Annotated in this window: 100 protein-coding genes, 3 tRNA genes, 5 pseudogenes and 1 other annotated feature (2 of these 109 only partly in view); of the genes and pseudogenes, 43 read left to right on the forward strand and 65 right to left on the reverse strand. The window is 68.9% G+C overall.

Going from position 1 to position 115,017, the window contains the following annotated elements; translation table 11 throughout:
- The 4 genes from folP to hpt all read right to left on the reverse strand — a co-directional run.
- Positions 1-744 carry the 5' portion of a dihydropteroate synthase gene (gene folP, locus KY497_RS01110; protein ID WP_055876839.1) on the reverse strand. 66 nt of this gene lie to the left of the window's left edge, so 744 of the gene's 810 nt are visible here — the first part of the coding sequence; the start codon lies at positions 742-744; its stop codon lies beyond the left edge, outside the window.
- A complete protein-coding gene (gene folE / locus KY497_RS01115) occupies positions 744-1,352 on the reverse strand; it encodes a GTP cyclohydrolase I (RefSeq protein WP_055869750.1) in 609 nt (202 codons plus the stop codon). The genes folP and folE overlap by 1 nt, the downstream gene beginning before the upstream one ends.
- Before the next feature lies 1 nt (position 1,353).
- A complete protein-coding gene (ftsH, locus tag KY497_RS01120; protein ID WP_017831481.1) occupies positions 1,354-3,354 on the reverse strand; it encodes an ATP-dependent zinc metalloprotease FtsH in 2,001 nt (666 codons plus the stop codon).
- Between the two features lie 73 nt (positions 3,355-3,427).
- Positions 3,428-3,979, reverse strand: coding sequence for a hypoxanthine phosphoribosyltransferase (gene hpt, locus KY497_RS01125; RefSeq protein ID WP_017831480.1), 552 nt, complete (start codon positions 3,977-3,979; stop codon positions 3,428-3,430).
- 132 nt (positions 3,980-4,111) lie between these two features.
- On the opposite strand from hpt, the gene KY497_RS01130 reads away from it, so the two are divergent.
- Positions 4,112-4,708 carry a DUF937 domain-containing protein gene (locus KY497_RS01130; protein WP_141387566.1) on the forward strand — a complete coding sequence of 199 codons (597 nt, stop codon included), beginning with the start codon at positions 4,112-4,114 and terminating at the stop codon, positions 4,706-4,708.
- 63 nt (positions 4,709-4,771) lie between these two features.
- Here the strand turns inward: KY497_RS01130 and tilS are convergent, their stop codons facing one another.
- The gene (tilS, locus tag KY497_RS01135; protein ID WP_219869611.1) at positions 4,772-5,764 is read right to left on the reverse strand and encodes a tRNA lysidine(34) synthetase TilS; all 993 of its coding nucleotides are present in this window, start codon (positions 5,762-5,764) and stop codon (positions 4,772-4,774) included.
- Positions 5,765-5,840: 76 nt separating this feature from the next.
- On the opposite strand from tilS, the gene KY497_RS01140 reads away from it, so the two are divergent.
- Both KY497_RS01140 and KY497_RS01145 read left to right on the forward strand, forming a co-directional pair.
- Positions 5,841-6,506 carry a TMEM175 family protein gene (locus tag KY497_RS01140; protein WP_258185795.1) on the forward strand — a complete coding sequence of 222 codons (666 nt, stop codon included), beginning with the start codon at positions 5,841-5,843 and terminating at the stop codon, positions 6,504-6,506.
- Between the two features lie 83 nt (positions 6,507-6,589).
- The gene (locus KY497_RS01145) at positions 6,590-7,081 is read left to right on the forward strand and encodes an inorganic diphosphatase (RefSeq protein ID WP_017204665.1); all 492 of its coding nucleotides are present in this window, start codon (positions 6,590-6,592) and stop codon (positions 7,079-7,081) included.
- Between the two features lie 72 nt (positions 7,082-7,153).
- On the opposite strand, the gene KY497_RS01150 is transcribed toward KY497_RS01145, so the two are convergent.
- Positions 7,154-8,530 (reverse strand): M23 family metallopeptidase, encoded by a 1,377-nt coding sequence (locus KY497_RS01150; RefSeq protein ID WP_052748611.1) that lies wholly within the window; start codon positions 8,528-8,530, stop codon positions 7,154-7,156.
- A gap of 209 nt (positions 8,531-8,739) precedes the next feature.
- On the opposite strand from KY497_RS01150, the gene KY497_RS01155 reads away from it, so the two are divergent.
- The 4 genes from KY497_RS01155 (at position 8,740) to KY497_RS01170 (ending at position 10,107) form a co-directional block, all read left to right on the forward strand.
- Positions 8,740-8,812, forward strand: a tRNA-Glu gene (locus KY497_RS01155).
- A 27-nt stretch (positions 8,813-8,839) separates the two neighbouring features.
- Positions 8,840-8,913, forward strand: a tRNA-Asp gene (locus KY497_RS01160).
- 69 nt (positions 8,914-8,982) lie between these two features.
- Positions 8,983-9,055 (forward strand) — tRNA-Phe (locus tag KY497_RS01165).
- Positions 9,056-9,171: 116 nt separating this feature from the next.
- Positions 9,172-10,107 carry an aminoglycoside phosphotransferase family protein gene (locus tag KY497_RS01170; protein ID WP_219869613.1) on the forward strand — a complete coding sequence of 312 codons (936 nt, stop codon included), beginning with the start codon at positions 9,172-9,174 and terminating at the stop codon, positions 10,105-10,107.
- A 58-nt stretch (positions 10,108-10,165) separates the two neighbouring features.
- Here KY497_RS01170 and KY497_RS01175 read toward each other — a convergent pair whose 3' ends face one another.
- Together KY497_RS01175 and KY497_RS01180 are read right to left on the reverse strand one after the other, a co-directional pair.
- Positions 10,166-11,008 carry a transposase gene (locus KY497_RS01175; protein WP_219869614.1) on the reverse strand — a complete coding sequence of 281 codons (843 nt, stop codon included), beginning with the start codon at positions 11,006-11,008 and terminating at the stop codon, positions 10,166-10,168.
- Positions 11,009-11,070: 62 nt separating this feature from the next.
- Positions 11,071-11,334, reverse strand: coding sequence for a hypothetical protein (locus tag KY497_RS01180; RefSeq protein WP_218867944.1), 264 nt, complete (start codon positions 11,332-11,334; stop codon positions 11,071-11,073).
- Between the two features lie 133 nt (positions 11,335-11,467).
- Between KY497_RS01180 and KY497_RS01185 the strand changes: the two genes are divergently transcribed.
- The 3 genes from KY497_RS01185 to KY497_RS01195 all read left to right on the forward strand — a co-directional run bounded on the left by KY497_RS01185 (position 11,468) and on the right by KY497_RS01195 (position 13,953).
- Positions 11,468-11,773 carry a hypothetical protein gene (locus tag KY497_RS01185; RefSeq protein ID WP_046746757.1) on the forward strand — a complete coding sequence of 102 codons (306 nt, stop codon included), beginning with the start codon at positions 11,468-11,470 and terminating at the stop codon, positions 11,771-11,773.
- 49 nt (positions 11,774-11,822) lie between these two features.
- Entirely contained in the window at positions 11,823-12,347 is a 525-nt protein-coding gene (locus tag KY497_RS01190; protein WP_258185796.1) for a hypothetical protein, read from the forward strand.
- Positions 12,348-12,561: 214 nt separating this feature from the next.
- Positions 12,562-13,953 carry a hypothetical protein gene (locus KY497_RS01195; protein ID WP_055869715.1) on the forward strand — a complete coding sequence of 464 codons (1,392 nt, stop codon included), beginning with the start codon at positions 12,562-12,564 and terminating at the stop codon, positions 13,951-13,953.
- 86 nt (positions 13,954-14,039) lie between these two features.
- Here KY497_RS01195 and KY497_RS01200 read toward each other — a convergent pair whose 3' ends face one another.
- From KY497_RS01200 to KY497_RS01215, 4 genes are all read right to left on the reverse strand, one after another.
- A complete protein-coding gene (locus KY497_RS01200) occupies positions 14,040-15,212 on the reverse strand; it encodes an acyl-CoA desaturase (RefSeq protein WP_219869616.1) in 1,173 nt (390 codons plus the stop codon).
- A 93-nt stretch (positions 15,213-15,305) separates the two neighbouring features.
- The gene (locus KY497_RS01205) at positions 15,306-15,590 is read right to left on the reverse strand and encodes a hypothetical protein (RefSeq protein ID WP_127481762.1); all 285 of its coding nucleotides are present in this window, start codon (positions 15,588-15,590) and stop codon (positions 15,306-15,308) included.
- A 201-nt stretch (positions 15,591-15,791) separates the two neighbouring features.
- Positions 15,792-16,748, reverse strand: a complete 957-nt coding sequence (locus KY497_RS01210) for a 3,4-dioxygenase subunit beta (protein ID WP_141387546.1) — start codon at positions 16,746-16,748, stop codon at positions 15,792-15,794.
- A 75-nt stretch (positions 16,749-16,823) separates the two neighbouring features.
- On the reverse strand, positions 16,824-17,423 hold the full coding sequence (locus KY497_RS01215) for a low temperature requirement protein A (protein WP_258185797.1): 600 nt from the start codon (positions 17,421-17,423) through the stop codon (positions 16,824-16,826).
- A gap of 362 nt (positions 17,424-17,785) precedes the next feature.
- On the opposite strand from KY497_RS01215, the gene KY497_RS01220 reads away from it, so the two are divergent.
- Complete coding sequence (locus KY497_RS01220) at positions 17,786-18,376, forward strand: hypothetical protein (RefSeq protein ID WP_218682953.1); 591 nt, start codon at positions 17,786-17,788, stop codon at positions 18,374-18,376.
- A gap of 36 nt (positions 18,377-18,412) precedes the next feature.
- On the opposite strand, the gene chrA is transcribed toward KY497_RS01220, so the two are convergent.
- Positions 18,413-19,621, reverse strand: coding sequence for a chromate efflux transporter (gene chrA, locus KY497_RS01225; RefSeq protein ID WP_219869617.1), 1,209 nt, complete (start codon positions 19,619-19,621; stop codon positions 18,413-18,415).
- Between the two features lie 68 nt (positions 19,622-19,689).
- Between chrA and KY497_RS01230 the strand changes: the two genes are divergently transcribed.
- The 4 genes and pseudogenes from KY497_RS01230 to KY497_RS01245 form a co-directional block, all read left to right on the forward strand.
- A complete protein-coding gene (locus KY497_RS01230) occupies positions 19,690-20,580 on the forward strand; it encodes a metalloregulator ArsR/SmtB family transcription factor (protein ID WP_219869618.1) in 891 nt (296 codons plus the stop codon).
- A gap of 49 nt (positions 20,581-20,629) precedes the next feature.
- Complete coding sequence (locus tag KY497_RS01235; RefSeq protein WP_219869619.1) at positions 20,630-21,046, forward strand: arsenate reductase ArsC; 417 nt, start codon at positions 20,630-20,632, stop codon at positions 21,044-21,046.
- Between the two features lie 41 nt (positions 21,047-21,087).
- Positions 21,088-21,267: a three-helix bundle dimerization domain-containing protein gene (locus tag KY497_RS01240; protein WP_375140937.1), complete on the forward strand. Its 180-nt coding sequence runs from the start codon at positions 21,088-21,090 to the stop codon at positions 21,265-21,267.
- 186 nt (positions 21,268-21,453) lie between these two features.
- A pseudogene (locus KY497_RS01245) lies at positions 21,454-21,630 on the forward strand (ATP-binding protein); the annotation flags it as partial.
- Between the two features lie 267 nt (positions 21,631-21,897).
- On the opposite strand, the gene KY497_RS16925 reads toward KY497_RS01245, so the two are convergent.
- The 3 genes and pseudogenes from KY497_RS16925 to KY497_RS01260 all read right to left on the reverse strand — a co-directional run.
- A complete protein-coding gene (locus KY497_RS16925; protein WP_218682956.1) occupies positions 21,898-22,296 on the reverse strand; it encodes a serine dehydratase beta chain in 399 nt (132 codons plus the stop codon).
- Positions 22,297-22,425: 129 nt separating this feature from the next.
- A complete protein-coding gene (locus KY497_RS01255) occupies positions 22,426-22,833 on the reverse strand; it encodes a DUF488 domain-containing protein (RefSeq protein ID WP_229661512.1) in 408 nt (135 codons plus the stop codon).
- Between the two features lie 69 nt (positions 22,834-22,902).
- Positions 22,903-23,373: pseudogene (locus KY497_RS01260) on the reverse strand (IS3 family transposase); the annotation flags it as partial.
- A 46-nt stretch (positions 23,374-23,419) separates the two neighbouring features.
- On the opposite strand from KY497_RS01260, the pseudogene KY497_RS01265 reads away from it, so the two are divergent.
- From KY497_RS01265 to KY497_RS16515, 5 genes and pseudogenes are all read left to right on the forward strand, one after another.
- Positions 23,420-24,557 (forward strand): annotated as a pseudogene (locus KY497_RS01265) (IS3 family transposase).
- A gap of 379 nt (positions 24,558-24,936) precedes the next feature.
- Positions 24,937-26,007: a hypothetical protein gene (locus KY497_RS01270; protein ID WP_219869621.1), complete on the forward strand. Its 1,071-nt coding sequence runs from the start codon at positions 24,937-24,939 to the stop codon at positions 26,005-26,007.
- 444 nt (positions 26,008-26,451) lie between these two features.
- Positions 26,452-26,550: pseudogene (locus KY497_RS16930) on the forward strand (hypothetical protein); the annotation flags it as partial.
- Between the two features lie 58 nt (positions 26,551-26,608).
- The gene (locus KY497_RS16510; protein WP_258185798.1) at positions 26,609-26,782 is read left to right on the forward strand and encodes a hypothetical protein; all 174 of its coding nucleotides are present in this window, start codon (positions 26,609-26,611) and stop codon (positions 26,780-26,782) included.
- On the forward strand, positions 26,779-26,976 hold the full coding sequence (locus KY497_RS16515; protein ID WP_258185799.1) for a hypothetical protein: 198 nt from the start codon (positions 26,779-26,781) through the stop codon (positions 26,974-26,976). The genes KY497_RS16510 and KY497_RS16515 overlap by 4 nt, the downstream gene beginning before the upstream one ends.
- A 28-nt stretch (positions 26,977-27,004) precedes the next feature.
- Here KY497_RS16515 and KY497_RS01280 read toward each other — a convergent pair.
- Positions 27,005-28,269, reverse strand: a protein-coding gene (locus KY497_RS01280) for an IS3 family transposase (protein ID WP_258185800.1) whose coding sequence is annotated in 2 segments (ribosomal slippage) — positions 27,005-27,966 and positions 27,966-28,269 — 1,266 coding nt in all. Because the reading frame shifts where the segments join, the coding sequence is not laid out codon by codon here.
- Positions 27,836-27,970, reverse strand: a sequence feature (AL1L pseudoknot). Its footprint overlaps the gene before it by 135 nt.
- 539 nt (positions 28,270-28,808) lie before the next feature.
- Here KY497_RS01280 and KY497_RS01285 point away from each other — a divergent pair.
- On the forward strand, positions 28,809-30,335 hold the full coding sequence (locus KY497_RS01285; RefSeq protein ID WP_219869623.1) for a sugar transferase: 1,527 nt from the start codon (positions 28,809-28,811) through the stop codon (positions 30,333-30,335).
- A 4-nt stretch (positions 30,336-30,339) separates the two neighbouring features.
- Positions 30,340-31,275 (forward strand): glycosyltransferase family 2 protein, encoded by a 936-nt coding sequence (locus KY497_RS01290; protein WP_219869624.1) that lies wholly within the window; start codon positions 30,340-30,342, stop codon positions 31,273-31,275.
- A gap of 67 nt (positions 31,276-31,342) precedes the next feature.
- Here the strand turns inward: KY497_RS01290 and KY497_RS16860 are convergent, their stop codons facing one another.
- Entirely contained in the window at positions 31,343-36,793 is a 5,451-nt protein-coding gene (locus KY497_RS16860) for a PKD domain-containing protein (protein WP_219869625.1), read from the reverse strand.
- Positions 36,794-36,932: 139 nt separating this feature from the next.
- Positions 36,933-37,952 (reverse strand): glycosyltransferase family 4 protein, encoded by a 1,020-nt coding sequence (locus KY497_RS01300; RefSeq protein ID WP_258185801.1) that lies wholly within the window; start codon positions 37,950-37,952, stop codon positions 36,933-36,935.
- A gap of 52 nt (positions 37,953-38,004) precedes the next feature.
- Here KY497_RS01300 and KY497_RS01305 point away from each other — a divergent pair, with 52 nt between their 5' ends.
- Positions 38,005-39,192: a DUF1972 domain-containing protein gene (locus KY497_RS01305; RefSeq protein ID WP_219869626.1), complete on the forward strand. Its 1,188-nt coding sequence runs from the start codon at positions 38,005-38,007 to the stop codon at positions 39,190-39,192.
- On the opposite strand, the gene KY497_RS01310 is transcribed toward KY497_RS01305, so the two are convergent.
- Both KY497_RS01310 and KY497_RS01315 read right to left on the reverse strand, forming a co-directional pair.
- On the reverse strand, positions 39,189-40,523 hold the full coding sequence (locus tag KY497_RS01310) for a lipopolysaccharide biosynthesis protein (protein ID WP_219869627.1): 1,335 nt from the start codon (positions 40,521-40,523) through the stop codon (positions 39,189-39,191). The two genes, KY497_RS01305 and KY497_RS01310, sit on opposite strands and share 4 nt — an antisense overlap.
- A gap of 5 nt (positions 40,524-40,528) precedes the next feature.
- Positions 40,529-41,914: a polysaccharide biosynthesis tyrosine autokinase gene (locus KY497_RS01315; protein ID WP_218683007.1), complete on the reverse strand. Its 1,386-nt coding sequence runs from the start codon at positions 41,912-41,914 to the stop codon at positions 40,529-40,531.
- A 117-nt stretch (positions 41,915-42,031) separates the two neighbouring features.
- Here KY497_RS01315 and KY497_RS01320 point away from each other — a divergent pair, with 117 nt between their 5' ends.
- Positions 42,032-42,679, forward strand: a complete 648-nt coding sequence (locus KY497_RS01320; protein WP_219869628.1) for a hypothetical protein — start codon at positions 42,032-42,034, stop codon at positions 42,677-42,679.
- Positions 42,680-42,691: 12 nt separating this feature from the next.
- On the opposite strand, the gene KY497_RS01325 is transcribed toward KY497_RS01320, so the two are convergent.
- The 5 genes from KY497_RS01325 to KY497_RS01345 form a co-directional block, all read right to left on the reverse strand.
- Positions 42,692-43,840, reverse strand: a complete 1,149-nt coding sequence (locus KY497_RS01325; protein WP_219869629.1) for a glycosyltransferase — start codon at positions 43,838-43,840, stop codon at positions 42,692-42,694.
- Positions 43,841-43,918: 78 nt separating this feature from the next.
- A complete protein-coding gene (locus tag KY497_RS16865; protein WP_219869630.1) occupies positions 43,919-46,459 on the reverse strand; it encodes a right-handed parallel beta-helix repeat-containing protein in 2,541 nt (846 codons plus the stop codon).
- A gap of 164 nt (positions 46,460-46,623) precedes the next feature.
- Positions 46,624-47,970, reverse strand: coding sequence for a phenylacetate--CoA ligase family protein (locus KY497_RS01335; protein ID WP_219869631.1), 1,347 nt, complete (start codon positions 47,968-47,970; stop codon positions 46,624-46,626).
- Complete coding sequence (locus tag KY497_RS01340; protein ID WP_124894797.1) at positions 47,967-49,022, reverse strand: glycosyl transferase; 1,056 nt, start codon at positions 49,020-49,022, stop codon at positions 47,967-47,969. The genes KY497_RS01335 and KY497_RS01340 overlap by 4 nt, the downstream gene beginning before the upstream one ends.
- A complete protein-coding gene (locus KY497_RS01345; protein WP_017204641.1) occupies positions 49,015-49,758 on the reverse strand; it encodes a CDP-alcohol phosphatidyltransferase family protein in 744 nt (247 codons plus the stop codon). Before KY497_RS01345 ends, KY497_RS01340 begins: the two co-directional genes overlap by 8 nt.
- A gap of 93 nt (positions 49,759-49,851) precedes the next feature.
- Here KY497_RS01345 and KY497_RS01350 point away from each other — a divergent pair, with 93 nt between their 5' ends.
- From KY497_RS01350 to KY497_RS01360, 3 genes are read left to right on the forward strand one after another with little or no spacing between them, the layout of a single operon-like run.
- Positions 49,852-50,781 carry a glycosyltransferase family 2 protein gene (locus KY497_RS01350; RefSeq protein ID WP_219869632.1) on the forward strand — a complete coding sequence of 310 codons (930 nt, stop codon included), beginning with the start codon at positions 49,852-49,854 and terminating at the stop codon, positions 50,779-50,781.
- Positions 50,782-50,835: 54 nt separating this feature from the next.
- Positions 50,836-51,492, forward strand: a complete 657-nt coding sequence (locus KY497_RS01355; protein ID WP_219869633.1) for a hypothetical protein — start codon at positions 50,836-50,838, stop codon at positions 51,490-51,492.
- 13 nt (positions 51,493-51,505) lie between these two features.
- Positions 51,506-52,768: a hypothetical protein gene (locus KY497_RS01360; RefSeq protein ID WP_219869634.1), complete on the forward strand. Its 1,263-nt coding sequence runs from the start codon at positions 51,506-51,508 to the stop codon at positions 52,766-52,768.
- 21 nt (positions 52,769-52,789) lie between these two features.
- Here KY497_RS01360 and KY497_RS01365 read toward each other — a convergent pair whose 3' ends face one another.
- Positions 52,790-54,010, reverse strand: coding sequence for a glycosyltransferase family 2 protein (locus KY497_RS01365; protein ID WP_219869635.1), 1,221 nt, complete (start codon positions 54,008-54,010; stop codon positions 52,790-52,792).
- A gap of 120 nt (positions 54,011-54,130) precedes the next feature.
- Between KY497_RS01365 and KY497_RS01370 the strand changes: the two genes are divergently transcribed.
- The 6 genes from KY497_RS01370 to KY497_RS01385 all read left to right on the forward strand — a co-directional run bounded on the left by KY497_RS01370 (position 54,131) and on the right by KY497_RS01385 (position 58,225).
- Positions 54,131-54,586, forward strand: a complete 456-nt coding sequence (locus KY497_RS01370; protein WP_219869636.1) for an adenylyltransferase/cytidyltransferase family protein — start codon at positions 54,131-54,133, stop codon at positions 54,584-54,586.
- A 129-nt stretch (positions 54,587-54,715) separates the two neighbouring features.
- Positions 54,716-54,979 carry a glutaredoxin domain-containing protein gene (locus KY497_RS01375; protein ID WP_017831447.1) on the forward strand — a complete coding sequence of 88 codons (264 nt, stop codon included), beginning with the start codon at positions 54,716-54,718 and terminating at the stop codon, positions 54,977-54,979.
- Positions 54,980-55,010: 31 nt separating this feature from the next.
- Complete coding sequence (locus KY497_RS16535) at positions 55,011-55,445, forward strand: MFS transporter (protein ID WP_258185802.1); 435 nt, start codon at positions 55,011-55,013, stop codon at positions 55,443-55,445.
- On the forward strand, positions 55,415-55,684 hold the full coding sequence (locus KY497_RS16540; protein WP_258185803.1) for an MFS transporter: 270 nt from the start codon (positions 55,415-55,417) through the stop codon (positions 55,682-55,684). The genes KY497_RS16535 and KY497_RS16540 overlap by 31 nt, the downstream gene beginning before the upstream one ends.
- The gene (locus KY497_RS16545; RefSeq protein WP_258185804.1) at positions 55,681-56,400 is read left to right on the forward strand and encodes an MFS transporter; all 720 of its coding nucleotides are present in this window, start codon (positions 55,681-55,683) and stop codon (positions 56,398-56,400) included. The genes KY497_RS16540 and KY497_RS16545 overlap by 4 nt, the downstream gene beginning before the upstream one ends.
- A 28-nt stretch (positions 56,401-56,428) precedes the next feature.
- Entirely contained in the window at positions 56,429-58,225 is a 1,797-nt protein-coding gene (locus tag KY497_RS01385) for an aldehyde dehydrogenase family protein (protein ID WP_141386578.1), read from the forward strand.
- 3 nt (positions 58,226-58,228) lie between these two features.
- On the opposite strand, the gene pip is transcribed toward KY497_RS01385, so the two are convergent.
- Complete coding sequence (gene pip / locus KY497_RS01390; protein ID WP_219869637.1) at positions 58,229-59,206, reverse strand: prolyl aminopeptidase; 978 nt, start codon at positions 59,204-59,206, stop codon at positions 58,229-58,231.
- 65 nt (positions 59,207-59,271) lie between these two features.
- Positions 59,272-60,156, reverse strand: a complete 885-nt coding sequence (locus KY497_RS01395) for a neutral zinc metallopeptidase (RefSeq protein ID WP_141386576.1) — start codon at positions 60,154-60,156, stop codon at positions 59,272-59,274.
- A 52-nt stretch (positions 60,157-60,208) separates the two neighbouring features.
- On the opposite strand from KY497_RS01395, the gene KY497_RS01400 reads away from it, so the two are divergent.
- Positions 60,209-61,198, forward strand: coding sequence for a malate dehydrogenase (locus KY497_RS01400; protein ID WP_141386575.1), 990 nt, complete (start codon positions 60,209-60,211; stop codon positions 61,196-61,198).
- A 54-nt stretch (positions 61,199-61,252) separates the two neighbouring features.
- Positions 61,253-61,729 carry a dehydrogenase gene (locus KY497_RS01405; RefSeq protein ID WP_219869638.1) on the forward strand — a complete coding sequence of 159 codons (477 nt, stop codon included), beginning with the start codon at positions 61,253-61,255 and terminating at the stop codon, positions 61,727-61,729.
- Between the two features lie 13 nt (positions 61,730-61,742).
- On the opposite strand, the gene KY497_RS01410 is transcribed toward KY497_RS01405, so the two are convergent.
- From KY497_RS01410 to KY497_RS01540, 27 genes are all read right to left on the reverse strand, one after another.
- A complete protein-coding gene (locus tag KY497_RS01410; protein WP_219869639.1) occupies positions 61,743-62,384 on the reverse strand; it encodes a hypothetical protein in 642 nt (213 codons plus the stop codon).
- A 33-nt stretch (positions 62,385-62,417) separates the two neighbouring features.
- Positions 62,418-64,106 carry an alpha/beta hydrolase gene (locus tag KY497_RS01415; RefSeq protein WP_219869640.1) on the reverse strand — a complete coding sequence of 563 codons (1,689 nt, stop codon included), beginning with the start codon at positions 64,104-64,106 and terminating at the stop codon, positions 62,418-62,420.
- Positions 64,087-64,401, reverse strand: coding sequence for a hypothetical protein (locus KY497_RS01420; RefSeq protein WP_219869641.1), 315 nt, complete (start codon positions 64,399-64,401; stop codon positions 64,087-64,089). The genes KY497_RS01415 and KY497_RS01420 overlap by 20 nt, the downstream gene beginning before the upstream one ends.
- A 167-nt stretch (positions 64,402-64,568) precedes the next feature.
- Positions 64,569-64,856, reverse strand: a complete 288-nt coding sequence (locus tag KY497_RS01425; protein WP_052678951.1) for a WXG100 family type VII secretion target — start codon at positions 64,854-64,856, stop codon at positions 64,569-64,571.
- A gap of 109 nt (positions 64,857-64,965) precedes the next feature.
- Positions 64,966-65,643, reverse strand: a complete 678-nt coding sequence (locus KY497_RS01430; protein WP_219869642.1) for a hypothetical protein — start codon at positions 65,641-65,643, stop codon at positions 64,966-64,968.
- On the reverse strand, positions 65,640-66,527 hold the full coding sequence (locus tag KY497_RS01435) for a hypothetical protein (RefSeq protein ID WP_141386569.1): 888 nt from the start codon (positions 66,525-66,527) through the stop codon (positions 65,640-65,642). Before KY497_RS01435 ends, KY497_RS01430 begins: the two co-directional genes overlap by 4 nt.
- A 54-nt stretch (positions 66,528-66,581) precedes the next feature.
- A complete protein-coding gene (locus KY497_RS01440; protein ID WP_141386568.1) occupies positions 66,582-67,181 on the reverse strand; it encodes a hypothetical protein in 600 nt (199 codons plus the stop codon).
- Positions 67,178-68,491, reverse strand: coding sequence for a hypothetical protein (locus KY497_RS01445; RefSeq protein WP_218682243.1), 1,314 nt, complete (start codon positions 68,489-68,491; stop codon positions 67,178-67,180). Before KY497_RS01445 ends, KY497_RS01440 begins: the two co-directional genes overlap by 4 nt.
- 14 nt (positions 68,492-68,505) lie before the next feature.
- On the reverse strand, positions 68,506-68,853 hold the full coding sequence (locus tag KY497_RS01450; protein WP_141386566.1) for a hypothetical protein: 348 nt from the start codon (positions 68,851-68,853) through the stop codon (positions 68,506-68,508).
- 86 nt (positions 68,854-68,939) lie between these two features.
- Positions 68,940-69,839, reverse strand: coding sequence for a hypothetical protein (locus tag KY497_RS01455; protein ID WP_219869643.1), 900 nt, complete (start codon positions 69,837-69,839; stop codon positions 68,940-68,942).
- Between the two features lie 95 nt (positions 69,840-69,934).
- Positions 69,935-70,222: a WXG100 family type VII secretion target gene (locus KY497_RS01460; RefSeq protein WP_052748607.1), complete on the reverse strand. Its 288-nt coding sequence runs from the start codon at positions 70,220-70,222 to the stop codon at positions 69,935-69,937.
- A 145-nt stretch (positions 70,223-70,367) separates the two neighbouring features.
- The gene (locus KY497_RS01465; RefSeq protein ID WP_141386564.1) at positions 70,368-70,985 is read right to left on the reverse strand and encodes a hypothetical protein; all 618 of its coding nucleotides are present in this window, start codon (positions 70,983-70,985) and stop codon (positions 70,368-70,370) included.
- Entirely contained in the window at positions 70,976-71,545 is a 570-nt protein-coding gene (locus KY497_RS01470) for a hypothetical protein (RefSeq protein ID WP_141386563.1), read from the reverse strand. Before KY497_RS01470 ends, KY497_RS01465 begins: the two co-directional genes overlap by 10 nt.
- Positions 71,542-72,048: a hypothetical protein gene (locus tag KY497_RS01475; RefSeq protein ID WP_141386562.1), complete on the reverse strand. Its 507-nt coding sequence runs from the start codon at positions 72,046-72,048 to the stop codon at positions 71,542-71,544. Before KY497_RS01475 ends, KY497_RS01470 begins: the two co-directional genes overlap by 4 nt.
- A gap of 5 nt (positions 72,049-72,053) precedes the next feature.
- On the reverse strand, positions 72,054-73,160 hold the full coding sequence (locus KY497_RS01480) for a hypothetical protein (RefSeq protein ID WP_219869644.1): 1,107 nt from the start codon (positions 73,158-73,160) through the stop codon (positions 72,054-72,056).
- Between the two features lie 311 nt (positions 73,161-73,471).
- Positions 73,472-77,971: an FtsK/SpoIIIE domain-containing protein gene (locus KY497_RS01485; protein WP_219869645.1), complete on the reverse strand. Its 4,500-nt coding sequence runs from the start codon at positions 77,969-77,971 to the stop codon at positions 73,472-73,474.
- Positions 77,972-78,014: 43 nt separating this feature from the next.
- Positions 78,015-79,415, reverse strand: a complete 1,401-nt coding sequence (locus tag KY497_RS01490) for an RDD family protein (protein WP_219869646.1) — start codon at positions 79,413-79,415, stop codon at positions 78,015-78,017.
- Positions 79,412-80,149 carry a hypothetical protein gene (locus KY497_RS01495; protein ID WP_219869647.1) on the reverse strand — a complete coding sequence of 246 codons (738 nt, stop codon included), beginning with the start codon at positions 80,147-80,149 and terminating at the stop codon, positions 79,412-79,414. Before KY497_RS01495 ends, KY497_RS01490 begins: the two co-directional genes overlap by 4 nt.
- A complete protein-coding gene (locus tag KY497_RS01500; protein WP_219869648.1) occupies positions 80,137-81,765 on the reverse strand; it encodes a serine/threonine-protein kinase in 1,629 nt (542 codons plus the stop codon). Before KY497_RS01500 ends, KY497_RS01495 begins: the two co-directional genes overlap by 13 nt.
- Entirely contained in the window at positions 81,762-83,015 is a 1,254-nt protein-coding gene (locus KY497_RS01505; RefSeq protein ID WP_219869649.1) for an FHA domain-containing protein, read from the reverse strand. Before KY497_RS01505 ends, KY497_RS01500 begins: the two co-directional genes overlap by 4 nt.
- Positions 83,015-83,830: a PP2C family serine/threonine-protein phosphatase gene (locus tag KY497_RS01510; protein ID WP_219869650.1), complete on the reverse strand. Its 816-nt coding sequence runs from the start codon at positions 83,828-83,830 to the stop codon at positions 83,015-83,017. Before KY497_RS01510 ends, KY497_RS01505 begins: the two co-directional genes overlap by 1 nt.
- Entirely contained in the window at positions 83,827-85,146 is a 1,320-nt protein-coding gene (locus KY497_RS01515; protein WP_219869651.1) for an RDD family protein, read from the reverse strand. Before KY497_RS01515 ends, KY497_RS01510 begins: the two co-directional genes overlap by 4 nt.
- Positions 85,143-87,539 (reverse strand): DUF3488 and transglutaminase-like domain-containing protein, encoded by a 2,397-nt coding sequence (locus KY497_RS01520; protein ID WP_219869652.1) that lies wholly within the window; start codon positions 87,537-87,539, stop codon positions 85,143-85,145. Before KY497_RS01520 ends, KY497_RS01515 begins: the two co-directional genes overlap by 4 nt.
- Positions 87,536-88,798 (reverse strand): DUF58 domain-containing protein, encoded by a 1,263-nt coding sequence (locus KY497_RS01525; protein WP_219869653.1) that lies wholly within the window; start codon positions 88,796-88,798, stop codon positions 87,536-87,538. Before KY497_RS01525 ends, KY497_RS01520 begins: the two co-directional genes overlap by 4 nt.
- Positions 88,798-89,769: a MoxR family ATPase gene (locus tag KY497_RS01530; RefSeq protein WP_219869654.1), complete on the reverse strand. Its 972-nt coding sequence runs from the start codon at positions 89,767-89,769 to the stop codon at positions 88,798-88,800. The genes KY497_RS01525 and KY497_RS01530 overlap by 1 nt, the downstream gene beginning before the upstream one ends.
- Positions 89,770-89,812: 43 nt before the next feature.
- Complete coding sequence (locus tag KY497_RS01535; protein ID WP_219869655.1) at positions 89,813-95,902, reverse strand: Ig-like domain-containing protein; 6,090 nt, start codon at positions 95,900-95,902, stop codon at positions 89,813-89,815.
- A gap of 129 nt (positions 95,903-96,031) precedes the next feature.
- A complete protein-coding gene (locus KY497_RS01540) occupies positions 96,032-96,601 on the reverse strand; it encodes a DNA-3-methyladenine glycosylase I (protein ID WP_219869656.1) in 570 nt (189 codons plus the stop codon).
- A 119-nt stretch (positions 96,602-96,720) separates the two neighbouring features.
- On the opposite strand from KY497_RS01540, the gene KY497_RS01545 reads away from it, so the two are divergent.
- The gene (locus KY497_RS01545; RefSeq protein ID WP_055877871.1) at positions 96,721-98,187 is read left to right on the forward strand and encodes a sodium:alanine symporter family protein; all 1,467 of its coding nucleotides are present in this window, start codon (positions 96,721-96,723) and stop codon (positions 98,185-98,187) included.
- Positions 98,188-98,211: 24 nt separating this feature from the next.
- Here KY497_RS01545 and KY497_RS01550 read toward each other — a convergent pair whose 3' ends face one another.
- On the reverse strand, positions 98,212-99,258 hold the full coding sequence (locus KY497_RS01550) for an NAD(P)-dependent alcohol dehydrogenase (RefSeq protein WP_219869657.1): 1,047 nt from the start codon (positions 99,256-99,258) through the stop codon (positions 98,212-98,214).
- Between the two features lie 125 nt (positions 99,259-99,383).
- Between KY497_RS01550 and KY497_RS01555 the strand changes: the two genes are divergently transcribed.
- On the forward strand, positions 99,384-99,830 hold the full coding sequence (locus KY497_RS01555) for a hypothetical protein (RefSeq protein ID WP_055869560.1): 447 nt from the start codon (positions 99,384-99,386) through the stop codon (positions 99,828-99,830).
- Between the two features lie 129 nt (positions 99,831-99,959).
- Here KY497_RS01555 and KY497_RS01560 read toward each other — a convergent pair whose 3' ends face one another.
- A complete protein-coding gene (locus KY497_RS01560) occupies positions 99,960-102,026 on the reverse strand; it encodes an acyl-CoA dehydrogenase (RefSeq protein WP_218682349.1) in 2,067 nt (688 codons plus the stop codon).
- A gap of 298 nt (positions 102,027-102,324) precedes the next feature.
- Between KY497_RS01560 and KY497_RS01565 the strand changes: the two genes are divergently transcribed.
- From KY497_RS01565 to KY497_RS16555, 3 genes and pseudogenes are all read left to right on the forward strand, one after another.
- The gene (locus KY497_RS01565) at positions 102,325-103,317 is read left to right on the forward strand and encodes an IS481 family transposase (RefSeq protein ID WP_219869658.1); all 993 of its coding nucleotides are present in this window, start codon (positions 102,325-102,327) and stop codon (positions 103,315-103,317) included.
- A gap of 344 nt (positions 103,318-103,661) precedes the next feature.
- Positions 103,662-103,910 (forward strand): annotated as a pseudogene (locus tag KY497_RS16550) (TetR family transcriptional regulator); the annotation flags it as partial.
- 193 nt (positions 103,911-104,103) lie between these two features.
- Entirely contained in the window at positions 104,104-104,376 is a 273-nt protein-coding gene (locus KY497_RS16555; protein ID WP_258185984.1) for a TetR family transcriptional regulator C-terminal domain-containing protein, read from the forward strand.
- Positions 104,377-104,415: 39 nt separating this feature from the next.
- Here the strand turns inward: KY497_RS16555 and recQ are convergent, their stop codons facing one another.
- Positions 104,416-106,464 carry a DNA helicase RecQ gene (gene recQ / locus KY497_RS01575; RefSeq protein WP_141386544.1) on the reverse strand — a complete coding sequence of 683 codons (2,049 nt, stop codon included), beginning with the start codon at positions 106,462-106,464 and terminating at the stop codon, positions 104,416-104,418.
- 161 nt (positions 106,465-106,625) lie between these two features.
- On the opposite strand from recQ, the gene KY497_RS01580 reads away from it, so the two are divergent.
- Genes KY497_RS01580 through KY497_RS01590 form a run of 3 tightly spaced genes read left to right on the forward strand, consistent with a single transcriptional unit; the run spans position 106,626 to position 109,032 of the window.
- Entirely contained in the window at positions 106,626-106,970 is a 345-nt protein-coding gene (locus KY497_RS01580) for a GNAT family N-acetyltransferase (protein WP_055869533.1), read from the forward strand.
- A complete protein-coding gene (locus KY497_RS01585; protein ID WP_219869659.1) occupies positions 106,967-107,902 on the forward strand; it encodes a pirin family protein in 936 nt (311 codons plus the stop codon). The genes KY497_RS01580 and KY497_RS01585 overlap by 4 nt, the downstream gene beginning before the upstream one ends.
- 5 nt (positions 107,903-107,907) lie before the next feature.
- Positions 107,908-109,032, forward strand: coding sequence for a DUF6226 family protein (locus KY497_RS01590; protein WP_219869660.1), 1,125 nt, complete (start codon positions 107,908-107,910; stop codon positions 109,030-109,032).
- A 1-nt stretch (position 109,033) separates the two neighbouring features.
- On the opposite strand, the gene KY497_RS01595 is transcribed toward KY497_RS01590, so the two are convergent.
- The 6 genes in view from KY497_RS01595 to KY497_RS01620 are tightly spaced (at most 31 nt apart) and all read right to left on the reverse strand, a layout consistent with a single transcriptional unit that may run on beyond the window.
- On the reverse strand, positions 109,034-110,491 hold the full coding sequence (locus KY497_RS01595; protein WP_219869661.1) for a cation acetate symporter: 1,458 nt from the start codon (positions 110,489-110,491) through the stop codon (positions 109,034-109,036).
- Complete coding sequence (locus KY497_RS01600) at positions 110,488-110,862, reverse strand: heavy metal transporter (RefSeq protein WP_219869662.1); 375 nt, start codon at positions 110,860-110,862, stop codon at positions 110,488-110,490. Before KY497_RS01600 ends, KY497_RS01595 begins: the two co-directional genes overlap by 4 nt.
- Positions 110,859-111,593 (reverse strand): LytTR family DNA-binding domain-containing protein, encoded by a 735-nt coding sequence (locus KY497_RS01605; RefSeq protein WP_055871125.1) that lies wholly within the window; start codon positions 111,591-111,593, stop codon positions 110,859-110,861. The genes KY497_RS01600 and KY497_RS01605 overlap by 4 nt, the downstream gene beginning before the upstream one ends.
- A gap of 8 nt (positions 111,594-111,601) precedes the next feature.
- Positions 111,602-112,783, reverse strand: coding sequence for a sensor histidine kinase (locus KY497_RS01610; protein ID WP_055876661.1), 1,182 nt, complete (start codon positions 112,781-112,783; stop codon positions 111,602-111,604).
- Positions 112,784-112,814: 31 nt separating this feature from the next.
- Positions 112,815-113,060, reverse strand: coding sequence for a YbdD/YjiX family protein (locus KY497_RS01615; RefSeq protein ID WP_229778960.1), 246 nt, complete (start codon positions 113,058-113,060; stop codon positions 112,815-112,817).
- Position 113,061: 1 nt separating this feature from the next.
- Positions 113,062-115,017: the 3' portion of a carbon starvation CstA family protein gene (locus KY497_RS01620; RefSeq protein WP_219869663.1), read on the reverse strand. Its footprint extends 330 nt past the window's final position; only the last 1,956 of its 2,286 coding nucleotides appear in the window; the start codon falls outside the window, past its right edge — the gene reads right to left on this strand; its stop codon occupies positions 113,062-113,064.

Here is a 115,017-nt window from a genome sequence, read left to right on the forward strand (position 1 = left end):
GGCCCAGACTCCTGCCCTGACCGCGAGAGCGCTGGTGACGGCGGTCGCGAGATCGCGCCGAGACTCCGACACCTCTTCGTCGGGGCCGGTCTCGTGACGCAGCACCTCGGCGAGGAACCGCTTGCGCGAGGTGCCGATGAGCACTCGCGGCCCCAGGGCGACGATCTCGTCGAGTCCCCGCAGCACATCCCAGTTCTGCCCACCCGCCTTCGCGAACCCGATGCCGGGGTCGACGATGAGGCGCGACGGGGCGATTCCGGAGGCCGCAGCCTCGCCGATGCGCTCCTGCAGTTCGCCGGCGACCTCACGCGCGACCCGCCGGTACTCCGCTTTCGCGTACATGTCGGCCGAGAAGCCACGCCAGTGCCCGATCGCGAAGTCGGCCCCGGACTCCGCGACGGCCGCACGCATGTCGGGGTCGGCGAGCCCTCCGGAGACGTCGTTCACGATCCTGGCGCCGGCCCGCACGGCCGCGGCCGCAGTCGAGGCGCTGAGCGTGTCGACGCTGACGGGCACTCCTGCGGCGGCGAGCTGCTCGATCACGGGGATGACGCGCTGCTGCTCGACCGTGTCGCCGACGCGGTCGGCACCGGGTCTGGTCGACTCTCCGCCGACGTCGAGCACTGCTGCGCCCTCGGCCCGCAGCCGCAGTGCATGGGCGACCGCGCGATCGACGTCGAGATAACGCCCGCCGTCGCTGAAGGAGTCTGGTGTGACGTTGACGATGCCCCAGATGCCGGTCATCAGCGCGCCGTCGCCCCGAGAGGGACCGACGCGCCGATCAGCGTGATCAGCTCCGCCCTGGCGACGGCGTCCGTGTACTCGCCGCGCGCCGCGATCGTGAGGGTCGATGCCTCGGTCTGCCGGCCGCCGCGCATCGTCACGCACCCGTGCGAGGCATCGAGCACCACCAGCACGCCCCGGGTGTCGAGGTGCTCCGCGATGGTGTCGGCGATCTGCTCGCCGAGGCGCTCCTGCACCTGGGGGCGCGCAGCGAGGATCTCGACGACGCGCACGAGCGCTCCGAGTCCCACGACCTGCTCGCCGGGGAGGTAGGCGATGTGCGCATGCCCGGCGAACGGCAGCAGGTGATGCTCGCAGACGGAACGGAAACGGATGTCGCGCAGCAGCACCGCACCGGAGGGCAGGGTGTCGGGGGCGGGACCGCGCGAGACGCTGATGGTGCGAGCGAGCGGTTCGGCCGGGTCTTCACCGACGCCCGAGAAGAACTCGGAATACAGCTCCGCCATGCGCGACGGGGTCTGCTTCAGCCCCGGTCGGTCCGGGTCCTCGCCGATCGCCTCGAGCAGCTCTCTCGTGAGCCGTTCGACACGTTGCCTGTCGACCGTCACGTCACGCCGTCGCGGGGCGCGGGTTCCCGGCTCCCGCCGAACCCTGCTGCGTGCGCGGCGCGCTGGCCGGAGCCTCGACCGATGCCGCGAGCGAGACGTCCTTCTTCGGAACCTCGATCGGAGGGCGCTCGGACACGGGGCGTCCTTCGCTCGAGAGCCACAGCGGGCGCTCGGGGAGCTTCTTGATCTCGGTGAAGATCTCCGCAATCTGGTTGTGGTCGAGGGTCTCCTCCTCGAGCAGCGCGAGGGCGAGCTTGTCGAGGATGTCGCGGTTCGCGCTGATGACCTCGTACGCCTCGTTGTGGGCCTGTTCGATGAGCGCGCGGACCTGGGTGTCGACCCGCTCGGCGATCGTCTCGGAGTACTCACGGCCTCGACCCATGTCGCGGCCGGCGAAGGGCTCGCCGCCTTCCGTCCCCAGCTTCACCGGACCGAGTTCGGCGGTCATGCCGTACTCGATGACCATCTTGCGGGCGATCGAGGTGGCCTTCTCGATGTCGTTCGAGGCACCGGTGGTCGGATCGTGGAACACGATCTCCTCCGCGACGCGGCCACCCATCGCGTAGGTCAACTGGTCCTGGAGCTCGTTGCGGGTGACGGAGTACTTGTCGTCCAGCGGCAGCACCATCGTGTAGCCGAGGGCCTTGCCGCGGGGCAGGATCGTGATCTTGGTCACGGGGTCGGTGTAGTTCATCGCAGCGGCGGCGAGCGCGTGACCGCCCTCGTGGTACGCCGTGATCAGCTTCTCCTTGTCCCGCATCACGCGGGTGCGGCGCTGCGGGCCGGCGATCACACGGTCGATGGCCTCGTCGAGGGCACGGTTGTCGACCAGTTGCGCGTTCGAGCGCGCGGTGAGCAGAGCGGCTTCGTTGAGCACGTTCGCGAGGTCGGCACCCGTGAATCCAGGGGTCTTGCGGGCGACGACCTCGAGGTCGACGCTCTTCGCCAGGGGCTTGCCCTTGCTGTGCACCTCGAGGATCTTCTGACGGCCCTTGAGATCGGGCGCGTCGACGCCGATCTGACGGTCGAAGCGACCGGGGCGCAGCAGTGCGGGGTCGAGGATGTCCGGGCGGTTGGTCGCCGCGATCACGATGACGTTCGCGTTCGGGTCGAAGCCGTCCATCTCCACCAGCATCTGGTTGAGGGTCTGCTCGCGCTCGTCGTTGCCGCCGCCCATGCCGGCGCCACGGTGTCGACCGACGGCGTCGATCTCATCGATGAAGATGATGGCCGGCGCGTTCTCCTTGGCCTGGCCGAAGAGGTCGCGCACGCGCGAGGCACCGACGCCGACGAACATCTCGACGAAGTCGGAACCGGAGATCGAGTAGAAGGGGGCTCCGGCCTCGCCGGCGACGGCGCGGGCGAGGAGCGTCTTGCCGGTTCCGGGAGGGCCGTACAGCAGCACGCCCTTCGGGATGCGGGCTCCGATGGCCTGGAACTTCGCGGGGTCCTGGAGGAACTCCTTGATCTCATGGAGCTCTTCGATGGCCTCGTCGGCACCGGCCACGTCGGCGAAGGTGACGGTGGGGGTCTCCTTGTTGACGAGCTTGGCCTTGGACTTGCCGAACTGCATGACCTTGCCGCCACCGCCCTGCATCGACGACAGCAGCCACCAGAACAGCAGACCCAGCAGCACGAGGGGAAGGAGGAGCGAGAGGAAGCCGTCGAACCAGGTCGCGCGCGGGACGGCGTCGTTGAAGCCGTCCTTCGGAGCCGCCTCGTTGATCGCGGTGACCACCTCGTCGGCGCGCGCGTCGACGTAGTAGAACTGCACGTTCTCCGAGCCCTGGAACGGCTTGGAGAGCGTCATGTCCACACGCTGATCGCCATCGGTGTTCACGACCTCGGTGACCGTGGTGCCGGAGAGGAGCTTGAGCCCCTCCTGCGTCGTGATCTGCTTGGGCGCGCCCAGATTCGAGATCAACAGGAAACCGCCGAACAGGAGCACGCCGATCAGCGCGACGTAGATCAGCGGATTCCGGGTGAGCTTCTTCACATCCATGATCGGATCAGCGTATCGCGCGCGCCCTAGGGGGCCGCTGTGCGTTCACCCACGGCGTAGCGTGGCGCCGGCGTCAGCTGTAGACGTGTGGCGCGAGCACCGCGACATCGCGCAGGTTGCGGTAACGCTCGTCGTAGTCGAGGCCATATCCGACGACGAAATCGGTGGGGATGTCGAAGCCCACGTACTTGCAGTCGATGACGACCTTCGCGGCCTCGGGCTTGCGCAGGAGCGCCAGCACCTCGATCGACTCGGCTCCGCGGGATCCGAAGTTCTCCAGCAGCCAGCTGAGGGTCAGGCCGGAGTCGATGATGTCCTCGACGATCAGGACGTGCTTGCCGTTGAGGTCGGTGTCAAGGTCCTTGCGGATCTGCACCACGCCGCTCGACTTGGTGCTCGCTCCGTAGCTCGAGACCGCCATCCAGTCCATCGGTGCGTGGAACGGCAGCGCCCGCGCGAAGTCGGCCATGACCATGACGGCGCCTTTGAGCACCCCGACGAGGACGAGGTCCTTGCCCTCGTAATCCTCGGCGACCTGCGCCGCGAGCTGGTCGAGCTTGGCAAGGATCTCCTCCTCTGTGACGAGGATCTGTGCAAGGTCGTCCTGGATCTCCGCGGCGCGCATGGATCGATTTTAGGCGACGCGATCGGATGCTCGGTCCCAGGTTCGTCGATCGGGGAGGCATCTCCCCCTCGCGCGGCATCCGCACTACTGTGAGCGGTGATGTGGGCGGACGCCCCGACGGAAGGATTCACCATGGCTCTTGACGACATCCTCACGCAGGTGCCGATCGACGACATCGCCGAGAAGCTGGGCGTCTCGCGCGACGAGGCCAAGGTCGCGGTCGAGCAGGGCGGCGCGGTGCTGCTGGGCGGGCTCGCCCAGAACGCGCAGACGGATGAGGGCTCCGCCGCCATCCGGAACGCGCTCAAGAAGCACGAGGGCAGCTCCGGTGCCTCGAAGGTCGACGACATCGATCAGGCGGACGGCGGCAGGATCGTCGCGCACATCCTCGGATCGAAGGAGAAGGAGGTCACGAAGGAGCTCACGGAGTCGAAGGCGACCCCCGGCATCGACTTCGGCAAGCTCCTTCCGATCCTGGCCCCCATCGTGATGGGCCTCATCGCCAACGCGAACAAGGACAAGACGGCGAAGGCCGATGCCGGAGCCGAGAGCTCCGGTGGCATCGGCGACCTCATCGGCGGCCTCCTCGGCGGCAACGACAAGGGCGGCGCGTCGGGCGGCATCGGCGACGTGATCGGCGGGCTGCTCGGTGGCGGCAACAGCGGCGGCTCCGGCGGCGGCATCGACCTCGGTGGGATCCTCGGCGGCCTCCTCGGCGGAAAGAAGTAAGACCTCACTCCACCCATCCGGCCGTCGGGTACGGACGCGGAGAGCGTTCGAGACGAGACGCGCTCAGCGGCCGGATGCGGTGAAGACGATGCGCCCGCCGTGACGAACGGCCGAGCACCCTGGCAGGTCGATCGGTCCCTGACCGCTCCAGTCGGTCACCAGTCGCGCGACCTCGACGGTCTGCGTCCTCGTGAGGCTGACCCCGAACTCGCTGTCGACGACGAGACGGATGATGCGGTTGCGCAGCGCCGCAGGGTTGGCGGCGAGCGCTGCCACGCTCACCGAGATTCCCGCCTCCGCGTGTTCGACGATGTCTTCGATCGTCTCCTGGATCATCTCGTCGAACGCCTCGGCGTCTTCCCGCAGCTGCTCGGCCGTGCGCACGAGGGCCTCGGCGATGCCAGGGCCGAGCTCGGCCTCGAGAACAGGGAGCACGCGCTCGCGCACCCGGACCCTCGCGTAGCGGTCGTCGAGGTTGTGCGGGTCGTCCCAGGGGTCGAGCGCGGACGCCGCGCAGAATGCCCTCGTCGTCTCCCGCCGCACACCGAGCAGCGGTCGCACCCACCGCACGCCGTCGTCGTCTTCCCGCACCGGGGCCATCCCCTGCAGACTCGCGGCGCCGGATCCGCGGGCGAGTCCGAGGAGCACCGTCTCGGCCTGGTCGTCGAGGGTGTGGCCGAGCAGCACCGCTGCGGCGCGCACATCTGCGGCCGCATCGCGCAGCACCCCGTAGCGAGCGTCGCGGGCGGCAGCCTCGGGGCCGCCCTCCCCCGCGACGTCGACGCGCACGATGAGGGGGTCGAGGCCGAGCTCGGCGGCGGTGCGCGCTACGCGAGCGGCGACCTCTGCGGAGTCGTCCTGCAGACCATGATCGACGGTCAATGACGCCGCGCGGAGACCGAGTCTCGAGGCCTCGAAGGCGGTGGCTGCGGCGAGCGCGAGTGAGTCCGCTCCACCGGACAGAGCGACGATGATCGTCGATCCCTCGGGGAGCGCGGCGAGCGCGGTGCGCACGGCCAGGCGGATCTCGGCGATGGCGGGAGGAAGTGACGGCACGATTCCACGCTAGGGCAATCCTCCGATCCGCGTGCCCGCCGCCGTGCGCAGCGGCGTCCGGGGCTATCCTGACGCCGTGACCGACAACACGCGTGCACTCCCCTTCCGGACCGAGAGATTCAAGGCGTTCGTCGACGCCGTCGTCGCCATCGCGATGACGCTGCTCATCCTCCCGCTGATGGAGTCGGTCTCCGAGGCCGCGTCCGGTCACATGAGCACGGCCGAGTTCCTGAACGAGCATTCGGGTCAGCTGCTCAGCTTCGGGCTGAGTTTCCTTCTCATCGCGACCTTCTGGATGGGGCATCACCGCCAGTACCGCGATGTGGAGTGGACCACGGGACCGCTGCTGTGGATCAACGTCGCCTGGATGGCGACGATCGTCTGGCTGCCGGTTCCCACGGCGATGATCGGACAGATGGACACCGACGCTCTGCAGGCCGTGGTCTACATCGGAACGCTGATCATGACGCAGGTGACCACCCTCGCCGGCTGGCTCTACCTGGCGCGTCATCGCGAGCTCAGCACCGTGTCGACCCAGACCATCCGTCTGGGGGCTATCGGCGACCTTGCCGCCATCGTCCTCTTCGGCGCCGCCCTCGTCATCGCGGTCGCAGCCTCTCCGAACGGGTACTACGGACTCCTCCTGCTGCTTCTGAGCGATCCGATGAGCCGCGTGCTGAATCGTCTGTTCCGGAGTCGGTCGCACGAAGACGGTGCCCCACCCGTCGACGCAGGATCCTGAACGATCACGGCCTCCGAGCGTGCGAGTGCCGCAGGTAGGCTAGTCCGCGGCATCCAACCGAACTTTTCCTGAGGAGCACACGCATGGGCGCACACGACGCCGTCATCGAGATCCCGCGCGGCAGCCGCGTGAAGTACGAGGTCGACCACGAGACCGGGCGAGTACACCTCGACCGCGTGCTCTACACGACCTTCGGCTACCCGGCCGACTACGGCTACTTCGACAACACGCTCGGCGAGGACGGCGACCCGCTCGACGTGCTCGTGCTGCTCGACCACGCCATCTACCCGGGCGTCGTCGTGGAGGTCCGCCCCGTCGCCGTGCTCAAGATGAGCGACGAGGCCGGCGGAGACGACAAGCTCGTCGCCGTGCTCTCCAAGGACCCGCGCTGGGCCCACATCCAGGACATCGACGACATCGCCGAGTACACGAAGAAGGAGATCGCGCACTTCTTCGAGCACTACAAGGACCTCGAGCCCAACAAGTGGGTCAAGGTCGACGAGTGGGGGAACGCCGCCGAGGCGCAGCGCATCCTCGACGAGGCGATCGTCCGTTTCGGCGAGCAGGGCCACTGACCCTCACGCACGCAGAAGACCCCCGGTTCCGCTCAGCGGCCGGGGGTCTTCTTCATGTCAGGAGGGAGCGGCTCAGGCCGACACTCCGCGATCGCCGAGGAACGCGACGGGATTCACGGGGCGACCGCCGACGTAGACCTCGAAGTGGAGGTGGCAGCCGAACGAGCGGCCGGTGTTGCCCGCATATGCGATGACCTGGCCGGAGTTCACGCGCTGACCCGAACGGACGAGGATGCCGCCGTCGCGGATGTGGGCGTAGCCCGTGCCGATGCCGCCGCCGTGCTGGATGCGGATGTAGTTGCCGTAACCGGAGTTGGGGCCTGCATAGTCGACGGTCCCGGAGTTCGCGGCGTAGATCGGAGAGCCACAGCCGTTGGCGAAGTCGGTTCCGTAGTGGAAGGACGAGGAGCAGCCCTGGGAGCCGCACTGCACGGAGCGAGGGCCGTAGCCCGAGCTCTTCCCGCCGCCGTGCGGACGGCACCAGCCGCCGGAGCCCTGGCTTCCGCCACCGCCTCCGCCTCCACCGCCACCGCCGGCAGCGGCGGCCGCAGCTGCGGCAGCACGCTCGGCCGCTTCGCGTTCGCGACGGGCCTTCGCCTCGGCTTCGACACCGGCCTGGTAGCCGGCCACGGTCTGGGTCGTCACGTCCTTGAGGGCCGCAAGCTGAGCCTGCATGGTGGCGAGGTTCGCGGACTGCTCGTCCAGGGCAGCCTGAGCTGCTTCCGCCGCCTGCTGCGCGACGACCATCTTCTCTTCGGCGACCTTCTGCAGCCGGTCGCGCTCGTTGCGAGCGACGACGGCCTGATCGCTGAGCGACTGCGCGGAGTTTCGCGCGGCGACAGCCTTGTCGTAGACCGACTGGTTGTACTCGAGCAGCTTGTCCATCGTGCCGAGGCGGGCGAGCAGCTCATCGGCGTTGTTCGCCGACCCGGCGAAGAACAGCTCCATGGAGGTGTCGTCGCCGCCGTTGCGATAGAGCTGCGCGGCGACCTGTCCCGCCTTGCGGGCAGAGCTGTCGGCGACCGCAGCCTGCTCGTCGGCCTTCGCCTGCAGGGTGTCGGCTTCGGTCGCTGCGGCGAAGTACGCCTGCTGCGCGTCGTAGAACTCCTGGGATGCGACCTTCGCCGCGGCCTGCGTCTCGGCGACCTTCTGCGTGAGGGACTGGATCAGCCCTTCGATACGCGAGACCTCGGCAGCCTTGGCCGCCTCGTTGTTCTTCGCTCGCTGCACGTCATCCCAGCTCGGGTACGTGGCGGCATACGCGGCGCTCACACCGTTGGTGATGCCGAAGGCGCTGAGCGCCACGACGCCGAGCGCGCCGATGCCGAGGGCTCCTCGACGACTGATGCCTGTCGTACCGAAGGCGCGGCGTTCTGTGGGAGTGGGCGCGCAGCCGCAGTCCTCGGACGCTGCTGCGACCGCAGCATCCAGCGTGATCTTGTCGTTCACACGGCCCCTTCCGCCGGTTTCACAGTTGCCACAGTAACAACAACTTTCACATCCGCACCAGGAGCACGGCCGCTCCTCCGCCCTCCACCGACCCCTCGATCGTGCCCCGGAAACACGCCCGGGTTGCGGCGCCGCGCCCTCGATTCGCGATTTGCCTGAAACATCCCTTATGCTTGAGCGTCGGCAAGGAAGTCCCCCGGGACTGACTCGGCCCCATCGTTTAGCGGCCTAGGACGCCGCCCTTTCACGGCGGTAGCACGGGTTCGAATCCCGTTGGGGTCACACCTTCCGATATAATTAAACAAGTATGGCCCTGTAGCGCAGTTGGTTAGCGTGCCGCCCTGTCACGGCGGAGGTCGCGGGTTCAAGTCCCGTCAGGGTCGCTCCGTGCGACGAGCTCTTTCTTCGGAGAGGGCTCTTCGTCTAGGACGCGACAGGTTCGCCGGTCGCGCGGCTCTGTAGCTCAGTTGGTAGAGCGTTCGACTGAAAATCGAAAGGTCACCGGATCGATGCCGGTCGGAGCCACACGAGTGATCGTTACAATCACTCCAGAAACCCTCGCCTAGCTTCTACATGGCGGGGGTTTTGCTTTGCCCGCGGGCGAGACCTTTCCACCGACGCCCTGTGATCAACTGGTCCGTATGCGTTCAGAGCAGTCGTCCGTCATCCCGGTCGAAGTCCTCCGAGGCTTCCGGTCCCGGGACGACACGACGCGCGAATGGGCGGCCCAGGTGTCAGCCGTCGCGCTGGACCTGCTGCAGCGGTGGGAGCTCCGCCCTGAAGGCACGGTCCGATCGGGAGAGGCCGGGGTCCTCGTTCCGGTGCGCCGTGCCGATGGAACGCCCGCGGCGTTGAAGCTGCAGGTCCCCCGCGCCGAGACCACGGCTGCGATCATCGGCCTCACCCGTTGGCAGGGAGCCGGCATCGTCCGCCTGCTGGACAGTGATGCCGACCGCGGAGGGATGCTGCTCGAACGCCTCCATGGGGACCGCGCTCTGGAGACCGTCGAAGACGACGATGCTGCCGTTCGCGTGGTCGGTGGCCTCCTCGCACGCCTGCACGCTGTGGCCGCCCCGGACGGGCTCCCCCGGCTCGCGACGGTCACCGCCGAGATGATCGACGATGCTCCTGCGGCAGCGCGCGTGCTCGACGACGACGACCGGTCCCGGCTGGACCGATGGGTCGACACGGTGTCGGCGGTGGCCGACGACACCGGCGACCGTCTCCTGCACTGGGATCTGCACTACGGCAACGTGCTCGCAGCCGACCGCGAACCCTGGCTGGCGATCGACCCGGAGCCGCTCGTCGGCGATCCCGGATTCGACCTCTGGCCCGCGCTCGACAGCGGATGGAGCGACGATCCCGCCCGCGCCGATGCACCCCGGCTCGTACGGCGTCGCTTCGACATCCTCACCGAGATGCTCGACCTCGACCGCCACCGCGCTGCCGCCTGGACCCGTGCCCGCCTGCTGCAGAACACCCTGTGGGACATCGAAGACGGTCAGCCCGCCATCAGCGCGGCAGCGAAGCTGGTTGACGATGCGCTCCTCGCCGCCCACAGCTCCGACATGCGGTGAACGCACCGAAACGGGTTCGCGTCGAGCGCTCCTCGCGAGGTGGAAGGCCCCGTCGTCGTCACAGCGATTCCGCGGCCTCCCGCGCCCGCTCCAGATCGCGCGCCGCCGCTTCCCTTCGCTGAGCCGCGGCGGCGCGCTCCTCCTCTACGCGCGACACCTCGGCCTCGGCGCGCTCGGCATCGGCGCGGGCGCGGGCGAGCTCGGCCTCGAGTTCGGCGGTCCGGTCCGAGAGTTCCGAGATGTGCGCTCGCGCCCTCTGCAGCGCCGCATCCCGCCGTGCGAGTTCGCGCTCCGCGACCGCGTGCTCCTTCTCCGCCGCCGCGATCGCCCGCTCGGCGTCCCGGCGCGCCCGTCGCGCCTGCAATTCATCCGTCGGAGGTCGAGGCGCCGGCTCGCGGTCGGGCACGTCGCCCGCCACCGCCTCACGGATCTCGCTCGCCGTGGCCGAGGGATCGAGAGCCCGCAGCAGTCGGCCGGAAGCGACAGCTGCGGCCGCCGCCGGATCGAAGAACGCCGCCGAGATGGTCTGCTCGACCGCCTCGAGCGTCGACGGCGTCACGCGCTCCCCGCGCGCTGCGGCCAGCTCTCCTGCGGCCTGAGCGAGCCGCCGGGTGAGGGCACGGCGTTCCCGTCCCAGCTTCGCCAGCGCCGGGGCGTCCAGGTCGTCCTGGGCTTCGCGAAGCTCTCGCGCGAGCTCCAGCGCCTCCCCGAGCTGTGCCGCCCGCTCGCGCGCGAACACGTTCACCACCCAGGCCGCGATCGACGGCTTCCTGAGAGCGAGGATCCGGGAGGCGAGCTCCGGATCAGCCTCCCCCGCCCGGGCCTTGCGCGACGCCACGAACGATTCCGGGGCGTCGGAGTACAGCACGGCTGCGATCTCCTCGAACGTGGGACCGACCATGCCGCCACCCTACGCCGATACCGGTCGCCCGCCCGGGCTCCGCCCTGTGATCCCGCCCGCGATCACAGCAGGTCGTACTCCCCGCCGTACGGCACCGCACTGTCGCCGGTGTCCCGCGCGTCGAATTCCACCGTCTCGACCGAGATCACGACGTGTGTGACCGAGGAGATCAACACGCTGACCGAGCGATTGCCCACCACCGAGAATTCGACGAACCCGCCTCCGGTCTGGATTGCCTCCTCTATCCGACCTCTCAGCTCGACGGCATCCTCCCCCTGCGCCAGGAAGAACTCTGATTCATTGAGCGCAATCCGCGTGCGCGCCATCGTCTGCACCTTGTCCTCCGCTCGTTGTCATTCCGTTGTCGTCATGCTGAGACGGTAACGAGTACATCCGGGCTCGCAGAGGGGGTTGCGCATGGGCCGCAGAAGAGGCAGTGCGCCGGTGTACCGTGATCACATGGGCAGACTCCGCTACGACGGGACCTCGGATCCGATCCTCATCGAAGACGCGACTCTGGCGCACCTCAAGATCGTCATCTCGACCAAGCTCCGCCGCCAGGAGAGCTTCATGATGACCTGGCTCCCGGTCAACGGCGGGGTCGACAAACGCGCCACCGTGTGGATCCATCCGGCGATCCCGCTGCAGTTCGGGTACGACGCCGCCGAGCCTCCGGCGATCGATCCGCGACTGATCGCCGACATGATGCAGGCGCTCAACGCGTCGGGCGAACTCGTGCTCGATCATCTGATCTCCCCCGCCTGACCCCGAGTACCTCCGCAGGACCCGCCGCGGATCCGGCTACGCTGTGCCCGTGGATGCCGCCCCCTATCTCCTGCTCGGTCTGCCGATCCTCGCGCTGATCATCGGCGGCCCGATCCTCAGGAGTCGTATGGGTCGCCGTGCCTCTGCAACCGGAACCAAGGCAGGAAAGAAGTTCGCGGACGAGAAGCTCGAGACGGCGCTCGGCGAACTCGGCACCACTCTGGTAATCCACGCACCAGAGCCGCGCGCGAGAGAGATCATCGCCTCCGCGATGGCGGGGAAGGAACGGGAGTACGTGATCCGCAGCGACGGCGGTTACGGCATCCGCTTCGTCGAACCCGATGACACGCTCGTCCGACTCGGTCCCGTCACCGAGGGCACCCGGATGCAGATCGAGACCTTCCGCGACTACTTCGGTTTTCCCCAGACCGTTCAGTTCTGGACGGAGCTGCGTGCACGGGTCGCCGCCGCGGCGGAGGCCCACGAGGTCACGGTCGCAGAGGGCAAGCCCATCCGCTACGTCCGCGGCGAGACGATCGACGACCGGAACGCCCGCTGGGTGCAGGCCCCCTGACCTGGGTCACGCGCCTTCAGCCGATGCAGGCGAAACACGAACGCACAACAAACCGCAGACGCAACTAGGCTGTAGGGCGCGCCCTGCCCGCCGGTCCTCCGCCGGGTCACGGTGGTGGCGTGCGCCCTGACGACCTCCTCCGGTCCACACTGTCCCGACTGTCGGGATGGAGCCGCCGCTCCCGGTGTGGCCCCGCCAGAAAGGCAAGAAACCCATGAGCGAATCTCCCGGTACCTCCGACCGCGACGGCGAGCGCTCGCCGGACTTCTTCGACCAGCTGATCGAGACCGCGCCCCGCGAGCAGCAGGGTGCGTTCACCGTCGGCTTCCGCGGCTACGACAAGGCCGAGGTCGACGCGGCGCTCTCGACTCTCCGCAACCAGCTCAAGCAGGCCGCCGCAGAGGTCGCCGAGGCCCAGGCCCGCGAAGAGGAAGCCGTCGAGGCGGTGCGGGAAGAAGAGCGCAAGGCTCGCGAAGCTCTCGAGAGCGAGCTGACGGCCGCGAACGCGAAGGTGTCCGACGCCGAGCAGCAGGTCGCCACCCTCACCTCCGAACTCGTCGACGCTCCGCAGCCGGACGGCGAAGAGGCTCCGTCGCGCCAGCAGTTCGAGGCGATCCTGCGGGTCGCCGAGGAGCAGGCGAACGTGCTCATCCAGAACGCGGCCGTGCAGGCCGACCGTCTGATGACCTCTGCCCGTGAGGAAGTGACCGCGCAGCGCGCCGAGGCCGAGGCCGACGCCGAGCGGATCACCGCCCAGGCGCAGCGTGACGCCGATCAGGTGCGCCTGAAGATGGACACCGAGTACACGGCGCACGAGGCACGCATCGAGCGCGAAGCCGCGCACGCCGCGGAGAAGGTGAACCAGGCCGCACAGGAGGCCACGGCGATCCGTACCGAAGCCGAGAAGGGCGCGGCCGCGCTGCGCTCGCTCGTCACCCGCGAGACGACCCAGCTGCGTGCCGATGCCGAGCGCGATGTGCGCGACATGAACGCCCGTGTGCTGGAGTTCGAGGAGACCCTCACCCGCCGCCAGGACGACGCGCAGCAGGAGTTCCTCGTGCTGCACAACCAGGCCGTCGCTCACGCGGAGCGGATCACCAACGACGCGAACGAGCAGGTCACGGCATCGCTCGAGCACGCCCAGCGCATCTCGGCACGCGCCGAGGACTACGAGCGCCTGACCCGCTCGCAGGCGCAGGCGATCGAGGCCGAAGCTCAGGTCCGCGCTCGTGAGACGCTCGAGCGCGCTCGCGCCAAGGCCCAGAAGATCGTCGACTCGGTCACCGGCCACACCACTGCGGTGCTGCACGACGCCGAGGACCGCACCCGTCAGCTGCGGTGGCAGCAGCAGCAGCTGACGAGCTTCATGGCCGAGGTGCGCGAGCTGATCCGTCCCGACGGGATCTTCTCCGACGACTCGCTGCCCACGGAGATCACCGGAGCGGACGCGCCCGCAGCGCCCGCGCCCGCAACGGTCATCGCCGACGAGGTGCCGGAGGAGACCTTCCTCGGCGACGAGGTGCTCGAGGACGAGCTCGACGACGACCGCCCGCTCGAGAAGATCACGATCGACGTGGTGGAGACCAAGAAGAAGTCCTCCAAGTAGACCCGGGAACGACAGAGGCGCGAGCAGGGATTCCTGCTCGCGCCTCTGTCGTTCCCGGACTGATCAGGCCCGGTGATGTCTGGTGGCTACCCCCGGCCGAACTGCGCGACTGCCGGGCAGTCGAAGGGATCTGCTCCGGCGGAGAGTCCGACCCGGTTCAGGTACTCGATGACGATCATGTAGGACCGACCGAGGCTGGTCTCCGTGTAGGGCACGTCGTTCGCCGCGCAGTAGTCGCGTACGATCTCCCGCGCCTTGGCGAGGTGCGGTCGCGGCATGCTCGGGAAGAGGTGGTGCTCCACCTGGTAGTTGAGGCCGCCCATGAGCCAGGTCGTCCACCATCCACCGCTGATGTTGCGGGAGGTGCGCACCTGCTTGGTGAAGAAGTCGAGACGGGCGCCGGGCTCGATGATCGGCATCCCCTTGTGGTTCGGCGCGAACGCGGCTCCCATGTAGACGCCGAAGACCGCGAACTGCACCCCCATGAAGGCGAAAGCCATACCGAGGGGGAGCATCATGAACACGGGCACCAGGATGAGGGCGAACCGGAGCGCGATGATGCTGAGCTCGGTCCAGCGTCCCTTGACGTTCTTCGTCGTCATGAGGTACTTCAGGCCGAGGAAGTGGAGGTTCAGCCCCTCGAGGGTGAGGAGCGGGAAGAAGAGCCAACCCTGCTTGCGGGTGATCAGCTTGATCAGGCCCTTCGCCTTGGCGGCGTCCTCCTCGAGGAACGAGATCGTGTCGACCTCGATGTCGGGGTCCTTGCCGACCTGGTTCGGGTTTCCGTGGTGCTTGGTGTGCTTCGAGTCCCACCACGAGTAGCTCATGCCGATGCTGGCGATCACGATGCGCGCGAGCTTGAAGTTCGCAGGCCCCGTGCTCAGGATCTGGCGGTGCGCGGCCTCATGCCCGAGGAACGCGATCTGCGTCAGGACGATGCCGAGCCCCGCAGCGATCAGCAGCTGGAACCAGCTGTCGCCGAGCAGGATGAAGCCGGTGATGAGGCCGCCGAGGGCCACGGCGATGCCTGCGGCCACGAAGATGTAGAACCACTGGGTACGCTGAAGCAGGCCGGTCTCCTTGACCACCTGCGACACCTGCTTGTACGCCTGGGCCATGGGCGGGAAGTCCGCATTGCCGGAGTAAGTCTGACGAATCGGGCCCAGCGTTGCCGCGGTCGGTTCGACCTGCGTGATGGAGATGATCTTCTCCTGACGTTCGGAGCCCTCGAGCTGTGGAAGCCCAAGGCAGATGCCCAACGCTTACCTCACAGTAGCCCCGCCCACATGCGCCTTCGGGAATACATCCGCACCCCTTGACGGACCACGCTCGTTGTGCGTGAATCGCGGATTTCAGGCGCGGGCGCGGCGGGTGCGGCGACGCCAGGCCCGAGGCAGCATCGACGGAAAGACGGGCCCACCTCGGGAAGGCTGGTTCGCGTCTTCGAGCGCACGGAAGGCGTCATCGAGCGAGTCGAAGACGCCGAGCTCGGCGCCGTGGTTGTCGCGCACCAGGTGCGCGCTGCCGTCGAACTCGACGAAGCCGGCGAACTCGCCGCCGCGCGTCGCGACGTGCACGTCGGTGTCGGCCTGCTTCCAGGTCAACGGATCGGACGGGGGAAAGGTGGTGGTGCTCATGGTCATGCTCATTGCTGTGTGGCGGACACGCGTGGCGCTCCGCAAGATGTGAGACCGAGGGCGGATTCCGCACGCATCGATGTGCGCGGTCCGTAATGGCCCTGATCAGTGGCGACGTGGCGGCCGAGAGGGGCGATGCACACACGCTGCTCCATAAGCATAGCAGACCGGCCCACCCGGCCCCCAATCCACGGATTCGGCTCAGCTCGACGGCGGCTGACTCCCGCCGCCCGACCCGCCCTGGCCCCCGCCCGCAGCCGGGGTGGTCGCCGTGTCGACGCCGACCACGAGCGTGGCCGAGTATCCGTCCTGCACGCTTCCGGTGACGGCGGCCACCTGCAGGACACCGGAGTCGTCACCGAAGACGTTGTCGCTCGCGAGCGTGATCTGCGAGAGATTCCTCGCGGAGCCGTCATACGCAGCCTCTGCGTAGACGGCCGCGCACGCCGCCTCGGGAAGGGCCAGTTGCGACGTCGCGATGGCCGCGCTCGAGTCGGTGATCGAGCCCACATCCGGGTACACCTCGAAGTGGATGTGCGGCCAGCGCCCCGAGTAGCACCCGGGGAACACCGAGGTGAACGACACTCTGCCATCGGCATCGGCGACCTGCACACCGCGCAGGTAGGTGACATCCTCCAGCCCGGAGGAGTACATCGAGTACTCGCCCTGCGCCGTGCAGTGCCACGCGTACACCGCGACGCCGGGGAAGGGGACTCCCCCATTCGCGAGATCGATCACCTGCAACGCGAACGTGAGCGGAACACCTTCGGCGGTCGCACCGCCGTCGATCGACGAGCGGATGTCCTGGCGGACGATCCCCGAGTCCTCGAGCACATCGGGACCGTTCGATCCGTCTCCCGGGTAGGGCCCTGCCGTCTCGTCGGGGATCTCGCCGACGCTCGCGGCATCGCCCGCCGAGGCCCCCGACGTGGCCGTGGGCGTCGGGCTCGCCGACCCGACCGACGCCGGCGGCGCGCAGGCCGCGAGCACGACGGCGCCCAGACCCACACCCGCGAGTCCGAGCACACCGCGCCTGGTCACCAGCGTGCGGATATCGAAGGCGGCCCCCTGATCGACGATCTCCTCATCGCGTCGATCGAGCAGGCGCCCCTCGTACGCGGGACCATCGGGGGTCTGGGTGGGTTCCGGAATACTCATGATCTGTCTCCTCCTCGACGGACTGTTGCGTGTCCTCAGCGTCGCGGAGCTTCCGATCAGGAGACTTTGCCCGATCTATGCCTTGTCTATGCGCGAGGACGCGACCGGGGGACGGAGCACCAGCACGACCACGATGCCGACGAGCACCAGGGCGGTGAGCGTGACCGGGATCGGCAGGACCGGATCGAGCAGCACCAGCACCGCACCTGAGGGCACCACCGTGTTCACGACACGGTCGGCGTTCTCACGGATGGCGATCCACCAGACGGCGAGGAGGAAGATCGCGATCGGGATCGTGACGGTGAGTGATGCCGCGATGCTCGACAGGTGGCTCTTCCCGGTCAGGACGTCGAGCTCCACTTCGATCCCGGCGGAGAAGGCGGCGGCCGCCCCGAACACGAAGTAGTGCGTGTAGCCGTAGCGGAGCGAGCGTCCGAAGCTCGTGATGGCGCGCTGGTGCGGCGGCCAGAAGTAGATCCACCACAGCGACGCCGTGACCACGAGGGTGAGCACCGAGATGGCGATCAGCGGCCCGAGGCTCTCGACCTTGTCGAGGGCGTCGATGATCGCGTTGGCGGAGGCGAGCAGGCTCTCTCCGAGCACGATGAGCGTGAACAGCCCGTAGCGCTCGGTGATGTGGTGTGGATGCCACTCGCCCGCGCACTGGGCGTGCACCCGCTCGAAATCGCCCGTCTCACGTCCAAGTACGCCGCGGCCGACGACGAGGGGCTGGAACCCACCATCGGCACGGATCCAGCCGAGCTGGGACGACGTCTCCGGCTGCTGGAGTCCTCACCGCGAACAGCTGGGCCGCAGTTCGATGTCGCCGTCCTGATCGACCTCGCGGCGGAACGAGAGATCGATCTGACTGTGGAGGATTGGTCGCAGTTGCGCACGGGCGCGGGAGGCGCGGAGGTGCCCGTTCGGGTGCTCTACGCCGTAGCGGAGTACACGGGTGTGGCCGTCGGCTACCTGACGGATCTTGACGACAAGGGGCTGACCTCGACCGACACCCGCGCAACTTCGAACCGCTCGCCGTGTTCCTGCGCTGGGCGTCGCAGAGCGGCGCGGCCGATCGCATCCATCCGGTCCCTTCCCCCTACGCCGACCCCTACACCGCCTACCCGATCGACACCTACCGGGCATGGATGCGCCGGTTCGCCACCGACGAGACGATCCGGCTGCGGACCCGCATCTGCGGGCTGATCGCCGGGATCACCGGCAGACCCACCACAACGATCGCCGCGCTCACCACCGCCAGCATCATCGATGACGGCGACCAGATGCGTCTCCGACTCGGACTCACCCCTGTCCAACTGCCACCGCCGTTGCCGGCGCTGATCAGGCTGCAGCTCGCAGCACCACGGCGATGGGACACGGCATCGACCTGGCTGTTCCCCTCGAAACTACGCGCCGGCGCACACGTCCACGCCAGCCGCTTCGCCGCCGACCTGCAGAATCTCACCTGCCGCGTCGTCGGACTGCGCGGCGCAGCACTCCTCAACCTCGCCGCGACGATGCCCGTTGGCCCGCTCTGCGACCTCACCGGCATGTCACCGAACGTCGCGGCGCGCTGGCAGCTCGTCGCCGCATCCGCCTACGCGCAATACCCCGCGATGCGAATGTGAGCCTGGACAATATCCGGGTAGCCGCCGCGAGAGGCTCTACAGCAGACCGATCAGGACGCCGCCAGCGGCACCGACGAGCACCACGACCCAGGGAGGCAACTTCCAGGACACCAGGAGCACGAAGCAGATCACGGCGAGACAGAACGATCCGGCGTCGGTGACGGCGGTTGTGAACACGGGTGAGTAGAGCGCGGCGGCGAGGATGCCGACAACGGCTGCGCTTGCGCCGCGCATGACGGCTTGCGCCCAAGCGTGTCGGCGGAAGGTGTTCCAGAACGGCAGCACTCCGAGCAGCAGCAGGAAGCCGGGCAGGAACACTGCGATGAGGGCGATGAGTGCGCCCCAGATTCCGCCGGGGCCGGTGTCGGCGATCGCGCCGAGGTATCCGGCGAAGGTGAACAGCGGGCCGGGGACGGCTTGGGCGACGCCGTATCCGGCGAGGAACTGGGCGTTGGTGACCCATCCCGGGTCGACGACCCCTGCCTGCAGCAGCGGGAGCACCACGTGTCCGCCGCCGAACACCAGTGCGCCCGCGCGATAGAACGCGTCGAACAACGCCACACCGCCCAGACCGGTCGCTGCAGCGATGATCGGGGTGCCGATCAGCAGCGCGGCAAACACGGCCAGGCTGGTGATGCCCGCGGCACGTCGGACCGGGAAGTGGAGCATGTCGGGCCGGTCTTCCACGGCGGCGCGGCAGAAGATCAGTCCACCGAGCGCGCCGATGAGGATTGCGGCGATCTGCCCGACCGATCCGACCATCAGCATGGTGGTGAGCAGGGCGATCACGGCGATGCCGGCGCGGGGCCGGTCGGGGGTGAGGGTTCTCGCCATGCCCCAGACCGCTTGGGCAACGATCGCGACGGCGACGATCTTCAGCCCCGTAAGCAGACCTTCGCCGATCGGGCCGGCGAACCAGGACGCGCCATAGGCGAAGGCGACCATCAGCGCCGCGGACGGCAGCGTGAAGCCGACGAACGCGGCGATCGCGCCCCATCCGCCGGCGCGCAGCAGCCCGACGCCGAACCCGACCTGGCTGGAGGCGGGGCCGGGCAGGAACTGTGACAGCGCGACCAGGTCGGCGTATTCGCGGTCGTCCATCCACTTGCGGCGTTCCACGAACTCTGTGCGGAAATAGCCCAGGTGCGCGACCGGGCCGCCGAACGAGGTGGTCCCGAGCTTCAGGAACACCAGGAACACCTCCCGCACCGTGCTGCGGGCCGTGACCGTCGATGCCTGCGTCATGACTGCTCCTGTTCCTGAGTAGGGGCCCGGCGGGCGTCTCACACCCTATCTAAGATAGACTCGCGTCTATGAATCAGGTGGTGGAGGCGACGGCGCTGAGCGTGCTTGCCGATCCCACCCGTGCCCGGCTCGTCCAGCTCATCCGGGACGCCGAGGGCGGGCGCGCTTTGGTCGGCCGACTGGCGGAGCAGCTCGGGTTGCGTCAGCCCACGGTCAGCCACCACATGGCGGCGCTGCACGCCGAGGGCCTCGTGATCCGGCAGCCGGAGGGGCGCCGGGTCTGGTACTCGATCAACCCGGACGAAGCCGACCGCGTCACCGCGCTGGTCGGCACCCCGGCCTTCGCCGCGGAGGAGCCGGATTGGGGGCGGGTGGCTGACGACCTCGCCGCCCGTTATCGGGGCGTCTTCAGTCGCGAGACGGTCGCCCGGTTCCTCGCCGACTCCCGGAACCTGCTCGCCGCCGCCGGCGCCCCGCTGCTGGCCTCTCGCGCCGCGGCATTCGCGGCATCCCGGCTGGACGCCCTGCACCGCACCGAGGGCAACTTGAGCGGGACGCCGTCGGTGTTGTTCGTCTGCGTCCAGAACGCCGGCCGCTCCCAGCTGGCCGCGGGCATCCTTCGCCAGCTCGCCGGCGACAAGGTCACGGTCCGCACCGCCGGGTCCGCCCCTGCGGCCGAGGTCCGCTCGGCGATCGTGACCGCGTTGGACGAGATCGGCATCACCCTCGGCAACGAGTTCCCCAAGCCACTCACCGACGAGACCGTCAAGGCGGCGGACGTCGTGGTCACGATGGGCTGCGGCGACGCCTGCCCGGTCTATCCCGGACGCCGCTACCTCGACTGGGATCTCGACGACCCGGTCGGCAAGCCGCTCAGCGTGATCCGTGAGATCCGCGACGACATCGACCAGCGCGTCCGCGGTCTGCTTGCCGAACTCATTGGCGCATCCGTCACGTAATCCATAGATGATGGTCTATGCTTTCTGGTGAGAGGAAGCGAGACCCGTCATGAGTGAGAAGCCCACCGTCCTGTTCGTCTGCGTCCATAACGCCGGCCGCTCGCAGATGGCCGCCGGCTACCTGCAGTCCCTCGCCGGAGATCGGGTCGAGGTGCTCTCGGCGGGGTCCGCACCGAAGGACCAGATCAATCCGGTCGCCGTCGACGCGATGGCCGAAGAGGGCATCGACATCGCCGGCGGCACCCCGAAGCTGCTCACCGTCGACGCCGTCCACGAGTCCGACGTCGTGATCACGATGGGCTGCGGCGACGCCTGCCCGATCTTCCCCGGCAAGCGTTACGAGGACTGGGAACTCGACGACCCCGCAGGTCAGGGCATCGACGCGGTCCGGCCCATCCGCGACGAGATCCGCGCCCGCGTCGAGACCCTGATCGCCGAGCTGCTCCCCGCCGGGCGGGCGTCCTGAACGCGCATCGCGGCCAGGACGGGCTCCTCTCGCCGGAGTTGGTGCTGCACCGCGCCGCCGAACGGCTCGCACACCAGTTCACCGGGACGGTTAACGAGGAGACCGTCGAGCGGGTCGTGTTCGAGTCCTACACCGCCCTGGCCCGCACCGCCGCCGTCACCACCCACCTACCCACAGTCGCGGAGAAGTTCGCCCGCGACCGGCTCACGGCCGCGAGCTGACCGACGAAGAGATCGTCTCGATCCTGCGCAACTGGACGGGTGGCGACCTGGGGTCGATCGCCCTCTGCACGGGCGTGATTCTGACCTACCTCGCCGACCACTCGCACGTGCAAGCCCGGCTGCGCTCCGGAGTGTCCGATCGGGAGTTCAACGCGATCCTCGATGAGATCCTGCGAATTGATGATCCCTTCGTGGCTAACCGACGCATCACCACCGAGCCCGTCACGGTCGGCGGCCGTGAGCTTCCGGCTTCTCGAACGCCTCTTCCCTCAAATCACACGGGTGCTCAAAATCAACCAACTCGAGACCATCACCGACGACGTCATCGAAGCGGCCGCCAGCATCCTCGTCATCGGCAACTAACGCCACCAAGCGATCACAGAAAACCGCCAACTAGCGATCAGATCCACAATCGCGAGCCGCCTCGAACGCCGTCTCGTCGCCATGGGGATAACGACGATCGCGGACCTGGCGGCCGCGGATCCTGTTCAGATCCGCAAGGCGTTCAATGTCGTCGTGATGAGAATCGCGCTCGAGCTGCGCGGCATCCCATCCATCACCGCGGAGGAGGACCGCACCGGGAAGAAGGAGCAGCTGATCGTGTCGCGGTCGTTCTCGGAGAAGATCACCTCACGCGCTGGCACGGGAGATCTCGGGGAGGATCGACTCGACCACGGCTGTGGCCACGGTGGCCGGGTCGTGGCCCACGAGCCCCAGCAGCACCGCCCTGTCGGTGTTGTGCCCGCGTCCGGTGGCGCCCAGGGAACCCAGCAGGTCCACGGTCAGCCGGTGGATGTGGGGAGAACCCAGGTCGGCGAGTTCGGCTGCGAAGGCCAGACCCGCCCGCATGGGGCCCACCGCGTGGGAGGAGGAGGGACCGATGCCGATGCGGAAGAGGTCGAAGACCGACAGGGGGTGCGGCGCGTCCGCGGCTGCGACCTGACCCGCGACGAGGGCGGCCGGGGTGGGTTGGTCGGCACCGTGGTGCTCAGGGGTCTGCCGGTGGAGGGGCGCGGGATGCAGATCCATGGCCACCATTGTGTCCCTCCCCGGGACTCAGTGACGGGGGCGGTGGGGGCGGCGCAGCCGTGCAGAGCGGATCAGGGCGCACGGGGCCCGGGTCCTTGACGCGGCCGTGAGGAATGGGGCTCCGGCGGATCAGGATGCGTGGGGGTCCAGGAGTTCCTTCAACACGGTGGCCTCGGAGATGTCGGAGCGTTTCGCGGCGGTGAGCAGCGTGAGGGGACCGGCTGCTGCCCGTTGCCGCAGGTCCGCGAGCGCGTCGGCATGGTCGGGACCACGGAGCTCCTCCAGGTAGCGGCGGCGGAACTCCGGGTACTTCGCCGGATCGTGGGCGTACCACCGACGCAACTCGGGTGAGGGGGCGACCTGTTTGCACCACTCGTCCAGATGGGCGCGCACCTTGCTCATGCCGCGCGGCCACAGACGGTCCACCAGGACACGGTCCCCGTCAGCGGGGTCGGGGTCCTCGTAGATCCTGCGCACCCGGACCTGCGGCCGCTCCACGGCCTGGTCAACCTCTTCGGGTCCCCCCTGTTCCGACACGTCCCTCCCCCTCCTTCTCCCGCCGAAGTCCGTCCTCGGGTCTGATGCAGGAACAGGTGACTGTTCTGGTCAGGCCGCGAGGGCCAGTTCTTCGTTCATGATGGTCTCGAACTCGACCGGCGTCAATCGACCCAGGCGGACCTGTCGACGTCGCCGGTGGTAGGTCCGCTCAATCCAAGTCACGATCGCGATGCGTAGTTCCTCGCGAGTGGCCCAGGAGCGCCGGTTCAGGACGTTCTTCTGCAGCAGGCTGAAGAACGATTCCATTGCCGCGTTGTCGCCGCAAGAAGCTACCCTGCCCATCGATCCGACGAGGTTATGCGCGGTGAGTTCTCGACGCAGCTTCCTGCTTCGAAATTGCGATCCTCTGTCCGAATGGACGATGCAGCCGTTCACGTTTCCGCGCATCCGGGCGGCGTTGCGGACAGCGCGGACCGCGAGAGACGCTTTCATCCTCGAGTCGATCGAGTAGCCCACGATCCGGCCGCTGAACGCGTCTTTGACAGCGCAGAGGTAGAGCTTGCCCTCGGCGGTCTTGTGAATCGGCCTGACTTTCGTTCCGTTCTTCAAGCAAGGATGGAACACGATGAACAGGAAGTATTCGCCGGAGATGCGTGAGCGGGCGTTGCGGATGCTCGCGGAGACGCGACCGTCGCACCCGAACATGATGAGCGCGGTCCGTCACGTCGCCGGGCTGCTCGGGATGAGCCCGGAGACACTGCGCCTCTGGCAGCGCCGCTTCGAGGTCGACGCGGGCGTGAAGCCCGGGTTGACGACGGATGCGGCGGCGGAGATCAAGCGGCTGCAGAAGGAGGTCTCGGAGTTGCGGAGTGCGAACGAGATCCTCAGGGCTGCGAGCATCTTTTTCGCGAAGGAGCTCGACCACCCCTCGACGAGATGATCCGGTTCGTCAACGAACACCGGGATCGTTTCGGGGTCGAGCTCATCTGCCAGGTCCTGCGACCGGCGGTGAGAGGATTCTTCACCTCACGCGGCTATCGCGCCGCGGTGGGCCGCGCGCCGTCCGCGCGGCAGCTGCAGGATGATCTGCTCGTGCCCGAGATCGCCCGGCTGCATGCGGAGAACTACGGCGTCTACGGGCGCCGGAAGATGCACGCCCTCATGCGACGGCAAGGCTGGGACATCGGTCGCGACCAGACCGAACGCCTCATGCGCCTCGCCGGGGTTCGCGGTGTCCGCAAGTCTGCGACGTCACCTACGTCGCCACCTGGTCCGGGTTCGCCTACGTCGCATTCGTCACCGATGTCTACTCCCGCCGCATCGTCGGCTGGAACGTTGCGGCGACGCTGCGCTCCGAGATCCTGCCGATGCAGGCCCTGGACATGGCCGCCTGGAACGCCGGTGGGCGCCTCGACGGACTCATCCATCACGCGGACCACGGGTCGAACTACACCGCGATGGTCTACACCGAGAGGATCGTCGAACTCGGCGCTGTCCCCTCAACCGGGACCGTCGGCGACAGCTTTGATAACGCGATGGCCGAGGCCGTGAACAACCTCTACAAGACCGAACTGATCCGCTAGCGCGGGCCCTGGCGCACCGTCGAGCAGGTCGAGCTCGCGACCCTCGAATGGGTGTGGTGGTGGAACAACTCCCGCCTCCACGGCGAGCTCGACATGCGAACACCCGCCGAGGTCGAACAGGCGTATTACGCTGACCAGGAATCAGCCAATCCGGCACCTGTCGGACAAGGCTCCCGATAGGAACGAAAGTCAGGCCGATTCACCACTCCGCGATCGGCAACATCAGCCCGAACGCCTACGAAGCCGCACGCTCCGCTACGCTCGCGGAAGCGGCATAACCGAACCGACACCGTGTCCACGATCAAGGGCCAAGGCCCGGGCTACCGACACACGGAGATTCCGAAGAACAGGACCGCGTTGGCCGACTACGGCGCGATCACGATGAAGAACTCGCTCACCAACACCATGTCGACGCTGCCGAGCCAGCTCGCTCGGCCACTGACCTGGGATCGCGGTGCACACCTGACGGATGCTTCTTGCACTACTCCGCGGGCGACCCCACACTTGTGTGTATGACGCACACTGTTCGGACCCATTCCTGCAACCCGACCGGCTGCCTGTGAGTGCCGGTGAGGTGGTGATCGGACTCATCTCGGCTCCGGGTGTGGCCGCCCAAGTCGCGGCTGATCTCGCTGAGGACCTGCGCGCAGAGCTGAGTGTACTGATGCCCACCGTCCGATGGCGGGTGCCAACGGTGGTCGATGCCCTCGTCCACCCACCTGCTGACGACGCTGTCCTCGTCGGCGCGGCGCGGGAGCGGCTCCTGGTGGAGGCCTGGGACCTCGTCGTCTGCCTCACCGACTTGCCGCTCAGCGTTCGTCGCCGGCCGGTGGTCGCCCATGCCAGCCCGGTGCACGGAGTGGCTGTCGTATGCCTGCCGGCGCTCGGGGCGGTGGGACTGCGTCGACGCGCCAGTGGCGCAGTCGTCGGTCTCGTGCGCACCTTGCTCGGGGAGGCCGAGGATCACGGGTCCGCTGGCTCGCAGGCCGCCCTCCGGCGCCGCGCTGGCGAGCTCGGGAGTAAGCAGGAAGGGGGAGACGGCAGCGTCATGTTCACGGCGAGGGTCCTGAAAGGGAACGTGCGACTCCTGGTCGGAATGATCCGGGCCAATCAGCCGTGGCGACTTGCCATTGGACTCTCCAAGGCTCTGACCGCCGCTCTGGCGGCCGGAGTCTTCGCGATGATCACATTCGACATCTGGCAACTGGGCGACGCGCTCAGCTGGACCATGTTGACGGCTATCGGAATGGGCGCCGTCGCAGCGATCACGGCCTCGCTGATCCTCGGAGCGGGCCTTTGGGAGCGCGGTTCGAATCCGGCGGGTGGGAAGCACGTCACCCTATTCAACCTGGCCACGACGGGAACGGTCGTGCTGGGTGTGACCTTCCTGTACACAGCGCTCCTGCTCCTCGCACTCCTGATCACCCCACTGCTGGTGCCTGCACATTTGCTGGAGGAGAACCTCGGACACGCGGTTCAAGTCGGCGACTACTTCAAGCTGGCCGTGCTGGCCAGCGCCCTGGCAACGGTCGGCGGAGCCCTGGGCGCGGGCCTGGAGAGCGACGAGGCGGTCCGGGCCGCCGCCTACACGTACCGGCAGGAGCCGGGCGAGGTCCAGCGGAACGGGTGACAGACATCAACCCGGTCCCCGATCAGCGGGGCTCAAGCCATTGTCATCGTGCCGTCACGGCGTTCCTCGCGCGCCGGTCGCGCGGCTTCGCCCGCTGATCCAGAGGCCACCATCTCGATGACCTCTGGTGTCACAGCGCCTGGTGTCACAGCGCCTGGTGTCACAGCGACGCCGGGTCTCAAGACGGTGAAGAGCGACCATAAGATTCCCTTCCTGGCTCGAAGTACGCGGACCAGCATGGCGAGAAAATTCGTCGGGCAGATGCCTTGCGCATTTGAAAACGGCGGTGCAGGATGGTGACAATAGCCCCAGCTTTCTGAAACGGGCACGCGGAGAATGCTAAAGTCGAGCCATATCGGCTCTCCGTGTACGAGGAGGGCGCTTGACCCCTGATCTTGGACACGCTGATTCCAGCACGATGCTGGGGAAGCGAGAATCCAAGGGATGGCTAGGAAGAACTACACGGACGAGTTCCGGCAGCGCGCGGTGGACTTGTATGAGTCCACGCCGGGTTCGACGCTCAAGGGCATCGCCGGGGATCTCGGGATCTCTCGGGGTGCGCTGAAAGAGTGGGTCGACAAGTTCGGCTCCGGGGTCACGGTTGCCGCTGCGTCGCCGCCGGGGGGCGACGGGGCGACCGGAGTCGCAGGCGGCGAAGGTCCTCCGGTTGGAGGCCGACCTCGCGGCCTTGCAGGCCGAGGCCCGCAAGCTCGAGACGGAGCGGGACATCCTCCGTCAGGCGGCGAAGTATTTCGCCGGGGATACGAACTGGTGAACCGCTTCCAGTTTGTTGAGGATCACAAGGACGCCTACGGCGTGAAGCGGTTGTGTGAGGTCGTCGAGGTCGCCCGCTCGTCGTTCTACGCCTGGCTGGACTCCGCCGGGCGGCGAGCCGCGAAGGCGACAGACGACGCGGTGTTGGCGGCGCGGATCCGGGTGCTGCAAGACCCCGCTCAGGGTGGCGACTGAAGCGCCCTGGGTCTGATGGAGACTCGCGCTATTTGATTCCGACCAGCAGGTTGCGGTCGCCGTGGACAGCATAGAACGCGTTCTCGAACTCGGCGGGTGGGACGTCGCCGAGGTAGCCGTGGAGGCGCTGTGTGTTGTGCCAGTGCACCCATCCGAGGGTCGCGAGCTCGAGATCTTCGATGGTCTTCCACGGCTCGGGGCGTGCGGGGCCTCGGACGAGTTCGGCCTTGTAGTAGCCGTTCACCGTCTCGGCCAGGGCGTTGTCGTAGCTGTCGCCGACGGTTCCGATCGAGGGCGTGGCGCCGATCTCTGCGAGGCGTTCACCGTAGCGAATCGACGTGAATTGAGAGCCCGCGTCGCTGTGACACCGCAGATCCTCGTGGTGGGCGCCGCGGGACCAGCGGGCCATCTCGATCGCGTCGAGGACCATCTCGGTGCGCATGTGCGGCGCGACCCGCCACCCCACGATCATGCGGGAGAACGCGTCGACGATGAAGCACACATAGGCGACGCCGGCCCAGGTCGGCACGAATGTCAGATCCGTGACCCAGAGCCGATTCGGCGCCGTTGCGGTGAACTCCCGTTTCACGAGGTCCGGGTGCCGCGCCGACGAAGGATCCGGCCTGGTCGTCTTGATCCGCTTCGACCGCCTCGCGCCTTCGATCCCCGCGATCCGCATCAACCTGGCGGTCTGGTCCCGGCCGATCGTGATCCCCGCACGTCGGGCGGCTTTCCAGAGTTTGCGGACCCCGTAAACGCGATAGTTGGCTTCCCAGATCTCGACCAGCTGCGGCACCAACTCCTCGTCCCGCAGGGCACGAGCCGAGGGGGCGCGGATCTTGACGGCGTAGTAGCTGCTCGGAGCCACCTGCAACAGTCTGCAGATGAGCTCGACTCCGAGGCGACGGCAGTCCACGACGTCGTCTTTGTTCGCGTCGATGAACGCGACTACTTCCGGTAGTGGCGGTCGAGCTCCGCCCCGAAGAAAGACGCGGCTCGCTTGAGCACCTCGTTGGCCCGGCGAAGCTCCCGATTCTCTTGCTCGAGCTCTCGCACCCGCTGCGCCTCGGCGCTGCTCACGCCGGGGGCGACACCGTCATCGACGTCGGCCTGCCTCACCCACGTCCGCACGGACTCGACCCCGTAGCCGAGTTGCGTCGCGACGCGCTGCACGGTCCCTTGCGTGACGCCGAGCTCAGCGCGCAGCGTTCTCACCATCCGCACTGCGGCGGCCTTCTCCTCGCTCGAGTAGCGACGCGTTGTCGGCTTCCCATTCGCCAGTTCTTTGGGCATAACTCCATCCTCGTTTCCAAGGTCAGGAGTCTCCATCAGACCCAGGGCGCTTCAATGGCCACGTCACGGCCCGTGCGGCGGTCCGCTGCAGACGCCCACTCGCGCGACGCCTTGAGTACGGTCGGCGCACCCGCCACACGCAGACGGCGTCTGAGGGCCTCGACGGAGGGCAATGCAAGCGCGAACTCGACCGCCCGAAGCCACTCCGAAGGGCGGCACACGGTCACCGCGACAGAATAGCCCCGGCTCAAGAGCTCCTCGCAACCTTCTTTCGTCCATTCATCAGATTTACCTTCCCGTGGCGACGATGTTCCGCTACAGTGGTCAAGGTCTGCAGTGCCTGCTGTCAGCGATCATCGTTTGGGACGATGAGAACGCACTCCGTGATGTGGGAATCACGAAGGGTTTCAGCAGGACCCGAGGGGTCGGGACGCAGACGACGCCGTGAACGTGGGGTTCATGGTCTGGGGAATCTGGGGAATCACAAAAATGTCGCACTGGGGATATCTGCGTACATTCACGGCTCAAGGGGCCTCGGCATGACTTCCGTCGAGGATGCCCTGAGCATCACTCGTACGGCGTTCGTGCCGGTCGCCGCTCCGCGAGCCACCAAGTCGGTGACGCGCACGGTGGTCACACCGCGCGCTTCGGCGACCTTGGAACGGCGCCGTCAGTGGGAGCGCCGCTATCGGATGCGGCTGCGGACCACGGATGCGGCTGTCATCCTGTTCGCCGTCGGTCTGACGGCGGCGGTCCAGCTGGCCACCGGCGTCAGCGGGTTCGAGGTCCTCCGCGACGGCATCCCCCTCGCCGCGCTGTGGTACCTCATGCTCAGCGCGCTGCACACGCGGGACGCCGCGTTGTTCCGCGCGAGCGCCACCGAGTACCGCGGCGTCGTGCACGCCAGCGGACTCGCCTTCGGGATCATCGCCATCGTGGCGGTGCTGCTCGCATGGAAGTCGATGCAACTGATGCTGCTGCTGGGGCTGCCTCTCGGTGTGCTGACACTTCTGGTGACCCGGTGGATGTGGCGGCATTGGCTGCAGACGCAGCGCTCCCAGGGGAGGTTCGCCTCCCGTACTCTCGTCGTCGGCAACAGGGACGACGTGGAGTACGTGGTCCGGACGCTGCACCCGATCGGCGCTTCCGGCTACCAGGTGGTCGGCGCGACGCTCCTCGACGGCAATGCCCGCGACATCGTGATCGACGACACGAGGTTCCCGGTTCTGGGGAACGTGAACTCCGTGTCGTCGATCGCGGCCGAGGTCGGCGCCGACACGATCATCGTGGCGAGCCGCCCCGAAGGCGAGCCGGAGTTCGTCAAGCAGCTGAGCTGGCAGCTCGAGGGAACCGCTGCCGAGCTCGTGCTCTCCAGCCGACTCACCGACGTCGCGGGTCCGCGCATCTCCTTCGCGCCCGTCGAGGGCCTGCCGCTGATCCAGGTGCAGATCCCGACCTACGAAGGCGGGCAGCACCTGCTGAAGCGGGCACTGGACGTCGCCGTCGCCACGCTCGCGCTGATCCCGATCGGCCTGCTGGCGCCTGTCCTCGCGCTGCTCATCAAGATGGACTCGCCCGGTCCCGTCTTCTTCTTCCAGGAGCGCGTCGGCCGTGACGGCCGCCGCTTCAAGATGGTCAAGTTCCGTTCGATGAAGACCGACGCCGAGAAGCAGCTCGCCATGCTCAAGGAGCAGAACGAGGGCGCAGGTCTCCTCTTCAAGATGAAGGACGACCCTCGCGTCACCCGTGTCGGCAAGGTGCTGCGCAAGCTCTCACTCGACGAGCTGCCGCAGTTCTGGAACGTGCTCATCGGCGATATGAGCGTGGTCGGTCCTCGACCGCCGCTGCCGAGCGAAGTCACCGCGTATGACGGCACCGTGTTCCGCCGCCTCTACATCAAGCCCGGGATCACCGGCCTGTGGCAGGTCTCCGGACGCAGCGACCTCTCGTGGGACGAGAGTGTGCGCCTCGACCTGCGCTACGTCGAGAACTGGTCCGTCATGAACGACCTGCAGATCATGTGGCGCACGGCCAAGGTCATGGTGCAGCCCAGCGGGGCATACTGATTCCATGAGCAATGCGTCGCCTCGGGGCGAGGATCGGTCCATCCTCGTCGCCGTCACGACCTTCCGCCGCACCGAGCTCCTGCCGGCCCTGGTCGCCGCCATCCGCGCGGGAGCCGGCGAGAGCGGACAGCACATGCGCATCGCACTGGTCGACAACGACCCCGAGCGCTCGGCAGAGACGTCCGCCGCCGAACTGGGCGTCGACTACGTCGCCGAGAGCACACCGGGCATCGCCGCCGCACGCCAGGCCGCGCTCGACGCGGCCTCCGACGGCGAACTCGTGGCGATGGTCGACGACGACGTCCTCCCCCAGCCCGGCTGGCTGGACGCCCTGGTGGACGTGTGGGAAGACACGGGTCATCCCGCGGTGGTGATGGGCTACGTCGAGTACGTGTGGCCGGAAGGCACGGACCCCTGGGTCGTCGCCGGAGGCTTCATGAGGCGGCGACGCCGCCGCACCGGACAGCGGCTCGATGCGCTGGCGACCGGCAATGTGCTCATCGACGCGTCGCAGGTCGCGCGCCTCGGGATCCGCTTCGACACGAGTCTCGGTCTGGCCGGCGGAGAGGACATGCTCTTCGGTCGTTCGGTCCTCGCGGCCGGCGCGTCGATCGTCGCGTCCGCCGACTCCGTGGTGCGCGACGAGGTCCCTGTGGAGCGGACCACGCGCGAGTTCGTCCGACGGCGGACGATTTCCCAGGGGCAGATGCGCACGCGCCTGCTGACGCGTGACGGCTCGCTCGTACGGCAGCTCGCCCTGCGCGCCATACATCTGGTGGGCGGCATCGTGCGTCTGGTCGTCTTCTCCTGCCGGGGTCTCGTGGCGCGCTGGCGCGGCAGGACCGCGGAAGAGGCCGTTCTGCGCCGCCGTACCTGGTTCGCGCAGGGCCGCATCCTCGGAGCCGTCGGACGCATCACCCCGGAGTACGCGCGGACGTGACCTCCTCGGCGCGGTGACGCAGAAGGGGGCGGGGCCGTGACGGCCCCGCCCCCTTCTCGTCGGTCCCCTACTGGGGGACCACCACCGCGAAGCGCTCGAACGAGAGCTTGGTGGCGGCGTTGGTCGATGCCGAGCTGATCGACGTCTTGATGCCCACGCCTCCTGCGGCCTGCATGGCGGCGGTGGTGTCGGTGCCCTGGAGCTGCCAGCCGGCGGGCTCCGTCTGCCCCTCCACCCACACCTTGGCGGCGAGGGTCGTGGGGTTGGTCCCGGCGACGGACAGGCGCGCGTGGAGCACCTGACCCGGCGTGTAGGTCGTGGGCAGGACGTAGCTGTTGCCGATCGCCGTCTCGTCTCGCAGGATGTAGAGGCGGATCACCCCGGCCGGCTCGAGGCGCACCCGCGCGGAGTACGTCGACGTGCCGACCGTGCGCCCGTGGAGCGTGATGCTCGCTGTCCCGCCGACGGAGGCGACGTCAGACGAGAACGTCGCGTCGAGCACGGTGCTCGTCCCCGAGACACCCAGGCGTGCCTCTCGCGTCTGCGACGGTGCGAGCGTCACGACGCCCTTCCCGCCGGCCGTGCTGAATGCGGCGTTGCCACCGGACAGCGCCCAGGCTCCGCCGAGGTCGGCAGCACCCCACCCACCGGTGGTCGTGCGGTCGAACTCATCGGTGGCGAGGGGCGTCGGCCCCGCAGGGTCCGGCGGCGTGACCACGGGTGCGGTCACGGTCACCGGGTTCGTCACGGAGTGGAGCGCCCCGTCGTCGTCGGTCACGGTCAGCGTGACGTTGTACGTCCCCGAGGCCGCGTAGGCGTGCGACGCGGTCGCCCCCGATGCCGTCGCGCCGTCGCCGAACGTCCAGGCGTAGCCCGTGATCGTCCCGTCCGAGTCGCTCGAGCCGCTGCCGTCGACGTTCGCCGTGAGTCCGTTCGTCGTGGAGACGAACGCAGCGGTCGGCGCCTGGTTCGGCGGTGCCACCACGGCCCCGGTGACGACCTTGTAGTCGTCCACCGAGATGACCGACGAGACGGTCGAGACCGAGCTGATCGCGGCCTTGATGCCCACCGATCCGGCTGCCTGCAGCGCGGCTGTGGTATCCGTCGCCTGCAGCTGCGGGCTCGCCGGCTCCGTGGTTCCCGTCCGCCAGACCTTCAGCGAGAGCGTGGTCGGCGAGGTGCCCTGGACGCCCAGCAGGACCGAGAGCTTCTCGCCGGCGGCGTAGGTGCCGGGGATCACGACGCTGTTGCCGATCGCCGTCTCGTTGCGGAGCAGGTAGAGGCGGATGGCGCCGTTCGCTTCGATCTTGACGCGTCCGGAGTACACGTCGTTGCCGACCTGGCGGCCGTTGACCGTCAGGTTGAAGGCACCGCCGTTGGTGGCGCTGCTCGAGGCGATCGTCACGGAGGTGATCGTCTTGGTGCTCGACACGCCCGACAGGCGCGCCTCCCGCGTGGCCGCCGGAGCGAGCGAGATCTTTCCGACGCCGTCGGCGACCGAGAAGGCCGCGGCGCCCCCGGACGTCGTCCATGAGCCGCCGACCTCGGCGGAGCCCCAGGCGGAGGATGCGGTCCGTTCGAACGCGTCCCTGGCGATCACGTCTTCGGTGGCCGCCGGGGTGACGGCGACCGAGGCCGTCGTCTGATGCGTCGCACCGTCGTCATCCGTGACCTTCAGCGTGACCGTGTAGGTCCCCGGGGTCGCGTAGGTGTGGTTCGCCGTGGCACCGGTCGCCGTCGCTCCGTCGCCGAAGTCCCAGGCGTAGGCGACCACGGTGCCGTCGGCGTCCGTGGATCCGCTGCCGTCGACCGCGATCGACATGCCGTCGGCGCCGCGGAGAACGTTGGCGACGGCCTTGGGCGGCGCGTTCTGCGCCTCCACCGCGATCGACTTCGTCGTGGTCGAGGAACCTCCGCGGTCGTCGGTCACCGTCAGCGACACCTCGTAGGTGCCCGACGCGGCGTACGCGTGGGTGGCCGTGGCCCCGGTCGCGGTGGCGCCGTCGCCGAAGTTCCACGAGTAGGCGGCGATCGTGCCGTCGCTGTCGGAGCTGGTCGAGCCGTCGAACGCCACGGAGAGGAACTGCACGGTCTCCGTGAAGGCGGCCGTCGGCAGCGCATTCGGGTCGCGGGCGATGACGTCGTGGCTGACGGTGGAGGTGAGTCCGCCGGCGTCCTTCACCGTGAGGGTCACGGTGTAGGTGCCCGCCGCGTCGTAGACGTGGGTCGGAGTCGCGCCGGTGCCGGTGTGCCCGTCGCCGAACTCCCAGGAGTACTGGGCGATCGGACCTTCGGGGTCACTCGACGTCGACGCGTCGAACGCGACGGAGAGGTCGGTCGGAGCCGACGTGAACTGCGCCGTCGGGAGCTGGTTCAGCTGCCCCGTCTTGCCCAGCTGGAAGTGCTGCAGCACCTGGCTCGAGGTCAGCGGCTGCGAGTACACGGCCGCCTCATCGATCGTCCCGACCCAGAACGGGTCGCCCTCCCAGGTCGTGTCACCGCCCACACGCCAGTACCCGGCGTAGTTGTCGGCGGTCGCCAGCGTGTTGGAAGCGACCTGAGCACCGTCCACGAAGAGCTGCATGCCGCTCGCCGACTGCTGACCCACGACGTGGTGCCACTGGCCGTCACGGTAGGTGCCCGGCGCGGTGAGCACGTACGTGCCGCCGCTGTAGACGCCGAACTTGAGCTGGCCGGACGAATCCATGTAGATGTGCCGGTCGTAGTTGCTGCTCGGGTTGGCGTTGTTGGAGTTGCTGTTGCCGAAGCCGATCAGCTTTCCGCCCCCGGTCGAGGTGGTCTTGAACCAGGTCTCGATCGAGTAGGTGTTCGGCGACGCGTACTGCTGTGCGCTGACCACCGTCTGGCGGTTGTTCCAGCTGGAGAGGAACTTCGACGACGTGAAGCGGATCGCCGGGTTGCTCACCCCGGACAGAGCTCCGGCCTGATTGCGCTGGATGCTGGCGGACCCGCTGGTCTGGTAGGTGCCGTTGCTCCCGTCGCGGCCGGAGTCCTTCGCGACCGTTCCGCTCGTCTCTCCCAGGCGCCAGTAGAGCGTCGGGTCGAGGTCGTAGACGGACTTGCCGTAGGCGTCGGCCGGAGCCGCAGGCAGCGACGACGTGCGCCCGGAGGCGACCCAGTGCGCGTCCACCGCGTCACGGGTGAGCGCGGAGTCGTAGACCGCGACGTCCGCGATGCGACCGTTGAGGTAGTTCGACGACCCCGCCGACGGCCAGCCGCCCTGCGAGTCGCCGCCGACCCTCCAGTAGCCGGAGTAGCTCTGGCCGGTCGTGGTGTCGTTGCGGGTGCCGATGCGCACGCCGTCGACGTACAGCACCATCCCCGACCCGTTCATCGTGGCGACAACCTGGTGCCAGTTGCCGTCGTTGAACCCGGCGTTGCTGGTGATGGTCCTGGCGGAACCGGGGTACACGCCGAACGTGACCTGACCGGTGTTGCTCAGGTAGATGTGGCGGTCGTAGCTGCCGGAGAGTCCCGTGGCGTTGTTGCCGAAGCCGACGATCTTGCCGCCGCTGGTGCTCGTGGTCTGGAACCAGGCCTCGACCGAGAACTCGTTGGGTCCGACCTCGGCGACCGAGCTGGACGACGTTCCGTTGCTGCCGTTGAAGGCCGTGGACGACGAGGTCTGACCGACGGCCTGACCCGCCTGGCCGCGGGTGGTGCCGCCGGCGAGCGCGAGGTCATTGCCGGCCACCCAGTCGATCGCCGAAGTGCCGGACGCCTCGTTCAGCGGCCAGTAGTACTTCGGCTGCGAGGCGAGGATGGCCTCGTTGTAGGCGTTCGACGTGCCCGCGTCGGCGATCTTGACCGACGTCCAGTCCGACGTGGTCGAGTTGCCGTTCGGGTCGGTGACCTTCACGCGGTACTCGTAGGTCTGCCCCGCGGTCACGGCGGTGTCCGAGTAGGTGAGGCGCGGGCGGACCCAGTAGGTGGAGTCCGCAGTCGTCGTGTACACGGGCTGCGCCACGTCGCGGCGGAAGACCTCGTACGTCAGCCGCGCGTTGTCGGCGTCGTAGTTCGCCGACCATGCCACGCGCGCCTGCCCGGCGCGGAAGGACTGCGTGCTGATCGGGTAGGCGCCGCCCTTGATGGTCGGGCCGACCTTGTTCGGCGCGGCGTTCGGCTTCGCGAAGCGGACGAGGCCCTGCTGGGCGGCGCCGCTGACCGCGGTGAACTCCCCGCCGTAGACGAGGTAGTCGCCGCCGCCGGTGACCGACCACGCGGCCTGGCTCATGCCGGACACCGTTCCCGGCTGCCACGTCGGGTACCAGTGCAGCAGGCGCGCGGCGGGGTTGCCGGTGAAGCTGCGGTAGCCGTAGGGGTCCGGAGTGAGCGTGCGGTCCGACGGGTTCTTGTCGAACGCGAGCGAGAAGTTGAAGTTCCACGGGTCGAGCTGCGGGAACTCCCCGATGTTGCCGCAGTAGTGCGAGTGGGCGGCGGTGTACAGCACGCCGCCGGTCGGGTACACCGAGTAGGTGTCGCCGTGGCAGTCCTCCATCCACACCATCGAGCCGTCGCTCCAGTTGGCGCGGAACGAGCCCTCGAAGTCGTCCTCGGTCTTCGAGCCGCCGAAGTCATAGCCGCTGCCGTAGACGCTGTCGCCGTCGGAGGCGAGCGAGTAGATGGACGCGCCGGTGCCGCCGTTGCGGATCACGCTGTTGATCGCCCACGGGAGGCTCGCGCCGGTGGTGGCGTCGAGGGCGGCCATGCCGCGCCCGGGGTTCGTCGAGCCGTTGGTCGAGGTGAACGACCCGGCGATGACGACCTTGGACTTGTCGGGCGAGACGACCACCGAGCGGACGCCGTAGCCTCCGGCGAGCACGGGGTTGAAGTCGAGCACCGCGCCGGTGGAGGCGCTCAGCGCGGCCACTCCGGTGCGGGCGGTGTTGTTGACGTTCGAGAACTCGCCGGTGACGTACACGGTCGTGTCGGTGGCGACGATGCCCTGAACGATCGTGTTGGTCCCGGGGGTCCAGTTGGCGATGAGCTGTCCGGTGGCCGTGTTGAACGCCGCGAGCCGGTAGCGGTTCTGACCGTCGACAGCGGTGAATCCGCCGCCGATGTAGAGCCGCGAGCCGTCGGGCGAGACCGCGGCCGCGAGGACGCGGCCGTTCACCTGCGGGTTGAACGAGGCGTCGAGCACACCGGTGGCGAGGTCGTAGGCCAGCAGGTTGGATCGCGGCGTCTCGTTCGTCCCGGCAGCGGCGCCGGCGGGGCGCGCGCTCGTGAACTGGCCACCCGCGTACACCTTGTTGCCGCCGACGGCCTGCGCCCAGACGATGCCGTTGATCTGCGTCGTCGGGAGCGGGTCGGCGCTCACGGTCGCCGGCAGGGCGGGATCGGTGGGCACCGTGTCCGCCTGAGCGGCCGGTGCGGTGATGGCGGCGCCGAGGAGCGCGGTCACCAGAACGGCGACGACTCCCATCGCGACGCGGCGGAACGGTCGTGCGCGCGATTCTTCATCGCGTTCGATTGCATCGAGTCGCTGGACTCGCATGGCGCCTCCCCATAGGCACATGCCGAAATATCGGCGAATGATGGATTCCCTCGCGTCCCCCAAAGACGCATCCGCGCTCAGACTAGCGCACGGTGCCCGCGTGGCGCTATTCGATTTCTCGAATTCGCGATAAAGCGGGTCAGTGCTCCGGCAGGAGGATCGCCGCCAGGTGCGCGCACATGTGCGCTGTCGTGAAGGTCGCCTCCACCGCCGCCCGGCCCGCGACGCCCATCCGCTCGGCGCGATCGCGGTCGTCGACGAGTCCCACCAGGCGATCCGCCAGCGCCTCGGCATCGCCCACGGGGACCAGATGCCCCGTCTCCCCCTCGGCGACGTACTGGGTCATCCCCGGGGTGTCGGTGTTGACCACCGGGCGACCCGTCGCCAGCGCCTCGAGCGTCACGGTCATTCCCGACACGTGCAGGTTCGGCCTCGTCGCCGTCGCCACCACGCTCGCCGTGGCGTACAGCTCGCGCAGCTCACGGTGACTCATCCGATCCACCACGCGCACGCCGTCGGGAGCGCCGCTCGCGGAGGTCTGCACGATCAGCTCGACCTCGGGGCGCTGCGCGTGCACGAGCTCGAGCGCGCGGAACAGCGTCTGCGGGTCGCGATCGCGGTCGTTGCCGATGCTCAGGATGCGCGGCCGGTCGGGGAAGGGCCGCGCCGCGAAGAAATCGGCGTCGATCCCGAAGGGCACCGCCGTGACCCGAGGGCCGTTCCCGCCCACCAGGTCGCGCAGCGGATCGACCTGCCCGCGGCTGAGCACCCACAGGTCCTCCGCCCCTCGCAGCACGTCGATCAGCCGCGTGGGGACGTGTCCCCGCTGCACCATGTCGGTCAACCAGATCACTCCGGAGGCGAACCGGCGCCGTGGGCGCGTCACCTGCATCCGGAAGGCGGCGTTCTCATCCCAGGTGAAGGCCATGCCGTCGACGGGACGAGGCCCCAGGCCGGTCCGCGCGCGCAGGCGGGACAGCCGGCCGGGAGCGGGGAGGTCGATCACGTCCACCCTGGCGAACCGGCGGAGGCCGTCGAGACCGTACTGCCACGCGCTCGGGACATCGCCGACCGAATGGCGCAGCTCCCACGCGCTCACCGACTGCTCGGCGGGGAAACCCCAGGCGAGGGCGGCTTCGGAACGGGGCGCTGACGACACCGCCCCAGACTAGCGCCACGACCGCGCCGGGCCGCTCGGGCATACTGTTGCGATGCGCTCCCAACCGTCGCCCTCGTCGCCCTCGCTCCGCATCGCGCTGATCGGCACCCGCGGCATCCCCGCCGCCTACGGCGGGTTCGAGACCGCCGTGGAGGAGGTCGGGCGCCGGCTCGTGGAACGCGGTCATCGCGTGCTCGTGTACGGGCGCGACGCCGGCACCAGCGGCGACGTGCACCTGGGCATGCGCCGGGTGACGCTGCCGGCGGTGCGGCAGAAGGCTCTCGAGACGCTGAGCCACACCGCCCTGTCGACCGCGCACGCCGTCACGAAGGCCCGCCCCGACGCCGCCTTCGTGTTCAATGCGGCCAACTCGCCGTTCCTGCCCGTGCTGCGGGCGCGGGGCATCCCGGTCGCCCTGCACATGGACGGACTCGAGTGGCGCCGCTCGAAATGGGGCGGTCGGGGGAAGGCGTACTACCGCTGGGCCGAAGGCTTCGGGGTCCGCACGGCCGATGCGATCATCGCGGACGCCCCCGGGATCGCCGACTACTACCGGCATCAGTTCGACGTGTCCAGCGAGCTGATCCGCTACGGGGCACCGCTTCTGGACGACGCCGCGACCGACGGCATCAGCGCCCTCGGTCTCGAACCGGGCGGATACCACCTCGTCGTCGCCCGCTTCGAGCCCGAGAACCACGTCCGCGAGATCGTCGAGGGGTACGCCGCATCGACCGCGGCCAAGCCCCTCGTGGTCGTCGGATCCGCCCCCTACGCGGCCGATTACACCGCCGCGATCGATGCACTCGCCGCGGCGGACGAGCGCATCCGCCTCCTCGGCGCGGTGTACGACCAGGACCTTCTCGACGCGCTGTACCACCACGCCTTCACCTACCTGCACGGCCACTCCGTCGGCGGGACGAACCCTTCGCTCCTGCGAGCGATGGGCGCGGGCACCGCGGTCATCGCGCACGACGTCGTCTTCAACCGGGAGGTGCTCGACGGCCAGGGCTGGTACTTCGGCGACCCGACCGCGGTGGCGACGGCGCTTGAGGCCGCCGAAGCCGATCCCGCTGCCGCGGACTCGGGTGCACGCAGCCTGCGAGCCCGAGCCGCGGAGGACTTCTCCTGGGATGCGGTCGCCGACGCGTACGAGCAGCTGGCCCTGCGCCTCGCGCGCGGGGAGTCCATCCATCCCACCGCCCGCTGCGCTCGACGGCGCGAGCAGGAGTGGCCCGGCTAGCCCTGCTCGACCACCGGAGCAGGGTCCTCCGAGCGCTCGGGCGCCAGCAGGCGCTCCCGATGCCGGTGGATGTAGATCGCGTACGGGATCACCTGGCACACGACCAGGGCGAACGCGACACCCAGCAGGGGGCCCACGATGCCCAGCACGGGCGTCAGGACGAGCGACAGGACGATGCTGACCGCGGCCATCGCGAGCGTCGGGATCACCTGGAAGCGGATGCCCGGCTTGTCCATGATGAACATTCCCAGGGGATACACCGCCGCGGTGAGCATGATCATGCAGCCGAAGGCGAGGATCGTGGAGGTGCGGACCTCGAGTTCGCCGCGCGTGATGAACTCGAAGAGCCACGGACCGATGAGCCACACGAACGCGGTCGCCGCGGCGACCGCTCCGCCGAACAGCAGCGAGAGCAGCGCGGGTCCCCGCCGGAGCTCGCCGCGGTGCCGTCGCCGGGCGAACTGCGGCCACAGCGCGACGCCGGCCGCCATGACCAGCCCGTTGAGCGCGAAGAAGACCTGCCCCGCCACCCCGTACTCGGCGACGTCGGTCGGCGTCCCGTACTGCGCGAGCACGTAGCGCTGCGAGCCCACCGCGATCGGGTACGTGACCATCTGGGCGAGCATCGGCCAGCCGACGTCCATGACCCGGACCCCGGGCACGCGACGCCAGCGCAGCAGCACCCGGAGGGCGTCCGGGATGAGCGGCGCCGTCGACCGCGTCACGAGCAGGAAGCCGATGATCGCCGTCAGCAGGGAAGCCGCGTACGAGGCGACGGCCAGGAACGAGTCGAAGTCGCGTCCGCCGAAGGTGAGCATGAGCCACACCCCGGCCAGGGTGACCGGCGAGATGAGGCCCTGCACGAGGATCACGAGATGATTGCGGCGCTGCCCGAGGAGGATGCGGAACCACACGCCGAGCGTCACGGTGAGGCTGAACAGCGTGATGCACAGGAAGGCGGCGAGCGGGGCGCCGGGGATCGCTCCCGCGTCGCCGAACAGCGCACGCCATCCGCCCGTCACCAGCAGAACGGTGTTGATGACCATGAGTGCCGAGGCGAACATCAGGAGGATGCGTCCGACCGAGGTCACCTGCAGTCGGAGCTTCCGGTCCGTGCGCACGTCATCGCTCGTCGCGACCGCGTTGACGAGCACCGCTCCGCTGCCGAGGTCGGTGAAGGTCAGCAGCGAGGGGATGGTGATCAGCAGCGTGTAGAGCGCGTAGTGATCGACGTCGGTCTCACCCAGGATCATCCGCGTCGTGATGACGCCGCACACGAGGGAGATGACCATCGTCACGGCGCGCGCGCCGAGAGCCAGCAACGAGTTCATGGCGGCTAACCGCGGGCGTTCCGTCGTGCGAGACGCGGGCGCAGGCCCTTGCCGCGCTCGTCGGTGTAGTACGGGTTCTTCGCGGCGCCGCGCACTCCGTTGAGCACGATCCCGACGACGGGCGTCCTGGTCGATTCGAGGGACGACAGCGCACGGGCGAGGTCGGTCCCCTTCGTGCGATTCGCCCGGACGACGAAGAGGGTGCCGTCGGCCATGGTCGACAGCCACAGAGCGTCGCTCACCGACAGCACGGGCGCCGTGTCCAGGATGACGTAGTCGTACTTCTCCCTTGCCTCGTCCACCACTCGGTGCAGTTCCCCGCTGGAGAGGAGCTGACCCGGGTTCGGCGGCTGGGCGCCGGCGGTGAGGATGTCGAGCCCGGGGCGTCCCCACTGCTGCACGGCCTCATCGAGCTCGATGTCGCCGATCAGCACCGTCGTCAGACCGACCGATCCTTCGAGCTGGGTGTATCGCGCGGTGCTGGGCCGACGCAGATCCGCCTCGATGAACAGGACGGAGCGTCCGCCCTCGGCCAGCGTCAGGGCGAGTCCGAGTCCGACCGACGACTTGCCCTCCTGCGCCGAGCACGAGGTGACCAGGATCACCCGACGGTTCTTGTCGACGTCGACGAACTTCAGGCTGGCCGACACCTGGCGCATCGCCTCGGCGACGCGGCCGTCCGGCTGTGCGCGGATGATGCGCGCCAGGGTCTGGTTGTCCGCCGCCTCGGGGATCTCTCCGAGAACGGGGACCTCGGTGATCTCCTCGAGCGCACCGGCGGTGGCGACCCTCGTCGCGAAACGCCGACGCAGGATCGCGAAGACGACGCCGGCGACGAGTCCGGCGGCGACGCCGAGCGCCACGTTGTTGCGCGTGTTCGGGGAGATCGGGACGGTGGGTGTCCGCGCGGGCGAGATCGTCTCGATGCGCACGGCCGGCTTCTCGTCGGCACCGAGCGGAGAGACGTTGCCGACCGCGACGGCGAGCTCGCTCGCGATCGCGTTGGCGGTCTCCTGCGCGCTCTCCCCGCTCGTGTCGGTGACGCCGATCTCGATCACGACGGTGTTGAGCGGCACGTTCACGTCGACCCGGCGGGCGAGCCGGTTCGGCGTCTCGTCCAGACCCACCTCTTCGATCACCGGGTCGAGAACGGTCGGCGAGACGACAAGGAGCGTGTAGGTCTGCACGAGGCTCTGCACGTAGTTCGACCCCTGCAGCAGCTCGCTCGTGCTCTCGCCGCGCGTCGGGATGACCATGACCTGCGCCTCGGCGCGGTACTCCGGGTCGACGAGCTGGGAGTAGCCGTAGGCGGCCCCGCCCCCGAGAAGCATGAGAACGATGATCACGACCCAGTGGCTCCTGAGCGACTGGAAGTAGTCCTGCAGTGTCATGTGTCCCCGTCCCCCTCGGCACGACTGCGCGATGGTCCGCGGTGCCTCACAGCACCCCATTATCGCCTATGTTGGAAGCGAGGGCCGGTGATGCCGGTTCCGCATCGAGGGGAACACGTGACGCACAGGCTCATCTTCGTCTGCGAGGCGAACATCTGCCGGTCGCCGCTGATGGAGCAGGCTCTCCGCGCGCGCGTCGGCGCGGAGTCCTGGGAGATCAGCAGCGCGGGCACGCGCGTCGGTCCGGGGGACCTGCCGATGTGCGAGGTCTCGGCCGAGATCGCTGCGGCATCCGGCGCCGACACCGCAGCCCACCGGTCCACGGCGATCGACGTCGGTGACCTGCAGGCCGCGGACCTGGTGCTCACCGCCAGCAGGGCGGAGCGCTCGGTCGTCGCACAGCTCGTTCCGGAGGCCAGGTCGAGGACCTTCACCCTGCGAGAGGCCGTGCATCTCGGCGCGGATCCGCTCGACCCCGACGACCTCGCGGTGGTGGCCGCGTTCAGCGCCGCCTCGGCCGCGGACGACCTCGCGGCCTACGCATCCGCCCTCCACCATCGCCGCGGCTTCGTGCAGCCGCCGAGCAGCGGACGGACCCTCTTCGGGAAGCGGCGCCCGCATCCCTTCGACATCCCCGACGCGCACCACGGGAGCGCCAGGGAGCATCGCGCGATGCTGGAGCGGACAGCGCTCGACATCGCCGAGCTGGCGCGTCAGCTGGACGCCTTCCTCGTTCCGCCCGCCACCGGCCGCGCCGCGCGCTGAGGACCGCAGGCGTCAGGCCTGCGGAAGGGATCCCAGGAACGTCGCGACGGCGCGCCGGTAGGCGTCGGGGGCGAAGCGCTCGCGGGCGGCGTCCCGATCGCCGATGGCCGCGGCCCGGCGCAGGTCCCAGCCCTCGTTCACCGCGCGGAGGGCCCGAGCCAGCTCGTCGGCATCGCCCGGTGTAACGAAGGTCGCACTGCCGTAGGGCCCGACCGCTTCTCGAAGTCCGGGGATGTCGCTCGCGACGACCGGGCGGGCGGCCAGGATCCCCTCGACGGCCGTGTTTCCGAACGACTCGTCCTGTCGGGACGGCACCACGAGGACATCGATCTCGGCGAGCAGCGGCCAGATGTCGGATCGGAAGCCGAGGTACGCCACGCGATCCTCGACGCCGAGCGCGGCGGCCCTCTCCCTCAGCTCGCGGTCGAACCCCTCGTTGCCGGCGAAGACCGCGCCGACGAGCCGGAGCTCGGCGTCGATCCCCTCGCGACGCAGCGCGGCGAGCGCCTCCACCGCCGCATCCGGACCCTTGCGGTGCGAGAGACGGCCCACGTATCCGATGCGGATCCGGTCGATGCGCGCACGCGGCGGCTCGACGTCATCCGGGGAGGCGACCCCGTTGAGGATGACCGTGGCCCGACGGCCGAGCGCGGGGAGCACGGCCCCGACGGTCTGCAGCGTGAAGCGGCTGTTCGCGATGATGCGGTGCGAAGCGAGATGCGGAGCGTACAGGGCGAGGTTCACCAGCGGGGAGGCCGATGCCTCGGCCTCGTGCACGTGCGTGACCGTCGGCACCCGACTCAGCCGCCCGATCAGCGGCCAGGACGGCAGGACGATCGTGCTGACGTAGAGGGCCCGAGGACGCAGACGACGCACGATCGCGACGGATGCGGCGATGCCGCGGACCGCATCCCTGGCGGAGCGGAGCCAGTTGCGCGGGTGCAGAGAGGACTTCCGGAGCACGAACATCGGCGGGATCAGGACCTCCGCCCCGATCGCCTGCAACTCCCCGACGAGAGGCCCGCGCTGCGGAACCGCGACGACGACCCGCTCGTCCCTCTCCCGCAGAGCGCGCGCGCTCTCCAGGAGCATGCGGTCGGAGCCGAAGAGCTCCCAGCCCGGGTGCACGAGCAGGTACGGGGCGCGGTCGTCGTCAGTCACGATCCCATTGTGCCCGGATGCGTCGTGCGCCGTGCGTCCCGGCTCGGCCGCGGTGCTGCGGCCGAGCCGGGATCGCCGTCAGCGACCGCTCCCGAGCAGGACGGTGCCGTCGGCGAGGCCGAGCAGCGCCGCGAGCGCGGCGGACAGCGGCCGCGCGATCGCGGCGTTCGCCGCGATGTCGTCGGCCATCGCCGCGAACGGTTCGGCCGTCGCGGTCTGGGCGTTGCGCCATCCCGGGTTCTTCGCCGCGGCCAGCTGGGCCGGGGTGCGGAACGTCTCGTACACGTCGCCGGACCCACCCCAGGTGACCATCGACGGGCCGCCGGCGGCGCTGCTGAACAGGTTCCCGTCGATCGTCACGTTCCACGTGTCGACGGCGCGTCCGGTGGCCGTGTCGTGTGCGAAAATCGCCCGCGGCCCCCCAGCGCCGAACACGTTGTTGCGGATCGTGATGTTCCGCGTGATCCACGTGACGGTGGGGTCCACGCCGGGCACCCGGGGATCGCGCCCCACCTTGTGCGTGGCCTGGCGCCGTTCGTCCTGCATCAGGTTCAGGTCGTGCCGGGAGTTGTTGCCGAGATCGTTGTTCGAGATCAGCACGTTCTCCGTGTCGAAGATGCGGATGCCCTCCCGGTTGTCGAACGCCTGGCTGCGGGCGATCGTCACCTTCGAGGACAGCTCGGCATGGATCCCGATCTCCGTGTTGTCGTTCGAGGTCACATCGAGGATCTTCACGTCGTAGCAGGACTCGTCGAACCACGTGCCGCTGCCGATGTTGCGGCTCGTGTCGACATTGCTCATGACGATGCCGCGCGTACGCGTCACCTTCACGCCGCCCGCCACGGGCGATCCGTTGAAGTGCTCGGTGTTGTTGTCGGTGACCAGCGAGTCCGAGAAGGTGGTGCCGTATGCCGTCGTGATCGACATGCCGAGCAGCCCGTTCCGGCGCACGGTGAGGTTGTCCACGGTCGCGCGGTCGTTTCCGACGAACAGTCCGATCGTGGCGTTGTCCTCGATCACGAGGTCTCGCAGCGTCACCCCGACGTTGTGCATCCGGACCGTGCCGAGCACGTCGTACGAGGTCGCGTAGCGGCGCACGCCGAAGCCCTGGAGGACGGAGTTCGCCGAACGCACGTTGAGCGCCTGTCCGAGGTCGCTCGCCCGCACGTTGCGGCCGGTCGGGTCGGTGCCGAGGATGAGCCGGTCGGCCGCATCGTCGACCGCGAACGTGCCGGGAACGACCTGCGCCGCCGTCGCCACCTGTCGCAGCGGCACCCCGTCGACGTAGAGCTGATCGGGGTGGTTCGCCATGGGGTAGTTCGGGTCGACGAACCAGCTGGCGTTGCCGTTGAGCATGTCGTCGTCGAACTCCGCCTTCCATCCCGAGCTCACCCAGGTGGCGCCGGACTTCGACCAGTTGCTCACCCGCGAGGAGCCGTCGAACCACACGGCCTCGCCGGGGTAGGCCTGGATCTTCAGGGTCTTGCTGAAGGGCACCTCGACGGACTCGTGATACTCGCCGGCGCGGACCACGATGGTGGAGCCGGCCGGGGAGGCATCGACGGCGGCCTGCACCGAGCGGAAGGGCGCGGCGGCGGATCCGCTCGCGGCCCCGGTCGTGCTCTTGACGTCGACGAAGACGGCTCCGGCCGGTACCGCGTACTGGGCGGTGCCGACAGCGGCTGCCCCGCGGGCGGGTGAGCCCGTCCCGGGCTGCGGCTGGGGCTGCGGCTGCGGTTCCGGCTGGGGTTCCGGCTGGGGTTCCGGCTGCGGCTCCGGCTGCGGCTCCGGCTGCGGCTCGGGCTGCGGCTCCGGCTGCGGGGCCGGAGTCTCCGAGCTCAGCGGCCCCTGCGCGGTGGCGGCCTCGATCGAGTCGATCTGCAGATCGGTGGGCGCCGTCGCACTGGTGGAGGCGTACCCCCACACCGCGAAGCCGCCGGGTCCGGACAGGCGCTCCCGTGAGGAATCCGTGACGGCGAGCTGCGGGGCACCCGGCGCGGTCCCTGCCGGGGTCAGGCGAGCCTCGAAGGTCACATCGTCGGTGCCGGTGACGGTGGCGTCGAACGTGTACCACCCGTCTCCGAGGATGCTCACCGGCAGGGAGACCGACTTCAGCTCGGCCTCCGAGCCGCCTCCGGTGCGGATCACCGAGAGCTGGGCACGCCCGTCCGCATCGGTCAGCAGGCGGATCCGGTAGGCGGAGCCGTCGCTCTGCACCCGGGTCGTGTACGCGTAGTACCCGCGGCCGCCGCTGCGGTCGAGGCGGAGGTCGGCGGAGATGCGCACGTCCTGGATCTGGACGGAGCGCGGGGTGAGGTAGGCCGATTCGCCGGGGTTCAGCGTGATCGCCGCTGCGCCGTCGGCGACGCTCGCGACCGCGGCCCGCGACGACCACGACGAGTAGTCGATGCCGTTGTCGGAGGTGCCCCATCCGGCCGGGGCGGTGCGGTCGAAGTCATCGGACAGCAGCACGCCGGGGGAAGCGGTGTCGTCCGCGACAGCGGGCGCGGCTCCGAGCGCGCCGAGCAGCAGCGCCGCCGTCGTGGCTGCCGCCGTGACGAGGGCAGCGGTTTGAGGATGGGAGGGATGGGAATGGATCGGGTGACGTCGCGAACGCAACAGGGTCTCCTAGGGGTTTCAGCCCGCGTACACCGCGCCCCTCCAACCAGCCCCCTCCGGACGAGATGGTGTGCAGTATCGGTACGCACCGCCTACCCGGAAGGGCGACGGCCAGGGCACAGTCTATACACGAACCGGCGCGGATCGTTGTGGAACCGAGATATTCAGGACGGATCCGCAGGGTCCGGCACGACCACCATGCTGCGGATGAACCGCATCTTCCCGCCCACCTGCGGGATGCTCTCGACCCGCTCGACGGTCACGGGGACGAGACCCTTCGTCGCGTGGCGGAGCTTCTCGGTCGCCGCGTGGATCCCCGCCTGCGCATCGGGGGCGTCACTCGGGATGCACCGCAGAGTGACCGAGTAGTCGGCGTCCTGGACGATCTCGAACTGCCGGATCGACAGCGGCGCGTCGTCGAAGATGTGCCCGAGGGCTCCCGCGATGGTCGTGCCGTCCGGCAGGCGAACCGCGTCGGAGGATCGGCCGGAGATGGCCCCGAGGCGGGGCAGGCCGCGACCGCACGTGCAGGCGCCGGAGCGGTAGCTGCTGATGTCGCCGAGGCGGTATCTGACGATGGGGAAGACGCGATTCGTGAGGTCGGACACGATGACCTCGCCCTCGACGTCCTCCGGCACCACGTGGTCCTCATCGTCGACGATCTCGATGCGTCGGACGTCCGCGAAGACGTGCAGCCCGTTCTGCGCGGCGCATTCGCCCGCCATCCACGGGATCTCGGCCGAGCGGTAGTGGTCGAAGCACGGCGCACCGAACGCCTCCTCGATCTCCGCCCTGGTGCCGGGAGACAGCGGCGCCGCCGTCACGGCCACGGCCACGGGCGGCGTGACGGTGAGCCCCATCCGCTTCATGCGACGAACGGTGTCGAGCACTCCCCCGCCGTAGCCGATCAGGAAGCGCGGGCGCACCCTGTTCCACCGCTCGACGAACTCCCGGACGGAGGCGTCGGTGATCTGGAAGGCGTCCAGCTGCACGCGTCGCGACGGCAGCCAGCCGAGATCGTGGCGGATCCGGGCGGCGCCGGTCAGGACATGCCGCGTCACGATCCCACGGTCATCCCAGGGCTTCACGCCCCACCAGTCGAAGAGGCGCCATTCCAGCGCGCGAGCAGGGAACCGCAGATCACGCAGCAGGTGCAGCGGCAGACCGGTGCTGCCACCGGTCCGGGACACGACGCTTGTCCGCGAGTCGGCCTCGTCGGTGCGGATGCGCTCGAAGTTCTCGCGCAGCATCGCCTTGTCCACGATCGGCAGCGACGCGAACGCCGCGGGATCACGCAGGTCGTCGTCCGTGATCCCGTGGGCGGAGTAGAGGTCGCGGTAGAACGCGCTGTGCCCGAAGGCGAACCGGGCGTGCGCGATGGACCGCTCGGCGCTCACCTGGGCGATCCGCTCCGGCGAGAGGGCATCCATCGCGAGGAACTCGCGATACGCCTCGGTGCTGCTGCGACCGCCGACCGCGGTCTTGAGCCGGAATGCCGCTTCGCGCATCATGCCTCCACCGCCCGCCCGCGGGGGCGCACCCGCGCCAGCCGAGCCCGCAGCGCCTCACGATAGGCCGCCGCGTGCGCGGCACCCGCGTCGTCCCACTCCCGACGCGACAGGTCGGGGCGATCACCGCTGATCGCCCGCACGGCGCGGAGGGCCTCCAGGAGGGCGTCCGCATCCACCTCCCCGTCGTACATCTGCACCCACTCCGGTCCCACCTCGGCGGCGAGCGCCTCGTTCGGCGCGTTGCGCGGGACGAGCACCGGACGATCGAGGGAGAGAGCGGCCAGCACGCTGCCCGAGTTGTGCATGAAGCGGTAGGCGAGCACGATCAGCTCGGAACCGGTCACGAGCTGCACGAGCTCCGCATCGCTGAGGAACTCCAGCTCCAGGACCACGTTCGGCAGGTCCGCGACACGGGTGCGCAGATCCTCGGCGAGCTCGGCGCTCGATGCCTTGCCGCCGACGATCATGCTGATCTCGGGGTCCCTCGCCACAGCATCGGCGTAGGCGTCCACGAACCCGGAGACGCCTTTGTAGCGGCGCACGCCGCCGAACGTGCCGAGGCGTCCGCGCAGACGCTCCGCGCGGGGCTGCACGCCGTACCAATCGCGGTAGTGACCGTGCAGGATGACCGTCTGCGCCGTTCCGGCGGGAAGCGGGGTCGTCTCGTTCAGCACGATGCGGTGATCGGCCTGCCGGTCGATGCGTCGCAGCAGCCACAGCCGAGCGGCGTTGTCATCCGGCAGGTCGAGGTTGTGCACCGTGCGCACCACGGCGATGCGGCGTGAGAGCCCGTGCCGCAGGGCCAGCAGCCCGGTGAGGGCGTACTTGCCGACGGAGGACACCGCGCTCGACCCGTGCAGCTTCACCTCGGGCCAGTGCCAGTGGAACACGTCGTATCGGCCGAGCAGGGCCTCACGCCAGGAGAAGCGGACGTGCTCGATGCCGTCGGTCGCAGCGAGCGCCTCATCCAGCATCGTGATGTACGGATTGGTGGTCACCCGGGGCGCCCCGAAGGACTGCATCACGCGCAGCGGCCGCCGCGGATCAGACATCGGCGGCCAGTCCTCGGATCGAGCGGTACCAGCGCAGCGCCGCGAGCAGGAGCATCAGCACGTTGATCACCGCGAGCGCGGTGTAGATCCCGACGAACACGGGCTGCCACCACAGCAGCGCGAAGACGAGGCAGAGGAACCCGTAGTCGGTCGGGATGACGGCGAGCGAGTAGAGACCCCCGGATCGCCACGCCTCCCTTGGCGCCTCCGCAGGGCCGTGCGGGTGCTCCAGCCGATGCACCCGGCGCAGGAAGTCGGCGGCGATGATGCCGAAGAAGAACACGTTGGCCGATGCCGCGAACACGAGCGGCACGAGCAGCCAGCCGTCGGGCAGGTCGAAGAAGCGGAACCAGCAGACGAGCACGGCGAGGTGGATGGTCGCGAGCTTGATCGAGTCGAAGAAGTGATCGAGCCACTCCCCCGCGAGCGAGCCGGTTCCGGTGAGGCGAGCCAGCTGGCCGTCGGCGGAGTCGAGAGCGTAGCCGAGCACGAGCAGGACGGCGATGAGGATCGACGACCAGACCGTCGGCGGAAGGAGCGCGATGAGAGCGACACCCGTGAGCGTGAACACCGCGCTCACGATCGTGACCTGCGTTGGCGTCATCCGCAGGGCGTACGCGGTGGCCGCCATCGGACGGCCGAGCGGCCGGTTGATGTAGCGCGAATACGCGGCGGCGCCCTTGGACGACTTCTGCGCCTCTTTCAAGCGACTCATCGCCGCACGGATCTCTGACACGACAACTCCCCCAGGCGGCGTCGAATGTAGCCTTCACTATATCTACAGGTTCGAGCGCGCCCCCGCGAGGTGTGCGGCCGGAGAGGAGCAGGAGTGAGCGAACGCGCACTCGCGGTCATCGTCGTCAATTACGGCTCGGCCGCCCTGCTCTCCACCAACCTCGTCGCGACCGCTGCGGCCCTTCCTGAGGCGCGGATCGTCGTCGTCGACAACCGGTCGACCGCCGAGGAGCGCCGACGGGTGGAGGAGCTGTGCGCCCTCCACGGCTGGGACCTGGTGGCGATGGACGCGAATGCGGGATTCGGCGGCGGCGTGAACGCCGGAGCGACCCACGCGTTCGAGGTCGCCGGGGCCTCGGATCTGCTCCTGCTCAACCCCGATGCGCGCATCGATGCGTCATCGACCGCCGCCCTGCTCGATGCCACCTCCGACGGCATGACGCTCGCGTCGCCTCGCGTGGAGGACGCGGAGGGCAGGACCTGGTTCGCCGGCATGGACGTGTACCTCCTCGACGGCTCGATGGGCGGCCCGCGGCGGCGGCGGGAGCAGCCGTCCGCCCGTCGGCTGCCCTGGATCAGCGGGGCCTGCATGCTGATCCCGCGCGCCGTCTGGGAACTCTCAGGGGGCTTCGACGAGGAGTACTTCCTCTACTGGGAGGACGTCGACATCTCGGTGCGAGCGGCGGAGCGGGGTGCCAGGCTCCTCGTGGTGGAGGACGCGATCGCCGTCCACGACGAGGGCGGGACGCATCGGGGGCAGCGTCAGCGCCCGGAGGCGAAGTCCGAGCTGTACTACTACTACAACATCCGCAACCGGCTGCTGTTCGCCGCGCGCCACCTCGACGCCGCCGACGCCGAGGCCTGGAACCGGACGGCCTGGCCGAACGCGCGGCAGGTCCTGCTCCGCGGCGGAAGACGACAGTTCCTCCGCCCGCTCGCGCCCTTGCGTGCCGCATGGCGCGGAGTGCGCGACGGAAGGAGGCTGATGGCAGGCGCTCGGTCGCGCCGGGGTGCTGAGGTCTAAACTCGGATCACCGTCTCTCGCGACCGCGAGGACGCAGGGGCGAGGTGGGGTCACATGGTCGAAGCGCACGACGAGAAGAAGCCGGCTCGCAGCCGCACCTGGATCGTCCTGTCGGTCCTCATCGCGGTGATCGCGCTCGCGGTGGCCGCCGCCTTCATCGTGCCGCCGCTCCTGGCGCCGTCCGGGCAGCCGGCTCCGAGCGGGTCGCCCAGCGCGACCCCGACGGTACCGCCCCGCGACATCGTCGGAACCGACGCGCCGCGCCCCAGTGAGACCCCGTCTCCTGCTCCCTCTGCCAGCGATTCGCCGTTCGCCGAGCTCACGCCCGTCGCGCCCGACGCAACGGTCGTCACGGCGGACCGGATCGACATCTCGCTGTCGCGCATCGAAGCCGTCCAGGGCGAGGCCGCCCTCGCCGGAGAGACCTCAGGACCGGCGATCAGAGTCACGGTGCGCCTCGTCAACGAGGGCTCCGACCCCCTCGACCTGGAGTATGTGACGGTGAATGCGTACTCCGGGAAGGACCGCACCCCCGCCGGCACGCTCACGCAGCCGGGAGGGGCGCCGTTCGAAGGATCGCTCGCGCCCGGCGACTCCGCGGAGGGCGTGTACCTGTTCACCGTGCCGGAGTCGGATCGCAAGGACGTGACGGTGACCGTCGACTACCTCCTCGGTGCGCAGATCGCCGTGTTCCGCGGCGACCTCCGCTGAGGCGGGGGCAGCGATGACCGGCGCCGACAAGTACACGACCACCTCGATCATCGCGGCGGTCGCGGCGGCGGCGTCGGCAGTCCGCTACACCTTCGGCCCCGGCATCAGCATCTCGGTCGTCATCGCCGTCGTGCTGCTTCCGGTGTGGTGGCCGGTGCTGCGGCAGTACCGCTTCGCGAGACCGCTGATCGTCCTCGCGGCTCTCGCCGCCGTCTCCGGGGCCCTGCTCACGGCGTTCGAGACGATGCGGCCGACATCCACGAGCCTCCTGATCGAGCAGTCGCTCACGCTGCTGTCGCTCGCCGGCGGCATCGGCGTCCTGCTGTGGGCGCGCACGGAGCTGGGTTTCGGCGGCACCGCCGTCGCGTTCGGCGTCGGCGCGCTCGCGAACGTCGCGCTCACCGGCGGGAACCCGGCGAACCTGTGGAAGTACTCGCTCGCGGTGCCCATCATCATCATCGTGCTCGGCTTCACGTCGACGACCCGACGCCGCTCCCTCGACCTGCTCGCGCTCGCAGCGCTCGCGGCCGTGTGCCTGTTCTCGGACTCCCGGTCGATGACGTCCTTCCTGCTCCTGGCCGGCGTCATCGTGCTCTGGCAGATGTTCCTTCCTCCGGGGAGCCGGCGCCCCCGTCCGGCGCAGACCCTCGTGCTCCTCGGCGCTCTGAGCCTGGCAGCCTTCAGCCTGCTGCAGGCCCTGATCCTCGAGGGCGTGCTGGGAGACGCCGCCCAGCAGCGGACACAGGCGCAGATCGACACATCCGGCTCCCTGATCGCGGGAGGACGCCCCGAGCTCGGTGCCGCCACCGCACTGATCAGCGCCCGCCCGCAGGGATTCGGCAGCGGCGTGCTGCCCACCTCCGTGGACGTCTGGATCGCGAAGACGGGCATGAGCGAGCTGAACTACGACCCGGACAACGGCTACGTCGAGGGCTACATGTTCGGCGGCCAGTTCGAGGTCCACTCCGTGCTCGGCGACCTGTGGCTGCGCTTCGGTCCGCTCGGGGCCGCCTTCGCCGTCGCCCTCCTCGTCGGGGCGATCTACGCCGTGGCCCGTGCGGTCTCCCTCAAGGCGGCATCCGGCCTCGTCGTGTGGCTGACCCTGCTGGGCGCGTGGGACACGTTCTTCAGCCCGCTGCTGACCTCCTCGCGGACGCTGGCGCTGCTCTTCGCCCTCACGGCCATCCCGGTCGCGGAACTCGTGCGACGCCGGCCGGACCGCCCGCGGCGGTCGGATCGGCTGGCCTCACAGGGCGGGCCCGTCGGAGCGGAGTGACACCGCCGACGGGCGTATCGCTCAGAGCTCGCCCGGCTTCATGACCTCGACGTCGATCGCGCGGATCACCCGCTGCGCGGCCGTGTCGGTCGGGGGCTCGGACGACGCCTGGTCGCCCTTGCGCCGACGGGTGGGGGCGTAGACCACGAGCGAGTGGAACAGGAACCGGGCGAAGAACGCCACGATGAGGGAGAGCGCCGTCGCGAGCACGCTGGAGATGTGCCAGGTCTCGACCATCAGAGCCATCACGGGGATGCGCAGCGCCGCCTCGACGTTGTTGAACGCGAACGAGCTCGCGAAACGGATCCCGACCCCGCGGGCATCCGTCTTCATGTCGGCGAACACGAAGCGCTCCTGCAGCAAGAAGTTGCCGATGATCGTGACCTCGGCACCGACGATCGCCGCCCAGACGTAGGGCACGCCGGCGGCGGTCAGTCCCCACATGATGCCGAGGTTCGCGGCGGCGCCGATCACGCCGATCAGCGCGAACAGCGACATCTTGCCGAAGCGCAGTCGTGCGAGGTGCTCGAGGAACATCGCCCCCTGGCGAAAGCTCGCCTTCGACGTGCCGTGTCGTCGCTCGGCGAACTCCATCGGCACCTCGGCGATGCGCAGGTCGTTGCGCGCGAGTATCTCGAGGAGGATCTTGAAACCCCGAGGCTGGAGCGTCGAGACGTCGAGGCGACCGCGGTCGACCAGGAAGAACCCCGTCATCGGGTCGGTGCTGCGAGCGAGGCGAATCGGGAACATCGCCCTGGTCAGCCAAGTCGCGACGCGGGAGACGCCGAAGCGCACCGCTGTGCCGAGCCCGCTCGTGTCTCCTCCGCCGACGTAGCGGGAGGCGGCGACGACGTCGGCGTCCCCCTGCGCGAATCGAGCGAGCAGGACGGGAAGGAGCTCGGGCGGATGCTGCAGGTCACCGTCCATCACGATGCAGACATCGGAGGCCGCCGCCTCGAGGCCGATGACGACGGCGCCGCCCAGCCCTCCGGTGTTCTCGGCGCGATGGATGACGCGCACGGGGATCGGAGAATCGGCCGCGACGCGCTCGACCTCAGCGGCCGTGTCATCGGTGCTGTCGTCGACGAACAGGATCTCGGCGTCCCACCGCTCGAGCGCCACGGCGGTCCGCGCGACGAGCTCGGCGACGTTGTCGCGCTCGTTGAACGTCGGCACGATGATCGTGACCGGTGTCCCCACGTCCGCCCCCTGTTCCCCACGCGCATCGCGTGCGGCCTCCATCGTTCCACGGGATCCTGTGCGGAGAGAAACCCGAACCTGCTAGACTCTCGAACCGCGGCTGTGGGAGTCGCGAAGCGGATGGGGATCCGCTTACTGGGGAATTACTGATCTGGGGAGATCATGGGGACGCGTATCGGCTATGCCGTTGGTGCTTTCGACCTGTTTCACGTCGGGCATCTGAATCTACTTCGTCACGCCAAGCAGCACTGCGACATTCTGATCGCAGGCGTCGTCAGCGACGAGATGCTGCGTCAGGTGAAGGGCATCGAGCCCGTCATCCCGACCGCGGAGCGTGCGGAGATCGTGAAGCACATCTCGTTCGTCGACGACGTCTACGTCGAGACGACGCCGTCGAAGATGGACTCGTGGCGCGACGTGCAGTTCACGCACTTCTTCAAGGGCGACGACTGGCGCGGCACCGACAAGGGCCTGCGCCTGGAGCGCGAGTTCGCCGAGATCGGGGTCGAGGTCGTGTACTTCCCGTACACGGCGCACACGTCGAGCTCGTCGCTGCGGCGTGCACTCGATGCGATCACCGCGGGTGCCAACGCTCCCGCGGTCGCCGCCTCGCGCTGAGCAGCACGCCGCCCGGCGGTCAGTTCGCGACGCCGAGCAGGCTGCGCGCCATGCGCGCCACGCGCGAGTCCGACCATGATCCGCTCGACACTCAGCGCCACCTCACCCGAGCGGTCGTAGGCTGGATGCATGACTTCTCCTGCCTCCGACACCATCACGATGTTCGGCGCCGACTGGTGCCGCGACTGCATCCGCACCAAGAAGCAGCTGGATGCACTCGGGGTCGAGTACACGTACGTCGACCTGGTCGCCGAGCCCGCCGCCGCAGACGTGGCGAAGGAGATCTCGGGTCGCACCAACATCCCCGTCGTCGTGTACCCCGATGCCTCGCATCACGTCGAGCCGTCGAACGCCGATGTCGAGTCGAAGCTGCGCGAGCTCTCGCTGATCTGATCCCGCGGCATCGCGCCACTACACTGGCGCGATGAGCACCGAGGCTCGGTCCGAACGAGCGCCTGTCCGTCTTGCTCCGCGAACGATCGCGCTGTACGCGATCGGCTCGCTCGGCACCGGCGGCTACGCCACACTGCCCGGGCTGGTGCTGACGTACTTCCTCACCGACAATCTCGGCGTCGCCGCACTCGCGGCAGGGCTGATCGTCACGGCGGCGAAGATCTGGGACGTGCTGATCGACCCGCTGATCGGGGCCGCGTCCGATCGCCAGCTCGCGCGCACCGGCTCTCGCCGCGGGTTCATGGTGACCGGCGCGCTCGCATTCCCCCTCTTCTTCGCTCTCACCTTCGCCGTACCGCCCACCTGGGGTCCCGTCGCCGGAGCGATCAGCGTGCTGCTGGCCTGGCGACCGCGACGGCTTTCAGCCTGTTCCAGGTGCCGTACGTCGCCGTTCCCGCGGAACTGACCGGCAGCTACGACGAGCGCACGCGTCTGCTCGGGTGGCGCGTCGTCGTGCTCACCGCAGCGATCCTGCTGTTCGGCGCCGGCGGCCCCGCGCTGCGCAATGCGGGCGACGACCCGGTCAGGGGATACCTCTTGATGGGCATCGCGTCGGGCGTCGTGATCGGCGTCGGGATGCTCGTGGCCGCTCGAACCGCGGATGACGCCGCCCAGCGGACCGCGGTCTCTCCGCGACGGACGTGACCGCCTCGACCTGGCGAGACCAGTACATGTCGGGCTTCCGCACCCTCGGTCGCAGTCAGTCCTTCCGCGCGCTGCTGGGCACATTCGTGCTGCAGGCGCTCGCGACAGGAACCATGCTCGCCGGCGCGCAGTACGTCGCGACCTGGGTGCTGCGGTCGGAGGATGCGGTGACCTTCGTCTTCGTCGCGCTGGTGGGACCGGCGCTGCTGGCCACCCCTGGGTGGACGGTCATCGCGCGACGGGTCGGCAAGGAGCGGGCCTTCGCGATGGCCAGCCTCCTGTTCACGGCGGCAGCGGCATCACTCGTCTTCGCGGTGTGGTCGCCAGGTGCGTGGATCGACGCATCCGTCGCCGTGGCCGGCATCGCCTATGCAGGCCTGCAGTCGTTGCCGATGGCGATGCTCCCCGACGTGATCTCCCACGACGAGCGCACGAGCGGGCCCGGGCAGGCCGGCACCTTCACCGGCATCTGGACCGCGGGCGAGACAGTCGGCTTCGCACTCGGAGCGACCGCGGTGTCGCTGACGCTCGCGGCGACCGGGTACATCTCGACTGTCGCCGGCACCACCGTCGAGCAGCCCGAGGCGGCGATCACGGGTATTGTCCTCAGCTTCAGCATCCTGCCCGCCGTGCTGATGGGCGCCAGCCTGCTGACGCTGCGCCGGTACCGCCTGCGTCGCGCGGACATCGATGCCGTCGCCGACTCCGACGCCTAAGCTGGGATCCCGTCCGAAGGAGACGTCGATGACTTCTGCGAGCACAACCGCCACCTCCGCCACGCCATCGAAGCGTGCGCCGAAGAGCGGGGCCCCGACGCTGGGCGAAGCCGAACGAGAGCGCCTCGACTCCGCTGTCGACGCCCTCCAGACCGGAGCCCGCACCTGGTCGGCCCTCACGGTCGCCCAGCGGGTCACGCTGCTGCGCGCGGTGCGCACGAGTGTCGCCGCGACCGCGGAAGACTGGGCGACCACGGCCGCGGCCTCGAAGGGCCTCGATGCCCGTCATCCGCTGCGCGGCGAGGAGTGGCTCAGTGGGCCGTACAGCGTGCTGGGTGCGCTCGACGCCTACATCGAGACCCTGTCTCGTCTGGCGAAGGGCGCGAACCCCCTCGACGGGATCACGCTCGACCGCGCCCCGGGAGGGCGCACTCGCGTGCACGCCTTCCCGCTGACCGGAATCGATTCCTTCCTCCTTTCGGGTTTCACGGGCGAGGTCTGGCTGGAACCGGGCGTCACACCGGGCGCCGCTCGCGCGTCGGCCGGTCTCGCGCAGCGCACGCCCACCGAATCGGGCGGCGTCGGCCTGGTGCTCGGCGCGGGCAACGTGACCTCGATCCCGGTGCTTGACGTGCTCTACGAGCTGCTGGCCCACAACCGCACCGCGCTGCTCAAGGTGAATCCCACGCAGGATGCCCTGGTGCCGGTCTACAAGCGCGCGCTCGCACCGCTCATCGAGCCCGGCTTCCTGCGCATCGTCCGCGGCGGCCCCGAAGTCGGCGCCCACCTCACCGCACACCCCGGTCTCGTGCACGTGCACATCACCGGCTCCGCGGCGACGTTCGACACGATCGTATGGGGCCCGTCGAAGGGCACGGGAGCGGCAGCGACCACGCGTCGTCGGCGCGAGAACCGCCCGCAGCTGAAGAAGCCGATCACCGCAGAGCTCGGCGGCGTCTCACCGATCATCGTCGTTCCCGGCGCCTGGACAGACGCCGACCTCACCTACCAGGCCGAGCACATCGCCACCATGCGTCTGCAGAACTGCGGCCACAACTGCATCGCCGGTCAGGTCGTGATCATGTCGTCCGACTGGGACCAGGCCGACGCCTTCCGCGCTGCCCTCCGACGGGCCTACGCCAATGCGCCGGAGCGCCCGATCTGGTACCCGGGGTCCTCGTCGCGAATGGAGCTCGCGACCGACGCCTACCCCGACGCACTCGTGCTGGGTGACCGGCTGCTCGTCGAGATAGACGCGGACGACGACCCGAAGGCTCTGGAGACCACCGAGTACTTCGCGCCGGTGCTGGGTGTCGTGACGCTGCCCGGCACGGGCCAGCAGTTCCTGGACGCCGCCGTGACTCACGCCAACGACAAGCTCCAGGGCACCCTCGGCGCGAACCTGCTGATCGACCCCGCGACCGAGAAGTCGCTCGGGGCCGGCTTCGAGAGGGCGATCGCGGCACTCCGCTACGGCTCGATCGCGATCAACAGCTGGACGGCCTTCGCATTCATCACCCCCACTCTCACGTGGGGCGCGTTCCCGGGCGGGACGATCGGCGACGTGGGCAGCGGCATCGGCATCGTGCACAACGCGCTGCTGCTCGACCGGGTCGAACGCTCGGTGCTCCGCGGCCCGTTCCGCCCGTTCCCTCGATCTCTGCCGATCGCGAACGGCGGCGGGCGATTCACGATCCTGCCGAAGCCGCCGTGGTTCGTCTCATCCCGCACCGGCGCGACCGTGAGCGAGGGGCTGACCCGCTATCGAGTGGACGGGCGCATCGCGGGTCTCGTCAAGACGCTGACGAAGGCGCTGCGGGCCTGAGGGTCAGCGCGCCGCGCGGGCGAATCTGTCGGTCGCCGCGCGGAGCGCCTTCTTCGTGCCGGGCTCGGTGGCCGCGTGACCGGCATCGTCGACCACGACGAGCTCCGCCTCCGGCCACGCCCGGTGCAGATCCCAGGCCGTCATCATCGGCGTCACGACATCATGCCGCCCCTGGACGATGACGGTCGGGATGTGACGGATGGCATCGACGCCGGCGATCAGCTGTCCCTCTTCCCACCAGCCTCGATGGACGAAGAAGTGGTTCTCCATGCGAGCGAAAGCGGTGGCCTTCACCGGGTCGGACATCGCCTCGATCTGCGCAGCGTTCGGCGTCAGCGTGACGGTCGACGCCTCCCAGGTCGACCAGGCGACCGCCGCCGGCACGTGCACGGCGGGGTCGGGATCGAACAGTCGGCGGTGATACGCCTCGATCATGTGCGACCGCTCCAGCAGCGGGATCGGCGCGATGAAGCTCTCCCAGAGATCAGGGAACAGGGCGGCGGCACCGCCCTCGTAGAACCACTCGAGCTCGACCCTGCGCAGCGTGAAGATCCCCCGGAGCACCAGCTCGGTCACGGCATCCGGGTGCGCCTGTGCGTAGGCGAGGGCCAGGGCGCTGCCCCACGATCCGCCGAACACCTGCCATCTCGCGATGCCGAGATTCTTGCGCAGGAGTTCGATGTCGGCGATCAGATGAGCCGTCGTGATGTGACGGAAGTCGGCATCCGGGGCGCTCGCGTGCGGTGTGCTCTTGCCGCAGCCGCGCTGATCGAGCAGCACGATGCGGTAGCGCTTCGGGTCGAAGAACTGCCGCTGCCACGGCGAGGTTCCGCTCCCCGGACCGCCGTGCAGGAACACCACGGGTTTGCCCTCGGGGTTGCCGCTGACCTCCCAATAGACGCGGTGGCCGTCGCCGACGAGCAGTTCCCCCGTCTCGTACGGTTCGATCGGTGGATAAAGTGCATCCGTCTTCTTCATCATCGGCCCCCAGCCGGTCGTGCTGACTGCTTCGTCAACGGTAGCGGACGTTCACTCGTGTGTCGGGATCACGGATCCAGCTGGTCAGCGGGAAGGGTCAGCGCCTGCTCGCAGACTCCCAGTCCGTTCTGGTAGCCCTCGGCGAACCAGCGCTGCCGCTGCTCGCTGGAGCCGTGCGTCCAGCTCTCCGGGTTCGAGAACCCCGACTGCGCCTGGATGCTGTCGTCACCGACCGCCGAAGCCGCGTTCAGGGCATCTTCGATCTGCTGTTCCGTCGGCGCGATCAGGTAGGGGTCGCCGTCGGCATCCGTCTGCTCCGTCATCCGTCCGAGCCATGCACCGGCGTAGCAGTCGGCCTGCAGCTCGATCCGCACGCCGTTGCTGCCGGGACCGGTCCCGTTGTTCGGGTATCGATCCATGTAGCCGGTGATGTTCTGGATGTGGTGGCCCCACTCGTGACCGACGATGTAGAGCTGCGCGAGATCGCCGGCCGATGCTCCGAACTGCTGCTGCATGAGCTGGAAGAACGTGGGGTCCACGTACACGTTCTCCTCGGGCGGGCAGTAGAACGGACCGACGGCATTGGAGGCGGTGCCGCACTGCGTCGATGTCGCGCCGTCGACGACGATCATCTCCGGCGCGCGGTAGCCCTCGACGTTGTCGCTCCAGAAGGCATCGAGCGCGACCTGTGCCCCGGCCATGCGGCAGTCGACGTCGGCGTTCGCGTCGGCACCCTTGTCGCAGTTCTCGATGGCCGATCCGCCGGCGGGCTCGCTCCCGCCGCCCGTGGCTCCCCCGCCGAGCAGCCCGGTCAGGTCGATGCCGAGCAGAGGCCCGGCGATGAGGGCGATGATGCCGAGCACGCCGACACCGGCGCCGCCCGCGATGGCTGCCGTGCGTCCGCGTCGACGTGTGGTGTTGCCCGAGATGTCGGCGTCGGGATTAAAGGTCATGCGTCGAGGGTACTCCGAGCGGAGGCCCCTCCAACGGACGTAGGCTCGGGGCATGACGACCACGATCACCATCACCGGCGCCGGCGGACAGATCGGCTACGCACTGCTGTTCCGCATCGCGGCGGGCGACCTGCTCGGCCCGGATGAGAAGGTGCGTCTGCGACTGCTGGAGATCCCGCAGGGGCTCGGCGCCGCGGAGGGTGCCGCGCTCGAGCTGCAGGACGGCGCGTTCGGTCTGCTCGAGCACGTCGAGGTGACCGACGACGCCGCGGTGGGCTTCGACGGCTGCGACCTCGCCCTGTTGGTCGGCGCACGACCGCGCGGCCCCGGCATGGAGCGCGCCGACCTGCTCGCAGCCAACGGCGGCATCTTCGGCCCGCAGGGGGCTGCCATCGCCGCCAATGCCGCAGCAGGCGTGCGTGTCACGGTGGTCGGCAACCCCGCCAACACGAACGCCCTGATCGCGGCGGCTGCGGCCGACGGTGTGCCTGCGGAGCGCTTCACCGCGCTGACGCGGCTCGACGAGAACCGCGCGCGGGCCCAGCTCGCACACACACTCGGCGCTCCGGTGCACACCGTTCGCCGCGTGCTCATCTGGGGCAATCACTCGGCGACGCAGTTCCCCGACATCTCGCACGCGACCGTCGGCGGGCGACCGGTCGCAGAAGCGCTCGAGCAGATCGTGGGCGACGTTCCCGCCTGGCTCGACCAGACGTTCATCCCGCGGGTCGCCAAGCGCGGCGCCGAGATCATCGAGGTCCGCGGCTCGTCGTCCGTGGCATCGGCCGCGAGTGCCACCATCGACCACGTACGCGACTGGGTGCAGGGCACCGACGACTGGACCTCGGCCGGCGTCGTCTCGCACGGCGAGTACGGGGTCCCTGAGGGCCTGATCTCGTCGTTCCCGGTGCGCTCCGTCGACGGCGAGTGGCAGATCGTCGACGGGCTCGAGGTGAGCGACTGGGCGCGCACCAGGATCGACGCCTCCGTGGCGGAACTGCTCCAGGAGCGGGAGACGGTTCAGGCGCTCGGTCTCTTGTGAATCCGGTCGCCGCGGCGTCCGACGACAGGGCAGAATGGATGCCGGAGGTGCGCGATGAGCGAGACGATTGATCCCACGAAGACCACGGCATCGGTCGACGAGGCTCTGACGAGCCCCCTGCACCTGCCGCACGATGCTGCGACGTGCCCGAAGTGCTTCACCGAGCTGCAGCAGAACCGCAACTTCTGGACGGCGCGTCCCGACGGATCGCGTCTGGTCGGCCTCGTCGTCGCCCGCGAGGGGATGCCGTCGGTCGTCGAGCAGCGCGAAGACCTCACCCGTTTCGGTGTCCCGATCGAGGGATTCCGCCACCCTGCGCCCGACATCCTGGAGAGCTGGAACGACCGCCTCGCGCGTCTCATCTCGACCCTGCGCACGGGTGATGTGGTCGTGGTCGCGAACATCAAGGCGCTCGGCCTCGACGCCGACGAGGGCGCACGCACCGTCGCCGAGCTGCGCAAGCACGGCATCATCGTCAAAGTGCTGAACCACGACGCCCGGCACCTGGCCGACGCGGCCGCGGCCCACTGACGCGCGACGATTCCTACGGCGTCGGTGTGGGCGTCGGGCCGAAGGCCGGCTCGCCCGGTGTCACACCGAAGAAGAGCGGATCACTCGGCGACTCCTCGCGCGGCAGGTAACCCTCGGAAAGGTTCGCATCACCGAAGAGCAGGTCCCCGAGCTCGTAACGGTCGCCGGGCCAGCACTTGGTCGTCGCCGTCACGAGCACGTTGCCGTTCGTGATGAACGTCACCGTCAGCAACGAGAAGTCACCCTGCTCGCGCACGATCACATCGCTCGACTGAGTCTCGCCAGACCCCAAGTCCATGCCGTCGAGCTCGTAGCCCGCATCCGTGAGGTACTTCTGCACAGCGAGGGATCGCTCGGCATGCTGCGCCGGGTCCACTTCCGTCGATCGGGCGAGAGAGAACTTGTAGGAACCGTCCGGGCACCCCGCACCCGAGGGCTCCATGCCGAATGAACCCCCCGGAGCCTCCCACGGGCCTTCGAAGATCAGCGCCTGGACGCCGTTCGTGACCTCGCGATAGTCGAGGTAGTGCTGCTTCGCCTGGGCGACGAGCTCGTCGCCGGTCGGTGTCACCATGCCGTCTCCTTCATTCGTGCACCCGGTGAGGACGAGCGCGAGCACCGCCATCGCCGCGGTGATCCGCCAGCGCTTCGCCATCCGCCCGCCCCTTGCTGCCGTTGCTCCCACGGCTCAGTTCCACGCCTGGCCGTTGGCCACGATGTAGGCAATGTTACGGAACGATTCCGAGTCTCGTGCGAGATACCCGTTGCCCTCTTCCCACCAGCCCCAGATACTGTTGCCGCCGTCGTGCGCCGCGTGGCCCGGGGTTCCGAGGCCGTCCTCGGTGCCGCCGCCCACCTTCGGCACCGTGCCGCCGTCGCTTTCGAAGCTGACCGCTCCCGGCAGCTCTTCGGGGTTGGTGCCGTGTCCGAAAGAGCTGTGCTCGCCGTAGCGGGCGACCAGATCGCCGGGAGCCCGCGACGCGTAGATCTGGGTGCCCGAATAGTCCATCGGGTCATCTCCGGTCCACGTCTGGTGGTAGCCGTCCGGCACTCCCGCCGAGCCGACCGCAATCAGATTGTCGACACCGAGGTTGTCGGGGGATCCACCCACCGCCAGGAAAGCGGTCGTGCTGCCGTACGAGTGCCCGATGACGGAGGTCGTAACGCTGGACGACACCTCGTTGTCGAGCCCTCGCAGCGTGGCGCTGAGAGTCGCGGCCCCCTCTGTCGCGCTGCCCATGGTGTGCTCGGTGAGAAGGTTGGGCGAGTCGTATCCATACCAGGCGATCGTCGCCGACCTGGTCCCGTCGTTGTACCCGTCGGCGAAGAAGTTCAGGTCACGTGCGCTCTGCCCCCACGCCTCGAGGTCTCCGAGGCCCGAGAACATCCCGCCGACGAGCACGTTGACGTTGGTGATGCCTTTGAGCGGGTCGACGGGGTTACCGTTCTCATCCTGAATGGTCACGCCGTACATGACAGCAGCGGTGGCTTGCGGCTGCTCGAACGGGTTGAACATCAGCAGCTGCCCCTGGAACCGGTTGATCTCGATACCGAGGTTCGCGAACTGCGTGTCCAACGGCTCGCCGTAGGGTCCGGCGTCGATCACTCGTTCATACGCCGTCCTGTTGGCGAGCATGCGGTCGAGGTAGGGCACGCCTTCGAGGTTTCCGATGAAGCCCGGATAGGTGAGGCGGAGCGCGTCGCGCTGCGCATCGGTGAGACCGTCCCAGATCTCCGTGACCTCGCCAGGGGTATCGGCGTTCGCCAGCGCGTCGATCGCCGAGAGGGTCGAGTCGCTGAGGGTCGAGCCGTCCGAACGGACGAGTCCGGCGATCGCTGCACCATACGCCTCGTCCCAAAGCGCGTATGCAGCTTCCCAGCTCTCCCAGAGGCCTTCGAGGGCGCTGCGTGTCGTGGCGAGCGAGCTCTGCGCGTCGGTGGCGTCCTGTTCCGCGGTCGAACGCGTGCTCGCGTCGTCGTCGGGGGTGCACATCTGCTGCTGGGATCGTGCATTCTCGAGATCGGCGGCCGCCGCCTCGTTCGCCGCATGCGCGGTCTCGATGTCGTCGATCAGGTCGTTCGCGGTTCTGGCATGCGTCGCGACAGCCTCACCGTAGGCCCGCACGACGTCGGCGATGCGCCCGAGTGTGGCGATGGTCGGGTTCATCCGAGTGGCGAGCAGCCCCGATTCGCGCTGCACGAGAGTGATGCTCTGGCCCCGCCCCTCGAGGCCACCGTCGATGTTGCGCAGCACGATCTGCGCGTTCCCTCCGGCGTCTGTGAGCTTTCCGAGATCGGCATGGATCCCTTCGAGCTGCCCGCTGTCATACTCGATCTCCTCGAGCGTCCACCCGCGGTTAGGAGAGGTCAGCGACATAGTCGACATCCCATCCGCTACCCAGTGAGACGTCGAGGTCCTCGAATGACTCGTTGATGCTCGTCAGCCGATCGGTGATGCCGATCCCTGCGAGATGCTGCGCCCGAGCCTCGAGCATCGCCTGCCCCAGCGCGTTCTCGAGCATGACCCGCAGGCCTGTGCGCCCCGCGGGATTGCCGACGCCCGTGTCGCGCGCGGCGATGTCGTTGGCGTACATGACGTAGTCACCGATCGAGAAGCTGATCTGCAGGACGGCGCCTTCGAGTGCGCGCTTGTCGATCTCGACGTCTGACATGGCTTCCCCCCGGTTCTGCCGTGATCCACCATAGTTGGACGCTCGTACGGCACCGATGGGGAGAACTGCCCATCCGGCGTGATCCGGAGCTCGAGGGCACGAAAAAGAGGCCGACGGCGAACCGTCGACCCCTCCTCGAGACTGTTGTGTCAGCTGGCGCCGACGTGTCAGCTGCCGGCGAGCTGCTGATCCAGATCCTGGATCGCCCGCATCATCCCGAGCAGCGACTCCGACATGTCATTGATGCCATCGACCGCGGTCTTCAGACCCGTCGTCAGCTCCGTGTAGCCCTCGCCGAACTTCCCCGACGCATGCTGCGTCTTGAAGTCATCACCCAGAAGAGTGTCGACCTGACCCTTCAGCGTGTCCAACTGCCCCTGAATGTCATCACGAGCCTGCGACAGCGACGACGCCACCTGCTCCATCTCTGCATAAGACGCACCGAAATCGGCCATCGTCCACACCTCCGCAAATCGAAAGAACCGGACCCCTCCGGCCCGAATACCCCCACCCTACGGGGCAGCCGCAAACACCGTCGATGGGGACAACTCCCCATCGACCGCCTCAACTGCCGGGAGTGGGCGTCTGCCCTGCCATGTCCGGGACCGCGGGCTCCTCGGCCAGCTGCTCCCACGCGAAGGTCGAGATCATGGCGTCGCTCAGCAGCTCGATGCCGTCGAGCACCTCGGCGGGGATCACGTCTCCGTCAGGGATCACGATGGTCGACGTGAACACGAGCGCCTTGCGACGCAGCGTCCCCGGTACCGCAATGATATACGTCACCGTTCGGCCGCCGACCCCGTCGATCGCGGGCGCACCCGCGGGGCGCTTGGCCTCGGTGGACCAGCGGACGATGTGCTTGAGGTTCTCGTCAAGGAACACCGCGCCACGCGCGCGGAATGCCTCGGTCACCCAGGCGTCGAGGTTCTCGCCGTCGGGCGCATCGAGGGCAGAGGCCGTGATCGACAACGGCAGCAGCTCCTCCATCGGCACGTCCTCCTGCCGATAGATCGCGAACACCTTGGTGCGCCGCATGCCCTGGTTGGCCTGCGCCATCATCGTGCGGAACTCGGCGTCCAGATCGGGGCGCCCGGCCTGCATGAAGATCGCACTCGCCTTGCGCACGTCCTCCTGCTGCCCCGCGTTCGTCGGGAGGTGTGTCGTCCACCCCGGGGGCAGCACGAGACGGAAGGCGGGGATGCCGAAGCGGAATTCCACGCCGAGGTCGTTCATCTCGTTCATCGCGTCTGCGCTCTCTTCGTCATGCGTTCCTTGACTTCTGGATTGCCCTCTCCCAGAGCAACCGCACTCAGCCGGGCGCTCCCCCATCCGGTGCGCTTCCAACGCTTGGCGTCGCCAGCAGGAAACGGTCTGGGGTCGAGGGCTGCGAGGGTAGCCAATTCCTGCCAGGACTTGTCGTCACCCTGCGCCTTCACTTCGCGATGGGCACGGTTCGCTTTCGCGATGCGACCGGAGGCCTTGCGTCGGAGGCTCGCGGCCAGATCGGAGAACCCCTCCATCGGCGAGTTCCTCATGTCGGCGATCTTGTCGAGCAGCGGGTCGAAGATCGCATCGAGTTCACGCGCGAGCTGTGGGGAGCGTTCGAGGAGCCGCTGCTCCTCGAACAGCCAGGCGTCGTTGACACTCATCGCACAGACGAGACACAATCTGCGCGGCACCGCACGAGTCTTCGCGTATCCACAGGTGCACCGGTCGGCCACACGCGCCAGAGCCTCTTCGAGGGACGACGCCTGAGCGGGTTCATCCGGGACGGGTTCCATCGCATCGAGCAGCAACAACGCGCCCGGCACGCCCACCTCGCGCAACAGATCGTTGCGAGCCCCGGCCGGGCGTCGTTCGACCTTCTGCCGCCACGGGCCTGCATCGTCCTCTGCCAGCAGCCCGCGCACACGCAGGGCATAGTCGACGAGAGAGCGCCGCTGCAGTGCGTGCACCTCCCGATTGAACCGTTCCACATCACTGCGCCGCGTCGACTCATGCACGCCCATGACCTCAGCGATCGATGCTCGGCCGACTCGCACCGCGTCTTCGTGGATCGTCGCCACTGCCTCGTTGCGGGCGAGCAGTGCTGCCTCGTCGGCTTCGAGTGTCGTCTCTCTCTTCATCCCCGCTCCTTCGACGGCATCGTGGCTCCAGTCTGCGTCATCGGCGTGGCCGACTCATCCTCGTACGCTCGCGCTCCGTGCGGGAGGGGGCAGGATGATGCCCGAGATCAGCCGGATGAGCTGCTGCTCGAACAGCACGAAAGCCGGCAGGGCGGTGCCGATCGTGTCGACGAGGATCGCCCACGATCCGTTGTTCAGACGCACCGTCCACTGCTCTACGAGAGTCGAGCCCTCGCCGTCGGCGACGCCGTTGCGACGAAACAGATAGCCGGCGCCATGCGTCTCCGTGCGCAGCGGCGTCGCGTCAGCAGCCGTGGAAAGACTCGCGCCGTCGAAGAGCTCCTCTGTGGTGCCGGCGTCTTCCGAACGGGCGACGGAGATCGAGACGAGCAGGTCGCTGTAGATGCCGCGCGGAGCGAACCAGAGCTGAGTCTGCGACGGCCGCGCCTGGGCTACCAGCGCCTCGGCTGTCGCTCGAATGGCCGGCAGCTGATCCGGTCCGAAGATCGCCTGATCAGCAAAATGCTCGAGACAGGCTCGCACCCAGCGTTCAGGCGTTGCCGGATCGCGGGCCAGGTCGCTCGCGCCGGGAAGAGGAATGAACCAAGAGGCGTCGTAGTCGAGATCCCATGTGAAGTCTGCGGCCACGGTCATCGCGTGACGCCGTTGACCAGCCCTGCCGGCGAGAGTCCGCCGGACGGCGACCCGTTGCTGCCGACAGCGACGGTGCGGTCGGCCCATTTATAGCTGTTCCAGATGGCCTCCCATGTGGAATTCGACGGGGCATCGGCAATGGCCTGAAGCCCCTTGGGCAGGCTGTCGGTGAGGACCTGCTGGAACCTCGGCCCGGTCGAGGCCACGGCATCGCTGAACGCCACGCTGAACGAGCGGTTGGGTCCGAAGAGGAACCTCTCGGCCAGGCCGCTCTGCCAGTTCACGCCGTGCTGGCGAATACCGGAAACGCGGGATGCATAGTTGCCGAAGTTGTTGGCGACAGCACCGGACCACGGACTCGCGGTGCCACCGAGGCCACGCAGTCTCGTCATCTGCTGCACGGGATTGCGGAACTGCGCGACGAACTCATCGACGAACTTCGCGTTCCCCTTGAAGATCTTGCCGAGCTTCCCGATCGGGAGGATCCCGATGATCGACATCGCGAGATCGCCCCAGCCCTTGCGCCCGTCGAACATCAGGGCGACCGTGAGTGCGAGTGCGATGACGCCGACCACGAGTGCAGCGATCGCGAAGAAGGGCCCGCCGATGATGAGTCCGAGCACGGCGATGGCGAGGCCGATCCAGCTCACCCACTCGGCCACCACGGCGAGGACACCGGCGATGTTCTCCCAGGTGGAGTCCTCGCCGATCTTGTTCGCGTCGGTGAGCCCCGAGACGGCGGTCTCATAGGCCGTGTGCCAGGTGTCGTACTCGCCGTCGAACGCGTCGAGGTTGTCGTTGTGGGTGGTTTCCGCGGTGTTGAGGGTCGATGCCGCGCCGGAGGCGGCGTTCGCGAGATTCGTGCCGGCCGTCGTGCTCGCTGATGTGTCTTCGGGTGCCGGTGGGTTCAGCCGCGTCGACGTGTTGTGCGCCTGGAGCGCATCGGCGGCGTCGGCGGCATTCGACTGCGCGGTCTGCAGCTCGGTGAGGCTGGTCTGGCAGTCGGCCACGATGGTGCGCATGCGGCTCTGGGCGGTCTCGAGCGCCGCGGCGTAGTTGTTCAGCGTGGTCCCTGCCGGCTTGTAGCGGCGACCCGCCTCGTCGAGATCCTTGTGGACGTCGTCGACGACATCCTTGATCTTGTCCATCGCGTAGCCCTCACCTTCGATGGAGCCGTCCTTGATCCCCTTGAGCGTCGCGGCGGCACTGACCATGCCGTCTCCGAGCTCGACGATCTTCGTCCCCCTGTCGGCGATCGCCACGGCATCTCCGGCCACGACCTCGACGTCACGCCCCTTGTTCGTCTGCATCTGCTTCTCTCCCCCTAGACCGCTGCCGGCTGACGTCCGGCGCCCGGCGCGCTACCCGAACCCGACTGCTCCATCGACGTCGCCATCTCGGTGTCGAGGCTCGTGACCTCGTCCACCGTTCCCTTGACGCGATCGGCGACCTCTTTGAGCTTGGTGAGCAGCTTGTCGCGACTGTCGTTCCAGCTGCCCTCGAAGTCGTGGCAGCGGTCCTTCAGCCGTCCGTCGCCGTAGGGCCTGCCGACGGCGTTCTCGACGTCGTCCTGCTTCGCCGCGGCGGACTCCAGCTCGGCCACGATCGCCGTGAGCTTCTCGCTGGTCGTCTGCAGATCACTGATCGGCACGAGCATGCGTTCGCCTGCCATGGCCCCCTCCTTCTTTCCCGGACGCTACGACGTTACTGGGAAGGGCAGCACGACGCGATGGGGAGTACTCCCCATCCGCCCGCGCCTCACACCCTCCAACCGCTGTTCTTGCGCTTCTCCAGGATGCGCTCGGCGATCTTGATCGTGTCGGCAATCGACAGGAGGGAGAGTTCTGTGAGCGCCGCTGCACCGAGACCGCGCTTCTGCGCCTTGGCGGCGGTGGTCCGGACAGCGGGGCGCGCCTCCCGCGCAAGCATCTCGGCGAGGCTCGACCAACGGCGGAGGTCGAGCGTCGCCAGCTCGACGCGGTGGGCGCGGCGGAGACGCGCGAGTCGACGTCCGCCAGCTCTGCGCGTCGCGCTCGCCTCGTCGGCCGTGTAGTCGCCACGACTCTGGGCCACTTTGGCCTGCTTCTGCGCAGTCGCCTCGATCACCTGTGTGACCTCCTCCGCGTACTCGGGCATCGACCGCAGCAGTCGCCGCTCCTCGGCGACCCAGCGCCGCAGGAGCACATCCCCGCACTCCGGACACAGCTTCTCCGGCATGACACCGTCGACCGCATAACCGCATGCGCAGTCGATACCGCCGCGCTGCTGTGCCCGATGCGGACGTCCGCCGAACTTCGCCCGCAGGAGTGAGGCTCCCACCGCGCTGCGCCCGAGCTCATCCGCCAGGAACCCCTCGCCGCTTCTGCGCTGCATGTCGGCGACCAGCAGCTCCCAGCGCTCCTGGTCAGCCGGCCGGATCAGCGGGCGGGCGGAGGTCGCATACTCGTCCAAGACGGCGGTGATCTCCGCTTCCTGAGCCGCGCGCTTCAGCGCCGTCGCCGACGTCGCTCCCGGCCAGGACGGGAACGCGATGTGGGCCGCGAGTTCCCGCATCCGCGCATCACCCGAGACACCCGCGGCCTCGTGCAGCGCCGCCAGGGGTGCGTTCACCTCCAGCACACCGCGTTCGAACTCCTCGACAGCCTCAGACGCACTCATGCTCCCAGCGTAAACGTCGACGAACGACGAAGAGGGCCGACCGTCATGGTCGACCCTCTTCGTGATGCACCGCTGTGTCAGCGGGTGGTGCGGTGTCAGCTGCCGGCGAGCTGCTGATCCAGATCCTGGATCGCCCGCATCATCCCGAGCAGCGACTCCGACATGTCATTGATACCGTCGACCGCGGTCTTCAGACCCGTCGTCAGCTCCGTGTAGCCCTCGCCGAACTTCCCCGACGCATGCTGCGTCTTGAAGTCATCACCCAGAAGAGTGTCGACCTGACCCTTCAGCGTGTCCAACTGCCCCTGAATGTCATCACGAGCCTGCGACAGCGAACCCGCCACCTGCTCCATCTCCGCATAAGACGCACCGAAATCGGCCATCGTCCACACCTCCGCAAATCGAGAGAACCGGACCCCTCCGGCCCGAATAACACCACCCTACGGAACCACCCGCACCGACGTCGATGGGGACAACTCCCCATCCACGAGCGGATCAGCCGCAGGACCCGACGGGAGGCGGTTCGGATCAGGCGCCGGCTGCTGAGGACGGCGCCGCGCGGAAGCGGAACGAGCGGAAGATCTCCTCCACCTCCGGCTGGACGGCCTCCAACCGGATGGGATCCTCGTCGAGGAAGTCGAGCAGGAAGACCAGCCCGTCACGCACACCGATGGAGCGGACCGCGCCCACCGTCATGTCCGGAGACCCTTCCCTCGTCACGTCTGTTATCACCGCGCTCACGGCAACGTTCACGGCGACGTCGAAAGCGGTTCCTTCGAGGATGCTCCAGGTCTGCACGAACCCGCCGATGCCCAACCGTGCGTACTGCAGCAGGTCTTCGGCCGTCGTCGCCGACGTCTCGCCGATGTAGAGATGGATGACGATCGGATAGCCGCCGACGTACTCCGTGCGCCAGAAACGCTCGTGCGCGCCCCCGGGGATCGGGGTCGGTGCCGCCTGCAGCGCCAACGCCTGCTCGGTCAGCAGCTCGGCGGTGGACTCCGCCCCGGTGCCTGCGAGCAGATCTGAAGCCAGCAAAGACGCCCACTCCTGCGCGGTGGCGAACTCGCTCCATGGAAAGCAGAACGGAATCGGGACCCAGCGGCGTCCGTCGATGGTGAAGTCATACTGCAGCTCTACTGCCACCGGAAAGTCTCCATGATCGAATCGGCGAGCTCGATGGCAGCTTCCACGAGGAGCGGATCCGCATCGTCCGGATAGGGCAGCGAGGCGGTGAAGACGAGCCCCCGCCGGGAGTTCTCCTCCGGTAGCGCGAACCCGTACCCGACCGAGCGGACGGCGATCCCCTCGAGCTCACCCTCACCGGGCTTCGTCCACTCCCAGCGGAGGATCGGCCCGATGGCCGTGTCGAAGGTCACGATCTCGGCCGTCGTCAGCGTGCGGAGGCCGGCCGCGAAGGTGGAACCGGACGGCGCGACCTGCTGGCGGACCGCGATCGAGAGCGGCAGATGGGTCAGCCCCTCGACCTCCCGATCAGCGAGATAGATGCTGTGGGTGCGGGTCTGCTCCAGCCGACGCCACTGGGTGGTGGCCAGCATCCGCAGCCGCACGTCGAGCTCGGGCTGCCCGAGCTGCTTCATCCGCGACGACACCTTCGCGATGTACCGCTTCCGCCCCTCTTCATCGACACGGTACTGCGACCAGCCGGGGGGCATCATGATGCGGAACCCGCTGAGGGCCGTCATCCGCGAGCACTCTCCCGGGAGCGGGCTCGGGAGCGGACTCGAGCTCGGGCCGCCACGATGCCGAGGAGCACCACGCCGAGTGCGGCGAGGAAGTAGAACGATGCGATCCACTGCGTCCCGATGAATCCGTCGTTGAAACGCGTGGGATCTTCGGGCGATGTGAGCGAGAGACCGAAGGAGCAGACCGCAGAGGCGAGCGTGGGACCGATCAGTCGACGCACCCGCAGCTCATCGACCGTGCGATTCGTGAGCGCGACGCCGAGCGCCAGCGCGATGGATGCGATGCCGAGAGCAACGAGCACACCTGTTGGCACCATGAACAGCGGATAGGGGACGACGACTCCCCACTTCGTGTCCATGGCGTCGCTCGCCTTGCCACCGGAGAGGATCAACGAACCGAGGAGGAACGCGATGGCAAGCGCGGGGGCCACGAGCACCACGAGACCGAAGAGCACTCGAAAGAGCTTCGCTGCCGCCGATCGTCTGTCAACTCCTGCTGCCACGCCACTCAGCCTACTCGGACGTCGCGAAGCCCTGCGATCTCGGGCTGAGCATCAGCGACACCCGCCCAGTCCGCCACCGAGGAGCCGACCCAGATCACACTGTTGAGGCTCTGGCGGATCCCGCCCGGCAGGCTTGCCGCCGTGGACGAGATGAACTGCTGGACACCCGGGCTGGTGGCGTAGGGCGAGCTGCGCATGGTGTTGACGAAGGTCGAGACCTGGGCTGTCTGCGATCCCCCGAACCTGATCGCGTCGAACGGATTGGTGAGCATTCCCGGTTTCGGCAACGCCCGCGCCGACTGGACGGGCGCGAACAGCGATCGGAACGGCGTCCCCCACGTCGTCGGCCTCAGGAAGGAGAAGCGCGGCAGGGCACCTCGGATCGCGGCCGTGACAACGCCGCGTCCGCCCTGGATCACGCTCGACAGCGTGGGAGCTCCCCGAGACAGCAACTTGCCGAGACCGAAAGGAAGCAACCCGACCGCGCTCCAGGCGACATCGCTCAACGTCGCCCGGCCGAACGCGAACTTCAGCGTGGTCAGCAGGAAAGACGCCGCCGCCAGGACGAAGATGATGGCCCCGAGCAGCCCGGTCAGCGGCGCGCCAATGACCAGGGCGATGATGCTGAGCACCACCAGGACGATCGCGATGACGTCGAGCACCTGGTCGATGAACTCCCAGAAGCCGTCGTTGTTCCCGGCCGTATCGATGGCCTTCTCGATGCCGTCCACGGCGGCGTCGTAGGCGTCGGACCACTCGTCGAAGACGCTGTCGAATGCCGACCACATCTCGGTGCGCGCGGTAGTGGCGTTCGTCAGGTTCGTCCCTGCCGCCGATGCCGAGGATTCGGCGTCGGCCAGCGCATCCGCTGCCGACGAGTCGGGTTCGGCTTCTGCGGCGCGCGACGTCGCCAGGCTCGCGGCGAGATCCGCGTCTTCCTTCTCGTCGAGAGCGGCCTGATACGCCCGCTCCGCCGCCTCGACCTCGGCGATGTTGCTCGCGAGCCAGGCGTTGGCGACGCCCAGTGCCTCGCCGTACGTCGTCAGCGTCTTCCCCGTGCCCGAGTAGCGGATAGCCGCCGCCGACAGATCGGTCGCGGTCTCGCTCGCCATTCTCCTGCAGCTTCCCGCGCTTGTCGCGCCAGGCCACTTCGAAGTCGATGACCTGGTTCCAGAGGTCCCCGCAGCCATCTGGGCGCTTGATCGCGTCCTCGAGGTCGTCATTGGTGTTCGCTGCCTGGTCGAACTCCCCGATCGCCGCTTCGAGACCCCGCTTCGCGTCTTTCAGCTGGGCGAGGTCGAGCATGATGTCCATCTGGCATCCCCTCCGGTCTTTCCTGCACGGCGACAGCTGCCGTCCCGGCTCCGAAACACTAACAATTCGTCGTCAGCCCCGTCGATGGGGACAACTCCCCACCGCGGGCCTACCCCTCGACGAGCGGCAGCTGCACCGTCACCTGGCGACCGGCCTGCACGAAGATGCCTCGCCCCTCGGGGAAGTCCGTGCGCTTGACCTTCGGGAACGGCACCTTGAACACCGCGTCGCCATCGAAGGAATCGGGCTTGAGGATGATGCCCTTGCGCCCGGCCTTGAAGTCGCCGATGAACCCGAAGCCGCTCGTGACCTGCGTGACGTCAGCGTCGCCGATGAGCAGGTGGTCGCTGCGGTTGATCGCCTGGAAGAGGGCCTTCATCTCGCGCTCGGCTGGGCTGTCGGCGAACTGGGGCACGTCTTCGACCACGATGAGCACCCTCGTCGGGAGCGAGTCGCCGGCGATCAGCTCGGTGATCTCCTTGGCGAGCTCCTTCGCGTCCTCCGGCGTCACGGCGCTGCGCGTCCAGCTCGTATAGTCCTTGAGCTGGGCACGACGGCCTCCGAAGTGGAACAGCACGGTCGCCGGGTCGAGTCGCCGCATCGAGGTGATGAGCGACTTGAGGGCGTTGGTCTTGCCCGACGACGGCGGACCGGCCACGACGAACGTGCCGACCGGGTCGAAGTCGCGCGCCGCCAGGGTGTCCTCCGCGACACCGAGCACCGGGAACTCACCCAGACGATCGGGAAGGTCGCGCACCGACAGACGAGTGGGCAGGGCGCCGATCTCCGGCACCTCCCTCGCACCCGACGCGCGCAGCTGCTCCGCGAGCCGTTCCAGCAGCTTGGTCTGCTCGGCGACGTTCGGGGTGCCGCCGAGAGTGGCGATCTGGGTCTCCCGACCATCGACGATGGCGCGACCAGGCGCCGAACGCTCGTCCAGCACGTCCTTGGGAGCGTTGAGCATCGCGTACCCGGATTCGTCGGAGAGCCGCAGAACCACGCGCCGCGACACGTTGGCGCTGACCGCGGTGGGCACGGAGCCCGAACGGTCGGCGCTCGCGATCACGTGCACGCCCAGCGGGCGCCCCTCCCCGAGGATGCGCATGAACGTCTGATAGAACGGCATGCGCGCGGTGGTGGACTCCCACTCGCTGCGGAACTGCGGGAAACCGTCGATCAGGAGCAGGATGCGCGCCTCGTCCTTACCGGTGATCTCGCGGTACTCGGTCAGGCTGGAGGCATTGGCGGCGCTGAAGCGCTTGCCGCGGTCATCCAGCACCGCCGCCAGCGAGCGCAGCACCCGCTGCACGCGCTCGGAATCGTCGCCCGAGATAATCGACCCGACATGCGGCAGCATCTCCAGGCTCTTGAGCGAGCCGGAACCGAAGTCGAGGCCGTACACCTCGACGTTCGAATGCGCGGAGTCGAACCCGGCGGCGATCGCGATCGTGCGCAGCACGGTCGACTTGCCCGATCCACTCGTGCCGTAGACGAGCAGCGACCCGTCCTTGTCGGGATGGAAGTAGGCCGGCTCCTGCAGCTGACGCTCCGGGACATCCATCTTGCCGAGCAGCACCTGTCCGTCGCCGAGCACGGGGAGGTCGCGCATGTCGACGGCGCCCTCCAGATCGTCGAGCCACGGGCGTCGGGGCGCCGGGATGCGCGCCTGTCGCGCCGCGTTCACGAGCGTCGCCACGATGCGCTTCTGGTCGTTGGGTCCGAGGTCTTCGTCGTGGGAGTCGGACTCCGGCGCCTGCTCGGCCTCCCACGTCTGGATGGAACCGAATCGGAGTTCGGCCACCTTCACCTCGGCGACCTGCGCCTCGTCCGTCGTCCACCCGCCGGCGTACGCCGACTGGAACGGCACGAGGCGCCCTGGGCCGGTCTTCGCGATGCCGCGCCCCGGCAGCGAAGGCGGGAACGTCGCGGCCACCGGATCGTCCACGACATCCTTCGAATCGGATTCGTCCGCCATGCGCAGCGCGACGCGCAGGTTCGTGTTCGCCCGCAGATTGTCCTTGATGACACCGGCCGGTCGCTGCGTCGCCATGATCAGGTGGATGCCGAGGGAGCGACCGCGCTGGGCGATGTCGACGACGCCGTCGACGAACTCCGGCACCTCTCCGGCGAGCGCGGCGAACTCGTCGATCACGAGCACGAGCGCCGGCGGAGTCTCCGGGTCACGACGCTTCTCGAGTTCGAGCAGGTCCTTGGCCTTCTTGCGGTTGAAGAGGTGCTCGCGGTGGTGCAGCTCGGCACGCAGGCTGGTGAGGGCGCGACGCACCAGGTGCGGGCTCAGGTCGGTGACCAGGCCCACCGTGTGCGGCAGGTCGACACAGTCGGCGAAAGCGGAGCCGCCCTTGTAGTCGACGAAGAGGAAGGTGACCCGATCCGGGCTGTGGGCGGCTGCCATGCCGAGCACCCAGGCCTGCAGGAACTCGCTCTTGCCGGCACCGGTCGTCCCGCCGACGAGGGCGTGCGGACCCTGGGTGCGCAGGTCGAGGGTCATCGCGTCGGTCTGCGACTGCCCGATGATGGCGCGCAGGTTCCCCGCCTTCTTCAGCCGGGCCTGCGGGGCTCCGGAGCGGTCGATGATCGTGTTGTTCTGGCGCCAGCGGTCGATCACCGCATTCGCGTCCTCCGCGACCTCGGTGCCCACCAGGGAGAGGAAGCTGACCGAGTTCGGGATGTCGGAGGAGTCCTCGATCACGGTGCTGGAGTCGACGACAGGGGCCAGCCGCTTGGCGAACATGGTCATGTAGGCGTGCGAGACGCCCTCGACCTGCACTCCGCGATAGTCCACGCCGCTGCGGACCGTGCCGACCACCGCATCGCCGAGCCCTGCGCTCACGTCGACGAACGTGCGGCACGCGGCAGGCAGCGCCTCGACCACGGGAGCGACGAACAGGCCGTACACGCCGACGTCGGCACCGCGTTCCAGGATCTGGGTCAGCCGGGCTCGATCGACAGGAGCATCGTTCGTGATGATCACGAGGATCGCCGTCTGGCCGGGGAATGTCGCGTCCTCGGCGGCGCGCTTGACGTCGGTGCCGTAGCGCATCGGGTCCCAGTCGGCGCCGTACGGGGGCCGGGCGGACTTCGACTCCCGCGAGCGACGCAGGACGATCTCCTCCAGGCCGCTGAGCAGTGCCGTGCCGGTCGACGCGGAGTCCGCCAGAGGCATCTCCTTGAACGGGTTGCGCTCACTGGAGGTGTGGGGCAACCACTTGAGCCAGTCGAGCTCGTTGGCCCAGCCCGGCTCGGTCAGCGCGACCGTCACCAGCTCGTTCGGCGAATGCGTGCCGAACAGCTGCACGGCGATGCCGCGGAGCGCATCGCTCGCCAGCGATGTGGGACCGGCGACACCGATCGACCCGACGCTCTGGAGCGACTCCAGGATCGGCACGTCGTCGATCATCCGGTACCGCTCCTCGAGGCGGTCGACGCGCTCGACGTACTCGACGAGCGCGTCAGGGCTCTCGGTGCGCTTGATGCGCGTGCGCGCCTCGCTCTCGCAGACGCCCAGGCGCATCGCGAGGAAGTTCCAGTGCTCGGGGCGTCGCGTCCACAGCAGGGGTCCGAGCCGCATCGCCTCGTCGAACACGACGGCGACGGCCGGTACCTCGTTCTGCCGCACCTCCCGCTCCTTCGGGTGCGAGTGGTAGAGGGTCTCCTCCAGGCGTTCGAACTGCTCCTCGAACGACTCCGCCTCCTTGCGCAGACGCTGACCGAGGTTGGTCTTCTGCGAGATGAAGTTCCCGAACATCATCATCGGCGACGCGGCGGCGATCAGGAGGGATGCCGGACGCTGCGTGATGCTGAACATCGTGACGGCCAGCAGGATCGGCGCGACGAGCATGGGCCAGGGGAACAGCCGGGACGGCTGGTCGCGGGGGTAGCGCGGTTCGTCCAGTTCCTGCCCTGTGAAGCGCTCCTCGACGCGCGGGCTGCGGTTGAACATCAGAGCGCCCCCGCGCTCGAGCACCGGGTCACCGCTGGCGGAGCCGTCGAAATCGCTCACCATGTGCACGACGAACTCGCAGTCGCCCAGCACGAAGCTCTGTCCGGGGATGACCCGGAGCCGCTGCACGAGTCCGCCGTCGACGAGGATGCCGTTCGCGGAGTTCAGATCGACCAGTTCGACGAAGGTCGCCGCGACCTCGATGCGGGCGTGCCGCTTCGAGACCAACGGGTCGGCGATGGTCACATCGTTCGCGGCATCGCGTCCGATCAGGAAGTGCCCGATCGGCAACGGGAACTCCTGGCCGGCGGCAGGACCGGCGACGACCGTGAGGACGGCGGCCGGGTGCGTGCCCGCCCCGCCCACCGACGCCCGATGGGATCCGACGTTGATCACCTCGGCGAGGAACCCGGAGCCGATCGGGGCATCGCCCACGAGCAGGTCGGGGTTGAGCATCGTGAGCTGCTCGCTGGTCGGCGGGGCGACCGAGAGCGTGAGCACATCGCTGGACGCCGCCGTGATGCTGCGCGCGGGGTCTGTCGTGGCGATCTGCCGCGCCACGTCGGCGATCGTCGCCGTCGAGTCGGCCATCACGACCACGTCGGTCAGGGGTGCCGCGGGTCGACGCAGGGTCAGCTTGACTCTCATCGCTCGTCCTCACCGCGCCGAGGGCGCATCTCACTGCTCAGGGTCATACCCACTCCACCTGGAGGGACCGGTCGCCGAAGCGCACCGTGTCGCCGATCTGCAATTCAGCGGGGTGTCCCGCCGGCAGCACCGTCTCGGAACCGCCTCGGACGATCGCGCTGCCGTTCGTGGAGGCCCGGTCGACGACGAAGACACCCCGTCGGGCGGGCATCACCGCGATGTGGGTCTTGGACACGGAGCGCGTGTCGTCGACGACCGGCACCAGGAGCGCCTCGCCCTCGCCAGCGGCGGCACTCGGGGACCGCCCGAACAGCGTCGTCCCCCGCACCTCGATACGCTGCCCGGTGTCGAGCACCAGGAGCGCTCGTACTCCCACCGGCGCGGGGGAAACGGCGAGTGCGGACGCGGGAGATGCGGCAGGTGCCGGTGCGTCCGGGGCTATCGGGGTTTCGACAGCGGGTGCCGCTGCGGCGGCCGCAGGGGCGGCGACGGGAGCGGATGCCGGGGGCCGAACGGGCGCCGGTTCCGGGGCAGAAGGAACCGCGGCCGGAACAGGAGCCGGAGCCGGAGCCGGAGCCGGAGCCGGAGAGAATGATGCCGGGCCGGGAGCACCCGTCGCCAGGGACGGGGGCACGGCCGACACCATGGATCCGACGCCCGGGGCCTCCTGCGGCTCCGGTGCGGTGCCCCCGGCGGATCGATGCGCGCCGATCACGCCGCCGGAGAACCGTGCACTCGGAACGTACTCCGCCGGGGCATCGCGATGTACCGGCGTGGCCAGGGACGGCAGCGGCGCCTTCTCCTCGTGCTCCGGTGTCTTCACCCGCTTGCGCGCGATGCGCATGCGCTTCTGGTCGTAGGGGTTCAAGCCGCCCCGCACGTCCACGAACCAGGTCGCGGCGGCCAGGTCGAGCCATCCACGGCCGCGCTTCTCGATGTCGAAGAGCGGCGAGAGCATGATCACCAGCACGGGCCCGATGATCGGCACGATGAACGAAGCGTACGCGACGAGGTACCGGACCACCGCACCGCGCCAGAATCCCGGGCGCTCGAGAGTGCGGACGTTCACCGAGCGGATGCCGCAGATCGCCTTGCCGAGCGTCACTCCCTTGCGTCCGTGCAGCACGAGCTGGACCACCACGTACGCGATCATCAGTCCCTGTGAGACCGCGGCGGCGACGATGAGCCACACCAGGTCGCCCCGGGCGAAGAACTTCTCCGGGTCGAATTCGCCCGACACCGCCTGAGCGAGCACGGGGGTCAACGCGATGATGGCCGGAAGCGCGATGAGCACGGCCACCGTCCACTCGATGAGAGCGGCGAGCGCACGCGCTCCCCGTCCCGCCGGTCGCAGTCCCAGCGACGCCGCGTACGCGGGGTCGGGGCGTCCGTGCGCGTCGAGCCCTTCGACCTCGGGAGCGTGGTCGTCGATCTCCCAGATCACTCCTGCTCTCCCTCGGCCTCGTCGACGGTGTGCGCGGTGTCGAGAAGGGGCAGGTCGCTCTTGCCGACCAGGCGCGACGCGATCACGTGTTCGACCAGCCGCGCGCGACGGTTGGTCGCGAAGCTGCGCTGACCGCCGCGCATACCGGGCACACCGATCCGGTCGAACTTGTCGCACACGTTGTCGAGCTTGCGGTTGAAGCGGGTGACCGTCCACCCGAGTCGCTCCGCGGCCTTCGCCGAGGTGGGGATCTCGCTCATGCCCGTGCCGTCCCTGCGCAGCTGCGGCTCGGCCAGCGCGAGGATGAGGAGCTTCTGGCTGAGGGTCAGCGGCACGTCGCCGATCGTCGATGCGCCGCCGTCGTCATGCTCACGTCTGGTCGCACGGAACGTCGGCTCGGCCGCGTGCAGCGTGAGCTCGTACGTCGTCGGTCCTGCGCTGAACACGACCGTGGTGGTCTCGAAGACCAGCGGAAGACGGGCGCCGGGCGCGAGCCAGGCCTGCACTCCGCCGGCCGAGTCGGTCACGGTCGCCGTGAGGCGCGTGCCGACGTTCGACAGCCACCACAGCCCGTCGGCGTCGGTGATCTCCAGGAAGTGCCGGTGCAGGAACAGATTGTCATCCAGCTCGAGGTCGCCCTCGCGCCCGACGATGAACCGTCCGCCCGGACGGACGGGGAAGTACTCCCCCGCGAACTCGACGGTCACACCGCCTTCACCACTCACTCCACGCACCCCCGCACGGTCTCGGACGCGCGCCCGTCGTCGCGTCGCAGCATCACGTCGATGCAGACGGTGCCCGCAGCGGCGGTGACCGCCGCGGTCGGGTCCGGTGTCTGCTGCGGAGCGACCTCGCCGGAGACGACCACCGGCGTCCAGATGTACGAGTCGCCGTCGAGCGGGCTCGGGTTCGTCCAGGTGAAGACCACCTGATCGCCCTGCCGCGTGCCGGCGAGCTCGGTCACCTTCGGCACGACATCCGTTCCGACATCCTTCGGATCGACGGCCTCCGCCGTCTCTTGCGGTTCGGGAGCGATTCCCGCGACCAGGAGGTTCAGGCCGACGATCCCGCCGATCACGAGCACCACGCCCGCTGCGGCGAGCGCGATCCACAGGCCCTTGCGGCTGCGAGCAGGCTCGGCGGCGACCGGGGCAGGGGCAGGAGTGCCCGGAACCGACGGCGGCGGCACGGCGGCATCGGGTGCGACCACCATCGGTGCGCGGGCGATGGTCCGGTCATCGGCGCCCGGCGCCATCGGAGCAGCGGGAGCCGGGGTCGGCGCACGCAGCTGTGTCTGCTCGACGGACGGCTCCTCGGCGACCGGCGCGTCGAAGCGCGGCATCCCCGGCAACATGGCCGGAGGGTCCTTCCGCTGCGTCGTCGCCGACGGACGGGTGAACGACGCCATGTCGGGATCGATGCTGACGATCTCCCGCACCCGGGTGAGACCGTCGCCGTCGTCATCCAGGTCTTCCGCGGGCGGATGGTCGTCGACGATGTCGATCGGCGTCACCGAATGCGAGAGCTCGATCTGCACCTTCTGCAGCGCTCGCGCGAACGCCACCGCACTCGGGAAACGGTCGTCGGGGTTCTTCGCCATCGAGCGCTCGAGCAGCCGTTGCAGACTCTCCGGGGAGTCCGGCCGCTTCAGCGAGGGGAGCGCAGCGCGCTCGATGCGCTCGATGAGGTCGGCGCTGGAGTTGCGCTCTCCCGGTCGCTCGAACGGCGATCGTCCGGCGAGCAGTGTGTACAGCGTCGCCCCGAGTGCCCACACATCCGTGCGGGGTCCGCTCTGCGGCGGCTCGGCGAACGACTCAGGGGGCGACCACGGGATCGACATCCCCGACGCCTCTCCCGTGGCTCCGGTGGTGGACGCGATGCCGAAGTCGGTGAGCGCCGGCCTGTTGTACTCGGTGACCAGGATGTTGGCGGGCTTGATGTCGCGGTGCAGCACACCGGCGCGGTGCGCTGTCTCGACGGCACCGGCCACCTGCACACCGACCCGGAGTGCCTCGGCCACCGAGAACGGATCCTTCCGCGCGCGCAGCTGGAGGTTGGGCCGCGGGCAGTACTCCATCACCAGGTAGGGGCGTCCGTCTCCGGCGACCCCTGCCTGGTAGATCGTCACGATCGCGGGGTGCGTGGAGAGCATCGCCATGACGTTCGCCTCATCCGCGAACTCCTGGGCGGCGCCGCTGGAGATGCGATCGGCGAGCAGCACCTTCACCGCCACCCGGCGGCGCGGCATCTCCTGCTCGTAGAGGAAGACGTCGGCGAAGCCGCCGGTGCCCAGCGGCTCGACGTAGGTGAAGCCGGGAAGGTCCGGCGGCGGGGAGGGGCGACGCGTCACGGCAGATCCTCGAAGGAGACCGTGACACCGTCGCCGAGGTCGACGACGTCGCCGGAGAGCACCAGCGTCTGCTCGCCGGGGTGCAGCCGCACGGGGTCGGCTCCCGGCCGCAGCAGGGTGGACCCGTTGGTGGTGTGCAGATCGATGACCACCACGGTGTCGCCCTCCGGCCGTACTTCGAGGTGGCTGCGCGAGATGTCCTGCTGGGGGCTCTCGACGGCGATGAGATGCGGAAGATTCGCGCCGCTCGCCCGCGTCGACCGCGGGCGGCGCCCGATGATCACGGTGCGATCCAGAGCCGTCTCCTGTCCCGTGGACAGGAGGATGCGGCCGACGGAGGCCGCGGCCGGTGCCGGGGCGACATCGAGCACCTCCGTCGGGGCGTCGCTGGAGACCGGCGGCTGCTGGCGGAGCGCGCGGAGGTCGGCGGCCGAGATCGTCGCGCCGTCGTGGTCGCCCTCGACGGCGATCGGCGCGGCCGGCGTCGCCGCCCCGCCGACGGAGTGCACCGTGGCGCCCCACAGCTGGTCGAAGTCGTCGTCGACCGGCGGAGCGAGTGTCACCTCGGTGGGTGGCAGGAAGGCATCGTCGATCACGGGGAGCGGTTCCTCGGGCTCCGGCTCGGGCTCGGGCTCGGGCTCCGGGGCGGGCTCCGGCTCGGGCTCGGGCTCGGGCTCGGGAGCCGCGACCGACTCCGGCGCGGGTTCGGGAGCCGCCACCGGCTCCGGCGCCGCGACGTTCGCGGCCGGCACGGACTCCCCGACGACCGGGGCAGGGCCGAGGACGGAGGGGAGCGGATCGGCATCGCTCGGTTCGAGCTCGGCGCTCACGGCCGCCGCCCGGACGATTCCGCTCTGCACGGGCAGACCATCGGCGTCGGCATCGGCGCTCTCGACCGTGATCTCGACCTTCGTCGCACCGCCGAGGTAGCGCTCGTTCCAGGTGGTGACATCGGCGCCGGAGAGCTCGAACGACTCCGAGCCGGTCTCCACACTCGCGGTGACCGCCCCCCGCAGGGCGATCCGCATGTCCGATCCTTCGGCGACGGCCGCGACGAACGAGGGCAGCGAAGTGAACGAGACCCCCGACTGCGCGGTGAGCACATCGACAACGGTCGCGAGCGTCTTCTCCTCCGGCAGGCGCTCCCACAGCCGCGCGACGACATCGCCTGGCACGTCGGGCGGGAGGGCGACGAGCGCTCCCGGGATGACGATCAGGTACCACTGTCCCGGTCGGTAGCTGGTCTGCATCAGCGAACCCCTCCTGCTGCGGCTTCTCGTGGACGTGTGTCCTGGTCGATGTCCGTATCGGTGGCCATCAGCGTCCCCGGTCTCGAGGCGACGGAGACGGCATCGATGACGAGCACCGTGATGTTGTCCCTGCCGCCGGCGCTGACGGCCTCGTCGATGAGCACGTCTGCCGCCCGCTGCGGGTCCTTCTCGGCGATCAGGATCTCGCGGATGCGGGCGTCGGCGACCTCGGAGGTGAGTCCGTCCGAGCACACCAGCATCCGGTCGCCGAGCTCCGCGGGGAACATCCAGTAGTCGGCGTCGCCCGTGCTGCTCGCGCCGATCGCCCGCGTGATGATGTTGCGGCGGCGGTCGGAGACGGCATCCTCGACAGTGAGCTCACCCGATTCGATCAGCTCCTGCACCACGGAGTGGTCGACGCTGATCTGCTCGAGCTCGCCGTCGGCGAAACGGTAGGTGCGCGAGTCTCCGATGTTGAGCGCGAGCCAGTAGCCCATGCCGTCGACCGAAGCGATGACCACACCGCTCAGCGTCGTGCCGGCACGGCCGTTGCCGGAGGTGGACAGCTCCTCCACGCTCTCCCTGGAGAGAGACAGTGCCTGGCGCACATCGTCGAGGGCGAGAGAAGAGCGTCCGATGTACCGCGCGAACTCGGCGATCACCGCGGCGCTCGCGCGCTCCCCGGCCTCGTGCCCGCCCATTCCGTCGGCGACGACGAAGATCGGAGCGGCCGCGAGATGGGCGTCCTCATTCAGTGCACGCCGAAGACCCGGATGCGTCGCCGATCCGGTCGAGACGATGAGTCCCGGCCTCACGCGTATCCGCCGATCGTGACGATGCGGTCGCCGATCTCGATGGCATCGCCCAGACGCACCGGCACGCGCTGCCCGGCGGGGCAGGCGATCCGCTGGCCTTCGCGGACGATGGTCATGCCGTTCGTGGAGTGCCGATCCATCACCCAACCGCCCGAGGTCTCCGCCGCCGCCTCGAAGTGCGTCTTCGAGAGCGAGAGCGTCTCGTCGCGCACCGGCACGAGCGTCACTCCCTCTTCCGGTGCGGGGTTGCGGCCGAAGACCGTGCGTCGCGACACGGACACACGAGTGCCGTCGTCCCAGGTGAACACCAGACGGTGTCCGGGAACGCTGATCCTGGTGTCTTCGAGGTCGTCATCATCGGCGGCGACCGGAGCACTCGGGGCGGCCGGAGCCGCGGACGCGAGCGGAGGTTCCGGGGTCGCGGGCGCAACTGCGGGGGTCTCGACGGCGAGGGGCGTCGGCAGAACGGGCGGCGCCGGGCTGACGATCGGTGCCGCGGGAGGGGCCGCGACGGGAGGGGCCGCGACGGGAGGCGCCGGCTGCTGCTGGATCGTCGCGTCGAGTGCGGGCTCCGGCTCCAGCGACGGAGCGGGCCGTCCGGGCGCATCCTGTGTGATCCCGGGGACGAAGGCGATGAGCGATCCCGCTTCGGCGACCGGTGCCGCGGGTGCGGCGGGGCGCGGGGGGACGGCGGCCGGTGCCGCGGGTGCCGGAGGCACGACCGGGGTCGCGGCCACTGCCTCCGTCGGCTGCGGGAGCCCCGGGATCGCCGGTGCGGGTGCGGGCGTCGAGTTCGCCGAAGCCGTGGTCGGAGCAGGTACCGCCGGCGCCGCGGGCGATGCGGCGGCAGACCCGACGGGTGCGGGCACCTTGGCGTCCAGCATCAGGGAGCCGGCGACCTTGTCGTGCCAGCCCTGGAACCGTCCGGAGCCGTCGAAGAGCGGCGTGAAGTACCCCACCACCACGGAGGCGGCGAGGCCGAAGATGATGTTGCGCAGCAGCGCACGCCCGAAGCCCAGCGGGCTCGCGTCGGCCGCAGAGACGAGCCGCAGTCCTTGGGCGCGCATGCCGATCGAGCCGGTGCCCGCCTGCATCACGGTGTAGACGACGAACCAGCCGAGAAGGATCAGGCTCACGACCGGACCGCCGATCAGCAGGACTCCGACACTGCCCTCGAGGCTGCCGGTGAGCGAGGCGCCGACCAGGAGTCCGCCGCCGAGCACGATCGCGAGGCCTCCGGCGATCAGCGCGTCGATGAGGTAGGCGACGGCGCGACGGGAGACCGGCGCGATCTGGTCGGTCGCGGGCTGCGTCATGAGGTCTCGCTCTCGGAGGACGGGGGCGTCGTGCTGTTCTTGATGGTGCCAGGTTCACGGCGGACGCGCACGGCCGCCGCTTCCTTCAGATTCTGGAATCCGTTCGAGATCGCGGTGCCGCCGACCAGGGAGCGGATGCTCAGTCGCGCCTGAAGACGCTTCCAGAAGCCGGCTTCCTTGCCGAGGCCGCCCACGATGTCATCGACCTCGTGCCAGAAGGAATCGACGTCCTCCTGGCTCGGCTCGGAGGGGCCGAACACGTCGGCATCGGCCCGCTCGGCGAGGGCGGTGACCTGCGGAACCGTCAACGAAGACGCCACGACCACCGCCTCCTCGATCCGCGTGCCCCCAGGAGGGATGCGCGCGCCGTAGTCCACGGCACGGTCGGTGAGCTCGTCCCATCCCCCGCTGATGCGGTCGGCGGTGCGTGCGGCCGCGCGTCGGGAACGACGCTTCGCCGCTTTCCACGCACCGATCACGATGAACGGCGATGCCAGGAGTGCGATCACTCCGAGGGAGATGCCACCGATCACGAGGATCGCACCGATGATGCCCGCGATGTTGAGGCTCTCGTCCTCGCCCTCGCGGTCGTCGGGCAGCGTGGGCGGCAGGTCGACGGGCTCCTGCGGCGGAGGCGGGGGCTGCAGCACCTGCGGCTTCGGGTCGACGCGCGGCTTGGTGTTCTGATCGTTCGGCACCTGGTCTTCGGGAGGGGTGGGGTTGAAGGCGATCCACCCGAGCCCCTCGAAGTTGACCTCGACCCACGCATGCACGTTGTCGCCGGTGGCAGCGAACGTGGCTTCTCCCGCGTTCTCCTCGTCGGGGTAGTAGCCCATGACCACACGGGCGGGGATGTCGACCTGTCCGGCGAGCAGGGCCATCGCCACGGCGTACTGCTCGTCGTCGCCGATCATCTGCTCGCCGCCGACGAGGGTCGAGATGCGCTCGGCGGTGTGTCCAGCGCGGGAGATGACCTCGCCCTCCAGCCCGTGGCTGAAGAAGCCCTCCTTCGCCAGGAAGTTCTCGAGCGCTCGCACCCGCTCGATGGGCGTCTCCGCGCCGACCACCGTCTCGGCGGCGAGGGCTGTGAGCTCCTCCGGCACGTTGCTCGGCTTGGGCATCGAGACCTTGCCGAACGGCACCTCGGCGAGCTGTTCGTCGTCGGGAATGTTCGGCATCACGGCGTCCACCGTGTACTCGTCGCCCTTCGTCAGCTTCGTGGTGGAGACGGCAGTGCCCGTCTCGGTGTTCACGTAGGTGCCGCGGCGCAGCTGCTCGGCGTCATCGCCGGAGAACCTGATCTCGGACAGCTCGCCCGCGGTCGGCATCCACACACCGCGATAGGCGCCGATCTCGACGTTGAGCGTCACCGGAACGCCCTCGGCATCCGGCGACATGTTCGAGCGCAGCGGGCCGAAGGCGCTCGAGGAGGTGGGTCCGCCGTCTGTGACGTTGTAGACCATGCCGTCGAACTGATCCATGACGGCCGTGCGGACCCGCGCCCCCTTGGGCAGTCCCTGCACCGTGAAGAGGGTCTCGTCGGCCTCATCGCGCACGTTCTTGCGGAACGCCTGCAACGGGCTCGGGTAGTCGCGGATGTCGAACGGGGGGATGATCACGTCGCGGAACACGTGCCGGGGCTGTGCCGGGTTCGCGATCGCGCTCGTGGCCACGCCCGCCCCGCCTGCGATGGCCAGCACTGCCAGGCCTGCGAGCAGGCGGCGGGTGCGCATGTGCGAGGCGCGGGAGGGATCGACCTCGCTGACGGATATCGCCGTGTTCTGCGGCGCCCACAGCTGGCGAAGGGCGAGCCACGACATGCTCACGACCGCGAAGACGAGTCCCTGCACCAGCGGGAACGCGGGTTCAGGGGTGCCGAGGGCGATCACGAGCATGAGCAGCACGCCGGCCGGGATCAGCGCCCAGGCCACCTGCGACAGGCGCAGCGCGAGCGACGCGGTCACCGTGGTGAACACGAGCGCCAGGAGGAAGGGGACCACGAGGTGACCGTCTGCCGCGGCGACGGGCGCCACGGTGGTGAGCATCTGCTTCCACGCGGTGACCGTCCCGAGCGCGAGCTTCTGCAGCGTCTCCAGCGTCGGGATGAAGCCGAGGATCGAGGTCTGCGGCAGGGCGAACGCGCCACCGAACAGGAAGTAGGCGGCGACCGTGAGGCCCGCGATGATCAGGATGCCCCAACGGCGCCAGGTCGTGACCGCCGCGATCGCGAGGCCGAGCACGACACCGCCGACCACGGCGGGGAGGAAGGACGGACCGGTGAACGTCGGCCAGAAGCCGACCAGTGCGGTGATCACCAGGAGAGCGGAGGCCCCGAGATCGAGGATCCAGCGACGCACGGGAAGACCGGCGAACGCGGCGGAGGATGCGGTCATGCGAGCACCTTCTGCAGGGCGAGGGGGATCTGTTCCAGCGCACCGACCGTCACGACGTCGGCATCGCCGATGCGGCGCAGGGCCGGAGCGGAGGCGGTGGTGTCGGCGACGACCACGAGCACGCGGGCGCCGAACGGAAGACGCGCACAGGCGAGGCGGAGGTCGTCGGGCTTGACCCGCGCCCCGCACACGAGCACCACGACGCTCGCGAGCGGCATCGTCGCCGACACCACTCCGGCGAGCTCGGCGATGCCGCCCTCCTTGGGCTTGCTGTTCTCGACGGCCGAGAGGGAATCGAGTAGCTGCTTGCCCGTGCCTGCCGGCAGCTCGCGCCCCTGCACCCGCATGTCGACGCGCTGCGAGTCGCGGAGAGCACGCAGACCGATCGACCCTGCGGCCGATACTCCCAGCTCGAAGTCGTCGGGGGTGGCGTAGTCGGCGAGAGAGCGCGACAGCCCGATCACGAAGTGCGAGCGCCGGGTCTCCTCGTACTGCCGGACCATCATGGTGCCGGTGCGGGCCGTCGAGCGCCAGTGCACGTGACGCAGGTCATCGCCGGGCTGATACTCGAGGAGGGCGTGGAACGACACGTCGTCGCGGGACAGGTCGGCGGCGGGAAGACCCTCGAGGTCACGCAGGTAGCCGAGGGATTGGCCGTCGAACAGCACCGTGCGCGGGTGCACGAAGAGGTCGACGGGATCATCCCGCCGGTGCGCCCGCTCGAACAGGCCGAGCGGGTCGCCGCGCACGACGCTGACCGGTCCCACCTTGACCACGCCGCGCTTCTGGGTGGGGATGGCGAAGAGCTCCTCCGCCTCCTCCCCCGGGGCGAGCCGCTGGATGCCGAACTCGCCGCGGCCGGAGCCGACCGGGAGCACGACGCGCGAGGGCAGGATCGCCCTGGTGCCGCGGTTGGCGAGGGTCAGGGCGCCGACAGCGCGCTCTCCCACGACAACGCGGGTGCGGGCGAGGTCGAGCGCCACGTCGTAGGCGGTGCGCCCGATCAGGAACAGCGCGCACAGGGCCACGGCGATCGCGATGACCACGGCCGCGATCGTGAACTCCGACCAGCCGGCGATCTGCCCGAGCACCCAGAAGCCGACGGCGAGGGCCATCAGCACCCAGGCCAGCGGACGGATCGCCGACGTGATCTTCCGGAGGCGCGTCAGGATGCGCGCGCCGATGACGGCCGCGATGTCACGCCAACCGGCGTCGCGCTCCGTCTGCGGCGGCGATGCCTGAAGGGCCTCCGCGGTCATCAGGCCGCCACTCGGGCCTGGGGTGCCGCCACCGCGTCGAGCACGCGGGCGATCACGGTGTCGCTGCTGGTGCCGGCGAACTCGGCCTCGGCGTCGAGCAGCAGACGGTGCTGCCACACCGGGCGGGCGAGAAGCTTGATGTCGTCGGGGAGCACGAAGTGGCGCCCCTGAGCGGCCGCCCACACCTTGGCCATGCGGACCATCGCGATCGCCCCGCGCACCGAGACACCGAGCCGGATAGCCCCGTCCTCGCGCGTGGCCTCGGCGAGCTCGGCCACATAGCGGAGCACGGCGGGCTCGACATGCACCGTCGCGGCGAGGTCGGCCATGTCGGCGACGGCGCTCGTCGTGATGATCGCGGACAGGCCGGCCGACGGGTTGCGGTCGGAGGCACCGGCGAGGATGCTCTCGGTCACGGCCAAGTCGGGGTAGCCGATCGACGTCTTGATCAGGAAGCGGTCGAGTTGGGCCTCGGGCAGCTTGTACGTGCCCGCCTGCTCGATGGGGTTCTGCGTCGCGATCACGAGGAACGGACGCCCGGCCTCGTGCGTGACGCCGTCGACCGTGACGCGCGATTCCTCCATGACCTCGAGCAGCGCCGACTGGGTCTTCGGCGACGCACGGTTGATCTCGTCGGCGAGCACGATCGATGCGAAGATCGGCCCCTTGTGGAACTCGAAGCGGTGCGACTGCTGGTCGTAGATCGTCACACCCGTCACGTCGGACGGCAGCAGGTCGGGGGTGAACTGGATGCGCGTGCTGGTGCCCTGCACGGTCGCGGCCAGCGCCTTGGCGAGGCTGGTCTTGCCCGTGCCCGGCGCATCCTCGAGGAGCACATGGCCCTCGGCGAGCATCGAGGCCAGCACGAGACCGACGATCTCCTGCTTGCCCTGCACGGCCTTGTCGATGTTCTCGACGAGGCGCTGGAAGGTTCCCTGGAACCAGGCGGCCTGCTCGGGGGTCATTGTCATGAGTGTGTCGTTCCTTGTTGTTGTGAGGAGGTGTCGCGCGGCATCACTGCCAGACCCTGTGTTCGTATTCTTTGCCGTCCATCACGACCCACGCCTCGATCGTGCCCCGGCGCATGCCGAGGTAGCAGCCCAGCTGCTGATCGATGTTGCCGTTGCCGTCGGTCGTGACGGTCCGTCCGCCGAACGTGCCGCCGTAGGGAGGCGGGGCGTTGCTGGCGCACTGCACCCACATGCTGGAGTTCGCGGGGAACCCTCGCCCCGTGAGGTAGAAGTACGCGCACGTGCCGTCGTTGCAGTTCGGCTGGCCGTTCGCGTTTCCGGTCGAGGTGACCCAGGCACGGGGATCAGGCTTCGGCCCTGATGTCTGCTCCGCGGAGCGGGTGATCTGCTGTCCGGCCTGGTCGGTGACCTCGACGTCGATCGTGTGGCGCTGGCTGTAGCCGTCGCCGACCGTCCGGCTGCCGCTGGCGACGACGTTCTGCCACCCGCCGCCATCGATGCGGATGCGCACGGTCTTGATCGAACGGCCGTTCGCTGCGGGCCCCGCATCCCAGTTGAACGTGACGCTCGTGGGATTCTGCGATGCGGTGACCGCCGGTTGCTTCAGCGGACCGTAGGGGTTTCCCGTGATCTGGTTCGAGTCGGCGCTCGCATACGTCGAGCCCTCGACCGTCGCCACTGCCCGCACCCGCACGTTGTAGTTCGTGCCGTTCGTGAGGCCCGTGACGACGTCGTTGCCGGGCATCGCCGCCCAGCTGCCGCCGCCGTTGATCGAGTACTGGTACTGCACCTCGCTCGACTTGGCGCCATTGAGGGCACTTCGCGACCAGGTGAGAGTAAGCGATCGGTCGCGCGGTGTGACAGCTGAGAGAACGGGAGCGTCGGGCTTGTTCACACCGCGGCGCGGTGCCGACATCGGGCTCCAGTCGCCCCAGCCCGCCTTGTTGTTCGCGCGGATGCGGTACGTGTACGGCGTCTCGGATGTCGGGACCGAAACGGCCTGAGAGCGTGCGGAGGCCCCGGGGGTGAGTGTGCTGCGGAGCGTTCCGCCCTCCCACACCTGCAACTCGAACGAGTCGATCGGGTCGCCGTTGGCGTTCCCCGGCACCCACTTCACTTCCATCTGCGCCTGGCTGCCCACGGCCTGCAGCTGCGTCACGGTCGGCGCCGCCGCCGGCATCGGCGGCCCAGCCGGAACCTCCGAGGCCGACCAGCCGCTCCAGCTCGACGGCTCGGGCGCGCGGTTGTGAGCCTGCACGCGCACCTGGTAGATGCCGCCGTTCTCGAGGCCCTCCCAGGTCATCGAGTTCCCGGTGGCCTGCTTCTGCGACACCCCGGACGGCGGAGCCGGCGAGATCTCCAGCGTGTAGCTCTCGACCGGAGAACCGGGAGTGGTCGGGGTGGCCCACGCGACCTTGAGCGACTTGTCGCCGAAGGTCAGCGTCGGCGGGGTCGGGGTGTCGGGACGAGCGTCCGGACGGGCGACCGCCGACGTACCGGACGGCTTCGACTCGCCGACCCGGTTGGTCGCGGTCACCTGGAAGGTGTACTCCACGTTGTTGGTGAGGCCGTCGAGCGTGCACGTCGTCGAGCGGCATTCCTTCGAGTACGGGCTGCCGCCGACCGACTTCACCGTGTACTTCGTGATCTCGGCGCCGTTGTTCGACGGTGCGCCGTACGAGACCACGACGGTGCGGTCCTGCACGCTCGACACCAGTGGGGTGCCCGGCGCCTCCGGCACGCCCTGGACGGTCACGACGATCTGGCCGTTGGCCTCGCGGTCGGGGTCCTTCGTCGCATCCTGGATGCGGTAGCGCACGACCATGGTCCCGACGAAACTGGGGTCGGGTGTGACGACGACCTGATCGCCCTTGACGGCCGCGCCGCCGGAACCCGACTCCGTGGCAGCCGTCATCAGCTTGAGCGGCGTCTCCGGGAACGGGTTGTAGTCGTTCGCGAGCACGGGCACCGTGATGCTCTTGCCCTGATCCGCTTCCGAGATCGTGTCGGTGTTGGCTGCGGGCAGCGGGCGGGTCGAGGCCCCGACGCGCACGGTCACGGTGCCTTCGACGGCTTCCGTCGTCCCGTCGGCGATCTCCAGCTTCAGGGAGGACACCGTGCCCTTCTCGACCTCGGACGACGCCTCGACGAGCAGCTTCGAGCCGTCGATCTTCGCCGTGATGCCCTTGCCCGCGCCGCTGACGTACTTGTACCTGTGCTTGCCCTCGTCCTCCGGATCGGGGTCGGTCGTGAGCGCGGCCAGGTCGAGCGTCGATGCCTTCTCCCCAGGAGCGACGATGACCTCTGCTCCCGTGAACACCGGCTGCTGGTTCTCCGGGGGCAGCACATTGATCGGGATGCTCAGCGTCGCCGTACGGCCCTCGGGGTCGTCCGGCCCCGTGCCGTCTGTGACCTCGAACGTGAGCGAGTCCTGCCCGAAGTAGCCCTCGGCCGAGGTGTACACCAGGGTGGTCTCGTCCTTCACGAGGTCGTCGCCGTTGGCGTACACGGCGTTCACCTTGGCATGCTCGGTGATCCGCGCGGTCCCCCCGCCGGCGACGGTGACGAACTTCGAGAGCGGGATCTCCCTGGTCTCGCCGCTCATGACCTCGAGCGGCTTGGTCGAATCCAGGATCGGCCGCAGGTCGGACTCGGCCGGCACGAAGATGAACGCGGATGCGGCCAGATCGTCCTGATCGGTGATCGTGTAGCGGATGAGCTGCAGCTGCTCGGTGACGGTGACCCGCACCTTGCCGTTCTCCAGCTGGGTCGCGCCTTCTCCGAGCACGAGCTTCAGACGATCGGTGGTGCCGTCCGGGTCCTCGTCGTTCTTGAGGATGTCGAGGTCGGCACTCATCGTGCCGTCGGTGAGGTCGGTCGGCCGCACACGGTCGTCACGCGCGACGGGCGCCTGCAGCGGGACGTTCTCGTCGACGGTGATCTGCAGCGCCGCGGTGGCCTCTGCTCCGCGCGCATCGCGGATCGTGTACTGCAGCGACGTCTCGAGCTCGCGGTTCGGCGCCTGCACCAGCACCCGATCACCCGAGACGCGGGCCGTGATGCCCGTCTCGGTCGGAACCTCGAGGCCGTCCTTCACGAGGATGATCTTGTCGCCCTCGGGGTCGGAGTCGTTCAGCATCACCGGCACCGAGATCTCGCGACCCGGCCGCACGACCACGGCATCCTTCACCGCGAACGGTCTCTGATTGATCTGCTCGCCCGGTGCGATGCCCACCCGGATGGTGGCGATGCCCTCCTTGCCGAGGCGGTCGCGCACGCGATAGCGGAACACGTCGACACCGGAGGAGTCGTCGAACGCCTCGTACGTGAAGTAGTTCTGTGCCGTCTCGGTGATGCGCCCCTTCTGCGGGCTGGAGGCGATGTCGATCAGCTCGACCGAGTCGCCGTCGGCATCGATGCCGTCGAGAGGGACGGCGATGTTCGCGGTCGATCCGGCGAGCACGCGAGCCACGAGGTCCTGCGGGCGCGGCGCGGCGTTCGTCTCGGGGTCGACGGGCAGGATCTGGATCGTGACGTAGCCGGCGTCCTTCTGCTGGCGGGAGTCGACGGCCTCGTAGGTGAGGTACACCGTCTTCGCGACAGGGCCGGCCTTGAAGCGGATCGTGTCCTGCGAGACGAAGGCCTCGCCGTCCTCCGGATCGATGAGCGGCTCGACCAGCTCGGGGACGACGTGCATGACGTCGTCGTTCGGGTGCGTGTCGTTGTCGAGCACCGGGATGGTGACGACGTCGCCCGCCCGCACGATCGCGGTGTCGTCGTTCACGACCGGCTGGAGGAGCTGGTCGGGCGCGGGGATCGGGATCACCACGACCTCGCCCTCGGCCGACTTCGAGCCGTTCGAGATGCGGTACTTGATGCGGGCCTGATCGGTGAGCGAGCCCTGGTCGGTGATGCGGAGGGTCTCATGGTTGATGACCGACACCGAGACACCGGAGTCGTCCTCGATCGAGACGGACTGCACGACGAGGATGCCGCCGGCGGGGTCGACATCGTTCGCGAGCACGCCGAGGAGCACATCTCCGCCCGTGGGCAGCAGCGCGACGTCACGGACGGCGACCGGCGGCAGATCCGTCTCGCTCGCCTCCAGCACGTCGACGCGCACGATTCCCTCGCCGTTCTCGGGGCCGGCCGTCGCCAGGTACAGCACGTAGTAGGTGCCGGGAGCATCAGCGGTGAAGGAGAAGGTCTTGTTCGGCCCGTCCGTGACGATCGTCGCGCCGGGAACCTCGTTCACGCGGCCGAGTCGCAGCAGCTCGCGCCCCGAACTGGTGTCGTTGGCCAGCGGTGCCACGGTGACCTGCTCGCCGACGCGGGTCACGACGTGGTCGGCGTTGGTCTTGGGCTTGGTCGAGCCCTCAGGCCGCACATCGAGGGTCACCGTCGCGGTGGCGCTCTCCCCGTATCCGTCGGCGACGGTGACCTGCACGTCCTTGCGTCCCTGCTGGCTCGCGGTCGCCTTGTACGTGATCTGGCCGTCGGTGCTGAAGTCGACCTCGTCGCCCGGCGCGGGGACGACCTCCTTGAGGTAGACATCGTCGCCCTCGGGGTCGATCCAGTCCGGGAGGATGTTGTACGAGATCGTTCCGCCGGTCTCCACGGTGAGACTGGTGTGCCGTTTGGGCACCGGAGCGGTGTTCACGCTCTTGTCGTAGACGGTCAGCGTGACCGCTGCCGTGTCCTTCCCGCCGCGACCGTCATCGGCCTCGTAGGTGAAGGTGGTCGATCCTGTCGCGTCCTCGTCGACCGCGATCTGCAGGGATCCGCCGTTCCGCACCTGCTGGATCGTGCCGAGGGCGGGCTGGGCTTCGGCGAGGGTCGCGACCAGGACGTCACCATCCGGATCGTTGTCGTTGTCGAGCACGGGAAGCATCGTCGTCACGCCGGGGCGCACACCGAACGTGTCATCCTCGGCGATCGGAGGGGTGTTCTCCTCCTTGCGCTCGGGGAGCGTGGTCTCGACGGTCTCCTCGGTCGAGTCGTCCTCGTTCTCGGTCTCGCCCTCCGGCGGGGTGAGGTCGTTCCAGTTGTCGACGCGCTGCAGGCTCTCGTTCGCCAGCCAGGCCGCTCCGCCCACCGCGTCGTTGAGGATGATGACGTCGCGGTTGACGCGGAACACGAGGCTCTTCGAATCCTCGGCGCCGTCGACCTGGGCGTTGACGTCGTTGCCGGTGCCCGGGCACTCGCGGATGAACGTGGCGGTGCCTGCCCACGCGCCGTAGGTGCATCCGCGCAGCCAGACCGGAGCGGCCGCGGTGCCGGTGCCGCCGGCGTCGACCTCGGTCGGCTCGCCGCCGTCGAGGGGAACGCTCACCAGGGCGTTCGTGGTCGCGATCGCCACTGCGTCGGTGTTCTCGGACGCCTGCTGCAGGACCGCCTTGTCGGCGCCGGGGATCTCGGTGCGGATGCCACCCGGCGAGGTCACGACGCCTGCCGAGCGGTCGAGCACGACCGGCGTGCGGCCGACCGCCGTGATCGTCGGCTTCGCGGACGCGTCGAGCTCGCCGACGGACGCGGCCGAGGCGTCGAGGGCTTCGCCCTCGTTGTCCACGGGCACAGTGACGACCTCGCCGCGCTCCGGGGCGAGTCCGAACACCGTGCCGTCCTTGGCGACCGCGACATCGGCTCCGGCGCCGAGTTCTGCGGCGGGCTCGTTCACCTCTGCCTCGAAAGACGAGACGCCCTGGGCAGGGACGACCCAGAGCTCGCCGGTCTTCTGATCGAGGATCGCGGCCGTGCGGTTGCCCAGCGCGACCTTCGCCGAGGAGGGGATGCCTGCGGAGTCGCCGAGAGATACGCGTGCGGGATCGACGGCGGTGAGGGTGGAGGCGTTCTCGTCGACGACGAGGATGTTGCTCGTGTCCTGAAGGATGTCGTAGTTCTCGCCCGTGGTGCGCAGACCACCGTCGAGGACCGTCGACTCGTTGTTGAAGTGCCCGACCAGCAGGCTCGACGTCTTGGTGATCCAGACGCCGCCGTCGTTCAGGTCGACCTTGGTGGTCGGGAAGCCCTCATAGGTGAAGGCCATCGTGGTGATAGCGATGACGCCGACGGTGACACCGGCGGCGGACGCCAGTGTTTTGGGCCGCGCGCGTATCCAAGACAACGCCTTCATTCCCGGTTCCCCCCCAGGTGACACTCTTCGTTAGCTCCTGGGCGGTCCCTCCGGGCCCACCGAGCACCCGTTCATCCTAACCGCGTCTCGGAATACCGCTCGATGGGGAGTTCTGCCCATCCGCGATGATCAGGCCCGCCAGCAGCCTGCGATGTGATCGTCGACCATGCCGCCCGATTGCATCAGGGCGTACATGGTGGTCGGCCCCACGAATCGGAACCCACGACGACGCAGTTCCTTGCTCAGCGCCGTGGACTCCGGCGTGACGGCGGGGACGTCGGCGAAGGATGCGGGACGGGCGCCGGGGGCCGCCGGGGCGAACGACCATATCAGCTCGTCGAACTCCCCCTCGGCCATGCCGCGCACGATGCGGGCGTTGCCGATGGTCGCCTCGATCTTCGCGCGGTTGCGGATGATCCCGGCGTCGCCCATCAGGCGCTCGACATCGGACTCGTCGTACTCGGAGACGATCTCGGGCTCGAAACCCGCGAACACCTCGCGGAACCGCGGTCGCTTGCGCAGGATCGTGATCCAGGAGAGGCCTGCCTGGAACCCTTCGAGCGCCATCTTCTCGAACAGCGCGCGGTCGCCGTGCAGAGGCGTGCCCCACTCTTCATCGTGATAGCGACGGTACTCGTCGTCGTCGCCCACCCAGGCGCAGCGGTCGCGGGCATCGGGGCCCGTGAGAAGAGAGGTCATCCGGTCAGGCTATCCGCGGCGACCGACACCGAGCGCCGACACGGAGGCGGACGCGTCCCACCGGAATGCTGTGCGCGCGAAAGCTGGTGTCATCGGAGCAGTTCCACCAGACTGTGCGCATGGATTCTGTGAACGAGTGGCTGCTGACGTGGGGCGACAACCTGTGGACGTGGATCGTCCTCCCCCTGGTCGTCCTCCTCGGCCTGTACTTCACGATCCGCTCCGGCGTCGTGCAGTTCCGGTTGATCCCGGAGATGTTTCGCACGTTGACGGATCGCACCCCGCGCACCGAGAGCGGCGAGCCGCAATCCGTCTCGGCGTTCCAGGCGTTCACCATCTCCGCGGCCTCGCGCGTCGGCGTCGGCAACATCGCCGGTGTCGGCACGGCGATCGCGATCGGCGGACCCGGTGCGATCTTCTGGATGTGGCTGATGGCGTTCATCGGCGGGGCGTCCTCGTTCATCGAGTCTTCGCTCGCGCAGCTGTACAAGACGCGGGACAAGGACGGGTTCCTCGGAGGTCCCGCGTACTACATGCAGCGCGGACTCGGCGCGCGTTGGATGGGAGTCCTGTTCGCCGTCATCCTCATCGTGTGCTTCCCGATCGCGTTCAGCTCGCTGCAGGCCAACACCATCCAGGCCACCATCGCGGGGAGCCTGGGCGGCGGGGCCCCCGCATGGCTGCCGTGGGCCATCGGCGCGGCGCTCGCCGTCCTCATGGGCCTGGTGATCTTCGGAGGCGTGCGCCGCATCGCCTCCGTCACCCAGACCCTGGTCCCGGTCATGGCGCTGCTGTACCTGCTCCTCGGGCTCGTCATCGTGGTGATTCACATCGAGCGCCTCCCCGAGGTCTTCGCCATGATCTTCACGCAGGCGTTCGGGCCGAACGAGATCGTGGGCGCCGCGCTCGGCTACATCATCCTCACCGGCGTCAAGCGGGGCATGTTCTCCAACGAAGCCGGGCTCGGTTCCGCGCCCAACGCGGGCGCGAGTGCCGCGGTGACGCACCCGGTCAAGCAGGGTCTGGTGCAGACCCTCGGCGTCTACTTCGACACGTTCCTGGTGTGCTCGATCACCGCGTTCATCATCCTCGTCTCGGTCCCCGACCTCGCGAACGCCGAGCGGGGCATCGGGCTGACGCAGGGAGCGGTGGTCGGTGCGCTCGGCAGCTGGTCGAACATCCTGCTGATCGTGATCATCTTCCTGCTCGCATTCAGCTCGATCCTCGGCAACTACTACTACGGGCAGACGAACATCGAGTTCATCACGTCGACACCCGCCGTCCTGCTCGGCTACCGGCTCTTCGCCATCGGGGCGGTGTTCGTCGGATCGATCGTGTCGGCCGATGTCGTGTGGAACTTCGCCGACGGCGCGATGGGCTTCATGGCGATCGTGAACCTCGTGGCGATCGCACTGCTCTCCGGAGTCGCCTTCAAGCTCCTCAAGGACTACACGCAGCAGCGACGCGAAGGACTCGATCCGGTCTTCACCAAGGCCCGACTCCCCGAGGTCCGAGGAATCGAGGTGTGGGAGGACGAGCTCTCCGTCACCGGACCGATCGACCTGCCGACGTCTCGCCGCCGCTGAGCCGCCGCCACCACGGCCGCGATGTCAGGAGCCGAAGGTCGCCGCGTCGATGACGAACCGGTACCGCACGTCGGATGCGAGCACGCGCTCGTAGGCGGCGTTGATGTCGGAAGCGGGGATGGTCTCGATCTCGGCGGCGATACCGTGCTCGGCGCAGAAATCGAGCATCTCCTGCGTCTCCTGGATGCCGCCGATGTTGCTGCCGGCGAGCGAGCGACGGCCGCCGATCAGCGACATCACCCCGACCGAGAGCGGTTCGCCGGGAGCTCCGACGCACACCATGGCGCCGCCGACGTCGAGCAGGCTCAGATAGGAGCGCAGATCGATCACCGCGCTGACGGTGTTGAGGATCACGTCGAACGACGACCGCAGCTCACGGAAGGTCTCCTGGTCGCTCGTCGCGTGATAGTGGTCGGCGCCGAGCCGCAGCCCGTCGTCCTTCTTGCTCAGGGTCTGCGAGAGCACGGTCACCTCGGCACCGAGTGCGTGCGCGATCTGCACGCCCATGTGCCCGAGGCCCCCGAGTCCCACGACGGCGACGCGGGTGCCCGGTCCGACGTTCCAGTGCCGCAGCGGTGAGTATGTCGTGATGCCAGCGCACAGCAGGGGAGCTGCGGCATCCAGGGGCAGCGCGTCGGGGATCTTCAGGACGAACGCTTCGGTGACCACGACCTGCTCGGAGTATCCGCCCTGCGTGACGGTGCCGTCACGATCCGTGCTGCCATAGGTGAGGACGGCCCCCTGGGTGCAGAACTGCTCCTCCCCCCGCAGGCAGTTGCGGCACTCACCGCACGAGTTCACCAGGCATCCGACGCCGACGCGATCGCCGACGGCATGCCGGGTGACGCCCTCGCCGACCGCGGCGACGGTGCCGGTGATCTCGTGGCCGGGAGCGAGCGGGTATTGCTGAGGCCCCCAGTCGCCGCGCACGGTATGGATGTCGGAGTGGCAGATACCCGCGAACGCGATGTCGATCAGCACGTCGAGCGGGCCGAGCTCGCGTCGCTCGATGACGGTCTTCTCCAGCGGGGCCCCTTCACGGGGTGCGGCATAGGCGTTCACAGCAGACATCTCGGACTCCTCGGATCGGGTACCTGCCGAGACTACCCAGCACCGGATGAGAATCGGCCGTCCCGGCCGAATCGACGATTGTCAAGGCCGGGTGCGCTCCGCTCGGTCACGCTTAGGCTCACGCCATGACCACCTCCGACGACACGATCTCCCGGTACCTCACCCGCTATGCGGACAGCCTGACCGCATTCGATGCCGAGACCGCGGCGAGTCTGTGGTCGACGCCGGGGACGATCGTGAACGACCGCTCCTCCGGTGTGCTCGAATCCCGCGACGCCATGATCGACGGTCTGCGGCATTCCTATCCGATCTACCAGCGGCTGGGCCTGGCCTCCGTCGGATTCGAACTGCTCGAGCGTCGCGATCTCTCCGACCGGCTCGTGCTCGTGCGCGTGCGCTGGCTGTTCTTCGACGCCGGCGGCGTGCAGCTGACCGACACCGACAGCTACTACCTCCTGCGCGACGAAGACGAGGCGGGTCTGCAGGCGTGCGTGTGCGTCGAGACCGACGCGGCGCAGAAGCTCCAGGCCCTGGCCACCGAACGCGGAGTGGATCTCACCGCGGCACCCTGACACCCGATCCGCATCTCCCCGAACACCTGTCGGGAGGATGCGCACCTGTCGGGAGAATCGCGCGGATTCGCCGTGCGCTCGTCACGAACTCCCGACAGGTGGATCAGGTCCGGGCTGAACCGCAGGCGGTCAGCGCTGCTTCTTCTTCAGCGCCTTCTCCTGGATCGGCGCCTGACCGGTCGCTGCGAGGTCGGCGTAGTAGGCGCGGGCCTCATCCTGACGCTGCTTCTCCAGGCCGCTGGCGATGGGCGCGCGCACGTGCTCGGGCTCGTAGCCGAACGCGTTCACGAGGTCGAGCGCATACGGACGAAGACGAGCGCACAGGCGGTCGATGTAACTCGACACGGCCGCAGCGCGCTGCGTCGACAGGCGTCCGTTGATCAGGTGCCAGGCGAGATGCTTCTCGATGAGCTGCAGGCCGAAGAGGTCGCGCAGCCAGGTGAGCACCTTCCGCGTGTCCTCATCGTCGATCTGGTGGACGGCGTCGGTGAACGCCTCCCACTGCAGCAGCTCGCCGTGCGCGCGGGCCGCCTCGATGAGCTCGGCCTGGTTCTCGTTGAACAGGCGGGCACCGAGGGCCTTGTCCTTCGCACCGGGGCGCAGGCGGGAGGCGATGTCGGCCACCATCTGCTGCACGCGTCCGGCGAGCAGGTCGTGCTGCTGCTCCTCACGCAGACCCCGCTCGACCGAGCGGCTCACCTGACCGAAGTCGGAGACGGCCTGACCGAGCTGGCGGAGCCCGGCGCCGTGGAACAGCTTGCCCGCGGTCATGCCGACGGCGAACTTCGCGAGCGCCGCCGCATCCTTGCCCTGGAACTGCTTGGCGTAGTCGGTCAGCAGACGCTTGCCGACGAGCTGCAGCAGCACGTTGTTGTCGCCCTCGAAGGTGACGTAGATGTCGAGGTCGGCGCGGAGTCCGACCAGACGGTTCTCGAACATGAAGCCGGCGCCACCGGTAGCCTCGCGGGCCTCCTGCAGCGTGTCGAGCGCGTGCCAGGTCGACAGCGGCTTGAGGGCGGCGGCCAGGGTCTCGAGGTCTTCACGGTCGGCCGGGGTGTCGGTGCGGCCGGAGAAGACGCCGTCGAACTTCTGCAGGAACTCGTCGTGCGCGAAGATCTGCGCGTACGTGGTCGCCAGGCGCGGGAGCAGACGGCGCTGGTGCTTGCCGTAGTCCATGAGCACGACCTCCTGCCCGTCCGCACCGTCGAACTGGCGGCGCTGGGTGGCGTAGGTGATCGCGATGTGCAGGCCGAGCGCCGAGGCCCAGGATGCCGCACCGTCGAGCGACACACGTCCCTGCACCAGGGTGCCGAGCATCGTGAAGAAGCGGCGGCCGGGGCTGTCGATCGCGCTGGAGTACGTGCCGTCCGCTGCGACGTCGCCGTAGCGGTTGAGCAGGTTGGTGCGCGGGATGCGCACATGGTCGAACGAGAGGCGCCCGTTGTCGATGCCGTTGAGTCCGCCCTTGAGGCCGTCGTCCTCGCGGCCGATGCCGGGAAGGTCGACGCCGTCCTCGCCGCGCAGCGGCACATAGAAGCAGTGAACGCCGTGGTTGACGCCGTTCGTGATCAGCTGCGCGAAGACGGTCGCCGCGACGCCGTGCAGCGCCGCGTTGCCGAGGTACTCCTTCGTCGCCCCGCGGAACGGGGTGTTGATCACGAACTCCTCCGTCGCCGGATCGTACGTCGCGGTCGTACCGACGGCCGCGACGTCGGAGCCGTGGCCGATCTCGGTCATCGCGAAGGCGCCAGGGATCGAGAGGTCCATCACACCGGGAAGCCACTTCGCGTGGTGTTGCTCGGTGCCGAGCTGAAGGATCGCGGAGCCGAAGAGTCCCCACTGCACGCCCGACTTGATCTGCAGGCTGGGGTCGGCCACCACCAGCTCCTCGAAGCCCGCGATGTTCGCGCCGTTGTTCTCCTCGCCGCCGAGCGACTTGGGGAACGCGCGGTGCACGGCCTTGTTCTCGACCAGGAGGTGCAGCTGGCTGAGCACGCGCTCGCGGTGCTCGTCCTTGCCGAGCTCATCCTTGCGCCAGAACGCCGAGTCCTTGATCATCTCGCGGGCCTGGCGACGTACGTCTCCCCACGTGCCCATCAGGGCGTCGTTGACGCGGGCGACATCGATGTGCAGGTTCGCATCCGCGGTGTCGGTGGAGGTGCGAGTCGTCTTCGGACGGACGGCGGCGTCGACCATGTGCGTTCCTCTCAGAGGGAAGTGGGATTACAGCCATGGTAGGTCTGCCACAACCAGAGACGAACTGCCCTGTCCACATCCTCCAACGCCCGACGGGCACATCTCGCCGCCGCGTTGTCGTCAGACCACAGTCCGGACTGGCGGGACCGCTTCGGGCGTCGCGGGCGGCGGTGCGGCGCCTAGCTGTGATGTCCAGGGACGTTGTTGCGTGAATCGCTCGTGATTTCTGAGGGGTGAAGGCCTCCGGTTGCGAGAGTGGAGCTGTCTAGAAACCGCTCACGCAACACAGGAGGCCTTCATGTCCCACGCTAACGCTGCTCTGACCCCGCGCGCTCGTTTGCGGCTGGCCAAGCTCATTGTCGAAGAGCATTGGTCCGCCACTGTCGCGGCGAAGATGTTCATGACCTCGCCGCCTACGGCGCGGAAGTGGGCCGCCAGGTTCCGCGTCGAGGGGGCAGCAGGGATGCTCGACAGATCCAGCCGGCCGCGATCGATGCCGACCAAGACCCCTCCCGAGCTGGTCAAACGGATCGTGAAGGCACGGTGGCGACGCCGGCTCGGCCCGGCGCAGATCGCCGCGGAGCTCGGCCTCCCGACCTCGACTGTTCATGCGGTACTGGTGCGCGCGCGGATCAACAGACTCAGTCATATCGATCGGGTTACCGGCGAACCCATCCGCCGATACGAGCATCCCCGTCCCGGATCGATGATTCACGTCGACGTGACCAAATTCGGCAGCATCCCCGATGGTGGTGGCTGGCGGTTCGTCGGCAAGCAGCAAGGAGACAAACACAAGGCGACGACGGCTCTCCGCACGGGAAGAACCAGCAAAGGTCACCCGAACATCGGCACCGCATTCGTCCATACCGTTATCGATGACTACTCCCGCGTTGCCTACGCCGAGATCTGCGCCGACGAGAAAGCCGTCACGGCGATCGGTGTCCTTGAACGCGCTGTCGCCTGGTTCGCAGATCGCGGCGTCACAGTCGAGCGCGTCTTATCCGACAACGGGTCGGCCTATCGCTCCTACGCATGGCGAGATGCCTGCACCCTGCTCGGCGTCCGACACAAGCGCACCCGCCCCTATCGTCCACAGACCAATGGCAAGATCGAGCGGTTCCATCGCACCCTCGCCGACGGCTGGGCCTACGCACGCTTCTACGGATCAGAATCCGAACGCCGAGCCGCGCTACCCGCCTGGCTACACACCTACAATCATCACAGGCACCACTCCGCAGTCGGAGCCGCACCCATCAGCAGACTCAACAACGTCCCTGGACATCACACCTAGCCGACAACGAGAGCGTGTTCAGCGCGATCGCGGCGGCTGTCGAACCCGGCGAGCTGGTCTTCTCCAGCATCGCCGAGCGAAACGCACGCACTCCGGGCTACCTCGAGCTGTTCGCGGCGCTCACCGGCGAGGCCTCGGCCGCCGGTCACCCCGCGCACGCGCGGATGCGTGAGCGCTACTGCCGGCTGCGCTCGCTGAGCGTCGACGTCCTGGAAGACGCGAAGTACCACAGAGTCATCGCGGCTGATCGCGACGTCGACGGCGAGACCGTTAGGCATACGGCCGGGTGGGACGGCCTGCAACTGCTCTCGCAGTACCTTCCGGATCGAGTCGACGTGGTCGAGATGCTCGAGGAACGCGAGAACCTCTGGGCGCTGCCGGTCGCATGGCGCGATCCCGACGACGACCCCTCATCCGACGCGGACGCGGCCGGCCCCCTGCCCGAGCTGCGCACGACGGCGACGCCGGACACCGAACCCGGTTATGCGGTCGGCCGTCGCCGCCGCACGCAGATCCTCGCCGATGCGACGCGCCTGTTCGCACGCGACGGCTACGGCGACACCAGCCTGCAGGACATCGCCACCGCGGTCGGGGTGTCGAAGTCGACCCTGCTGCACCACTACCCGTCGAAGGAGCTGCTGCTCAGCGCCGTCCTCACCGAACGGGACAGCGCCATCAACGAGAACCAGGGGTTCTCCGGCGCAGCGTCCGCCGGAGAAGTGCTCCGCAGCATCCCCGATGGCGCCGCGCGGAGCGCGCAGGATGAGCCGGGCCTGATCGAGGTGTATGCGGTGCTCCTGCGAGGCGGTCCCCGCCGCCCACCCCGCGCACGACTACTTCGCGACGCGGTTCGCGAACGCGCTGGAGTACTTCACCGAGCTCTTCCGCCTCGCCCAGGTCGACGGCGACCTGCCGGCGGATCGCGACCCGGTGCACGAAGCCACGTGGCTCATCGCGATGTGGGACGGACTGCAGTACCAGTGGCTGTACGACAGGGAGCGGCTCGACATCGCCACGCACCTGCGCGCCCACCTCGACGACGTGCTGCCTCCGCGCTGAGTGCTGCGGCCTCGGATCAAGCGCTGACTCCGCGTCGGATCAGGCGGCGGCGATGACCGCCAGCACGCCCTCGCCGTAGGCCTCGCGCTTCTTCGCCCCGATGCCGGTGATGCCGTCGAGGTCGGCGAGGGAGGCCGGACGATGCTCGGCGAGCGCACGGAGGGTGGCATCGCCGAAGACGATGTACGCGGGCACGCCCTGCTCGCGCGCCGTCTCGGCCCGCCAGGCGCGCAGCGCTTCGAAGAGTCCGCGATCCCCCGCGTCCAAGGCGTCGGCGGCGCTGGCCTTGCGAGCACGGCCGGAGGAGGTGGGGCGCCCGATCGTGTCCTTGCGCAACGGCACGGCGGTCTCCCCTCGGAGCACACCGGCCGCCTGCTCTCCGGGCGCGAGAGTGCCGTAGTCTCCCTGCGCGACCACGATGCCGCGAGCGAGGAGCTGCCGCACGACACTTCGCCAGTCCTGGTCGGAGAGGTCGTTGCCGATGCCGTAGGTCGCGAGCTTGTCGTGGCCCTGCTGCCGGATGCGCTCGGTCGAGGCCCCGCGGAGGATGTCGATCAGATGCCCGGCGCCGAACGCCTGATTGCGCTCGCGCTTGAGCCGCACGATCGTCGAGAGCAGCTTCTGCGCGGGGACGAGACCGTCGAACGTCTCGGTGTCTTCCAGGCACGTGTCGCAGTTGCCGCACGGCTGCGACTCCTGCCCGAAATAGCCGAGAAGGTTCTGGCGTCGGCACTCCACGGTCTCGCACAGGGCGAGCATGGCGTCGAGGTGCTGGCCCATCCGCATCTTGAACGTGCGGTCGCCGGGGCTCTGGTCGATGAGCCTGCGCTGCTGCACGACGTCGCCGAGGCCGTACGCCATCCAGGCCACCGAGGGCTCGCCGTCGCGACCAGCGCGACCGGTCTCCTGGTAGTAACCCTCGACCGACTTCGGCAGGTCGATGTGCGCGACGAAGCGCACGTCGGGCTTGTCGATGCCCATGCCGAATGCGATCGTGGCGACCATGACCACGCCGTCGTCGCGAAGGAAGCGCGCCTGGTTCGCCGCCCGCACCTCGGCGGGCAGACCCGCGTGGTACGGCAGCGCATCAAGCCCCTGGGCGGCGAGGTAGGTCGCCGTCTGCTCGACCGACTTGCGGCTGAGCGCGTACACGATGCCCGCGGGCTGCGCACCGTCGTCGCTCGCCGGCGTCTGGGATCTGATGAACGCGACCAGCTGCTTGCGCGGGTCGACCTTGGGCACGATCCGATACTGGATGTTCGGGCGGTCGAAGCTCGCGACGAAGTGCTTCGCGGCGCCGAGCTGCAGTCGCTCGGTGATCTCCTTGTGCGTCGCCGCGGTCGCCGTGGCCGTGAGAGCCATGCGCGGCACCCCGGGGAACCGCTCGCCCAGGTCGCCCAGGGCGAGGTAGTCGGGGCGGAAGTCGTGACCCCACTGCGACACGCAGTGCGCCTCGTCGATCGCGATCACGCTGAGCGTTCCGCGCTGAAGAAGAGCAGTGGTCTGCGCGCTGGAAAGACGCTCCGGTGCGACGTAGATGAGGTCGAGCTCGCCGGCGATGTACGCCCTCTCGACCTCGCGACGCTCATCGATGGCCTGCGTGGAGTTGAGATAGGCGGCGTTGACGCCGTTGGCTCGCAGCGCATCGACCTGGTCGTGCATGAGCGCGATCAACGGGCTGATCACGAGCCCGGTGCCCTCGCGCACGAGAGCCGGCACCTGGTACGTGATGCTCTTTCCGCCACCGGTCGGCATCAGCACGACGGCGTCGCCGCCCGCGATGACCTGCTCGACGATGTCGGCCTGATCGCCGCGGAACTCGTCGTACCCGAAGACCGTGTGCAGCGCCTCGCGCGCGGTCGGGTAGCGACTCGGGGCGGCGGCGCGCACAGCCGACGGCGCGGCCGTGGCGGACCGCGGAGCCACCGGGGTGACCGGCCCCTGCCCCCAGTCGAGCGGGGGCTCGAAGCCCGCGCCCTGCGGCTCCCAATCCATCGGCTCCGGCGGGACGGACGACTCCCACCCGTCGTCGTAGGGCTCGTCGGCGTACGGCAGATCCGCGTACGGGTCACGGGGAGTCTGCGGCATCCCTCCAGCGTAACCACCCCCGCCGACGCGGGCGGCGCGTCCTCCACAGGCGAGGGGCGTCGCGTGCCCCGAGGAGACGGCGCACCGACTCGTCGCCCGGGAGCGACCAGGGCGCTTCCGGCGGGCGTAGGTTGGAGGCACCCCGTTCGAAGGAGCACCCGATGACCGACATCACCGTGACCCGCAACGACGAAGAATCGCGCTACGAGCTCCGCTCCGACGACGTGCTCGCGGGCTTCGCGGCGTTCGATCTGCGCCCCGGATCCATCCGCTTCACCCACACCGAGATCGACCCGGCATTCCAGGGGCAGGGACTGGCGGGAAAGCTCGCATCGGCCGCTCTGGCGGATGCGGCGGAGCGTGGTGATGCGATCGTGCCGCTGTGCCCGTACATCGCGAAGTACCTCGAGACCCACGAGGTGCCGGGCGCGGAGATCCGCTGGCCGAAGCCCCCGTCCGCCCCCGCCGGATCCGCAGGTGAGGACCCGACGGGCCGAGCGGAATGATCGGGCAGCGCCGCCTTATCCTCGAACCCCGCGAAGTGCCGCTCGGCGGGGTACGCGGCATGAACGTGCTGCGCGCACTGCCGCACCGCAACCTGCCGACGATCGGCGCCTGGTGCTTCCTCGACCGGTTCGGTCCCGCCGACACCAAGATGCGGGTCGAACCGCATCCGCACATCGGACTGCAGACGGTGACCTGGCCGCTCGTCGGAGAGATCCGCCACCGCGACTCGCTCGGCAGCGACGCCGACCTGCGCCGTGGGCAGCTGAACCTGATGACCGCGGGGAACGGGATCTCGCACTCGGAGTACTCGATCGGCGACGGGCCCGTCCCCCTCGATGCGCTGCAGTTCTGGGTGGTGCTCCCGGATTCCGCGCGCCACGGTGCCCCCAGATTCGAACGGCACACCGCACTGCCCGCGCTCGCGATCCCGGCGGGCGAGGGCGCGGATGCCGAGGCCACCGTCGTGCTCGGCGAGTTCGCCGGGGTACGTTCCCCCGCCACCGTGCACACCCCGATCGTGGGCGCCGAGATCGTGCTCTCCCCCGGCTCGCGGGTGCACCTGCCGCTGCGTGCCGACTGGGAGCACGCGCTGATGCTGGTCGAGGGCGATGTCGTGGTTGCAGAGCATCCGCTCGATCGCAACGGTCTGCTCTATCTCGGCGACTCGCGCGATGGGGTGGAGGTGTCGAGCGACGAGGGTGCGCTGCTGTTCCTGCTCGGCGGCGAGCCGTTCGAGGACGAGATCGTGATGTGGTGGAACTTCGCCGGCCGCACGCACGACGAGATCGTCGCAGCGCGCGAGGAGTGGGAGGCGGAGTCGTCGGCCGCTGCTGAGCCGGCACGGTTCGGCATCGTCGGCGGTCACGACATTCGAATCCCCGCTCCGCCGCTGCCCGACGTGCAGTTGATGCCCCGCGGACGCCGGATCTGATCCTGATGACGACGTCGGACCTCTTCCCCGGCACTCTGGCGCCGATGCCGGGCGCCACAGCATCCGCCACGTTGATCTGGCCGAGCGTCGAGTCGGTCGCGCCCGCGCGGTTCGTGGAGGGCTTCAAGCCCTTCGCGGCCTTCGCACGCGATTCCGATGCAGACCCCGCCGTCCTCGCGACCGACCTCTTCGCACTGTGGGACTTCATCGCTGCGCACGCCGAGCTCCTCGATGCTCCCGAGATGACGGAGGCAGCCTCGCGGTTCCTGGGGAACGCGATAGCCGTGGCGCATCCCGCGGCGAGGTGGCGGATGACGAGCGAGCCTGAGGTCGGTACCTCGGCCATGTCGATTCCGGTCGCGGGCGTGCTGCGGGCGATCGTGGAGCACCCGGAGCAGCGTGAGGCGTTTCGAGAGATGCTCGCCTCCTGGCCCCAGGCCGACCGCGACGACCTGGAGTCGAGTGCCCTCGCGCACCACGAGGTCGACGTCGACCTCGTGGTCGCCCCTGTGGCGTTCGCACGTCCGCCCCTCGCGATCCCGGAGTTCTTCGACGACGACGGCCGGGTCATCGACTACGGGTCCCGCTGGGCCGGTGGCTCTCCGCCGGACGACGCCTACTCGCGGGTCTCCCATCCTGAGCGCTTCGCCCCCGTGCTGTCCGTCGTCGACGCGCTGGTCGAGCACCTGGCGACCTGGTACGTCGTCGACGTCGACCGACGGGTCTCCGAATCGGGGGCCCGCGTGATCTGCCTGCGCCCCACGACGGGTGCGACGATCACCCTCACGGTGTCGGCCGAGTCCGTCGACATCGAAGCCGGGGCCTTGTTCCGGGACCGTGCGCCCGTGTGCACCTGCGACGCCTGCGACGAGACCGCCGAGAGCGTGGCCGACAACCTGGAGCAGACCCTTCTCGCGATCGCGGCCGGAGGGTTGAGGGAGGTCTTCCCCGTCGGACAGAGGCGCTGGCTGCACACCCGGATCCACACCCCCGACGGCAGCGGACGATCCAGTGGCGGCCAGCCCGACCCGGCGATCCCCGCGAAGCGTCTCGACGAGGCCGCCGACGTTCTCGGCCGTCTCCCCGATGGCTGGTGGCCGGCCTGGACGCTGCGCGCGGAGCCGGTCTGACTCAGCCGCGCTCCGGGGTATGCACCCGCGCGAGGAAGCGTTCCGTGCGCGGCGACGGGCCCCGCGGGTCGAGGATCGAGACCACGACGGTCACCGCCGTCGCGAGGGGAATGGTCCAGGCGGCGGGCTGGGCGAGGTACGGCGCCGCCGCCCCGACGCCATCGATCAGGGCATGCACAAGCAGCGCGAGGCCGGCGGCGAGACCGCCGGACAGCATCCCGGCGACCGCCCCACGAGCGGTGAGTCCTCGCCACCAGACCCCCAACAGCACGACCGGCGACAACGTCGACGCCGCCACGACGAACACCACACCGACACTCGATCCGAGACCGGCCGGGGCCGTGAGCAGCGCCACGGCGAGTGGCACCAGCGCACAGAGCACGGCCGAGAGTCGGAACGAGCGCACCGATCCTGAGAACACGTCCTGGCTGATCACTCCGGCGAGCGACACCACGAGGCCGGCCGATGTCGCCAGGAAGGCCGCGAACGCCCCGGCAACGATCAGTGCCGTGAGCAGCTCGCCGAACGCCCCGGGGAAGACGCGGGACGGCAGCAGCAGCACCACGGTGTCGGCGATGCCCGGCACTGCGAGGTCGGGAGCGGCGATGCGCGCCAGCAGGCCCATCGTGCTCGAGACCGCATAGAACGCACTGACCATACCGATCACGATCACCGTCGTGCGTCGCGCCGAGACCCCGGTCGGACTCGTGTAGAAGCGCACCAGCACATGGGGAAGACCCATGGTTCCCAGCAGCAGCGCAAGCAGCAGCGAGGCCGTCTCGTAGGCGTCGAACCCCGAGGGGCCGGCCTCGACCGGGAAGACCAGCGCGGGGTCGAAGTCGTGCGGACCGCCGCTGAGCGCGAAGGCGATGAACACGACCGGCACGAGGAGAGCGGTGAGCTTGAGCCAGTACTGGAACGCCTGCACATACGTGATCGCGCGCATGCCGCCCGCGGCCACCGCTGCAGCCACGAGCACCGCCACGGTGACGGCTCCCACCCATTCCGGCAGCCCCGCCACGACGAGCAGGGTGAGACCGGCGCCGTGCAGCTGCGGCACGATGTACAGCCAGCCGATCACCAGCACCGCGATGCTCGTGACACGTCGGGTCGACGTCGACTCCAGGCGCGCCTCGATGAAGTCGGGGATCGTGTAGGCGCCGCTGCGTCGGAGCGGGGCCGCCACGAACGCGAGGACCAGGAGGTAGCCGGCCGCGTATCCGATCGGGAACCAGAACCCGCGGGCGCCGTCGAGCAATACGAGGCCCGACAGCCCGAGGAAGGTACCGGCCGAGAGGTACTCGCCACTGATCGCCGACGCGTTCCACACGGGTCGCACGGTGCGCGACGCCACGAAGAAGTCTCCCGTGGTGCGGGAGATGCGCAGTCCGTAGACCCCGATGAGCAGCGTCGCGACGATGACGAGCGCGACGCCGATGAGATCGAGCACCACGTTCATTCGCGGTCCCGGAGCGCCCGGTACCGACGCTCGTTGCGCACGGCCGTGCGCACGTAGAGCACCGCGAAGACGACGATGATCGGATAGAACGCGTACGCCTGCAGCAACCACGACAAGGGCAGGCCCCAGACCAGGACCTGTCCGATCTCGGGGATGAGGGCGATCGTCAGGGTGAGCGCGATCACGACGACCACGAACCCGGCGACCGTGCCGAGCGCGAGTCGGAGCTGGCTGCGCATCAGGGCCCGGGCGTACACGGCATCCGCCTCGTCCACGGGCGAGCCGGGCAGGGCGATGCCGCGGGTGAAGGTCGTTGGTCGCCGATCCGGCAGGTCGGCCGTGACGCGCACGCGCTTCGGCTTCTCGGTCATCCGGCGCCCTCTCCACGCAGCAGGGCATCGCGCACCGCCGGCACCAGACGCCGACTGACCGGCAGCGAGACCGCGCCGATCGACACGGCGGGCTCCGCCCCGGACAGACGCGCCTCGGTCACGGCGGCCGTGCGCACGAGCGAGGAGCGATGGATGCGCAGGAATCCGGCCGCCGCCCACCGAGCCTCCAGCTCCGAGATCGGGATGCGCACCAGATGCCCTGTGCCGTCGCCGGTGTGCAGCCGGGAGTAGTCTCCCTGCGCCTGCACCCAGCGCACCTCGCTGCGGCGCACGAACCGCACGACGGATCCGACCGTGACCGGCAGCACCTCGTCGTCGCCGAGGCCCGCGGTGTCGCCGAGCTCGACGACCCGGGCGACCGCCTGACGCAACCGCTCGAGGCGCACGGGCTTGAGCAGATAGTCGGCAGCCCGCAGCTCGAACGCCTCCACCGCCCTGGCCTCGTCGGCGGTCACGAACACGACGGACGGCGGTTCGGCGAGGGTCATCAGAGCGCGCGCGAGCTCCATCCCGTTCAACCCCGGCATGTGGATGTCGAGGAACGCGATCCGCACCGCCCGCTCGGACAGCACCCGCAGTGCCTCAGCCCCCGACGATGCCGTGAGGATCTCACCGACGCGAGGGTCGGTGCGCAGCAGGTGGACCAGCTCGTCCAGGGCGGGTCTCTCGTCGTCCGCGACGAGCACATCGATCGGAGGTGCGATGGTCATCATGAACGTCAGTCGTTGTCCGGGTCGTGCTGCGGCTGCGATTTCGGGACCCGCATGCGCACCAGGGTACCGGCGCCGGTGTTCGTCTCCACCACCAGGCCTCCGTCCGCGCCGTAGAGCTGACGCAGCCGGGTGTCGACGTTGCGCAGACCCACGTGGACGCCGTCGTCGCCCGCCGTGAGGGTCGCTCTCAGCCCCTCGGGGTCCATGCCGACCCCGTCGTCCTCGACCGTGATCTCGGTGTGGGTGCCGTCGTCGCGCGAGGCGATGCGGATCTCCCCTCCCCCGACGCCGGGTTCGAGACCATGACGGACCGCGTTCTCGACGAGCGGCTGCACCGACAGGAACGGGATGACCGTCGCGAGCGTCTCCGGCGCGATCTGCAGGGTGACCCTCAGCCGGTCACCGAAGCGGGCCCGCTCGAGCTCGAGGTAGGAGTGGATGCTGCCCAGCTCTTCGGCGATCGTGGTGAACTCGCCCTGTCGACGGAACGAGTAGCGGGTGAAGTCGGCGAACTCGAGCACAAGCTCGCGCGCACGCGTAGGGTCGGTGAGCACGAACGACGCGATCGCCGTGAGGGCGTTGTAGATGAAGTGCGGGGAGATCTGCGCCCGCAACGACCGCAGCTCAGCCTCGGCCAGCTGCGTCCTCGACGCATCGAGTCCGCCGAGTTCGACCTGCGCCGCGCACCAGTCGGCGACCTCTTCGGCCGCCCGCACCAGCGCTGCCCGCACGGATGCTGCGAAGGCGACCACGACACCCACCACGCGTCCGTCGACGAGGATCGGAGCCCCGACGGCCTCGAGCTCACCGTCCCTTCCGCGCGCCGGGAAGACCTGCCGTCGACCGGAAGCGCTCACCTGCGCGGCGATGCGGCGTGCCGCGGACTCCAGTCCGTCGGAGGGGCCGTCGAACGACACGGTGCCCTCGGCGCTCACGATCGCGACCGCTGCGCTTCCGAGCAGCACGCGCAGGTGCCGTGCGGCCTTCACGACGTCGGGGGCGGAGAGCCCTGCACGCAGGTGCGGTGCCGCCAGGCTCGCCTGGTGCAGCGCCGTGAGCGCGGCCTGTTCGGCATCGCTTCCCAGGTCGGCGGCTCCGCGGGCGAGTCGGCGTGCGAGCAGGAGGAGCACCGAGAGGACGATGCCGCCGAGCACGCCCAGCACGGCGGCGAGAACGACGTCGGTCATGGTCCCAGCCTAGGCACCGACGACACCGCGCTCAGCAGCAGCGGGCACCGGGGTTGCGATCCTGGTCGTCCATCCGCTGCCGCCAGAACTGCCGTTCGGTCAGCGGCTCCTCGTCCGGGTGCTGACGACGCTGATGGGCGACATACGTCGCATAGGCACTGTCGCCCATCAGTGTCGTGATGTACCAGCGGATGCCGCGCCCGGCCCGCGCCACGGCGCTGACGAGCGTCCACACGAGGGTGGTCGCGGCATCCGCCCGGTTCATGGTGTCGGCCATCTCAGTGGGTCGACGCCTTGCGCTCGTCGGCCAGGAGCGGCTCCCACTGCTTCTCGAGTTCGCGCTCCTCGGCGCTCGGCAGGAACCCTGCCGGAGCGAAGCGGCGCGAGGCCACGGGGGCCTCCTCGGTGTTCTCGCCGCCGCCGTTGCGGATCGCCTTGATCGTCACGATGACGGCGGCCACCATGACGACGATGGCGAGGGTCACGAAGATGATCGAGAGCGTGCCCTGCACGGCGGTGTTGCGGATGACGGCGTCGAGCACCTGGGGCTCACCGAGCGAGGTGTCTCCGCTGTCGCGGGCGGCGACGTAGCGGAAGTGATTCGCCCAGTAGCCGATCGCCGGAACCGGAGACGCGATCTTGTACAGCGAAGCCGTGATGGTCACGACCGCGGTGAACGCGAGCGGCAGCCCGATGATCCACAGCCACTTGACGTAGCTCCGACCGCGCTTGGCGACGATGGCCATCACCACGGCGAGCGCGATCGCGGCGAGCAGCTGGTTCGCGATGCCGAACAGCGGGAAGAAGGTGTTGATGCCGCCGAGCGGGTCGGTCACCCCGAGGATGAGGATCGCTCCCCAGCCGGCCACCATGATCGCGGTGCAGATCCACACTCCGGGGCGCCACGAGACGTCGCGGAACTTGGGGAACCAGGCGCCGATCGAGTCCTGCAGCATGAAGCGGGCGACGCGGGTGCCGGCGTCGACGGCGGTGAGGATGAACAGCGCCTCGAACATGATCGCGAAGTGGTACCAGAAAGCCATCATCGCCTGACCGCCGAGCGCCTGCTGCATGATGTGCGCGAGGCCGAGCGCGAGCGTCGGCGCCCCTCCGGTGCGGGAGACGATCGACTCCTCGCCGACCGCGGCTGCCGTGCCGGTGAGCATCTCGGGTGTGAGGTTCACCCCCGTCAGGCCCAGCGAGTTCACGAAGGCCACCGCCCCCTCGACTGTTCCCCCTGTCGCGGCCGTCGGGGCGTTCATCGCGAAGTAGATGCCCTGGTCGATCGAGATCGCGGCGACGAGGGCCATGATCGCGACGAACGACTCCATGAGCATGCCGCCGTAGCCGATGAAGCGCGTCTGACGCTCCTTCTCGATGAGTTTCGGAGTGGTTCCGGACGCGATCAGCGCATGGAACCCGGAGAGCGCCCCGCACGCGATCGTGACGAACAGGAAGGGGAAGAGGGGCCCTGCGAACACCGGTCCCATGCCGTTCTCGCCGAAGACGCTGACGGCGGGGACGGTGATCTCGGGGCGCACGAGGACGATGGCTCCCGCGAGCATGACGATCACGCCGATCTTCATGAAGGTCGACAGGTAGTCGCGCGGGGCGAGCAGCAGCCAGACCGGAAGCACGGCGGCGATGAAGCCGTAGACGATGATGCCCCAGGCGATGGTCGTGCGGTCGAGGTGGAAGATCGCCTGACCCCACTCGGTACCGGCGACCCAGCCTCCGCCGATGATCGCGGCCATCAGCAGCACGAAGCCGATGATCGACACCTCGGTGACCTTGCCGGGGCGGAGGTAGCGCAGGTAGACGCCCATGAAGAGCGCGATCGGGATGGTCATCGCGACCGAGAACACGCCCCACGGGCTCTCCCCCAGCGCGTTGACGACGACGAGGGCGAGGATCGCGACGATGATCAGCATGATCAGCAGCGAGGCGATGATCGCGGCGGTGCCGCCGATCCGGCCGAGCTCCTGACGGGCCATCTGGCCGATCGTGCGTCCGCCGCGGCGCATCGAGAAGAACAGCACGGTGTAGTCCTGCACGGCGCCGGCGAGCACGACGCCCACGATGATCCAGATCGTGCCGGGGAGGTACCCCATCTGCGCGGCGAGCACGGGACCGACGAGCGGTCCGGCACCGGCGATGGCCGCGAAGTGGTGGCCGTAGAGCACGCGACGGTCGGTGGGGACGTAGTCCTTGCCGTCCTGCTTCACCTCGGCGGG

It is taken from the genome of Microbacterium sp. PAMC22086 (genome assembly GCF_019443525.1).
Lineage (GTDB): Bacteria > Actinomycetota > Actinomycetes > Actinomycetales > Microbacteriaceae > Microbacterium > Microbacterium maritypicum.

Bases quoted from the DNA above. Each gene is read 5' to 3' on its own strand.
- ftsH (WP_017831481.1), bottom strand. From the start codon at position 3,354: ATGGATGTGAAGAAGCTCACCCGGAATCCGCTGATCTACGTCGCGCTG.
- hpt (WP_017831480.1), bottom strand. From the start codon at position 3,979: ATGCGCGCCGCGGAGATCCAGGACGACCTTGCACAGATCCTCGTCACA.
- KY497_RS01130 (WP_141387566.1), top strand. From the start codon at position 4,112: ATGGCTCTTGACGACATCCTCACGCAGGTGCCGATCGACGACATCGCC.
- KY497_RS01145 (WP_017204665.1), top strand. From the start codon at position 6,590: ATGGGCGCACACGACGCCGTCATCGAGATCCCGCGCGGCAGCCGCGTG.
- KY497_RS01170 (WP_219869613.1), top strand. From the start codon at position 9,172: ATGCGTTCAGAGCAGTCGTCCGTCATCCCGGTCGAAGTCCTCCGAGGC.
- KY497_RS01175 (WP_219869614.1), bottom strand. From the start codon at position 11,008: ATGGTCGGTCCCACGTTCGAGGAGATCGCAGCCGTGCTGTACTCCGAC.
- KY497_RS01180 (WP_218867944.1), bottom strand. From the start codon at position 11,334: ATGGCGCGCACGCGGATTGCGCTCAATGAATCAGAGTTCTTCCTGGCG.
- KY497_RS01185 (WP_046746757.1), top strand. From the start codon at position 11,468: ATGGGCAGACTCCGCTACGACGGGACCTCGGATCCGATCCTCATCGAA.
- KY497_RS01195 (WP_055869715.1), top strand. From the start codon at position 12,562: ATGAGCGAATCTCCCGGTACCTCCGACCGCGACGGCGAGCGCTCGCCG.
- KY497_RS01205 (WP_127481762.1), bottom strand. From the start codon at position 15,590: ATGAGCACCACCACCTTTCCCCCGTCCGATCCGTTGACCTGGAAGCAG.
- KY497_RS01210 (WP_141387546.1), bottom strand. From the start codon at position 16,748: ATGAGTATTCCGGAACCCACCCAGACCCCCGATGGTCCCGCGTACGAG.
- chrA (WP_219869617.1), bottom strand. From the start codon at position 19,621: ATGACGCAGGCATCGACGGTCACGGCCCGCAGCACGGTGCGGGAGGTG.
- KY497_RS01230 (WP_219869618.1), top strand. From the start codon at position 19,690: ATGAATCAGGTGGTGGAGGCGACGGCGCTGAGCGTGCTTGCCGATCCC.
- KY497_RS01235 (WP_219869619.1), top strand. From the start codon at position 20,630: ATGAGTGAGAAGCCCACCGTCCTGTTCGTCTGCGTCCATAACGCCGGC.
- KY497_RS16925 (WP_218682956.1), bottom strand. From the start codon at position 22,296: ATGGATCTGCATCCCGCGCCCCTCCACCGGCAGACCCCTGAGCACCAC.
- KY497_RS01285 (WP_219869623.1), top strand. From the start codon at position 28,809: ATGACTTCCGTCGAGGATGCCCTGAGCATCACTCGTACGGCGTTCGTG.
- KY497_RS01290 (WP_219869624.1), top strand. From the start codon at position 30,340: ATGAGCAATGCGTCGCCTCGGGGCGAGGATCGGTCCATCCTCGTCGCC.
- KY497_RS16860 (WP_219869625.1), bottom strand. From the start codon at position 36,793: ATGCGAGTCCAGCGACTCGATGCAATCGAACGCGATGAAGAATCGCGC.
- KY497_RS01305 (WP_219869626.1), top strand. From the start codon at position 38,005: ATGCGCTCCCAACCGTCGCCCTCGTCGCCCTCGCTCCGCATCGCGCTG.
- KY497_RS01310 (WP_219869627.1), bottom strand. From the start codon at position 40,523: ATGAACTCGTTGCTGGCTCTCGGCGCGCGCGCCGTGACGATGGTCATC.
- KY497_RS01315 (WP_218683007.1), bottom strand. From the start codon at position 41,914: ATGACACTGCAGGACTACTTCCAGTCGCTCAGGAGCCACTGGGTCGTG.
- KY497_RS01335 (WP_219869631.1), bottom strand. From the start codon at position 47,970: ATGATGCGCGAAGCGGCATTCCGGCTCAAGACCGCGGTCGGCGGTCGC.
- KY497_RS01340 (WP_124894797.1), bottom strand. From the start codon at position 49,022: ATGTCTGATCCGCGGCGGCCGCTGCGCGTGATGCAGTCCTTCGGGGCG.
- KY497_RS01355 (WP_219869633.1), top strand. From the start codon at position 50,836: ATGGTCGAAGCGCACGACGAGAAGAAGCCGGCTCGCAGCCGCACCTGG.
- KY497_RS01360 (WP_219869634.1), top strand. From the start codon at position 51,506: ATGACCGGCGCCGACAAGTACACGACCACCTCGATCATCGCGGCGGTC.
- KY497_RS01365 (WP_219869635.1), bottom strand. From the start codon at position 54,010: ATGGAGGCCGCACGCGATGCGCGTGGGGAACAGGGGGCGGACGTGGGG.
- KY497_RS01370 (WP_219869636.1), top strand. From the start codon at position 54,131: ATGGGGACGCGTATCGGCTATGCCGTTGGTGCTTTCGACCTGTTTCAC.
- KY497_RS01375 (WP_017831447.1), top strand. From the start codon at position 54,716: ATGACTTCTCCTGCCTCCGACACCATCACGATGTTCGGCGCCGACTGG.
- KY497_RS16535 (WP_258185802.1), top strand. From the start codon at position 55,011: ATGAGCACCGAGGCTCGGTCCGAACGAGCGCCTGTCCGTCTTGCTCCG.
- KY497_RS01385 (WP_141386578.1), top strand. From the start codon at position 56,429: ATGACTTCTGCGAGCACAACCGCCACCTCCGCCACGCCATCGAAGCGT.
- pip (WP_219869637.1), bottom strand. From the start codon at position 59,206: ATGATGAAGAAGACGGATGCACTTTATCCACCGATCGAACCGTACGAG.
- KY497_RS01395 (WP_141386576.1), bottom strand. From the start codon at position 60,156: ATGACCTTTAATCCCGACGCCGACATCTCGGGCAACACCACACGTCGA.
- KY497_RS01400 (WP_141386575.1), top strand. From the start codon at position 60,209: ATGACGACCACGATCACCATCACCGGCGCCGGCGGACAGATCGGCTAC.
- KY497_RS01405 (WP_219869638.1), top strand. From the start codon at position 61,253: ATGAGCGAGACGATTGATCCCACGAAGACCACGGCATCGGTCGACGAG.
- KY497_RS01410 (WP_219869639.1), bottom strand. From the start codon at position 62,384: ATGGCGAAGCGCTGGCGGATCACCGCGGCGATGGCGGTGCTCGCGCTC.
- KY497_RS01415 (WP_219869640.1), bottom strand. From the start codon at position 64,106: ATGTCGCTGACCTCTCCTAACCGCGGGTGGACGCTCGAGGAGATCGAG.
- KY497_RS01420 (WP_219869641.1), bottom strand. From the start codon at position 64,401: ATGTCAGACGTCGAGATCGACAAGCGCGCACTCGAAGGCGCCGTCCTG.
- KY497_RS01425 (WP_052678951.1), bottom strand. From the start codon at position 64,856: ATGGCCGATTTCGGTGCGTCTTATGCAGAGATGGAGCAGGTGGCGTCG.
- KY497_RS01430 (WP_219869642.1), bottom strand. From the start codon at position 65,643: ATGAACGAGATGAACGACCTCGGCGTGGAATTCCGCTTCGGCATCCCC.
- KY497_RS01435 (WP_141386569.1), bottom strand. From the start codon at position 66,527: ATGAAGAGAGAGACGACACTCGAAGCCGACGAGGCAGCACTGCTCGCC.
- KY497_RS01440 (WP_141386568.1), bottom strand. From the start codon at position 67,181: ATGACCGTGGCCGCAGACTTCACATGGGATCTCGACTACGACGCCTCT.
- KY497_RS01445 (WP_218682243.1), bottom strand. From the start codon at position 68,491: ATGCAGACGAACAAGGGGCGTGACGTCGAGGTCGTGGCCGGAGATGCC.
- KY497_RS01450 (WP_141386566.1), bottom strand. From the start codon at position 68,853: ATGGCAGGCGAACGCATGCTCGTGCCGATCAGTGATCTGCAGACGACC.
- KY497_RS01455 (WP_219869643.1), bottom strand. From the start codon at position 69,839: ATGAGTGCGTCTGAGGCTGTCGAGGAGTTCGAACGCGGTGTGCTGGAG.
- KY497_RS01460 (WP_052748607.1), bottom strand. From the start codon at position 70,222: ATGGCCGATTTCGGTGCGTCTTATGCGGAGATGGAGCAGGTGGCGGGT.
- KY497_RS01470 (WP_141386563.1), bottom strand. From the start codon at position 71,545: ATGACGGCCCTCAGCGGGTTCCGCATCATGATGCCCCCCGGCTGGTCG.
- KY497_RS01480 (WP_219869644.1), bottom strand. From the start codon at position 73,160: ATGGCGAGCGAGACCGCGACCGATCTGTCGGCGGCGGCTATCCGCTAC.
- KY497_RS01485 (WP_219869645.1), bottom strand. From the start codon at position 77,971: ATGAGAGTCAAGCTGACCCTGCGTCGACCCGCGGCACCCCTGACCGAC.
- KY497_RS01505 (WP_219869649.1), bottom strand. From the start codon at position 83,015: ATGCAGACCAGCTACCGACCGGGACAGTGGTACCTGATCGTCATCCCG.
- KY497_RS01515 (WP_219869651.1), bottom strand. From the start codon at position 85,146: ATGACGCAGCCCGCGACCGACCAGATCGCGCCGGTCTCCCGTCGCGCC.
- KY497_RS01520 (WP_219869652.1), bottom strand. From the start codon at position 87,539: ATGACCGCATCCTCCGCCGCGTTCGCCGGTCTTCCCGTGCGTCGCTGG.
- KY497_RS01525 (WP_219869653.1), bottom strand. From the start codon at position 88,798: ATGACCGCGGAGGCCCTTCAGGCATCGCCGCCGCAGACGGAGCGCGAC.
- KY497_RS01530 (WP_219869654.1), bottom strand. From the start codon at position 89,769: ATGACAATGACCCCCGAGCAGGCCGCCTGGTTCCAGGGAACCTTCCAG.
- KY497_RS01535 (WP_219869655.1), bottom strand. From the start codon at position 95,902: ATGAAGGCGTTGTCTTGGATACGCGCGCGGCCCAAAACACTGGCGTCC.
- KY497_RS01540 (WP_219869656.1), bottom strand. From the start codon at position 96,601: ATGACCTCTCTTCTCACGGGCCCCGATGCCCGCGACCGCTGCGCCTGG.
- KY497_RS01545 (WP_055877871.1), top strand. From the start codon at position 96,721: ATGGATTCTGTGAACGAGTGGCTGCTGACGTGGGGCGACAACCTGTGG.
- KY497_RS01550 (WP_219869657.1), bottom strand. From the start codon at position 99,258: ATGTCTGCTGTGAACGCCTATGCCGCACCCCGTGAAGGGGCCCCGCTG.
- KY497_RS01555 (WP_055869560.1), top strand. From the start codon at position 99,384: ATGACCACCTCCGACGACACGATCTCCCGGTACCTCACCCGCTATGCG.
- KY497_RS01560 (WP_218682349.1), bottom strand. From the start codon at position 102,026: ATGGTCGACGCCGCCGTCCGTCCGAAGACGACTCGCACCTCCACCGAC.
- KY497_RS01565 (WP_219869658.1), top strand. From the start codon at position 102,325: ATGTCCCACGCTAACGCTGCTCTGACCCCGCGCGCTCGTTTGCGGCTG.
- KY497_RS16555 (WP_258185984.1), top strand. From the start codon at position 104,104: ATGCGGTGCTCCTGCGAGGCGGTCCCCGCCGCCCACCCCGCGCACGAC.
- recQ (WP_141386544.1), bottom strand. From the start codon at position 106,464: ATGCCGCAGACTCCCCGTGACCCGTACGCGGATCTGCCGTACGCCGAC.
- KY497_RS01580 (WP_055869533.1), top strand. From the start codon at position 106,626: ATGACCGACATCACCGTGACCCGCAACGACGAAGAATCGCGCTACGAG.
- KY497_RS01585 (WP_219869659.1), top strand. From the start codon at position 106,967: ATGATCGGGCAGCGCCGCCTTATCCTCGAACCCCGCGAAGTGCCGCTC.
- KY497_RS01590 (WP_219869660.1), top strand. From the start codon at position 107,908: ATGACGACGTCGGACCTCTTCCCCGGCACTCTGGCGCCGATGCCGGGC.
- KY497_RS01595 (WP_219869661.1), bottom strand. From the start codon at position 110,491: ATGAACGTGGTGCTCGATCTCATCGGCGTCGCGCTCGTCATCGTCGCG.
- KY497_RS01600 (WP_219869662.1), bottom strand. From the start codon at position 110,862: ATGACCGAGAAGCCGAAGCGCGTGCGCGTCACGGCCGACCTGCCGGAT.
- KY497_RS01605 (WP_055871125.1), bottom strand. From the start codon at position 111,593: ATGACCATCGCACCTCCGATCGATGTGCTCGTCGCGGACGACGAGAGA.
- KY497_RS01610 (WP_055876661.1), bottom strand. From the start codon at position 112,783: ATGACCGACGTCGTTCTCGCCGCCGTGCTGGGCGTGCTCGGCGGCATC.
- KY497_RS01615 (WP_229778960.1), bottom strand. From the start codon at position 113,060: ATGGCCGACACCATGAACCGGGCGGATGCCGCGACCACCCTCGTGTGG.